Origin of the sequence: Pseudomonas sp. KT_2_4 (assembly GCF_041410225.1) — a bacterium.
Classification (GTDB): domain Bacteria; phylum Pseudomonadota; class Gammaproteobacteria; order Pseudomonadales; family Pseudomonadaceae; genus Aquipseudomonas; species Aquipseudomonas paracarnis.
The window spans coordinates 516006-630887 of the sequence record NZ_CP166962.1; the positions used below are offsets into that span (position 1 = coordinate 516006).

Consider the following 114882-nt stretch of genomic DNA (forward strand, 5'->3'; position numbering starts at 1 on the left):
CGCAACGAGCAAGACGCCGGGCGCGACACCGCGCACTTCGGTCCGCACCTGGCGGCGCTGGGCCTCAAGCTCGACGAACTGCTGGAAGGCCCGACCCGCGAAGGCTGGCAGAACCGCTACCAGGCCTATACCCAGGCCGGCGTACCAGAGTTGTTGGCGCGCATGGTTGCAGGCACTACCCACCTGTACACCTTGCTGCCGATCATCGAAGCTGCCGACGTGACCGGGCATGACGCCGCCGAAGTGGCCAAGGCCTACTTCGCCGTCGGCAGCGCCCTGGACCTGCCTTGGTACCTGCAGCAGATCAGCGATCTGCCAGTGGCCAACAACTGGCAAGCCCAGGCCCGCGAAGCCTTCCGCGACGACGTGGACTGGCAGCAACGGGCGATCACCATTTCGGTCCTGCAAATGGCCGATGCGCCACAAGACATGGAAGCCCGCGTGGCCCTGTGGCTTGAGCAGCATCAGGACATGGCGGATCGCTGGCGTGCCATGATGGTGGAAATTCGTGCCGCAGTGGGCACGGACTACGCCATGTACGCGGTGGCCAACCGTGAGTTGCTGGACCTGGCGTTGAGCGGTCAGTCGGTGGTGCAACCGGCTTGATGCCTCGCTAAACCAAAAGCCCCCGCATCGTGAGATGCGGGGGCTTTTTTATTTGATCTGGAATGCGATCAATGTGGGAGCAGGCAATCTAGCTCCCACAGTTTTAACTTCATTCACTTGGCGTCAGTGGTGTTTGAGTAGTCGGGTTTCCAGGTGATCCAGGTGCTGGGTCATCAGGGCGACAGCCGTGTGGGCGTCGCGCTGTTCCACGGCATCCACAATCGCCACATGCTCCTGCCATGCGCAATAGGTGCAGGCCTTTGTTTCAAATTGCGCAATGATCAACGACGTCAACGGCACCAGGCTGTTGAGAAACTGTGCCAACGGCGCATTGCCTGCCATGTGCGCCAGTTGCAGATGAAACTCTCCCGAAAACCGGATCGCCGGCCCCCGCTGGTCACACTCAATGGCGTTGCGCTCCTGTGCAATCAGCTCGCGCAGTTGGCGAATCTGCATCGCTGTGGCTTGGGCGCAGGCCAGTTGCACCACGGTCATTTCGGTGAGACGCCGTGCTTCCAGAATCTGCCGTGTGTGCTGGGCATCCGGCGCGGCGACCTGGGCGCGCTGGTTGGGGCGCAGGATGACCACTTGCTGATGGGACAGCTTGGCGAGCACTCGGCGAATCACGCTGCGGCTCACGCCAAAGAGTTCGCCCAGGCCTTCTTCGGTGAAGCGGCTGGCGGGCGCAATGCGTTGCTCAAGGATGGCGTCGAACAAGCGTGGGTAGATATCGTCCACCGAGGGCTTTTTTTCGGGCATCCAGCGTAGGGACGTGAGGGTGGAATCGCGTTGCAGGGCGTGAGCGTTCATGGCCGGTCTCCGAAAATCAACTGCCCAGATGGTCGTCCGGGATATTCAAGCGAATGCCCATGCGCAGGCCTTCCTGCAGGATGTGCCGACGCATTTCGGCACTGGCCAGGGCGCTGTTCTTGTTGCGGATGGCGCGTACCACGGCCTCGTTCTCTTGCAGGCGTTCGGCCAGGTGTTCAGGCGAGTTGCGCAGTACCTGGGCGCTTTGTTTGAGCGCGGTGCTGGTTTGCTGCACCACGTTCTGGAAGATCGGGTTGGAGGTCAGGGCGAACAATTCTTCATGGAAGTCGATATAGGCGTTCATGCCGGCTTCGGCATCGCCGGCATCGAGGGCCTCGCGCATGTCCATCAGGGTCAGGCGCAGTTGGCCGATTTCCTTGCTGCTGATGGACTGGGCCACCAGGCCGACGATGAAGGGTTCGAGGGTGTAGCGCAGTTGCAGGATGTCCTCGAGGCTGGCATCGGCCACGGCGTCGCTCGATTGCGGCTCGCTGACGCTGGTTTCCAGCACGACCACGCCTTTGCCGGGCATGGAGCGCACCAGGCCGAGGGTCTCCAGCACGATTACCGCTTCGCGCAGGCTCGGGCGGCTGATACCCAGCTGTTCGGCCAGTTCGCGTTGACCGGGCAGCATTTCACCGCGGCGCCACTGGCCTCGCGCCAAGGCGGCGCGCAGTTTTTCTACCACTGAATTGACGACGGTTGAAGTGCTGATCACGTCGAAGGCTCCTTGATGTTGCTCATACAGTATTCAGTCTGGCGAAGGTCCAGTGTGGGAGCTGGCTGGCCTGCGATGACTGAGTGTCAGGCACTACAGTTGACGCTGACCCACCGCTATCGCAGGCAAGCCAGCTCCCACATTGGATGGGTGTTGTCCTAGAACTCCTGATGCGCCGGCAGTACCGGCTTCTTGGCCTGGAAGGCATAGCCTTGCTGGCCGTCGAGCACCTTGTTGGCGCGCTGGATATCAATGTCTTTTTCCCAGCGTGCAATCGCCACGGTGGCCACGCAGTTGCCGATCAGGTTGGTCAGCGCACGGCCGATGCCCATGAACCAGTCCACGGCCAGCACCAACACCAGGCCGACCACCGGAATCGCCGGAATCGCTGTGAGCGTTGCCGCCAGAATCACCAATGCCGAGCCTGGAATGCCATGGGCGCCCTTGGAGGTGATCAACGATACCAGGAGGATGGTCAGCAAGTCGGTCATCGACAGCGGTGTGCCGGTGGCGTTGGCGATAAACACGATAGCCAGGGTCAGGTAGATGGAAAAACCGTCGAGGTTGAACGAATAGCCGGTGGGAATCACCAGGCCCACGGTGGAGCTGCCGATGCCCAGGTGTTCCAGTTTACGCATGATCTGCGGCAACACCGCGTCGGACGACGCGGTGCCCATCACGATCAGCAGTTCTTCGCGCAGGTACTTGAGCAGCGGCAACATGCGCAGGCCCGACAGGCGCATCACCAGCCCGAGGATCACCGCCACAAAGGCAAAACAGGTCAGGTAGAAAAGCCCCACCAGGCTGCCCAGGTGTTGCAGTGAATCGAGGCCATAGGTGCTGGTGGTGAACGCGATGGCACCGAATACGCCAATCGGCGCCAGGCGCACGATCATGCCCATGATGCGGAAGATCACATGGCTCAATTCGTTGATCAGTCGCGAAATCCCGCTGGCCGCTTCGCCCACCAGGTTCAGCGCGCTGCCGAACAACACCGAAAACAACAGCACTTGCAGCACGTTATTATCGGCAAAGGCGCCGACTACCGAGTTGGGGATCAACTCCATCAGAAACTGGCTGGTGCCGCGGATGTGCTGGCCCTTGTCCGCCAGTTCATTCAAACCGGCGGAAGAGAGTTGCTCCAGGTGAATATTGGCGCCGCTGCCGATGCCGGTGCTGAAGGCCATGATCAGGCCGAGCACCAGGGCGACGGTGGTCAGCATCTCAAAATAGATCACCGACTTGAGGCCGATGCGTCCGACCTTCTTCAAGTCGCCCGCGCCGGAAATACCGCTGACCACTACGCAGAACACGATCAGGCCGATCAGCATTTTGATCAGCTTGATAAAGCCGTCACCCAAAGGTTTGAGTTGCGAGGAGAATTCGGGAAGGGCCAGGCCGCAGACGATGCCGAGTATCAGGCCAATCACCACTTGCAGGAAAATCGAACGCGAGCACCATCTGAGCATGGGAGGGATCTCTATTCGGTGCCCTGGTGGTTCCAGGGCTTAATTGTTGTGGTCTTACCGGTAAGTCCAGTGCGAGGCCAGTCTACGCTCGGGTTTTTTCAAATCACAAGTAAATATTTGGCGGTTGGCAGGTCCCGGTCTGACCAGTTGGTCGGTAAGTACGATGCTTGAGCGGTTGGCGGGGATTAATTTTTTTTGCGTATCATCGCCTTGGGCATACGAGGTGATGGATGGATCAATCAGGGCTGACAACCGACGAAGCAGGGCGCATGTATTGCGCCTGGCGCACTGCAGCGCCTGCGTACCTGCATTACCACGACCACGAGTGGGGTGTGCCGGTGGCGGATGACATCGCGCTGTACGAGAAGATCTGCCTGGAGGGGTTTCAGGCGGGGATGGCGTGGATCACCATCCTGCGCAAGCGCGAAAACTTTCGGCAGGCGTTCGAGGGTTTTGATTTTCGCCGGGTGGCGCAGTACGGCGAGACGGACATCGAGCGGTTGATGAGCGAGCCGGGCATCGTGCGCAATCGGGCGAAAATCATCTCGGCCATCAACAACGCACGCCGGGCCTGTGAGCTGGTGGAGGAGACCGGTTCGCTGGCGCGCTGGCTGTGGGCGTTCGAACCCGGCGCGCAAGAGCGGCCGGCAGTGGTGGACATGGCTTACTGGACGGCCAATCCGACCTCAGCGGCTTCGGTGCGCTTGTCCAAGGCCCTGAAGAAACGCGGCTGGACCTTCGTCGGCCCGACCACGATGTATGCGTTGATGCAGGCGATGGGAATGGTCAATGATCATCTGGAGGGTTGTGAGTGCCGCCAGCGCATTGAACACCAGCGCAACCTGTTCAAACGTCCCTGACCAGATACGGTTAAAACTGTGGGAGCTGGCTTGCCTGCGATAACGGTGGGCCAGTAAAAGATGAGCTGGCGGGTCCACCGCTATCGCAGGCAAGCCAGCTCCCACATGGGTTTTGTGGTGTTGCTGATTACTTGGGAAGCGGGGTGAGTACCTCAGCTTTGTCATCCAGCACCATCACCACCAGCAGCTTGGCCGGTTGGGTCTGGCTGGCATTGCTTGACTCAAAATGCCGCGAGCCGGCCGGCTCGTAGAACGATTGCCCGGCTTTGTAGGTGATCGCCTTTTCATCATTGACCCGCGAGGTGATCTCGCCTTCGAGCACATAAGCCACGGCGGTGCCGGTGTGGCTGTGGGGCACGGTGGCCTGGCCGGGGGCGTAGTCCACGGTGAGCATGATGGTTTTCTTGCCCGGCACGTTGGTCAAGGCGTGCTCTTGCAGCACCTTGAGCGTTTCCTGGTTGTAGACCGGGTCGTGGGCAAATGCACTGAGGGAGGCGAGCATCAGGGTGGCAGCGAATAAGCGTTTCATGATGAGGGTTCCATCGGGTGAAAGACCGCTTCACCCTACGCCGCCGAGGGCTTGCCACCAATGACCAATGCGCCGGAAAACTGCCTAGCCAATCTGCAGGAGAATATCGCGGACCTTGTCCAGCGCCGGGTCGATGTCCAGGGTCTCGATGGCGCCGAACCCCAGAATCAGCCCCGAGCGCACCGGCTTGTCGTGAAAAAACACGTCCAAGGGATATAAACCCACCTCAACCTGGCGCGCCCGTTCCATCAGCAATGGAATATTCACCGGCACCTTGCACAGGGCCGCCAGGTGAAAGCCCGCCACCGTCGGTACTGCCTCGAACCACGGCGACAGATCGCCCGCCAGACGCTGCAGGATGCGTTCGCGACGCCCCGCATAGACCCCGTGACAGCGGCGAATATGCTTGAGCAGGTAGCCTTCGCTGATGAACTTGGCCAGTGCCCACTGCGGCAAGGTAGCGCTGTGCTGGTCGGTCAATTGCTTGGCCTTGAGCACCGCACCATAAATGGCCGGCGGCAGCACCGCGTAGCCCAGGCGCAACTCCGGCGACAGGGTTTTGGAAAAGGTGCCGACGTAGGTGACCACGCCTCGGGTATCCATGCTTTGCAGGGAGTCGGTGGGGCGGCCTTCGTAGCGGAATTCGCTGTCGTAATCGTCTTCGATGATGATCGCGCCGAGCGCAATGGCGCGGTCCAGCAGAGCCTCGCGCCGCGCCTGGCTCATGGGCATGCCGAGGGGGAACTGGTGGGACGGCGTCACATAGATCAGGCGCGTGCCATCCGGGATCTGGTCGACCTGCAGGCCCTGTTCGTCGACGGCAACACTGGCGACGCGGGCGCCCATCGCGACGAACAATTGGCGTGCGGGGCTATAGCCGGGGTCTTCCATCGCGACTAGGCTGCCGGGTTCAAGCACCACGCGGGCAAGCAGGTCCAGCGCCTGCTGTGCGCCGTTGGTGACTACGATATCGCGGGCGCTGCATTTGACCCCGCGGGAAAACGCGATATGCCCGGCGATGGCATCGCGCAGGGCGGGCACGCCTTCTGGCTGGCTGTAAAAACCACTGTTCTGGGCGATGCGACGCAACGCATCCTGGGTGCAACGCCGCCATTCATCCTGTGGGAATTGGTGGCGTGTCGTCGCGCCACCGATAAATTCGTAGCGCAGGATCTCCTCGCGGGCGGGGTGGCCCATGGGTGAGGGCAGTGCCGCCCATTTGCCCAGGTTGGCGGCACACGCCAGGTCGGTGGCGGTTTGCACGCGGTCGGGCTGTGGCGCCCAGGCATTGACGAAAGTACCGCGGCCGATCTTGCCAATCAGCAGGCCCTCGTAGGTCAAGGTGGCGTAGGTGTCCGACACGGTCTTGCGCGAGATGCCCAGTTGTTCGGCGAGCAGTCGGCTGGGGGGCAGCTGTGCGCCTGCCGACAGCCGCCCGGTGGCGATGGCTTCGCGCAACTGCTGGTAGAGCTGTTCGGCCAGGTCCTTGCGGCCATTGATTACCACGTGCAGTTCCATGTTTCATCCCAAGGCTTCACTCCGCGCCAAGATTACTCGCTTGCGCTATGGGCTCAAACTATCTGTGCGTCAATTGCCGGTACGCATAAGCATCTACCGTTGCCTGGGTCCTGTTGGCCGCCACTATCCCTGTTTACGTCGTGGCATAGGGAGGCGGACGCATGGCGACAATCGAAACACCTGCGAAAAAAAGGCAAGCAGCATTGCTTGCCCTGGATCAGAGCCTGGGGCCATTGGTTGTGGGCGAGCTGACTGTCCAGCGTAGAGACCTTGCCGCCATGGGGGCCTACATGGCGGGAAAACCGGTAAAGGCCCATCACCTGGCGGTACGCGAAGCAGACCAGACGCTGCTTGATGCGATCCGATTCTCGGCATCCAGACTGTATCGGTGTCTGCGCAGGAATGACTCGGTCAGTGACAACAGTGCCGCGCTGTTATTCGAGTTCGCGGCATTGCGTTCGCTACAGGCACCACCTCTGCTGTTGGCGAAGCCGGGAGACGAACATCCTGGTGCAGTCGGCAAGCTCGATAACCTGTTGCGTTCAGTACAGAAAACCAATCTCAACCAAGCGGCGCAGTTGGAGGGAATGCCTCGCTGGGTCGAGCCGAAGAAAAGCCGAAGCCTGGCGGTCATGGGCGCGGGGCTTGCAGCTTACGGGTATTACAGCGCAATCAGCGCCTTGGCCGAGGCGATCAAAACTGGCGACATCAATAGGTCGGTGGTCACCGGCGCTGAGTTATTGGCCAACCTCACAGGGGCTGCACTGGAGCTGGCGCTGGAAAAACTCGGCAGACGGCTGCTGGAAAACGGTCGCAAGGTATTTGCAGGTTTCAGCACCAGTTGCCTTGGCCAGGCCCTGCGACGGGGGGCCAGCCTGTTTGCGTTGGTGCTGACGTTGCCCTTTGATTATCTCAATGCCAAGGAGTCGTTCGCCAAGGCAACCAAGGGTACCGGCAAGGAAGCCATGGACCATTACGTCAATGCCGGCTTCAGTATTGTGAGCGCCAGCGTGGCTGTGGCCCTGAGTGCCGCTGCGTTGGCCGGGTTCAGCGTGGCCGGCCCGCTGGGCATTGCCGCCGCTGCCGTACTGATCTTTGGCACGCAACTCTATGCTGCGGTTCGTCAGGTGGATGACATTGATGATTACATCGAACTGAGTATCTTCGAGCGCCTGCACGCGGGCTGGTTGGCCTTTCAAGGCAAGGAGCAGGAGAGGGCCATACGCGATCGGTACGTCGTGGCCCGGATGGAACAACAGTATGCGCAGCAACTGGAGGAGCAGGCCGATGCCTGGCTTAAAGGCGCGCTCAAAGGCACCGTGCAGGCGGTGGTCAATGGCGGGTTTGAGGTGCGGTTGAGGCCAGTCCGCTATTGGAAGCGCCGCTGGAACGAGGCCGAGGGTGAAGATCCGTACATCGATACCACAGAGCCCACGGTGATTGACCAAGATGATGAAGTCGATGCGTCCAATACCCCGGTTGACCGTCTGCCGGGTGCGGTGTTTGACAGTACTGCCGTGGATGCGGCTGTGCTCTGGCAACTGGGGGGAGGTAATGACAAGGTCAAAGGTTCGACTGGCAACCCGAACATTTTCCGCTTCGGTGAAGGCCACAAGCAGCTCACCGGGGGCGCCAGGAACGACCTGTTCAGGTATGACATGCCGACGGCCATACTGGACGAAACCGATGCGAATAGCCCGGCCAGCGAGCTGCGTGGCGAGGAGGGCAGCGATACGCTTTACCTGGCCAACTCGACAATTTATGAGGACGGGACGGCAGGTTATGCCATCGACCTGCAGGCGGGCACTGTGGTGCGGCGCAAGGATATCGACAAGTCGCCGCCTTATCCTTCGATCAGCCTGGACTCGATAGAAAATATCTACACCCCAACCGGGCTTGCCAACCATCTCAAGGGTTCAGCACAGGCCAATACCCTGGTCGCCGCCGGTCACAACGATCGGATCGAAGCCGCAGAGGGCAACGATACAGTGATTGTGCTGGGCGCTGGCGCCTGGGTGGACGGTGGGGCGGGCAAGGATCGTTATGTGATTGCCAGCAACCCTGGCGCGGTGACATTGCATGAGCAGGACTGGGCCGAGGGCTCTGTGATTGAGATGCGCTGGCCGTTGGCGTCTATCAGCAGTTGGCGTATCCAGGGCTGTGCGCTGGTCATCGTGGCGTGGAGGGGCGTGGACGGCGAACTGCCGGAGCAAGTCATCAAGCTTGAGCGGCTCTATACGTCCAGTGATGAGCAGCGCCGCTTGAACACGCACAACCTGCTGTTTCTCACGGAGGACGGCTATACGCTTGAGCCGATCCTTGAACCGGTGTTGATGGGCAGCGAGGACACTAACGTCACCGTTGCCGTGAGAGCGGGCGGCCAGGACGTCAGCCTGGACAAGGTGTTGGGCGCTGGCACGTTCGTGGTGCCCCATGGGCGTTCTACGCGTGGGTTCGTCGAACGCGGGCCAGGTGCAAAGGTGCTCGATGTTCGCCTCAAGGGCGACACCACCGCGTGCGTGCTGTACGTGGACTATTCGTCGCGGGAGATTCTCCAGGCCTTGGCCCATTACCGCGTGACCCTGCGCAGGAGGGGACACTTCGATTCGCTGACCTACAGCGACGTGAGATTGACCATCAGGTTCATCGACGGCAGCCAATTGGTCCTCGCCCACTATGCCAGCGATCGTTCTTCGGCGCGCACCAACGTGACCTCAAACATCATCGCGGTGGCTTTGACGCTGGACTGCCGATTCGTGCTGGTCATGAATGACGGCGTCTCATACCGCGTGCAGGCGGCCCAGCAATCCTATATCCAAGACCGTGCCTCGCCCGGGTTCAAGACCTTCGACGGCAGCTCTGCCTTGATAGAAAAGCCCGGCGTGCACGGGTTTTTTCGACCGCACAGCGCCAAGGGCATCTGGTTGCAATCGGTGCAACAGAAAGTCGTTATTCCTGTACCGCCCCATTACCAGAGGCCTTATGCGCTGATGGGGCGCTCATCGACCTACGAGGTCGTGCCCAGCGCAGGCTCAACGATTGCCCTGTCCACGCCGGGGGCGTTGGCCAAAACGGCGGACGCGTCGTTCTGGCGGATCAATACCGCCGGTCTTGGCGAGTTGATTGAGCGGGCGCATATCGCCCTGATCAACGACACGCTGACCGTTGGCAGCGTGACAGTGTTGCTGCCTCCCGTGACAGACCCTTCGATACCGCTGGAACAGGTCAGCGTACACACCCTGCAGGGCGAGCAGTACGACATTCGCCAGGACCTGGGCGCGATCTGCCTCGTGCAACTGGATGCTTGCCGTTATTCGAGCATCGATGAGGTACTGGGTGCGCTGCGCCGTTCTCGCCAGTGGACGACCGTGATGGTGCGTCAGTTGCGTATCGTCGGCCTTGAGCTGGAGGACGGTACGGTGTCAGGCATTCATTACGATGCAGGTCGCGATTGCTGGGGAGCGGACGCTGATCCCCAGCGCACTGTGACGTCTGCGCAACTGCGGTTTATCGGTGCCGATTCAGTTTGATAGATCATTGAAAAGGGATTTTTTATGCAGCAAAAACCTCAATCACCCAGGACCGCGCATGTATCACCCTCACGTATCGGCTTGGGTGCCGACACCGTCATGGTCAGGGACTATGGCCGTCTGGTTCCTTCCCTTCAACCTGGGAATCAAGGCGTGCAGCGCACCGGGCACGGCGACGCGCTTGGGGTCGCGCACATAAGTGCGCTGGATCTGCCTGGGCCGCTGCCGCCGCAGGCAGTGTGGGTAACGGGCGATGCGCTTGGGCCCGCAAATGCCGAGGGTATTCGTCAGGCTGCCGGCCGCAGTTACATTGATCTGGATACCGGGCAGACAGTGCAAGTGGACTATCACCCGGCCAGCGGCACTTATCACCCGCGTTTGGCTCATCAACTGGCGGCCAGCCCATCTGCTGTCAGCAGAGTGGGGGGCACTTGGACCTGGACCGGCGTGACGACGGCGGCTCATGCCAGTGCATCGGTGTCGATGCCGATGGCCGCCGCCGTGCCGCGGGATCCACGGTTGGATCTGCAGCTTTACGATGCACGAGGTGGGGGCGCAACGACGGGGCCGGCTATCCAGGGGAAAAGACAGTACGTCATGGGCGGGCAGAGCTACTACGGCGATGCCCGGTTCTCGTTGGCATCCTTCAAAGCGGGCGATAACAAACTTTACGTACCTGACGCGCGTGGGGTGTGGCAGCAAAGCGGGGCCATCACCGAAGACGGCATCATTCAGATCTCTGGTGACTCAATCGCCAGCTATCTGGAGGTGGGGGGCGTAGTGGTTCGCGTCGATCTTGATAGCACGAGAAATAAATACCAGATGATTCCCAATGCACACAGCCATGCGCCGGGTGTTTACCTGGATACCGGTGGCAGCCGTGCTTCGTGGGTGCCCGAGATGCGCTTGGGCAGCATCGGCGCCATCATTCGCGCGGCCCGCAAGGTTCTGGGCTACACCACTGTTACCAGTGATATGAGCCAGGGGGTGATGTCGACGCAGGACAGGCAAACGTACTGCTACATGCGCCAGTATGCGCGGCAGATGATTGCATTCGATAACCCGGCTATCCGCAATGCACCCGCGCACCTGCAAGATCGCAAGATTGATACGCATATCTGGACCCACGGTTATCCCTATGGTCGGCTGTTACAGGGGATACAGGCCAAGGCCGACGGCCTCGCTCTACCCATGGGCATTGTGCAGTTTGATCCGTTTCAAGGCATGGCCACCGTTGCGGTACGCCGTGAGGGCTCGTTCAATGTCGACGCAGTGGCCGCCAACGACCAGTTTCATTATCCCCATCGGCAAAGGCGCGCGGATGAAATAGCGTTGTTTGATCATTGGAAGACGCTGAGTATTCAGGATGCAAAGGGCCGTGGGCTTGCCAATGAGAAGATGTACCGCGCACTACTGGTCAATGATGGCTATCAAATCATCCCTGGTGGAACCTACGGTGGCGGTCAAAACGGTTTCGATCTGGTGTTCAAAGGGCCCGCGGGCGATGTCTACGTGCTTGAGGTCAAGCATGCCAAACCGCGCAATGTCAGCATGCAGAGGGTCTATGAGCATTTCCAGATGGAGGATGGCTGGGTTAGACGCGTGTTGAAGAAGTTGGACCGCAGTGATCCAGGGGCCAGGCAACAGGTAGCGGATGCGCTGGACCGTCAGCGGCTGTTCAAGGTGATTGGCGCGACCCTGCCAGACGGCAAACTGGTGCTATTCAAGATCGATATGAGCGGCGTGCGAGTCTGAGTCTGATGGCAGACGGCTCAGCCCCGTCTGCCACCGATGGCGCTTGGGGCGTCAGGACAAGAAACCACCGTCCACATTCAGCGAAACCCCAGTGGTATAGCTCGACGCATCACTGGCCAGGTACAGCACCGCGCCAGCCATTTCGCTGGGGTCGGCCACGCGCTTGAGCGGGATCTGGGCCAGGGCCATTTTCAGGATGGAATCATTCTTGACCAGCGCCGAGGCAAACTTGGTATCGGTCAGGCCCGGCAGCAGCGCGTTGCAACGGATTCCAAAGGCCGCACATTCCTTGGCAAACACCTTGGTCATGTTGATCACGGCGGCCTTGGTTACCGAGTAGATGCCCTGGAACACGCCCGGCGAGATGCCGTTGATCGAGGCCACGTTGATGATGCTGCCGCCGCCGTTCTCGCGCATCAGCTTGCCGGCTTCCACCGACATGAAGAAGTAACCACGGATATTCACGTCAACGGTCTTCTGGAATGCGCCCAGGTCGGTGTCCAGTACATTACAGAACTGCGGGTTGGTGGCGGCGTTGTTGACCAGGATATCCAGGCGGCCGAACTGTTCACGAATGCCGGCGAACACCTGGGTGATCTGTTCCATTTCACCAATATGGCAGGCAATGGCCGTGGCTTTGCCGCCCTCGGCGATGATCGCATCGGCCACGTGCTGGCAACCCTCCAGCTTACGGCTGGAGACAATCACATGGGCGCCTTGCTGGGCCAGCAACTTGGCGATGGCTTCACCGATGCCACGGCTGGCGCCGGAAACAAACGCAATCTTGCCATCGAGGTCGAACAGGTTGGTCTTGGACATGAGGGTTCCTTGTAGTTGCACTCAGAGCGCTGATTTGCCGATGACATTCAGGCTCATCTGCTCCAGCAGTTTGTTCATGTGGATGAACTGCGCGAAGCGTTTGTCCTGGGTCTGGCCATGGAAGAAGCGGTAGTAGATCTGCTGCACAATCCCGGCCAGGCGGAACAGGCCGTAGGTGTAATAGAAATCGAAATTGTCGATCTGGATGCCGGAGCGCTCGGCGTAGTAGTCGACAAACTGGCGGCGGGTGAGCATACCGGGGGCGTTGCTCGGCTGGCGGCGCATCAGTTGCACCGGCGCCGGGTCCGCGGCCTCGATCCAGTAGGCGAGGGTGTTGCCCAGGTCCATCAACGGGTCGCCCAGGGTGGTCAGCTCCCAGTCCAGCACACCGATGATCTGCATCGGGTTGTGCGGGTCGAGGATCACGTTGTCGAAGCGGTAGTCGTTGTGCACGATGCTGGAGGTGGAGTGATCGGCAGGCATCTTGTCGTTGAGCCAGGCGCGTACCGCCTCCCATTTTGGCGCATCGGGCGTCAGGGCTTTTTCATAGCGCTCGCCCCAGCCGCGAATCTGCCGCGCCACGTAGCCTTCGGGCTTGCCCAGGTCGGCCAGGCCGCAGGCGTGGTAGTCGACCTGGTGCAGTTCGACGAATTTGTCGATAAAGCTCTTGCACAAGGCCTCGGTGCGGGTGGCGTCCAGGCCCAGCTCAGCCGGCAGGTCGGAGCGCAGGATGATGCCGTTGACGCGCTCCATCACATAGAACTCGGCGCCGATCACCGATTCATCGGTGCAGTGCACATAAGCCTTGGGGCAGTACGGAAAGCCATCTTTGAGCTGGTTGAGAATGCGGTATTCGCGGCCCATGTCGTGGGCAGACTTGGCCTTGTGACCAAACGGCGGGCGACGCAGCACAAATTCCTGGTCGGGGTATTCCAGCAGGTAAGTCAGGTTCGACGCGCCACCAGGGAACTGGCTGATTTTGACGGTACCGCTCAGGCCCGGAATATGAGCTTTGAGGTAGGGATCGATCAGGCTGGCATCAAGTTCTTCGCCTGGGCGAATCTGGGTCGATTGGTCGTTCAGCGCCATGCTTATCCCTTCTGCTTATTCTAAAGGCCTTGGACTATTTCCTAATCTAATGCGCACAGCCGCCCAGCGACAAGGCCGGGGCGGCTTAATAGGTTAGCGTGTTGAAGGGTGATCAGCGTGCCTGATCGGTCATTTTGCAGGCGCTGGCAAGGCCACCGGTGTAAGCACGGGGCGGCCGGCAAAGTATTCCACCAAGTTATCAGCGACGCGCTGCACCGTGTCATGGGCCGCCTCCGGGGACAGGCCGGCCACGTGGGACGTCAGCACGGTATTGCTCAGGCGCTTGAGGGCATCGGGCACTGCAGGCTCATCGTCAAACACGTCCAGCGCGGCGCCGCCGATGCGGCGCTGCTCCAGCGCGGCGACCAGGTCGGCGGTCACCACTACGCTGCCGCGGCCGATGTTCACCAGATAGCCATTGGGCCCCAACGCATCCAGCGCATGTTTATCGATCAGATGGCGAGTGCCGGCCCCACCGGGCGTGGCCAGGATCAGGAAGTCCGAAGTGCGCGCCAGTTCGACGGCCGTTGAGCAGTAGGTGTAATCCACGTCATCGCGAGGTTGGCGGTTGTGATAGCTCACTTCCATGCCAAACCCGAGGGCGGCGCGCTTGGCGATTTCCATGCCCACGGCCCCCAGCCCGAGAATGCCCAGTTGTTTGCCGGCCAGGGAAGGGCGCATGACCTTCGGCCACTCGCTGCGGCGAACAGCGGCGTCGGTCTGAGGAATCCCGCGCACCAGTGACAACAGCAACGCCATGGCGTGATCAGCCACCGAGGGTGCGTTCACGCCGGCACCGTTAGTCACCACTATCCCGCGGTTGCTTGCCGCTTGCAGGTCCACATGTTCGTAGCCGGCGCCAATCACGCAGATGATCTCCAGTAATGGCAACGCGGCGATCTCTTCGGCATACAGCCCAAGCGGCCCGCGGGTCAGCACGGCCTGAATCTGCCCCCCATGGGTCTTGATTGCTTGGGCGCGTTCAGTAGGCGTCGGCGCCAGGATCACATGAAAGTCGTTGCTCTCGATGATTTGCAGGTATTCGTTGATGGTTTCAACCAGGACCAGAACAGTGGTGGGCATCGCAAGGCTCTTCCTGAAGGGTTTGAGAGCATGAGTATGCGCCGAACCTACCCGTTATTGCGCTGACCTCCTGCAAGATTTCCGGATACGTCAAACCTGGCTGCGCAACCCAAACCCGCGCACCCAGGCTCCTTCTCTGTCGCGCCAGCTACTGAGTAGTCCCCGGTTGCCGTGCCTGGGCCCGCTCTCTTTGTGCAATCGGCATGAAATCGTAGGTCGGGAAGAATTCCGTCTTGTAGACACCCCACGCCGTGTTCTCGATGGCCAGGTTGACTTGAGCCAGGCGAGACGCCGGTAAACGCAGCACGATGACTTGCCCGATGCCCATGGTGATATTCCAACTGACGACTTCGACACCTTCCGGCGGGAAGGCCTTGTGAAATTCCTGCTTGGCCAGTTGGGCTTTCAATTCGCCCAGCGGGCGTGATTGATCGTGTTTAAGAAACACGGTCAACATGACGGTGTTATCGGACGTGGCGGCGATGCTTTTGGTGGGCAGTGTCGTGTTGGCCTGTACCGTGGTTGCGCTGGGCAACAGTACGGCTACCAGCAGTGCAGGCATGAATAGATATCCGAATGAAGCGTATGGATTCATCACAAGTGCCTCGTTTGTTATTGGTTTTTTATGGCTGGATATAAATTGGGTGTTTAACTAGTTTGACATCTGAGTCTTTATTGGTCCCGTGTAAGGCGCATGTACCACATAGATTCTAACGGGAGGGTTGGTCGCTACCATGTCGCGAGGGACTTCACGAGAATAGGTGAATTCGGTGTTGTCCAATTTTTCCAGCCTTCTGACGATGGTGCGATGCGGGCCAAGGTCGGGCACCAGGATGTGGGTCTGCTTGTCGTCAGTGACCAGGAAATAACCGCCCCCGCCATCAGGGTGTTTCGAGCGCCCTGTATCGGTGTAGAAAAATTCGTAACGATTGCGTTGCGGGTCCCACATTGAGATTCCGACCACGCCGGGGTATTTGGCCTTGACGTCGTTTTCTGGCTCGCCCTCTATATAAACCTTGGTGGTCAACCATTGAGGCGAAGAGGCCAGGGCACGAACATCAGCCTCAACCGGTTTCGCGTAACTTGACGGCGCGCCTAATAAACCCGCGAAAAACAGGCCGGTAAAAGCAAGGGTGAATCTTCGCATTATCAAACTCCTTACTGGTTGGTTAAGTGTTGTTATCGTCTTTGTCGGTCAGTGCGCGAAGATATTAGTGTGTGAATTTGCGCGTGCTCAATAGCTATGTATGGTCCTGTAACAGTTGAGGGGTTGTATGACTAAGAATATGATTTTGAAGCGGGCTGCTTCTGAACTTGTTGTCGGACTCTTCTCGCAATAGGTGGCCTATTAAACTAAGACGTAATGTTTGTACGACGTCTCAGCCATCCAAAACCTTCACGGGGGCGGCCACATGAACAGCTGCTCCGCCTAACCATTCCTCAGCTAAGTCTTTGCTTCTCCAAGAGAATCCCGGACAATCCGGCCCTTGTTTCGGCCAGGGCGCTGCCTGTCAGGTTTTTCTGACTCGTGCTGGCCGTGTGAATGCGGAGATCCCACCGGATGAATGATCAGGCCAATAGCGTCGACGAACGCTATGCAACGACACCTGCAACGCTCACAAGCTGGAGCCGCCAGGACACTACCTGGATGCTCGGGCTATTCGGTACCGCCATTGGCGCCGGTACTTTGTTCCTGCCTATCAACGCGGGCCTGGGGGGCTTCTGGCCGCTGGTGATCCTGGCGTTGCTGGCGTTCCCGATGACGTTCTTTGCCCACCGTGGGCTGACCCGTTTCGTGCTGTCCGGCCGTGAAGGTTCCGACATTACCGACGTGGTTGAAGAGCATTTCGGTATCAAGGCCGGTGCACTGATCACCTTGTTGTACTTCTTTGCGATCTTCCCGATCCTGCTGATCTACAGCGTGGCGCTGACCAATACCGTCAGCAGCTTCATGGAGCACCAGCTGCATATCCTGCCGCCGCCCCGGGCCATCCTGGCGTTTGTGTTGATCTTGGGTCTGCTGGCCGTGGTGCGTTGCGGTGAGCAAGTGATCGTCAAGGCCATGAGCTTGATGGTGTACCCGTTTATTGTGGCCTTGCTGTTCCTGGCGGTGTACCTGGTACCGCACTGGAATGGCGGCATTCTCAGCACCGCCAGCGAAGTGCCGGCACCCTCGGCGCTGCTCAACACGCTGTGGCTGGCGATTCCGGTGATGGTGTTCTCGTTCAACCATTCACCGATCATCTCGGCCTTCGCGGTGGACCAGAAGCGCCAGTACGGCGCACACGCCGACGAGCGCAGCTCGCAGATCCTGTCCCGCGCGCACTTGCTGATGGTGGCGATGGTGCTGTTCTTCGTGTTCAGTTGCGGGCTGACCCTGTCGCCCGCGCAGTTGGCCGAAGCGAAAGCGCAGAACCTGTCGATCCTGTCGTACCTGGCCAACCACTTCGATAACCCGACGATTGCCTTTGCCGCACCGTTGATTGCGTTCGTGGCGATTGCCAAGTCGTTCCTGGGCCACTACATCGGCGCCAGCGAGGGCCTCAAGGGCCTGGTGGTCAAGACTGGCCGCCGCCCGGCACCCAAGACCCTGGACCGCATGACCGCCGCCTTCATGTTGGTGGTGTGCTGGATCGTCGCCACGCTTAACCCGAGCATCCTTGGCATGATCGAGACCCTGGGCGGGCCGATCATCGCGTCGATACTGTTCCTGATGCCGATGTACGCGATCCGCAAGGTCCCGGCCATGGCCAAGTACCGGGGGCAGGCCTCGAATGTGTTCGTGACGCTGGTCGGTCTGGTGGCCATTTCCTCACTGATTTACTCGCTGATTCCCTGAGGCGTTCGCAGCCGATGCCCCGGCTTTAAGCACAGGTGGGGATCACTCATCGCTAGGCAACGGCCGACTCTGCGTGTAACGCGATTTGGCCGTTTTTCTGCCAGGCCGGAAAACTCAGCGCTACCACATGGTCTTTATTCACGCGTTGCGGAGAACCGAGGCGGCTCAACTGCACGCCATGCCTGAGAAAATAACGTTCCAGCGCGGGTGTGGTCACCGCCACTACCCGATTGGCGCCCTGGCTCCAGGCATGGTTCAGGCTGTTCCACCAGACGCGCATCGGTAAGGTGCCTTCCTCCAGGGCGCGCGCGGCAAAACGCGACACCTCCCAGGTGTCGCTGCTTCGCGGGGTTGGCTGGTCGCACAGAAAACCGAACACTTGCGCCAGCAGATAAGGTTGCGTGGTCGGCAAGAGTCGCGCGCAACCGCAGACTTGGTGCTCGGCATCCAGGGCGAGGATATGACGAGCATCCGCGTGGTCGAACTGGTCGAATTCGCGTTGGGGCCGGGCGTGCGTGGAATCCAGTTGCCAGCCCAATTGCTGGATGAAAACTTCGTGTCGGTAGCGGCCCAGGTCGTCCTCAAGCGTTGCAGACAGTTCATGGTGACGACGGGTGATGATGCTGATCATTGGATGTCCTTATCGCAATTGTCGGGCCCTAGATAAGGCCCTGTGCAGCGGCGTAGGCTGCCGCCAGTGTTTTGTTGCCAGCGCCGAATTTCTTCTGAATGGCTTTGAGGTGAAAGTTTACGGTGTTGACGGAAATAGTGAGGATCAGCGCGATTTCTCCTGAACTCTTGCCGTCGGCGGTCCACTGCAGGATCTCCCGCTCACGCCGGCTCAGGCAGACCAATTGGTGGGCGCGTTCGCTATAACCCAGGTCTGTCAGGCGCAGTGTCACCCGTTCAAGGATGCAGCGCAGGCGCACTTGAATTTCGTTGTTTTCAGCCTGCGAAATAATGTCTTGGCGCCGAGCCACGGACAGTACCCGCAGTGAACGGTCGTGGCTTCGAATCGGCAGTGTGGCGCCGATGCACAAGCCCCAGTCCCGAGCTTCCTGCCACAGCGTGCGGCTGTTATCAAACAGTGCGTCGTTCCATACCACCATCTCGGTAGAGCGCAAGCCACTAAGGATTGACGGATCGACAGCCGCGTAGTTTTGCTTCTCGTAATGTGCCAGCCAGCTTGCGGGGTAGGACCCGCATATCTCGGTTCTGGGGCGTGTAAAAGGGGTCAGGTGACGTACGCCATAGGCGTAGTACTCGAACCCCAGTTGCAACACTTCACGCTCCAGAAGCGCTAACACTTGAGTCTCATCCTGTTGCTTGCACATCTCGATGCGTAAGCAATCCCACCAACGAATGAGGTCGTTTTCCTTCTCCATGGACAGTCGCCTCGATTACTGCATTCTTGGCAATCTAGCCCACAAGCTATTTCTGTCAAACTTTGCCGAGGCTTCCCGACCGCTCTGGCACGGTGCTTACACTTGGACGTTCGTGGTTTATGAGGCCTGGCGCAGGCGAGGCATTGAATGCCGCGCGTGGCACTGCTCAATGGCGTTGACCGCTGTTTCACAAGAGGCAGCGTCGCAGGGCATCAGGCTGCTCGCTCGACGACAGGCCGTTTGCAGCCGGCTGTCGTGCAAGAGCGTTGTGATCGCATCGTCCAGGTCCTGTTTGTTTAACGGTAGGGCAAGGCGTATGCCGCATCCCATGCGCACCAGGCGTTCGGCGTTATCGAACTGGTCATGAGCGATAGGCAGCACAATCTGCGCAATGCCGGCCGCCAGCGCCTGGCTCATGGCGCCAATGCCGCCGGGGTGGACCAGACCGGCCGCGTGGGGCAACAGCGAACTCATCGGCAAAAACGGGCGCTGTATCACGGTGGGCGGCAGGTCCGTGAAGAGCGGTCGATCACCGGTCAGAAAAATGCCGCGGGCACCGACCCTGTGCAGCGCTGCCAGGGCGAAACGATAAAACTGCTGGTCAAAGTGCTCAGTGGAGCCTTGAGTGAAGACAATAGGGGGCGCTCCGGCAACCAGAAAGGCTCGTGTGGGCTCATCGAGCCCAGGGGCGCCACCGTCGAACAGAGGGAAACCGGCCATGTGCAAAGGCTGTGGCCAGTCTTTCTGTGCGGGGGCGAACCATTCGGGGAACAGGCATATCACCCCTTGGGGCGCATGCATCCATTGACTGAAGATGTTCTTCACCACGCCTGGTAGCCCATGTTTGTGGCGTAGTGCGTTGATTTGGGGAGCACAGGTACGGTCCAGGCTCAGGTATTCGATCCCGCGCCAGAGCAGCTTGCGCAGAGTCAATGGCAAGCGCCGCGACACATTGAAGGTGGGGTGCACGGGCGGCAAATGTGCAGAAAGCAACGTGGATGGCGACACTTGGACGGACAGATAAGGGATGCCGTATTTTTCATGGGCGATACGTGCACCCAAGGCCCATAGTGAGCCGACAACCACCGTATCGTCGGTATTGTGAGTGGTTACATAGTCGTAGACGGGTTCCAGCAGGCCGGCGATGGCTTGCCACAATACGGCGAATGAGGTCTTCGGGTCCCACAATAGGGGATCGCCCATGGCGGCGCTGTAGGTCGCCTCATCGCATAACGGCACGAAGTTCAGCCCCTGCGCCTCAATGGCGCGCTGAAACGTCGGCATGCTGCACAAGGTGACCTGATGACCGCGCACAGTCAGGGCAGCCCCCAGGCCGATAAAGGGAAAAACGTCACCGGCCGAGCCGATGGCAACCATGATTACTCGCATCATCTACGTCCTTGTTGAAGAGTATTTAGGCAAAGCTCAGCCGCGCTCGTTGAGCCGATTGCTCGCAAAACGCCCCTGGCTGGGCATCGCATGCCCTCAGCAAATGCCCGAGCAACGCGCGGTGCACGCCGTTGGCCGCAGCCTTGGACTCCAGGTCCAGAAAATGTCCGCTGCTCTGGGCAATGGAGAAGCTGCAATCGCGGATGTACTGCTTGAAGGACTGCACGTCCATGGCGCTGGTGTATTCGTCCCAGGCGCCATTCAGGAAGTGCACATGACTGTCAATGTTCAAGAGTTGCGGCAAGTAGGCCCCTTCATTGAGCTTGAGTGCCTGTTCGATATGGAAGCGCGCTTGATGCTGCTCGGCGTTGATCAACTGCGCCATATGCTGTTGATTGGCGGTCTTGAGTCGAGCCGGGAGATGCTTGCCCAGCGTCTGGTTGAGCAAATGGCCGATCCCTGCGTTGTCATCCCGGGCCATGAGTGCCTGCGCCCCGCTGACGTAATCGAGCATCGGCGCGTTGAGGCCAGGCGCAAACGACATCACCACTGAGCTTTCAACGCTGTCTGGATTTTTGGCAAGTGCCAGCAGGGTGGACAGGCCACCCCAGGACACGGAAACCAAGTGGTGAATGTTGAAGCGCTCGATCAATGCCAGCAGGATCTGGACTTCGTCGTCCTTGGTCACCAGGCACCGGTCAGGGTTGTGAGCGCGGGAGTTTCCAGCGAACGGCAAGTCAAACAGCACCACGTTGAAGTGTTCGGCCAGGCATTTACTGGTACGGGCAAAGGCCGACGTCGTGGCCATGGCGCCGTTGACCAACAGGACGTTCTTTCTATCAGGCGCATCGCCGATGTGTTCCACCGACACCGAATAATGCTTGAAGATTTTCTTGATCACATATTGGCTACGCGACATAACACACCTCCAGTCAGCACAAAAAACAGGCGAGAGCGCCCCTGGCACCGGGCTTGGGTGTCGAGGGCAGGGTTTGTTTTTTTTATTAAGGGGTACGGCTTACAGCGCGAAGTACATCCAGAGCTGGTGGGTTCCGTGATACAGGCGTCAGGGTGTAGAGAGTTTTAGCCTTCAAGGCGTAGAGGGACAACTACCTGATCTGGTAGGTCGTCGTGCAAAGGTTGTCGGCGGCCAGTACTTTTCAGTCTGATACAACTCTTTAAGGGGGAGCGGGAGCCTGGATTGACATCCGTTACCCTTTTGGCGCACGCAAAAAAACGCCGCGTACCTTGCGATACGCGGCGCCTTTCACATCAACACACCGTTAGGCTTGAATCACCGGGATGTTGGCGCTTGCTGCGATCTTGCGGAACTCAGCGATCTGGTCGAAGTTCAGGTAGCGGTAGACGTCACTGGCCATGGTGTCCAGTTTCGCTGCGTAGCCCATGTACTCTTCGACGGTCGGCAGGCGACCCAGAGTGGAGGCGACTGCCGCCAGCTCAGCCGATGCCAGGTAGACGTTTGCACCATCACCCAGGCGGTTCGGGAAGTTACGGGTCGAGGTCGACACGACGGTGGAGTTCGGCTCAACGCGTGCCTGGTTGCCCATGCACAGCGAGCAGCCTGGCATTTCCATACGTGCGCCAGCCTTGCCGTAGATGCCGTAGTAGCCTTCTTCGGTCAGTTGGTGAGCGTCCATCTTGGTCGGCGGCGACAGCCACAGACGAGTCGGCAACTGGCCCTTGACCTGCTCCAGCAGCTTACCGGCAGCGCGGAAGTGGCCGATGTTGGTCATGCACGAACCGATGAACACTTCGTCGATCTTCTCGCCAGCGACGCTGGACAGCAGACGGGCGTCGTCCGGGTCGTTTGGCGCGCAGAGGATCGGCTCGTTGATTTCCGACAGATCGATTTCGATGATTTCGGCATATTCGGCGTCGGCATCGGCTTCCATCAACTCCGGGTTGGCAACCCAGGCTTCCATCGCTTGGGCGCGACGTTCCAGGGTGCGTGCATCGCCGTAGCCTTCGCCGATCATCCAGCGCAGCAGGGTGATGTTGGAGTTCAGGTACTCGGTGACGGACTCTTTGGACAGCTTGATGGTGCAACCGGCAGCCGAACGTTCAGCCGAGGCGTCGGACAGCTCGAAAGCCTGTTCCAGCGTCAGGTCGTTCAGGCCTTCGATTTCCAGGATGCGGCCAGAGAAGGCGTTCTTCTTGCCTTTCTTCTCTACGGTCAGCAGGCCAGCCTGGATCGCGTAGTAAGGAATGGCATGCACCAGGTCACGCAGGGTGATGCCAGGTTTCATCTTGCCTTTGAAGCGCACCAGAATCGATTCCGGCATGTCCAGTGGCATTACGCCAGTGGCTGCGGCGAACGCGACCAGGCCAGAACCGGCCGGGAACGAGATGCCCATCGGGAAACGGGTGTGGGAGTCGCCACCGGTACCGACGGTGTCCGGCAGCAGCATGCGGTTCAGCCAACTGTGGATGATGCCGTCGCCTGGACGCAGCGATACACCGCCACGGGTCATGATGAAGTCAGGCAGGGTGTGGTGGGTGGTCACGTCGATCGGCTTGGGGTAAGCCGCGGTGTGGCAGAAGGACTGCATCACCAGGTCGGTCGAGAAGCCCAGGCACGCCAGGTCTTTGAGTTCATCACGGGTCATTGGGCCGGTGGTGTCCTGGGACCCCACGGTGGTCATCTTCGGCTCGCAGTAGGTGCCTGGACGAACGCCTTTGCCTTCTGGCAGGCCACAGGCCTTGCCGACCATTTTCTGCGCCAGGGTGAAGCCCTTGCCGGTGTCGACAGGCGCTTCAGGCAGCTTGAACAGGTCGGTAGGGCCCAGGCCCAGCTCAGCGCGTGCCTTGTCGGTCAGGCCGCGGCCGATGATCAGCGGGATACGGCCGCCGGCGCGAACTTCGTCCAACAGCACCGGGGTCTTCATTTCGAAGGTGGTCAGGACTTCGTCGGTGCCGTGTTTGCAGACTTTGCCAGCATGCGGGTACAGGTCGATCACGTCGCCCATGTTCATGTTGGTAACGTCGAATTCGATTGGCAGTGCGCCAGCATCTTCCATGGTGTTGTAGAAGATCGGAGCGATCTTGCTGCCGAAGCAGAAACCGCCAGCACGCTTGTTCGGCACGTAAGGCACGTCGTCACCGAAGAACCACAATACCGAGTTGGTTGCCGACTTACGCGACGAACCGGTACCGACCACGTCACCGACGTAGGCGATCGGGAAGCCTTGGCCGCGCATCTCTTCGATCTGCTTCATCGGGCCGGTCTTGCCTTGCTCGTCCGGCACGATGCCTTCACGCGCCATTTTCAGCATGGCCAGGGCGTGCAGCGGGATGTCAGGACGGGACCAGGCATCAGGCGCAGGCGACAGGTCGTCGGTGTTGGTTTCGCCGGTGACCTTGAAGACGCGCAGGCTGATCTTGTCGGCCAGGGTAGGGCGGTTGCGGAACCACTCGCCGTCAGCCCAGGACTGGATCACGCCTTTGGCGTGCTCGTTGCCGTTGCGGGCTTTTTCGGCGACGTCGTGGAACGCATCGAACATCAGCAGGGTGTGCTTGAGTTGGGCGGCCGCGACGGGTGCCAGTTCGGCGTCGTCCAGCAGCTCGACCAACGTCACGATGTTGTAGCCGCCTTGCATGGTGCCGAGCAGTTCAACAGCGCGTTTCTTGTCGATCAGGGGGGAAGTGGCTTCGCCCTTGGCCAGGGCAGACAGGAAACCGGCCTTGACGTAAGCGGCTTCGTCAACGCCTGGTGGAATGCGGTTGGTGATCAGGTCAACGAGGAATTCTTCTTCGCCAGCCGGAGGATTTTTCAGCAGCTCGACCAGGCCTGCGGTTTGTTCGGCGTTAAGCGGCTGGGGAACGATACCCAGTGCGGCACGCTCTTCGATATGTTTGCGGTAGGCTTCAAGCACAGTTATTACCCTCATCAGTGGTCCCACGGGACGCTCATCCAGAAATGAACGGCACGCATGCGCTCGGGGGCTTTTTGGGCCGCAAAGCCAGCGCTGCCGCCATTTCTTACAGAAGCTGCTTTCAAAGTTTTACGCCTGCAGAACGGAGCTGATGAGGGTTGGCGCGGGCTCTGACCTACCGGGTCGAACCTGCGCCAACACCGTTCTGAAGGAACGACTGTGCTCGTGACGCTTTGAAAACAGCTTCCAGCGGATTATTGGCGCCTTACAAGGCCGGGTGATTCTACGGCAAAAAAAATCTAAAGGTAAGTTGCCTACTCAAGTTTGCTGGGTGATCAACCTTAGACAAAGGGCTAACATGGCGCACTGTTTCGCTGATTTGCGTGTTGCTGCCCATGCCCAACCAAACCATCAAGACCCCCTGCGTCGGCCTGTGCTCTACGGTCTACGGCGATCTCGTGTGCCGTGGATGCAAGCGCTTTCACCATGAAGTGATCCAGTGGAACGGCTATAACGAAGAAGAAAAGCGTGCGGTCTGGCTCAGGCTTGAGCAGCTGTTGGTGCAGGTCATGGCCGGCAAAGTGGAGGTTTTCGACCCCAAGACACTGCGCGGGCAGTTGGAGCAACGCAAGATTCGCTTTGTGCCACACCAGTCCGAGTATTGTTGGGCCTACCAGTTGATCGCCCGTGGGGCCCGGGTGATCAATAACCTGGAGGCGTACGGCATGGTGCTGTTGCCGGAGTTTCGCGACTGGGCGCTGCCTGAACTGCGCGATGCCATTGATCGCGAGTTCTTTATCTTGTCCGAGGCGCATTACCAGCGCTATATCGCGCCTGGGTTCTTGAAAGATGCGCTGGGTTAATTGACTGGCGAGGTCAATGTGGGAGCTGGCTTGCCTGCGATAGCGGTGTATCAGGAGCAAATGCGCCAGCTGACCCACCGCAATCGCAGGCAAGCCAGCTCCCACATTTGATCCACATTGCCTGAAGGTCGGTGTCAGGGCTTGGTCGCCAGCTCTTGCAGATGGTCCATGAGCGTCTGCGGCTTGAGCACCAGCACATCGCTTTGCACCGCATCCAGCACCACTTCTGCGGTATTGCCGATCAACGCGCCGGAAATCCCCGTGCGCGCCACCGTGCCGATAATGGTCACCGCCGCCTGCAAGCGATGGGCAATATGGGGGATCAGCACATCGGCCGGGCCTTCCTCGATATGCAGGTGCCTGTCGTCCACGTCGAACTCGGCCTGGAAGGCCTTGCATTGCTCGCGATAGCGCGCCTCGATGGTTTCCTTGAGCTGAAAGGTCGGGTCTGCCGCCGACAGCATGGGCGAGGGGTGAGCACTGATCACATGCAACTGCGCTTTGGCGAGGCTGGCGATATCAAAGCCATGGTCGATGATCGAATTATGCAGCGAGCGGTGTTCGCCGTCGGCGTTGCCCACATCGATGGCCGCCAGGATCACGCCGCCTGCCCAAGGGGTGGCGGTCTTGACCAGCAACACCGGCGTCGGGCAATAGCGCAGCAACTTCCAGTCCGCCGGGGTCAGCAGGGCTTTTTTCAGAGGGTTGTCGGGGAAGTGCTGTTTGATCACCAGGCCACAGCCTTCGGCTTGCTGCACATCGATGATGGTTTCATGCAGGCTGTCGTTCCAGGCCTGCTCGGTGGTGACGCTGTAGCCGTCTTCTTTCAAGCCTTCCTTGAGCAGGCTCAGCAGCGCCGAATGCTCGTGCTTCTTGTCACAGACCAGCAAGTGCAGGTGCGCGTCGGTCACTTTGGCAATCAGCTTGGCACGCTTGAGGGCCAGGCTTTCCGAATGCTCGGGTTCGATGACCACCAGGATGCTGCGGATGGCTTGCATGGTCGGGATCTCCAAAAGGGCGGGCGTTGGATAACTATAGTTGCTGGCCGGCAGCCGTCATGTTGATACACATCAAGGCCGGTGGCTGGTGGTCTGCGACGGGGTCGGTATAATCGGCGCCCTTTTGTGATCCTTTGCCCGTGAGCCCGATGAACCTGCCCGAAATCCATGAATTCCTCGGCTGCCGCACCCCCGATGCCTGGGTCCAGGCCGCGTTGGCCGATCAGGAAACCCTGCTGATCGACCACAAGAACTGCGAATTCAAAGCCGCCAGCACCGCCTTGAGCCTGATGGCCAAGTACTACGGCCACGTTGACCTGATCAACATGATGTCGCGCCTGGCCCGCGAAGAGTTGGTGCACCACGAGCAGGTCATGCGCCTGATGAAAAAGCGCAAGGTCGAACTGCGTCAACTGCACGCCGGCCGTTATGCCTCGGGTTTGCGCAAGGTGGTGCGCAGCCATGAGCCGGTCAAGCTGGTAGACACCCTGGTGGTGGGCGCCTTTATCGAAGCGCGCAGTTGCGAGCGTTTCGAAGCGCTGGTGCCGCATTTGGACGAAGAACTCGGCAAGTTCTACTTCGGCTTGCTCAAAAGCGAGGCGCGGCACTTCCAGGGTTACTTGAAGCTGGCTTACCAGTACGGCGACGCCAAGGACATCGCCCAGGTGATCGACCGGGTGCGAGCCACCGAGCAGGACCTGATCGAATCACCCGACGTCGAGTTCCGCTTTCACAGTGGCGTGCCAGCCTGAGGCCACGGCCACACCGATCAACGCGGTGATCCCCGCCAGCAGCAGGATCACCGTTGGCGTGCCCAAGGGTGCTGCCAGCACGGCAATCATCAAGCCCGCCAAGGGCTGGGCCAGGTTGTTGAGCAAGGTCATCACGCCGACTGTCTTGCCGAAGTCCTGCACCGGAATCACCCGTTGTCGGGTGCTGCGCAGGTACACGTTGAACATCTTGTCAAAGCCGGTCAGCAGCAGGAACCCCACCGCGTAGGCCCACACGCCGGGGCTGAGCGCTGTGATCAGCGCGCCGACGGTGATCATCGAGTACGACAACCCGCCCAGTACCTTCAGCTTCAGTGATGAATGCGCCAGGTAGAACAGAATCGCGATGGTCACCAGCGCCCCGGCGGCTTGCAGCAGGGCATAGGTGTCTTTGCCCGCTGCGTAGTGGCCGGTGACCATGGCAGCCGAGGTGGCCAGCGTCACGCCGACCATCAGGTTCACACCGACCGCCAGGACGATGATGCGTTTCAACTCCACCCGGTTGAGGATGTGGCCAAAAGCGGTGCGCAGGGGTTGCAGCCAGTTACCCGGCTGTTGTTCATGGATGTGCAGGTCCACCGTGGTGTGGCGCTGCCAGATCAGCATCGCCAGGTCCGCCAGCACAAACAGCACGGCGACCCCCAGCACCACCCAAGGCCACGCCCAGACTTCCAGCATCAGCGCCGCCACCAATGGCCCGAGCACCAGCCCGCTCTGGTCGGCGATCTGCGAATAGGACAAGGTCTTGGCGTAGGTGTAATGCTCGAAGATATGCGGCATCACCACTTCCCGCGCCATTATGCCCTGGGTGGTCAACACGCCGCATACCGCGGACAGCATGACCAGCCAATGGATACCGTCGAACAGCCCATACAGCGCCATCGCCACCACGCAGGCCACGGCCCGATACACCTGGCTGATATGCAGGATACGCACCGGTGAAAACCTGTCGCACAATGCCCCGCACACCGGAAAAGCCAGGTAGCGCGGCAGTGACTCGACAAAAAACGCCAGCCCCGCCCACGACACGCTTTGAGTGGTCTGGAATACGATCAGGGGCACGATAAACAGCAAAACCTGGTCGGCCAGCCGTGAAAGGAACAGCGAAATGAAGAACGCCAGGTAATCCTTGCGCATAGAACTCCCTGTCAATGGCGTTAAAAAGTGCAGGCTATTTGTTAAAAACTCTTAAAAGCATGAAGCTTCTTCGCTGTGGACTGGTCAGCCACATCTGTCGGCCAGCTTGCCACCTATAATGGCCCCATTTCAATCCGCGCATCCACACTGAGAACTTATGGAAAACCTGGGTCTGGGCAAGGTCTTGCTCGTTGAGGACGATGAAAAGCTGGCAGGGCTGGTCTCGCATTTTCTGTCGCAGCATGGTTTCGAGGTACGGGTGGTGTACCGGGGTGATGAAGCCTTGGCGGCGTTCCTGGATTTCAAGCCGAAGATCGTCGTGCTCGATCTGATGCTGCCGGGTCAGAGCGGGCTGCATGTCTGCCGCGAGATTCGCAACGTGTCGGACACGCCCATCGTGATCCTCACCGCCAAGGAAGATGACCTGGACCATATCCTTGGCCTTGAGTCCGGTGCTGACGACTACGTAATCAAGCCGATCAAACCGCCGGTGTTGTTGGCGCGCCTGCGTGCGCTGCAGCGCCGTCAAGTGCCCGAGCCCACCGTGCGCGGTGCCCTGGAATTTGGCCGCTTGTCGATTGATCGCAGTTGCCGGGTGGTCCGCCTGGGCGGCGAGACCATTGACCTCACCACCATGGAATTCGAGTTGCTGTGGTTGCTGGCCAGCAGCGCGGGCAAGATTCTCTCTCGCGACGACATCCTCAACCGCATGCGCGGCATCGCTTTTGACGGCCTGAACCGCAGCGTAGACGTGTACATCAGCAAACTGCGCGGCAAGCTCAATGACAACCCCCGCGAGCCGGTGTGCATCAAGACCATCTGGGGCAAGGGCTACCTGTTCAATCCGTTCGCGTGGGAGGTGTAGATGCTGCGCTTGTATCTGCGCCTCTATCTGATTCTCGCGCTCGGTCTGGCCGGGTCGATCTGGTTGGTCAACTACGGCCTGGACGCCTACATGCCCGAGTCCAACGAAACCTATAACCGTGAAGCCCTGCGCGGCCCGGCCTGGGCCCTGGTGGAGCAACTGCGCCCCGTGCAGGCAGAGGCACGCCAGGCACGCCTGGACGAGCTGCAACCGCATTACGGCTTGCGGCTCAAATTGGTGCAGCGCGACACCCAGGATTTGAGCGAACGGGAACAGAAACTCCTGGCGGCTGACCAGGTGGTGGTGCGCGAAGACTTCATGAAATTTCTCGCGCCTATCGACGACGGCCCGCAACTGCTCGAAATCAGATTGCCGGAAGAACCCAAGTGGTTATACCTGTGGGCCTATGGCTTCCTGGGCGTGAGCCTGGCCATCGTCCTGTATTTCTGGGTGCGTCCACACTGGCGCGACCTGGAGCACATCCGCCTGGCAGCGCAACGTTTCGGTGACAATGACCTGGGCTCGCGCATCTTGCTGCCGAGTCGCTCCACCGTGCGCTCACTGGCCGGGCACTTCAACCAGATGGCCGAGCGCATCGAAGGTTTGATCGCCAACCAGCGCGAACTCACCAACGCGGTCTCCCACGAATTGCGCACGCCGATTGCGCGGCTGTCATTCGAGCTGGACCAGCTCAGGCAGCAGAGTGACCCACGGCAAAGCCGAGCGTTGATCAACGACATGTACGCCGACCTCGGTGAACTGGAAGAAATGGTCTCCGAGCTGTTGACCTATGCCAGCCTTGAGCCAGGCGCTACCCAGGTCACCCGCGAGCAAATCGAGGCCCACAGTTGGCTCGACAGTGTGATCGGCAGCGTGGCCCTGGAGGCCGAAGCAGAAGGGGTGCAGTTGTCGTTGCGCACCTGCGAGGTGGACGTTATCCAGATCGAGCCACGCTTTATGGCGCGGGCCGTGATCAACCTGCTGCGCAACGCGATTCGTTATGCCGATCGTCGCGTGGAAGTGTCGCTGGTCAAGTTTGGCAGCGGTTACGAAGTGCGGGTCAACGACGATGGGCCGGGGGTACCGCTGGAGGGTCGCACCAAGATATTCGAACCCTTCCTGCGCCTTGACGCCAGCCGCGACCGCCGCACAGGCGGATTTGGCCTGGGCCTGGCGCTGGTCAAGCGTGTCAGCCAGTGGCATGGCGGGCAGGTGGAAGTGCAGGATTCGGAGTGGGGCGGGGCGTCGTTTCGAATGACGTGGGCCTATGCAGAGTAAGGCGGCTTGCCCCCATGCCATCCTGTAGGAGCGAGCTTGCTCGCGAAGAACCTCAACGATAACGCGTGTTTTCTGGATAAACGCGGCGCCTGCGAGTTTTTCGCGAGCAAGCTCGCTCCTACAGAGGGCAAGTCAGATCAGAAGGTGTACTGCAGCTCCCCCAACACCGACGCCTGCAGCCGCTGCTCCACAATCGGGCTCTTGCCTGCTTCATTCGCCAGGTATTGCACATCGAGCAAGGTCGAGAACTGCGTGTGTTCGTTGATCGGCACGCTCCATGAGAGGTTCATGCCATTGCTGATATTGCCGGCACTTGCCTTGTATTCCTTGAAGCGGCTGCGGGTGGCCTGGTCGGCAGTCACGCCGTACCAGGTTTGCAGGTAGTTGCGGTCACCGAAGTGGCTGTTGATGGCGGCATCGACGGAGCCGTAGCGGCCTTCATAGAGATGGGTACCCAGGCTCAACTCCAGGTGGGTAAAAGCCTTGCCGGTTTCCTTGTGTTTATCTTCTTCAAGCGCATGTTCCAGGGTGGCGCCGATGATCACACCGCCGAGGTTGTAGGCGGTACTTACCCCCAATTGCGGACGTGACTTGATCTCGCCCATGCCTTTGAGGCGTTTGGAGCCGGCATGCATGCTTTCATTTTTATCCTTGCGCGAATCGCTTGCGCCAACGTATGCGCTGAAGCTCAGGGCATCACCTTCGTAACCCCAGCCCAAGCCCGTATCAGTGTCGAGGAAGACGCCCCAAGGGCTGATGATTTTGCCGCCGAGCACAGGCGCCGTCATACGTTCGTCGCTGCCACTGTAGCGGGGTGCGTTGGCCATGCCGGCCTTGAGGCTGTATTGCCAGTCTTCGGCAAGCGCCGTATCGGCGGCGGCGAGCAGGCACAGTGAGGTCAATGACAGGCACAGGTTTTTTGAGTGCATCAGGGTGTTTTCCTGGTTAGAGGTTCAAGGGTGTGTGGGGTGAATGGGTGCGTTTGAACGAGTAGCCCGAAGCACTCAGGCCGTTGACCTGGCGGCTGACCGTATCGCCCAGGCCGTAGCCGTTGCCGGCCAGCACCGCATGGGCGTTGTCGATGGGCAGCAGGATGTAGTCGGTCAGCGGCTCGCCGTGCAATTGGCCGCGAATCACCAGGAAACCGTCCTCCTGGCGCACGCTGATGCCACTCAATGGCGCGTCGGGTTCATGGCTGCTGAGCACCTGGTAGGTGCCGACCGTGTTGGCCCAGGCTGCGGACAAGGGCGGCGGCTCGATGCGCTCGCCGATGGCAATGCGTTGGCCGTGGCTGCGGGCGGTGAGCATTTGGCGGCCTTGTACCGTGAGGACATCCAGCTGCACGCGGCCCAAATCGCCGAGGTCCTTGCGCCAGAACCCCAGTATCTTTTTCTGCGCCCGCAGCCAGCCTTGCTCATCAAGCAATAGCTGGAAATCGTAGCCGGCCAGTTCACCGCTCAAACGGGCATGCTCATCTCTGATGCGGAACACGCCCCAGGCGGTCGCGTAGAAGCCGGCCAGGCGCTTGCGATCCACCGCCGCCGGTACGTGGCGCAGCTTGAGGCCGTGGCTGGGGGCCTGGCAGTCGTCGGCGCATACGGGCTTGCCGGTCTGAGCCTGGAGCATCAGGCGCAGACTGTCGGTGGTCAGCGACACCACCATGTCTTCGGCGTTGCTGTCGTTGGCCATGATGACCACGGCCAGTTGCTGATCCGGTAGCAGGGTCAACTGGGCCACGAAGTCGTCGCCGCCACCGCTGTGCTGGTAGGTGCGCACACCGGGGCCGATGGGCTCGTCACCACAGGGCGCCAAGAACCAGCCCAAGCCCATCTGGCAGTCGAAATCCAAGGCGTTGCCGGTGTTTTGCTGGGTAAACATGGCATCGATAGAAGCGCTGCCGAGGATCTGACGGCCCTTGTAGGTGCCCTTGGCAAACAGCATGCGCACGTAGCGGCTGAGGTCTTTGGGGCTGGTCCACAGGCCACCGGCGGCGAGGTCACGCACCTGGGGGTCGGTGCTGGCCTTGCCATCCTCGTAGCCGTGGGCGCGATAGCTCATTTGCGCACCGGTACCCAGGAAACTGGACTGGTTCATTCGCAAGGGTGTGAGCAGGCTGCTTTGTAACTGGGCTTCGAAGCTTTTGCCGCTGCTACGCTCAATGGCGGCGCCCACCAAGGCATAGCCAAGGTTGGAATACGCCACCTGGGAACCCGGCAGGCTGCTCAGCCACACACCCGACACACGCATCGGCATCTGCCCCATGGCATAGGTGCTGCGCAGGTCGCGCAGGTGCTCGCTGGGCAAGCCGGATTGATGGCTGAGCAAGCGCCGCAAGGTGATCGCTCGATCCGCCTCGGCCTGGTCGCTGTGAAAGCGGGAGCGTACGTAGAACTCTCGCAGGGTCTGCTGGATCGGCGCATCCAGCGCCAGGTGTTGCTGCTCCACCAGTTGCAGCGCCGCCGTGGCGGTCAGCAGCTTGGAGATGCCACCGGCGCGAAACGCGGTATTGGGCGTGACCGGCACCCCCAGGTCTTTGTCAGCCAGGCCAAAGCCGCGGGCCCAGATCAGCTCCTGGCCATTGACCAGGGCAATCGACAATCCCGCCACATTGTCCCGCGCCATCTCCTGGGGAATGCGGGTCTGCAGGTAGCGGATGATTGCGCCGTAATCACCTTTTTGAATCGGCGGCGGGGCAGGCGGTTGCGAGTGGCAACCGATACTGCCCAACAGGCAACCCAATAGCGGAATACCGCGCAGTCTGCGAAACATCAAGAGCACCCGAATGATGATTTGGATGCTGGAATGCTAGGGCGGCGGGTGCTGAGAATCTTTGAGTGCTTTGTCGGGAAACTGTCAAAGACTGTTAACGGCCGCTTATAAAAACATCAGGATTTGCCCAGGGGGGCAGGCATCAACGTGGCGATCAGGGCGCGTATGGTCCCCGGCAGCGCTTCCAGCTCGCGTACCAGGATGCTGCGCTCGCGAATCGCCCAGGGCTCGTCCAGTTTCACCGTCACCAGCTGCATGGTGCGGCTGTGACGCAGGGCGGCGGACTCTGGAATGATGCCAATGCCAACGCCGGCCTCGACCATCCGGCAGATCGCCTCGAAGCTCGAGACCTGGATACGCAGCGACAATTGCTTGCCCAGACGCTCGACGTGTTCACGCAGGAAACTCAACAGCGTGCTGCCTTCATGCAGGCCGATATGCTGATACGCCAGGGTCTGCTCGAGGGTGACCGAAGGCAGTTCGGCCAAGGCATGCCCGACGGGCACCATCAGCACCAGTTCATCGGTGCTGAAATGCAACACTTGCAGGCCGGAGGCTTCCACGGGGCCGGCGATGATACCCATGTCACTGGTGCCATCGAGCACCCCGCGCACGATGTCTCGTGACAGGCGTTCCTGCAGGTCGACGGTGACGCCCGGGCGCTGTGACAGAAAGCCTGCCAGGACTTCCGGCAAAAACTCGGTGACCGCCGTGGTGTTGGCGAAGATACGGATATGCCCGGCCGAATCCACGCCGTATTGGGTGAACTCGCTTTTGAGGTAATCCACCTGGCGCATGATCAACCGCGCATGGTGTAACAGGCGCTCGCCTGCCGGAGTGATTTCCACGCCCCGGCTGTCGCGGTACAACAGGCGCGTGTCGAGCTGTCCTTCCAGGGCCTTGATCCGCGCACTGGCGGCAGCCGGCGACAGGAAGGCGCGCTTGGCACCCTGAGTGAGGCTGGGGGATTCGGCGATATGGATAAACAGGCGCAGGTCGGCGAGATCGAAGTGCATGCAAGGCTCCCGGTATAAACACCAAACCTCATCACAATGAAGACCCAAATGTGGGAGCGGGCTTGCTCGCGAAAGCGGTGTATCAGGCAATGTATTCAGTGACTGACACTGCGCTTTCGCGAGCAAGCCCGCTCCCACAGGGATGTGCGGTGTTTTCCAATTAAATTGGCGTTCAGCATAACCGAACGCTGGTTTATTGAAATGCAAATTCTCAGAACGGGCTGGCCCTTGCATGATCCTCGGCAGACACCCACTGCCTGAGGACCTGCACCCGATGAGCGCCACTGATTGGATCGGCCGAAGTGAGACCGCCTACGACCACCTGAGCCATAACCTGCTCAAGCGCATCGCCGCCACATTAGGTGAAGAGGTGCCTGCCGACGGCGACGCTGTGCCTGCGTTGTGGCAATGGTGCTTTTTCCAGGACCCGCTGCCGGAGGTGGCGTTGGGCAGCGACGGCCATCCGGCACGCGGCGGGTTCCTGCCGCCGGCCGATAACCGCAATCGCATGTGGGCCGGTGGGCGTCTTGAATTTCTGCACCCACTGCGGGCTGGCGAGGCGGCTACGCGCGTGTCGACCATCACCCAGGTTGAAGAAAAGACCGGGCGCACCGGCTCACTGCTATTTGTCACCGTGCGTCATGACTACTCCCAGGAAGGGCGCCTGGCCATCCGCGAGGAGCAGGACATCGTCTACCGCGAACCCACGCCACCCAAGCCTGGCAGCGGCGACGCGCTGGCCCGGGGCGAATGGACAGAGGCCGTCGAGCCGACGCCGACCCTGTTGTTCCGCTACAGCGCCGTCACGTTCAACGGCCACCGCATCCACTACGACTACCCCTATGTCACCGGCACCGAAGGCTATGCCGGCCTGGTGGTGCATGGCCCGCTGATCGCCACCTTGAACCTGCGTGCGTTCTGCCGAGCGCACCCTGAGGCGACCTTGCGCCGCTTTGCCTATCGCGGCGTGCGCCCACTGATTGCGCCACAGCCTTTTCAGGTCGGCGGGCGCATCACCGCCACCGGCGTCGCAGAACTGTGGGCTGGCAACACTGAAGGCCTGGCACAGACCGCCCAGGTGCATTTCGAATAACCCGATAACAACAGGCGGAGAGCCGTAGATGAATGCCCATGACAACGAAGAACTCAATGCGATCCGCGACGGCGTGCGCGCCTTGTGCGCCGAGTTCGATGCCGCTTACTGGCGCAAGATCGATGAAGAAAAAGGCTTCCCCGAAGCCTTCGTCAAGGCCCTGACCGATGCTGGCTGGCTGTCGGCAATGATCCCCGAGGAATACGGCGGTTCCGGCCTGGGCCTGGCCGAAGCCTCGGTGATCCTTGAGGAAGTCAACCGCTGCGGCGGCAACTCGGGCACCGTGCACGGCCAGATGTACAACATGTTCACCCTGCTGCGTCATGGCAGCGAGGCGCAAAAACGCTACTACCTGCCCAAGCTGGCCAGCGGTGAATTGCGCTTGCAGTCGATGGCCGTCACCGAACCCACTACCGGCACCGACACCACCAAGATCAAGACCACGGCGATCAAGCGCGGCGACAAGTACGTGATCAACGGCCAGAAAGTCTGGATCTCACGGGTACAGCATTCCGACCTGATGATTCTGCTGGCACGCACCACGCCCTTGGCCGACGTAAAGAAAAAATCCGAAGGCATGTCGATCTTCCTGGTGGACCTGCGCCAGGCCATCGGCAACGGCCTGACCGTGCAGCCCATCGCCAATATGGTCAACCATGAGACCAACGAGCTGTTCTTCGACAACCTGGAGCTGCCCCTGGACAGCCTGATTGGCGAGGAGGGCAAGGGCTTCAAATACATCCTTGATGGCCTGAATGCCGAGCGCACGCTGATTGCCGCCGAGTGCATCGGTGACGGCCGCTGGTTCATCGAAAAGGCCAGCGCCTATGCCCGCGACCGTGTGGTGTTTGGCCGGCCCATCGGGCAAAACCAGGGCGTGCAGTTCCCGATTGCCGAGGCGCATATCGAGATCGAAGCGGCCGACCTGATGCGCTGGCGTGCCTGCGAGGAATACGACAGCGGCAAGAACGCCGGGGCCAGTGCCAACATGGCCAAGTACCTGGCGGCCAAGGCGTCCTGGGAAGCGGCCAATGCCTGCCTGCAAACCCACGGCGGCTTCGGCTTTGCCTGCGAGTACGACGTGGAGCGCAAATTCCGCGAGACCCGCCTGTACCAGGTGGCGCCGATCTCCACCAACCTGATCCTGTCCTACGTGGCCGAGCATTTGCTCGAACTGCCACGCAGCTTCTGAGGGCCTGAGCATGAGCCCTACCCAAGCCCTGTGCCGATTCCTGGCCGAGCTGACGTACTCACAATTGCCCGAGCCCGTGCTGGCGCGCACCGAAGAACTGTACCTGGATTGGCTCGCGTCCGCCTTGGCCAGCCAAGGCGCGCACCCGATCCCGCTGTTTGAACGCTACGCGCAGAAGATGGGCCCGAGCAGCGGCCCGGCCCAGGTGATCGTCAACGGCACCGGCACCAGCGCGTATTTTGCCGCACTGGTCAACGCCGCTTCCTCACATCTGGTGGAGCAGGATGACCTGCACAACAGCTCCGTGCTGCACCCGGCCACCGTGGTGTTTCCCGCTGCATTGGCGGCTGCCCAGGACCTCGGCAAGTCTGGCCGTGAGCTGTTGCTGGCTTCTGTAGCCGGCTATGAGGCCGGGATTCGCATCGGTGAGTTCATGGGCCGCTCCCACTACCGCATCTTCCACACCACGGCCACGGTCGGCACCCTGGCGGCGGCGGTCGCGGTGGGCAAGTTGCTCGACTTCAACGAAGAACAATTCATCAACCTGCTCGGCAGCGCCGGCACCCAGGCTGCCGGGCTGTGGGAGTTTCTGCGCGATGCCGCGGACTCCAAGCAACTGCACACGGCCAAGGCGGCGGCGGACGGCTTGCTGGCGGCTTACCTTACGGCCGATGGGCTGACCGGCGCGCGCAATATCCTTGAAGGTGAGCAAGGTTTGGCGGCCGGTATGTCCAGTGATGCCCAACCGGGCAAATTGTCTTCCGAGCTGGGCAGCCGTTGGGCGCTGGTGGAAACCTCGTTCAAATTCCACGCCTCCTGTCGCCACACCCATCCTGCTGCCGATGCGCTGCTGGACGTGATGCAGCGTGAAGGCCTGAGCGCTGCGCAGATCTCCCAGGTGCAAACCCACGTGCACCAAGGCGCCATTGACGTACTCGGCCGAGTGACGGTGCCGGCCACCGTGCACCAGGCCAAATTTTCCATGGGCACGGTGCTTGGGCTGATCGCTGTGCATGGCAAAGCCGGTTTGCCTGAATTCCATGAGCTGGCGTTGACCGATCCTGCGGTCGCGGCGTTTCGCGACAAGGTCTGCATGAGCCTGGACCCCGAAGTCGACAACGCCTACCCGCAACGCTGGCTGGGCCGCGTCACCGTCACCACCACCGATGGCCGCACGCTGCACGGTGCCATTGATGAACCCAAGGGCGACCCGGGCAACACCCTGAGCCGTGCCGAGCTGGCGGACAAGTTCCAGCGCCTGGCCGACTTCAGCGGCGCCCGCACCCCGGCCCAGGCCAACCGCCTGATCGAGCAGGTGTGGAACCTGCGAACTACCGCGTCCATGGCCCATTGGCTTTGAGGGATTTGTCATGACTGAACAACGACCGCTGGACGGCATCACCGTCGTCAGCCTGGAACACGCGATTGCCGCGCCGTTCTGTACGCGCCAACTGGCCGACCTCGGTGCCCGGGTCATCAAGGTAGAGCGCCCCGGCACCGGCGATTTCGCCCGTGGCTATGACGAGCGGGTGCGTGGCCTGGCGTCACATTTCGTCTGGACCAACCGCTCCAAGGAAAGCCTGACCCTGGACCTCAAGCAGGACGAGGCGGGCGCCATTCTGGATGCGCTTTTGGCCGATGCCGATGTGCTGGTGCAGAACCTTGCCCCCGGCGCGGCGGCGCGCATGGGCTTATCGTTCGAGGCGCTGCACGTGCGTTTTCCACGCCTGATCGTCTGCGATATTTCCGGCTATGGCGAAGGCGGGCCCTACGAGAAAAAGAAAGCCTACGACCTGCTGATCCAGAGCGAGGGCGGCTTCCTCTCGGTGACCGGAGGCCCAGAAGAAGAACAGATGGCCAAGGCCGGTTGCTCCATCGCGGATATCTCCGCCGGCATGTACGCCTACAGCGGCATTCTGTCGGCGCTGCTGCTACGCGGCAAAACCGGCCAGGGCAGCCGCATCGATGTAAGCATGCTCGAAAGCCTGGTGGAGTGGATGGGCTACCCGATGTATTACGCCTTCGACGGCGCGGCGCCGCCACCGCGTGCGGGTGCCGCGCATTCGACGATTTACCCCTACGGGCCGTTTCCCACCGGGGGCGGCGGCACCGTGATGCTTGGCTTGCAGAACGAGCGCGAATGGGCGGCGTTCTGCGACAAAGTGCTGCTCACCCCGGCGCTGGCCATGGACGAACGCTTCAGCGCCAATTTCAAGCGCTCGGCCAACCGCGAGGTGCTGCGCCAGATCATCGTGGAGCGCTTTGCCCAACTGGGCGTCGAGGCGGTGATCCAGCGCCTGGAAGACGCGCAAATTGCCAGCGCCCGGGTCAACGATATGCAAGGCGTGTGGGACCACCCGCAACTCAAGGCCCGCGACAGCTGGCGCGACGTCGACAGCCCGGCGGGGCCGTTGCCGTCGCTGCTGCCACCGGCCCGTAACGCCGCGTTTACCCCGCGCATGGACGGCGTGCCAGCGCTGGGGCAACACAGCCAAGGCATCCTCGATCAGCTGGGTTACTCCGTTGAGGCCATTAACAGCCTGCGCGAGCGCGGCGTTATCTAATCAGGAATCAAGTGATGCCAAAGCCTTTAGTACGTTCTGCGCTGTTTGTGCCGGGCAGCCGCCCGGAGCGGTTTGCCAAGGCCCTGGCCAGCGGCGCCGACGCAGTTATTGTGGATTTTGAAGACGCGGTGGAAGAACCGCTCAAGCGTCAGGCCCGGGATAATCTGGGGGCATTCCTGTGCGCCCATCCCGAGGCCCAGGTGTGGGTGCGCATCAACGCGCCGCAACATGCCGAACATTTTGAGGACGTGGCCTTCTGCAAGGCCCATGCAAATGTCGCCGGGGTATTGCTGCCCAAGGTCGAAAGCGCGGCCCAGGTGGCTGTGGTGGCCGCTACCGGCAAGGCTATCTGGCCGATTATCGAAAGCGCACGCGGTTTGCTGGCACTGGCGCAGATTGCCCAGGCGCCCCAGGTAGAGCGCCTGTCGTTCGGTGGCTTGGACCTGGCGCTGGACCTGAACCTGAGCAGTCACTCCCGTGCCGCCGAATTGGCCCTCGACCAGGCGCGCCTGGCGTTGATCGTGCATTCGCGCGCCGCGGGCCTGGCGGCGCCGCTGGACGGCGTGCACCCGGCCATCGACGACCCCGAAGGCCTGCACCGCTCGATCCGGCACGCTTATGAAATGGGCTTTGCCGGGGCATTGTGCATTCACCCCAAGCAAGTCGCGGTGATCCATGCCGCGCTGGCGCCGAGCGCTGAAGAGCTGGCCTGGGCCAGGCGGGTGGTGGAGGCGGGTGCTGATGGGGCAGGGGCTTATCAGATTGATGGGCAGATGGTGGATGCGCCGGTACTGCTGCGCGCGCAACGGCTGCTGGCCGCGCAACTGTAACTGACAAAACCGGGAACAAAGTGTGGGAGCTGGCTTGCCTGCGATAGCGGTAGAACAGTCAATGTCTGTGTTGCCTGACACACCGCTATCGCAGGCAAGCCAGCTCCCACACTGGGCGCGTTCGGCCAGGCCGAACGCAGGTATCTAAAATTCGAAATTCACGACACGCGTTACATCAGGCACCTTGCCTTAAACACAACAATAAGAAGGTGATTCCCATGCTCAAGCTTTCCCGGGCGCTGCTGTGCGCCGCCACCTTGTTTACCGCTGGCCTGGCCCAGGCGGCAGACCCGATTGTGATCAAGTTCGCCCATGTGGTGGCCGAAAACACCCCCAAAGGCCAGGGCGCGCTGCTGTTCAAAAAACTTGCTGAAGAGCGCCTGCCCGGCAAGGTCAAGGTCGAGGTGTACCCGAACTCGTCGCTGTTTGGCGATGGCAAGGAAATGGAAGCATTGCTGTTGGGTGACGTGCAAATGCTGGCGCCGTCCCTGGCCAAATTCGAGCACTACACCAAGCAAGTGCAGATCTACGACCTGCCGTTCCTGTTCAACGACCTGGCCGCCGTCGACCGTTTCCAGGCCGCTCAGGGCAAGCAACTGCTGACCTCGATGCAGGATAAGAACATCCTCGGCCTGGCCTATTGGCACAACGGCCTCAAGCAACTCTCCGCCAACAAGGCCCTGCATGAACCCAAGGACGCCCGTGGCCTGAAGTTCCGCGTGCAGGCTTCCAGTGTGCTCGAAGAACAGTTCAAGGCGATCCGCGCCAACCCGCGCAAGATGAGCTTTGCCGAGGTTTACCAGGGCCTGCAGACCGGTACCGTGAATGGCACCGAGAACACCTGGTCGAACTATGAAAGCCAGAAGGTCAATGAAGTGCAGAAGTACTTCACCGAGTCCAACCATGGCCTGATCGACTACATGGTGATCACCAACGCGAAGTTCTGGAATGGCCTGGCGCCGGATGTGCGCAGCACCCTGGAGCAGATCATGGCCGAGGTCACCGTGGAGGTGAACAAGCAGGCCGAAGCGCTGAACCAGTCGGCCAAGCAGAAGATCGTCGACGCCAAGACCAGCGAAATCATCGAACTGACCCCCGAGCAACGTGCGCTGTGGCGCGAAGCCATGCGCCCGGTGTGGCAGAAGTTCGAGGGCGAGATTGGGGCTGACCTGATCAAGGCGGCGGACGCTTCAAACCAGTAAACCTCTGTGGGAGCGGGCTTGCCCGCGACTGATCGTTCCCACGCTCCGCGTGGTAATGCATCCCGTGACGCTCCGCGTCGCCTTACGCACGGCGTGATACAGGACGTGGAACGTCCGGGGCGGCATTACCACGCGGAGCGTGGGAACGATCTACAGGTTGACCTGGTTTTTACCTATCTCTGCCTCGTGAGGTTTTGCCATGCAAACGCTAAGGCGCGTCTGGGAGCACCTGGAGGAAGGCTTCATTGCTTTCCTGCTGGCCGCCATGACCCTGGTGACATTCGTCTACGTCATGCTCAACAACGTCTACACCCTGTTTTTTGCCCTGGCCGACAAATGGGCCTGGAGCAGCGCCTTCTTCAATGCCCTGGGCGACGGCACCATGGCCTGGGCCCAAGAGATGACCTGGAGTGTGGCGCTGACCAAGGCCATGTTCGGCTGGTTGATTTTCTTCGGCATTTCCTACGGCGTGCGCACCGCTGGCCACCTGGGCGTGGACGCGCTGGTGCGGCTGACCCGGCGCCCGGTGCAACGCCTGCTCGGCATGCTCGCCTGCCTGTGCTGCCTGGCCTATGCCGGGCTGTTCATGGTGGCCAGCTACAAGTGGGTGAGTGCGGTGATGACCGCGCATATCGGCGCCGAAGACCTCGACCAGTTCGGCATCGATGTCGGCGACATCGTGGTGATCGTGCCCATTGGCTTTGCCTTGGTCTTGATCCGCTACCTGGAAATTTTCTACCGCATCTTTACCCACCGCCAGGTCGGGTTGGGCCTGGCCGACGAGGCCGGCGAGGCCAGCAAGTTGGCCGGCAGCCATGAGGAGCGTCACTGATGGCCGTGCTCTGTCTGTTTCTCCTGTTGTTCGTGTTCATGTTTCTGGGCGTGCCAATTGCGATTGCCCTGGGGTTGTCCGGTGCGGTGTCGATCCTGATGTTCAGCCAGGACTCTGTGAGTTCCCTGGCGATCAAACTGTTTGAAACCAGCGATGCCTACACCTTCCTGGCGATTCCGTTTTTCCTGTTGTCCGGTGCCTTCATGACCACCGGCGGCGTGGCCCAGCGGCTGATCGACTTTGCCAACGCCTGTGTCGGGCATATCCGCGGTGGCCTGGCGATTGCGGCGGTGCTGGCGTGCATGCTATTTGCAGCGCTGTCCGGGTCGTCACCGGCCACGGTGGCAGCGGTGGGTTCGATTGCCGTGGCGGGCATGGTGCGTTCCGGTTACCCCAAGGAGTTTGGGGCGGGCATCATCTGCAACGCCGGGACCTTGGGCATTCTGATTCCGCCGTCGATCGTGATGGTGGTGTATTCGGCGGCGACCGAAACCTCAGTAGGCAAATTGTTCATGGCCGGGGTGATTCCGGGCTTGCTGCTGGGCCTGATGTTGATGGTCGCGATCTACATCGTCGCCCGTATCAAGAAGCTGCCGGCGCAACCCCGGGCGACATTCCGTGAGTGGCTGAGTTGTGCACGCCGAGCGTTCTGGGGGCTGTTGCTGCTGGTGATCATCCTCGGCGGCATTTACAGCGGCATGTTCACCCCGACCGAAGCGGCGGCAGTGGCAGCCGTGTATTCAGCATTCGTCGCGCTGTTCGTCTACAAGGACATGAAGCTGCGCGACTGCCCCAAGGTGCTGCTGGAGTCGGGGCGCTTGTCGATCATGCTGATGTTCATCATCGCCAACGCCATGCTGTTTGCCCACGTGCTGACCACCGAACAGATCCCCCAGCAAATTACCGCGTGGGTAATCTCGGAAGGGCTGACGCCGATTGGCTTTTTGATCATGGTCAACGTGGTGCTGCTGATTGCCGGCAGCTTTATGGAGCCTTCGGCCATTGTGCTGATCCTGGCGCCGATCTTTTTCCCGATTGCGATGAAGCTCGGGATTGACCCGATTCATCTGGGGATTGTGATGGTGGTGAACATGGAAATCGGCCTGGTGCACCCGCCGGTGGGGCTGAACCTGTTCGTGACCTCGGCGGTGACGGGGCTGACTCTAGGGCAGACCATTCGCGCCGCGATGCCGTGGCTGATGATTCTGTTGGTGTTCCTGATCATGGTCACCTACCTGCCGTTCATTTCCCTCGCGCTGCCGCAGTGGCTGGGGATGTGAGGCCGCTAGACGGTGGGAGAGGGCAGCCCTCCCACCGCTGAGGGATGTCAAACCTTGAACTGACGCAAAAGCCCATCAAGCTGTTCACTCAAGCCACGCAACTGTGCACTCGCCACGCTCGATTGCTCCGCTGCCAGCGCGGTGCTGTGGGACAGCCCGGCCGCTTGGGTGACGTTCTGGTTGATGTCTTCCACCACATGGGCCTGCTGCAGGGTGGCGCTGGCAATCGAGGCGTTCAGGCCGTTGAGGTTGTGCAGCGCCTGGCCGATGGCGGTGAGGCTTGCGCCCGCCTGGCCGGCTTGTTCAATGGTCAGTTGCGAGGCGCTGTGGCTGTCGCTGATGACCTTGACCGCCGCTTCGGAGTGGCCTTGCAGGCGCTCGATCATCACCTGGATCTCGGCGGTGGATTTCTGCGTGCGCTGGGCCAGCAGGCGCACCTCATCGGCGACCACCGCAAACCCGCGGCCTTGCTCGCCCGCACGGGCGGCTTCGATGGCGGCGTTGAGGGCGAGCAGGTTGGTCTGGTCGGCGATGGAGCGGATCACCTCCAGTACCCCGCCGATCTGCGTGCTCTCGCTGGAGAGCGTGCGGATCACCTCCACGGCCTGGCTGATAGTGGTGGAGAGCTGGTCGATCTGCTGCAAGCTGCCGTCGATATTGACCTGGCCCTGCTGTGCCTGGGCCTGTGCATCGCGCATTTCGCTGGCGGCGTGCTCGGCATTCTTCGCTACGTCCTGCACGCCGTAGGTGACTTCGTTGATGGCGGTGGCCACCAGTTCCATCTGCTGGGACTGCTGCTGGCTGCGGTCGTGGGCCTGGCTGGCGTTGTGGCCCAGCTCGCTGGACGACTGGCCCAGCGCGTTCGCGCACACCTGCAACTGGCCGACCACCTGGCGCAGCTTGGCGGTGAAGCTATTGAAGTGCTGGGCCAGTTGCGTCAATTCGTCACGGCCGTGGGTATCGAGGCTGTGGGTCAGGTCACTTTCGCCACTGGCAATATTGCCCATGGCATTCACCGCGGCCTGCAACGGCTGCACGATGCTGCGGGCAATCAGCACCACCAGCACGGCCATCATCAGCGCAATGCCCAGGCCAATGGCCGAGGCTTTCCACACCTGGCCCCTGAATTCGGCCTGCACATCGTCCACGTAGACCCCGGAGCCGATAATCCAGCCCCAGGGTTCGAACAGTTGGATGTACGAGGTTTTCTCTACCGGCGCTTCGGCGCCGGGCTTCGGCCAGCGGTAGTTGACGATGCCGGCGCCCTTGGCCTTGGCCAGGTTCACGAATTCGTTGAACACGGCGAAACCGTCCGGGTCGCGAATCGCCGAAAGGTTCTGGCCGTCGAGCTTGGGGTTGGCCGCGTGCATGATCATCACGGGGGTGAGGTCGTTGATCCAGAAGTAGTCATCGTGGTCATAACGCAGCCCGCGCACCGCGCTCAGGGCCTGTTGTTGCGCGGCGTCGCGGGTCAGTACGCCGGTTTTTTCCAGGCTCTGGTAATAGCTGAGTACGCCACTGGCGGTCTGCACCACGTGCTGGGTTTGCTGGCGCTTGGCCTGGTAGAGGTCGCCGTGGATCTGGTTGAGCATTAACAGCCCCAAGGCCAGCAGCATCAACACGGCGACTATCAGGATCAGCCAAAGGCGGCGGCTGATCGACATGCTGCGCAAACTGTTCATCGTCCTGTCACTCCCTGCTCTTTATAATTGTGGTGCTGCTTCGAGATTTCCGGCGTGTCTGATAGGCTTTCGGCCCGGAATCGAAAAACCTGAGTACTGCCTGATTTTTCACGGAATTTTTGCAGACCGGCGTTGAGAATCAACTGCGGGCGCTTGTGTGCGCTCGTCGTCAGTGAACTTAAAAAAGACTAAGAGGCATGCCACGCGCATGACCTTTGGAGACAGCATGGATTTTTGGACCGCCATACAGGCATTGATTCTCGGCATCGTCGAGGGGCTTACGGAGTTCTTGCCGATCTCCAGTACTGGCCACCAGATCATCGTCGCCGACCTGATCAATTTTGGCGGCGAGCGTTTCGAAGCCTTCAACATCATCATCCAGCTGGGCGCGATCCTGGCGGTAGTCTGGGAGTTTCGGCGCAAGATCTTTGACGTGGTCATCGGCCTGCCGACCCAGCCCAAGGCCCGGCGCTTTACCGTCAACCTGATCATCGCCGTGTTGCCGGCGGTGGTATTGGGGGTGATTTTTGCCGACCTGATCAAGCACTACCTGTTTAACCCGATCACTGTAGCGACTGCCCTGGTAGTGGGTGGCGTGATCATGTTGTGGGCCGAGCGCCGCCAACATGCAGTGCGGGCTGAAACCGTCGACGACATCACCTGGAAAGACGCCCTCAAGGTCGGCCTGGCCCAGTGCCTGGCGATGATCCCGGGCACTTCGCGCTCCGGTGCAACGATCATCGGCGGCCTGTTGTTCGGCCTGTCGCGCAAGACGGCCACCGAATTTTCATTCTTCCTGGCCATGCCGACCATGGTTGGGGCGGCGGTGTACTCGGGTTACAAGTACCGCGATCTGTTCCAGCCGGCGGATTTTCCAGTGTTCGCCATTGGTTTTGTCACCTCGTTCATCTTCGCGATGATTGCGGTCAAGGGGTTGCTCAAATTCATCGCCAGCCACAGCTACGCGGTGTTTGCCTGGTACCGGATTGCCTTTGGCCTGGTCATCCTGGCGACCTGGCAGTTCGGCTGGATCGACTGGACTGCGGTCAAGCCATGACTATCCAGCACCCACGCCTGAAGGCGCTGATCTTTGTACTGCTGTGTGCCGCGCCGCTGCTGGGCTCGGCCTTGCTGTGGTATCGCGGCGAAACGGCGATTCCGTTGATGGCCTACGGCGTGGTCAGCGTGGTGGCGTTCTTTCTTTATTGGAGCGACAAGCGCAAGGCGCAGACCGAAGGCTGGCGCACCCCGGAAAACATCCTGCATGCGGTGGAGCTGGCGGGCGGTTGGCCGGGGGCGTTGATCGCCCAGCAGGTGTTCCGGCACAAGACGCGCAAAGTGTCTTACCAGGTGCTGTTCTGGGTGATTGTGCTGTTGCACCAGGTGTTCTGGCTGGACCAGCTGTTTCTTGGCGGCACCTTGCTGTCAATCCTCTAGCCGCAAGCCAATCTGTGTGCGCTTGGGCAGCTTGCTCACCACCAACTGGTGGGAGCGCTGCAACAAGCCACGCAGTTCCTCTGCGCCCAAAGGGTAGGGCGTGTTCATGATGACCCACTGCGCCCTCGCCAGGTAAGGCGCCGGGTGAATGCCCGGGCGGTCGACGTGACCCAGGAACAGTTCTTTGTCGACCTTGAAGGCCAGCGACTCACCGCGCAGGTTCTGCAAGGCGAACATCTTGTTGCCAGCAATCGAGAACACCCGCACGCCGCCCCATTTATAGTCTTCCCGTGCGCCTGGCAGGCTCAGGCAAAAACGTGCGACTTGTTCTTCCGTCATGCTCATAACAGCCGATCTCCACAGCCTTTGAAGCCTTCTTCCAGGTAGTCGATCCAGGCCCGGATGGCCGGCAGCACGCCGCGCCGGTGCGGGTAGACCGCTTGCAGCCAGCCGCCTGGTAATGACCATTGCGGCAGCAGTTGCACCAGGCGGCCGCTGGCCAGTTCTTCTTCGCAGTACATCATTGGCAGCACCGTAAAGCCCACGCCCATCATTGCGCTGGCCTTGCGCACGATAAAGTCTTCGATGCCCAGGCGCGCCTCCATCACTAGCTCGTGCATGTTGCCCTGAGGGTCGATGATGCGTTGGTGCACCATTCGGTCCGCCTCGAGTGCGCCAAGGATTGGCAACTGCTTGAGGTCTTCCAGGGTTTCGACCCGCCGCTCACGCATGAAAACGGGGCTGGCCACCAGCACGGTATGCGCCTGGCGCAGGCGTTTGGTGACCAGTAACGGGTCTTCGTCGCCCAGTTCGCGTACGCGCAGCGCTACATCAATGCCTTCGGCTACCAGGTCGACGCGGCGATTCACCAGGGTCATGTCCAACTGCACCAACGGGTGCGCGGCCAGAAAACCGGCTACCAGCTCTGGCAGAATTTGCTGGGCCAGCCCCACCGGGCAACTGACTCGCAGCCGCCCACGCGGCTCGCTGGACATGCTGGCTACGGCCTCGTCGGCCATTTCCGCCTCCAACAGCATGGCTTGGCAGTGGCGCAAGTAGCGCTCGCCCACGGCGGTGAGCGTCAGTTGCCGGGTGGTGCGTTGCAGCAGGCGTGCACCCAGGCGGTCTTCCAGCTCGGCAATGCGCCGCGACAGCCTGGATTTGGGAATCCCGAGTAGCCGGCCAGCCGCAGCAAAACCGCCGGCTTCGACGACTTTGGCGAAATAGTAGAGGTCGTTGAGGTCTTGCATGGTGGGCCTATTGTCCTGTCAGTGGGACAAACTATCGCATTTCAGGTGGCTTATCGACCATTGGTTTCATGCGTAGCATCACTACCATCTGATCGCCACTGTCGATCCCACCTCGGAGATCCATCATGAAACTCTTGCACATCGATTCCAGCATCCTCGGCGACAACTCGGCCTCCCGTCAGCTCAGCGCCGGTGTGGTCAAGGCATGGCAAGCCGCCCAACCGGGCGTGGAAGTGACTTACCGTGACCTCGCCAGCGAAGGCATCAACCATTTCTCCGGCGCTACCCTGGGCGCATTGGGCACTGCCGCTGAACTGCGTGATGCGGCGCAAAAGCACGAGGCTGAACTGAGTGCATCGTCGCTGGCTGAGTTCCTCGCCGCCGATGCCGTGGTCGTCGGTGCGCCGATGTACAATTTCACCATCCCCACCCAGTTGAAAGCCTGGATCGACCGCATCGCGGTAGCCGGCCAGACCTTCCGCTACACCGAAGCCGGCCCTGAAGGCCTGTGCGGCAACAAGAAAGTCATTATTGTTTCCACCGCCGGTGGCCTGCATGCCGACCAGGCCTCGGGCGCTGCCCACGAAGGCTACTTGAAGCTGCTGTTCGGTTTCCTGGGCATCACCGACATCGAGATCGTGCGCGCTGAAGGCCTGGCCTACGGTGACGAAGTTCGCAGCAAAGCCATGAGCGACGCCAACGTGCGCATCAACGAGCAACTGTTCGCCGCTGCGTAAGGCTTATGTAAATGTGCCCTGTCCTCGGTTTCATTCTGAAACCGAGCGCCTAAACTCTGTATTCTGATCGCCTGAACGCGAGCGGAGTACGGAGTTTTTTCGTTGTGGCCCAGGATATGCACACATCCCTTCGATACCCTGGACTTTTTATTCGACAGGCCGGTTCTTGTGCAGCAAAGGTGGACATCCCCATGATGCGTCTTTGTGCTGTTTTGGTTCTTTCGCTGTTGGGCGGCGTGGTTTCAGTGCACGCCGCACCGGCACCGCACCCCCATTGGAGTGTGGGGTTTCATCGCATGAGTTTTCTCGACCCGCTGGATGCGCAGCCGATGAAAGCCATCGCCTTCTATCCCTCTACCGATGCCGAGCGCACTACCGCGCTGGGCGCCTACCATGTGGCGGCCAGCGAAGATGCCAAGGTGGCGATCGGGCGTTTTCCGATGTTGATGTTGTCCCACGGCAATACCGGCACGCCGCTGGCCCTGCATGACCTGGCCACCGCCTTGGCGCGCAAGGGGTTTGTGGTGGTGGCGGTGCTGCATCCCGGTGACAACTACAAGGACCACAGCCGCCTGGGCACCGTGAGCAATTTGTATGGGCGGCCGATCCAGATCTCCCAGGCGATCACCGCCGCCTTGGCCGAGCCGATGCTGTCGCCCTTTGTGGATATCGATCAGATCGGCGTCATCGGTTATTCAGCCGGTGGCGAAACGGCATTGATCCTGGCGGGCGCCAAGCCGGATTTCGAACGCCTGCGCCGCTACTGCCAAGAGCGCCCCGAAGACCGCGACGCGTGCACCACCAAGGGCGAGTTGGTGGTCGATCGCGACGACTTGCAACCCCAGGCTGACCCGCGTATCCATGCTTTGATGCTGATGGCGCCGCTGAGCTTGATGTTCGGCCGCCACACTCTGGCGGATGTGCATGTGCCGGTGCTGCTCTACAGTGGCGATGGCGACCAGTTGGTGGCAGTGGACAAAAACGCCGCCGCCCTGGCGCGCAAACTGCCAGAGCCGCCGGACTTCAAGCTGTTGGCCGGGGCAGGGCACTTTGTATTCATGGCCCCGTGCGACAGTGATCAGCTGGCGACAATGCCAGGCATCTGCACCGATGCCGATGGTGTCGACCGTGAAGGGATTCACCGCGATATGGTCTCCGAGGCCGGGCGCTTTTTCAGTCGCACCCTCGGTGAGGCAACGCGTGCCGGCCTGCAGACGGCTGATCAGTAGGCGCGGCGCCTGAGCAGTACGGTCAGGCCGAGCGCGCTGACCGACAGCAACGCGGCGCAGAAGAATATCCAGCCGTAGCCAAGATTCAACGCCACGGCGCCCATCAACGGCCCGGCAATCGCCAGGGCCAGGTCGAAAAACACCGCATATGCGCTCAGCCCCGCGCCGCGGCTGCTGTCCGGCACTTGCTTGATGGCTTCCACGCCAAGCGCCGGGTAAACCAGCGATAAACCAAAACCGGTCAACCCGGCGCCGATCAAGGCCACGCCGGTAGACGGTGCCAGCCACAACAGCGTCAGGCCCAGGGTTTCAATGAGCATGCAGGCGATGGCGGCGGTGAACCCGCCAAACCGGCTGATGGCTGAGATAAACACCAGGCGCGAGAGAATAAAGCACACACCAAATACCGTCAGGCAATACGCCGCACCGGCCCAGCCACGATTCAGGTAATACAGGGTGATAAAGGTCGTCAGCGTGCCGTAGCCAATCGAGGCCAGGCACAGGCTGGCGCCGAACGGCGCGATACGTCCAAACACAGCCCAGAACGGCAGCCGTTCGCCGCGTACCACCGGCACCGAGGGTTTATTACGGATCAGCACCAGGCCCAACGCCGCCAGCACCGCCAGTGCAAGGCCGAGGCTGGCGTAGCCATAATCAGCCACCATCACCACGCCAAGTGGCGCACCAATGGCAATGGCGCCATAGGAGGCGATGCCATTCCAGGAAATCGAGCGTGCGGTGTGTTCGGCGCCCACTGCGCCCATGCACCAACTGATGGTCCCCACGCCAATCAGGCCCTGGGCCACCCCGAGCAACAGGCGACCGGCGATCAGAATACCCAGGCTCAAGCTCGGCAGGCTGTCCAGCAGCGTGGCGATAAAGGTCAGCACACCGCTGATCAGAATACCGGCCAGGCCCAGCACGATCGCGCGTTTGGTGCCGACGTTATCCGACATTCGCCCGGCCATCGGGCGGCTGAGCAGCGTGGCGAGGTACTGCGAACCGATGGTCACCCCGGCCACCACGGCGCTGAAGCCCAGTTGCTCGTGCACATAGCCTGGAATCACCGCTATCGGCAGGCCGATGCAGATAAAGGCTATGAAGGTGTAGAACACGATGGAAACGATCTGCAGGGTGATCGACAGGGAGGAGGGGGCGGCAGGCATGAATACTCAATCGCTGGCGGGCGGTGAAGCATCATGGCATATCCCGCACGACTGTAGGAGCGAGGGGACGCCTACAAAGGCCCCTGGGGGAGCGCGCTTGCCCGCGAAGGTGGTGTGTCAGTCACTGAATCTGTAGCTGAACTACCGCTATCGCAGGCAAGCCAGCTCCCACACGGGTTATGTATTGCCTATAAAATCAGCGCCTGGCACCGATTCCCTGTGGGAGCGGGCTTGCCCGCGAAGGCTGCCTGTCAGTCACTGCATCTTTAACTGAACCACCGCTATCGCGGGCAAGCCAGCTCCCACACTGGTTATGCATGGCCCATAAAATCAGCGCCCGGCACAGTGCGGATGCAAAAAGCCCTGTCACAGGGACAGGGCTTTTTTTGCAGCTTGTAGCTTGCAGCTCAGTGCTGCTCTTAGAACACCACACCCTGGCTACGCAGGTAGTCGTCATAGGTGCCGCTGAAGTCGATCACGCCGCTAGGGCTCAACTCGATAATGCGGGTGGCCAGGGACGATACGAACTCACGGTCGTGGCTGACGAAGATCAGCGTGCCCGGGTAGTTCTCCAGCGCCAGGTTCAGCGCTTCGATGGATTCCATGTCCAGGTGGTTGGTCGGTTCGTCCATGATCAACACGTTCGGCTTTTGCAGGATCAGCTTGCCGAACAGCATACGACCTTGTTCACCACCGGAGATCACTTTGACCGACTTCTGGATCTCGTCGTTGGAGAACAACATGCGGCCCAGGGTGCCGCGAATCATTTGCTCGCCTTGGGTCCATTGGCCCATCCAGTCGAACAGGCTCACGTCGTCTTCGAAGTCGTGGGCGTGGTCCTGGGCGTAGTAGCCCAGCTCGGCGGCGTCGGTCCACTTGATGCTGCCGGCGTCCGGGGTCAGTTCGTTGACCAGGGTGCGCAGCAGGGTGGTCTTGCCGATACCGTTGGGGCCGATGATCGCCACGCGCTCGCCGGCTTCAACCTGGAAGCTGAAGTCCTTGAACAACGGCTTGCCGTCGAAACCTTTGGCCATTTTTTCGACCATGACCGCCTGGCGGTGCAGCTTTTTGTTCTGCTCGAAACGGATGAACGGGCTCACACGGCTCGACGGCTTGACTTCGGCCAGCTGGATCTTGTCGATCGCCTTGGCACGGGAGGTCGCCTGCTTGGCTTTCGAGGCGTTGGCCGAGAAGCGGCTGACGAAGGATTGCAGTTCGGAAATCTGCGCTTTCTTCTTGGCGTTGTCCGACAGCAATTGCTCGCGGGACTGGGTCGCCACGGTCATGTACTCGTCGTAGTTGCCCGGGAACAGGCGCAGCTCGCCGTAGTCCAGGTCAGCCATGTGGGTGCACACGCTGTTCAGGAAGTGACGGTCGTGAGAGATGATGATCATCAGGCTGGAGCGCTGGGTCAGGATGTTTTCCAGCCAGCGGATAGTGTTGATGTCCAAGTGGTTGGTCGGTTCGTCGAGCAACAGCACTTCCGGGTCGGAGAACAGCGCCTGGGCCAGCAGTACGCGCAGCTTCCAGCCGGGGGACACTTCGCTCATCGGGCCGAAATGCTGTTCCAGGGGAATACCCAGGCCCAGCAGCAGCTCGCCGGCGCGGGATTCGGCGGTGTAGCCGTCCATCTCGGCGAACTCGGTTTCCAGCTCGGCCACGGCCATGCCATCTTCTTCGCTCATTTCCGGCAGCGAGTAGATGCGGTAGCGCTCGGCCTTGACCTTCCACAGCTCCTCGTGGCCCATGATCACGGTGTCGAGCACGGTGAATTCTTCGTAGGCGAACTGGTCCTGGCGCAGTTTACCCAGGCGCACATTCGGCTCGAGCATGACCTGCCCGCCGGACGGGTCGAGGTCGCCACCGAGGATTTTCATGAAGGTCGACTTGCCGCAACCGTTGGCACCGATCAAACCATAGCGGTTGCCGGCGCCGAACTTGACCGAGACGTTCTCGAAGAGCGGCTTGGCGCCGAACTGCATGGTGATGTTAGCTGTGGAGATCAATTACTTTACCTATCAATGGGTTGCGAGCGTGACGGCAGGTGCCTTCAGGCATGCGTCAACAGCGACATCAAGGCGCGAAACCCGGTCGCTGAACACAAAATTTGGAATGTGTGTTGGAATTTGGCGCGCATTGTCGCATATGTCAGGCGACAGTTGTATGGCGAGCGAAGGATGGTTTTGCCAAGGTCTCCGGCATCGCCAGCCACAACAGCATCAAGGCAGCGGCTGCAACTGCCGCCAACGTCAGGAACGCCGCGTTGTAGCCAGCCTGCTGCACCACGAAACCGGCCAGGCTGCTACTGAGCGCCGCGCCGAGGCCAAATACGGTGGAGAGGGCGCCCAGGCTGACGTTGAAGCGCCCGGTGCCTTGGGTCAGGTCTTTGACGATCACCGGGAACAGGGCGCCGAAAATGCCGGCACCGATACCGTCGAGCATCTGCACCGCCACCAGCCAGTAGGGGTCGCTGGATAAGGTATAGAGCACGCCACGCAACGGCAGTATCAGGAAACCTACAAGCAACAGCGGCTTGCGTCCCCAGACATCGGCCTTGAGCCCGACCAGCCAGGCCATCGGCACCATCACCAATTGGGCGGCGACGATGCAGGCTGAAGTCAGCGGGGTGGCCATCTGCAAATTGATCTGCGCCAGTTTCTGGCTGACCAGCGGCAGCATTGCGGCGTTGGCCAAGTGAAACAGTGCGCAGCAGATGGCGAACAGGAGTAGCGGTTGGTTGGTCAGCAACGCTTTCAGGCCCGAGGGTTGTTCGTGGTCGGCGTGATGGGCCGGATCAAAACCACGGGCGACCTCATGGTCAATCGCCTTGGCCGGCACGCAACTGACCGCAATGACACTGGCGACGGCCATGAACGCCATCAGGTAGAACACCACCACCGGCCCGAACAGGTAGGCCAGCCCGCCGGCCAGCAATGCGGCCACGGCATTGCCGGCATGGTTGAAAGTCTCGTTGCGCCCGGTACGCCGGGTGAAGGCACGCGGCCCGGTGATTCCCAGCGAAATGGCGGAAATTGCCGGGGCAAAGACAGAGGCAGCTACGGCGCTGGCAGCTTGGGTCAGCGCCACCCAGCCAAATGAACTGACGAAGGGCAGCATCAGGCAACTGCCCGTCACCAACAGCGCGGCCAGGGCGACCACCGCACGTTTGCTGCGAGTGCGGTCGATCAACGCACCCGCGGGGCCTTGGGTCAGCAAGGCAGCGATGCCTGCGAGGGTCATGACCACGCCAATGCTGGCCGGCTCCCATTGATGCACGGCCAGCAGGTAGATCGCCAGGTACGGTCCGAGACCGTCGCGTACATCGGCGAGAAAGAAGTTCAGGCTGTCCAGGGATAAAGCGATGCGCAGGTCTGAATGACGGGCCACGATGCGACCTTCAAGAGCGGCGTTCAGGGGCTGAACACGCGTTGGGTTAATGACCGGTGGGCTGGGTGATAAGTTTCGCGGTGGGCCAGGGTTTCCTCCTGCGCGCATTTAATTTACTTTCCGAAGCCCACTGGAATGAATTTCTGGAGAAGCAATGGACATGCCCTCAGCGCAAGAGGCGATCGCCAGCAATAGAAATGCCTGGGACGAATCCGCCGGGTTGCATAAAGACACCGCGACCTGGGCGGCACTGCTGGACTCGGTAGCCGAGCCTGATTTTTCCTGCCTGGACCCGACCATCACCACCTTGCTGCAAGAGGTAGGCGTGGTGGGCAAGGACGTGGTGCAATTGTGCTGCAACAACGGGCGCGAAAGCCTTTCGTTGTATGGCTTGGGCGCCCGTTCGGTGGTGGGGGTTGATCAATCCCGGGCGTTTCTTGAACAGGCGCGGGAGTTGGCTGAGGCCTCGCCACACAGCCCTGAGTTCATTGAGACCGATATCCACCATTTGCCCGAGCGTTTGCAGGCACGGTTCGATATTGCCCTGGTGACCATCGGCGTGCTGGGCTGGATGCCGGATGTGGCGTTGTTCATGCGCCAGGTTGCCAGTGTGCTGAAGCCCGGCGGTACGTTGGTCATGTACGAAACCCATCCCTTTCTTGAGATGTTTGACCCCTGTGGGGCCAACCCTATGCTGCCTGCCAGTTCTTACTTCCAGCGTGAACCCTTTGTGCTGCAGGAGGCAATTGTCTATGAAGGGAAGGATGAGCGGCCCGGGCCGACCTCCTATTGGTATGTACATACCCTGGGCAATGTAGTCAGCGGGGCTATCGCAGCGCGGTTGCAGATCGCTCATTTGCAGGAATACCCGCATTCAAACCGGGAAGAACTCTACGATCAATATGAGCATCAGGCCGCGCAACTGCCCCTGTGCTTTACCATGACAGCGATCAGGCGTGATGGCTGATCAAGGTTTGCGCACGCAAAAAAAAGGCCCGCGAGGAGAGGGCGGGCCAAGTGATTCACTGGAGTAGGTAGGCCTGACCTTATAGGTCGAAAAGTGAAGTCCTTGTGAAAATGCCGTGATCAAATCGGATAATCACGGCTTATGTGTCCACCTGTGGCGAGGGAGCTTGCTCCCCTAACGGCCTGCCAGCCACCGCCTGTCTGCCTGACGCCCCGCGTTCAAACCTGTGGGAGCTGGCTTGCCTGCGATAGCGGTGTATCAGTGACAGATTAGTTGACTGACCCACCGCTATCGCAGGCAAGCCAGCTCCCACATTTGATCAAGAGCGCCGTACGAAGGTGCGCATGGTTTGCCCTGGGCCAGTGCTGAATACAGTGGGCCTGGGCATGCCCTCATCCGCTGCGATAAATACGAAATCATCGCCGTCGAGCCGGTAACTGGCGGGGAGTTGCTTGCCTGCATCTTCGCCGATGGCGTCCGTCCAGGTGATGCTTTTGGGCGTAGTGCTGGCGTCCAGTACGAACCGCCCCGCCAATAATATTTTGCCATTGACCGTGGTCACTTCGAAGCGATCCCCCGCAATTGTCGTCGTTGCTCCCGGCGCGCTGTGGGCATCCACGGGGTTAAGCACGCCACTGTCTTCAAGGGCTGTTTGTTCCCAAGTGCCTTGCAGTGCGCGAAAGTCCGAAGCGGAAAGGGGTGACATGCAAACTCCTTATTGCTGTTCAAAAAAATGTTCAATTGTATTGAGGCTGACACTGTTCCGCCTGTAGGCGAAATTTTTTTCTTTATAAGACAGCTATTTGACAGCTTTTTCATGTTGTATTGACTACGCTTGCAACCAGATCAGTCTGACATGGCTGTGTCATTTGGCTTACTCACCGAAATGAAACCGAAATAATCCCTAAGTTTGCGGGATATTTCAGGGGACTGAGTGGTCACATCGCCATTGGTCTGCCGTATCCAGGGCGTTGTCCCTGATTTTTGAAGTCTTTTAGACTTCTGAGAATGATGGCCTTTTAGTATTATTTTAAGGTGTTCTTATTTTGAATCGTACTTCCCCGCTTCCGCCTTCCGCAGCGTCTGATGAAATTGATTTATTTGAATTGTTTCACGCCATCTGGCGACAAAAAAAGCTGGTGATCGGGTGTACGCTTCTGGCCGGGGTATTAGGCGCAGGTTATGCCTTCCTGGCACCCAAGACCTATGAAGTCAGCAGTGTGTTGCGGCCTGCTGCAATCAACGAGCTAGACGCCTTGAACCGTTCGGAAGTGTATAAGTTGCCGCCTGCCGATGCGCTGCTCAAAGTGGGCGCGCAGTTGGACTCTTATGATGCACGCCTGGGGTTCTTCAAGGATCATGAGGAGTTGTTCAAGGCGTTCAAGAAACCGGGGCAAACCCTTGAGCAGAGCTTTGAGGCGTTCAACCGCAATTCGGTCAATCTGATTTTGCCTGACCCCAAGAAATCCGATTCGTTGAGCAGCTATATCCGTCTGGAACTGCAATACCCGACCGACGTCGATGGTGTTGCGATCCTCAACGGTTTTGTGGACTACGCCATTGCCGCCGAGCGCCAGCAAGTGGGGGCCGACCTCAAGGTGATCGTCAATAACCGCTTGAGCGAGCTCAAGGGCAAGATCGACGCCGCCCGCGCCAACTACGATACCGATAAAGAATCGAAAATCGCCAAGCTGCTGGAAGCGGACCGGCTCAAGCGTGCCCAACTGCAGGATGAACTCAGCGCCCTGCGCCTGCAGATGAAGATGGAACGCACCAACCGCCTCGCCGAGTTGGCCGAAGCCATCAGCATTGCCAAGTCCATGGGCATTCGTACACCGACAACGCCGTCCTCAATGGCCGACTCCACCCGCACGGGTTCGAGCCAGGTCATGCGGACCGAGGTGAACAACCAGAAGATCCCGCTGTATTTCATGGGGACCGAGGCGTTGGAAGCCGAACGCGCTGCATTGCAGCAGCGTACCAGCGACGATTTCACCAACCCGCGCATTGCCGAGATCGGCAAAGAGCTGCAACTGCTGGAAAGCAACCGCGAGGTTGAGGTGCTGCGCAAGCGTGGCAATGAAGACATCTTCTTGCAAGACGTCGAGCCGCTTCGCGCTGAAGTCGCCAGGTTGCGTGGTTTGAATATCGATATGAGCAACCTCAAGCTGGTGACCATTGACCGTCGAGCCCAGGAGCCTCTGTCGCCGATCAAGCCGAAAAAGCCGCTGGTTATCGCGTTGAGCCTTGTTGGCGGCCTGTTGCTGGGCCTGATGATTGCGCTGATCCGCTACTTCGTTCGCAGCCGCACTCAGGCCGTGCCCTATACGGCATTAGGGGATCGCCGCGAGGGTAACGACTCGCCGCTGTAACCCTTCCATCGCCCTCAAACAGGCAGGCTCAAGGGCCTGCCTGCTCCTACCCCCAGCACACTCAGTAGACAGCTTTTCACAATTCTTAGTTAACCTTTGGTTACAAAGTGTGGCTAAATAACTGCCAATGGTCGCACGCAGGCGGTTATCCGCCGGCCGTGTCGCCTGTATGTGAATTGTGATTTCAGGTGCTGCTTATCCATCCTCGGCCGTTGTGGGCCCGCAGGAGCAGCCTGTTCTCTCCCTGACGTGTGACGAATCCCTTGAAACTCATCATTGTTGCTCTCTACGTTGCTTCCATTGCGTATGTACACCTGCGCGGTCGGGTGCGACACAAGCTGGGCCGCCAGCTTAGCGATCACTCGACGTTCCTGGCGCCGATCAACTGTTTCCTGTACCTGTTCTCCAAGCAGCCCAGCCGTCCCTACCTCTCGCCCAGCGACTTTCCAGACCTGAGCCCATTGCAGGAGCACTGGGAAGAGATCCGCGAAGAAGGCCAGAATCTGATGCGGGCGGGTGAGATCAAACGCTCGGAGCAATACAACGACGTAGGGTTCAACTCGTTTTTCAAGACCGGCTGGAAGCGGTTCTACCTCAAGTGGTACGGCGACAGTCACCCCTCGGCGATGAAGCTGTGCCCACGCACCACCGAGCTGGTGCAAAGCATCGGCTCGATCAAGGCGGCCATGTTCGCCGAGCTGCCACCGGGCTCCAAGCTGGTACGTCACCGTGACCCGTATGCGGGCTCGTACCGCTATCACCTGGGGCTGGATACCCCTAACGATCCAGGTTGCTACATCAATGTGGATGGCGAAAGCTATTACTGGCGCGATGGCGAGCCGGTGATGTTCGACGAGACCTACATTCACTACGCGGAAAACACCACCCAACAGAACCGCATCATTCTGTTCTGCGATATCGAACGGCCGATGAAGTACCGCTGGGCAGCTGCGTTCAACCGCTGGTTCAGCCGCAATGTGATGGCGGCCGCAGGTTCGCCCAACGATGAGGGTGACAAGACCGGCGGCCTCAACCGTGCCTTTACCCGTCTGTACAAGATTCGCCTGCGTGGCAAAGAGCTCAAGAAGCGCAATCGCACGCGCTACTACCTGGAAAAGTGGGCGATCTTTGCCGGTCTGGCGCTGATCTTCATTCTTATCTGACCTGGCTCAAGGCGCGGATCACCCAGGGGGTTGCGCGCCCAGCTTGTCCCACATCTTTTTGCTGATCTTCTGTCGATTGGCATACCCCGCCCAGGGGTCATCCTTCAACGTTTGCAGCCGCTGATGCAGGTTCGCCACTGTCCACTGTTGGGCGCCGCGTAATCCTTTCAACTCCTCTCGACTCACCGGCACCGACACTGGCAGGCCCGGGCGGGCCCGCACGGAATACGCCGCTACGGTACTGGCGCCACGGGCGTTGCGCAGGTAATCGATAAATATCTTGCCGACGCGGTTCTTGGGGCCACTGGTGGCGGTAAAGCGTTCGGGCAGTTGCCGGGTCATGAATTGGGCAATGGCTTTGGCGAACGCCTTCACGGTGTCCCAGCCGTCGCGCCGGGCCAACGGCACGATCAAGTGCAGGCCCTTGCCGCCGCTGGTTTTGACGAAAGCTTGCAAGCCCAGCTCATCGAGTACCGACAGGGTCAGTTGGGCCGCTTCCAGCATGGCTTTCCAGGGCAGGGCCGGGTCCGGGTCGAGATCGAGAACAAACAGGTCAGGCGTTTCAATCTTGTCTGCAGTGGCGCCCCAGGTGTGAAATTCGACGGTACCCATTTGCACCGCGCCGACCAGGGCCTCCACGCTGTCTATTTCCATCAGGCGCGCATGGCCTGGGTCCAGCGCCTGGTCCAATTGCTTGATGTGGGGGATGGCCATACGCTCTGAGTGCTTCTGGAAGAACTGCTCACCTTCGATCCCTTCAGGCGCCCGCAGCAATGACACGGCACGTGCGCGCAGGAAGGGCAGGATCCATTCGCTGATATCGGTGTAGAACTGCGCGAGCTGCTGTTTTTGCGTGCTGCTGTGCTTGTCGATAATGCGCTCGGGGTGAGTGATTTTCACGCTCTTCACCGTTGCCTGCGCTTTACCGGCTTTCGACGTTTCGGGTGCCTTGACCGACTTGGCCGCGCGCGGCTGTTCATGAATGATCTGCGAGGCTGGCTTGTCGGTGCGCAGGCCCACAAACGCGGCTTGGCGCACCACGCCTTCGCGGGTCCATTCGGCAAATTGCACCTCGCCGACCAGGCTCGGCTCAACCCAATGCACGCCACGGGCCTGGGCACTGGTCAATGGTTTTTGCAGGGGCGAGTCCTTGCGCTCAAGCGGGGTGAGCTTGGCATAGATACTTTTCAGCGCCGCTTGATCAAAGCCCGTGCCCACCCGCCCGGCATATACCAGGCCGGTGTCATCGTTGACCGCCAACAGCAGCGCCCCAAAGCCGCTGCGCGAACCTTGGGGGCGGGTGTAGCCGACAATCACGAACTCTTGGCGCAGGCGGCATTTGAGCTTGATCCAGTCGGCACTGCGCCGCGACACGTAGGGGCTGCCGGCGCGCTTGCCGATCACGCCTTCTAGCGCCAGGTCACAGGCGCTCTCGAAAATATCGCGCTGGCTGGCGGCAAAGGCTTCGGAGAATCGCAGCAGTTTGCTTCGGCTGGCGGACAGCGCAGATTTAAGCGCAGCCCGACGCTCTTCGACCGGGTCTTCACGCTGGTCGCGACCGTTCAAAAACGGTGCGTCGAACAGGTAATAGACAATGTCCAGGCTGCGGCCGATATCGAACGCGTTTTGCAGCGCCTGGAAATCCGGCAGCCCGTCGCCATTGAGGCTGACCACTTCGCCATCCAGCCAACTGTCCTTGAGCTTGAGGGCTTGCAAGGCTTTGCACTGACGTGGCAGGCGTTCGGTCCAGTCGTGGCCGTTACGGGTGAACAGGCGCACTTCGCCGTCGCGAATGCGCGCCATGATGCGGTAGCCGTCGAACTTGATCTCGTAGCGCCAATCACCTTCGGGCGCCCGGTCCACCAAGGTTGCCAATTGGGGGGCAAACTCATCCGGCAGGGCAGCGATGCGCTTGGGCGTTTTGGCTTTTGGCGCGGCCTTGGGTTTGGCCTTGGCCTTGGCCTTTGGCTTACCCACCACCGCATCGCTGAGCACGCTGGCGGGCTCGGCCTGGACGATATCGAACTCAGAGGCCGGGCGCGCCTGCTGATCGTTTTCCTTGATCAACAGCCATTGCTCCTTGTCGCCGCTGCCCTTGAGCCGGGTGCGTACCAGCGCCCAGTCACCGGAGAGTTTTTCACCGACCAGGGTGAATTTGAGCTTGCCCGCCGCGTAGGCTTTGCGCGGGTCATCGTGGGGCTGCCAAATGCCTCGGTCCCATACGATCACATCCCCCGCACCGTATTGGCCGGCGGGAATGCTGCCCTCGAAACTGCCATAGCTCAGTGGGTGGTCTTCAACATGCACCGCCAGGCGTTTCTGGCTCGGGTCCAGGCTTGGGCCCTTGGGCACCGCCCAGCTCAGCAGCACGCCATCGAGTTCCAGGCGAAAGTCGTAGTGCAGGTTGCGCGCATCGTGCTTTTGAATCACGAAGCTGAGGGCCGAGACGTTGCGTTTGCTGGCGGGTGAGCTGCCGGCGGGTTCGGCGGTGATCTTGAAATCGCGCTTGCGATTGTACTCACTCAGGGGCTTTGCCATGTCATTCTCCCGTCAATGGCAGGCTCAAGAGGCCTTGTTATTGGACTTTTTCGCGGTGCTTTTTTTCGCCGCAGGTTTACCCGCCAGGCTGCGTTTGAGCAGTTCGGTCAGGTCGATGACATCCGCGGATTTTCGCTCTTCGCCGCCTTCGACCGTTTCCACATCTTCGATCTTGCCGGCCTTGGCCTTCTTCGCCACCAGCGCCCTGATCTTGTCCTGGAAGCTGTCACGGTATTCATCGGGCTGCCAATCGGCGCTCATGTCTTCCACCAGGCGCTTGGCCATGTCCAACTCACCTTTGGCCAGGGTCGGCTTTGTCACATCGCTGCCCAGTTCCAACTCATCCAGGCTGCGCACTTCAGCGGGCCAGCGCAGCATGACCAGCACCAGAGCCGATTCCAGCGGCATCAACGCGGCCAGGTGTTGCTTGGTGTGCAGTACCACATTGGCCAGGGCCACCTTGCCGGTTTTTTTCAGCGCTTCGCGCAGCAGTGCATAGACCTTGCCGCCGCGTTTATCCGGAGCGAGGAAGTAGGGCGTGTCGATGTTTTGCAGGGGGATCTGGTCGCTGGCGACGAAGGCGATGATTTCGATGGTCTGGGTGGACTTGGGGTGGGCCGAGCGAATTTCGTCTTCGCTGAGCACCACGTAGCGTCCTTTTTCAAAGGCCACGCCCTTGACGATATTTTCCTTGGTGACTTCCTTGCCGGTGGTTTTGTTGATGCGCTTATAGCCCACCGGGTCCATGCTGCGCTTGTCCAGCCAGTCAAAGTCGACGCCTTGTGAAGAGGTCGCCGAGACCAGCGATACCGGGATGTGAACCAAGCCGAAACTGATGGCGCCTTTCCAGATTGCCCGTGGCATAGATGTGATTCCTCAACGAAGAGCCTGTGTGCTGGTGACTCACAGGGCAGGGCAAAAGTTTCGGCGGATAGATGCTCGGACAGATCGTGTTACACCTGATGAGAAACTATTTAGTGTCACAACGCGAACCCGCGGCGTAGCGTGTTATCGAAAGCACGTAGTACTTGGCATAGAGAGGTTTGGCCATGAACCGTTGTGTACGTCATCTCGCAGCACTGGCGCTGGGCCTGGCCCTTGCGCCATTGGCCCAGGCGCAAAACCTGCCGGGGCGTAGCGACCACGGCCCTATTCACCGGGCCAACCCCAATAGCATGCAGGGCACCCAGCCCAATGCACCGGCTGTTCGCAGTATCCAGCCCGTCCCGGCCAACCCGCGGCCAACGCTGGAAAACGGTGGCATCGGCAACCGCTACCCCAAGCAGGAGGCGGCCCCCAGCCGCCCGGCCACCGCACCCAAAGCGCCCACCTATGATGCCAACGGCAATCGCCGCTGAGGATTTCGCCTTATGTTTGTACGTAAAACCCTGCTAGCCGCCCTGTGCGCCACCGCGTTGCTGCCGTTGAGCGCGGCGTATGCCGTCGATAGCCAACAGTTCCCCACTGAGCAAGGCAGCATCACCGCCACGCCGGTCGCCAAGGGCCTGGACCATCCATGGGCGCTGGCGTTTTTGCCGGACCAGCAAGGTTTCCTGGTGACCGAGTTACCTGGGCACCTGCGGTTTGTCAGCCCGGACGGCAAGCTGTCTGCGCCCTTGAAGGGCGTGCCGCAGGTATGGGCCAAAGGGCAGGGCGGGTTGCTGGATGTGGTGCTGTCGCCAGACTTCAAGCAGGACCGCCTGGTGTACCTGTCGTACGCCGAAGGCGGTGGCGAGGGTGGCAAGGCCGGCACAGCCGTAGGGCGTGGTCGCTTGGCCGCTGACTTGAGCGGCTTGGAGGACTTCAAGGTGATCCTGCGCCAGGAGCCCAAGCTGTCTACCGGCAACCACTTCGGCTCGCGCCTGGCCTTCGACCGTGATGGCTACCTGTTCGTGACTCTTGGGGAGAACAACGACCGCCCCACGGCCCAGGATTTGGACAAGTTGCAAGGCAAAGTGGTGCGCATCTACCCGGATGGGCGCGTGCCGGATGACAACCCTTTCGTCGGTCAACCCGGCGTGCGTCCCGAGATCTGGTCCTATGGGCAGCGTAACCCGCAAGGGCTGGCCTTGAATCCCTGGAGCGGCACGATCTGGGAAAATGAACACGGGCCCCGTGGCGGTGATGAAGTCAATATCATCGAGCGCGGCAAGAACTACGGCTGGCCGTTGGCAACCCATGGCATCAACTATTCCCTGCTGCCGATTCCCGAAGCCAAGGGCAAAACGGCAGAGGGCACAGTGGCGCCCCACCATGTGTGGGAGAAGTCGCCGGGTGTCAGTGGCATGGCGTTCTATGACGGCGACCGGTTCAAGGCATGGCAGCACAACCTGTTTGTCGGTGCGCTGGTGAGTCAGGAGCTGATTCGGTTGCAGTTCGAGGGTGACAAAGTGGTCCACGAGGAACGCTTGTTGGGCGAATTGAAAGCGCGGATCCGCGATGTGCGACAGGGGCCGGATGGCTTTCTGTATGTGCTGACCGATGAGGATGATGGTGTGTTGTATCGCGTTGGGCTGAATCAGGACTAAACGTGTGGGAGGGGGCTGGCAGCAGACGCAAATCCAATTGATGCCCCGCGATCCAAGTGTGGGAGCTGGCTTGCCTGCGAAGGCGGTGTGTCAGGCGCTGAATCTGTTACTGCACGACCGCTTTCGCAGGCAAGCCAGCTCCCACATTGGATCTCATTCGGTCTGCAGAGTCGGGGTTATAGCCCCAGCTCTGACAGGCCGGGATGCGCATCTGGGCGCCGCCCCAGCGGCCAATGGAACTTGCGCTCGCTCTCCTTGATTGGCATATCGTTGATGCAGGCAAAGCGGTTGGCCATCAAGCCGTTCTCGTCGAACTCCCAGTTTTCGTTGCCGTACGAGCGAAACCAGTTACCCGAATCATCGTGCCATTCATAGGCATAGCGCACGGCGATGCGGTTATCAGTAAAGGCCCACAATTCCTTGATCAGACGATAATCCAGCTCCTTGACCCATTTGCGGGTCAGGAACTGCTTGGCTTCTTCGCGGTTATGGGCAAATTCGGCGCGGTTACGCCAGTTCGTGTCCAGGGTGTAGGCCAGGGATACACGTTGCGGGTCGCGGGAGTTCCAGCCATCTTCGGCCAGGCGGACTTTTTCGATGGCAGAGGTGCGGGTAAACGGCGGCAGGGGCGGGCGGACTTCTTCTTGGGCTGACATGGGCGACTCCTCAATGCAATAAAGGTTGGGTCGAAAGTTGCCTGGGCTGTGGGTTCAAAGTTGCAGTAAGGTCCGCGCCATGCATTGCGCATTATCGGCAGCTGTTGAATCACCCATGACCAGGGCAACGGTAATGGCGCCATCGATCAGGATCAGCAGTTGCGCGGCCTGCTGCTCCGGGTCGGGGGTGCCATGTGCTTGGCACAGTTCAAGTGCGTACTCGAACAGTTTGCGTTTATGGGCCTTGGCCAGCAGGCGCACCGGGTTTTGGGCATCGCCGGTTTCACCGCTGGTGTTGATAAAGGCGCAACCGCGAAAGTCTGCCGAGCCGAACCAGCGCTTGAGCGCGCTGAACAGCCCCAGCAGGCGTTCGCCGCTGTCGTCGCTGCGTTCCACTTCGCTGCGCAGCCATTGCATCCAGCGCTCGTCGCGGCGTTGCAAGGCGGCCACCACCAACTCATCTTTGTTGGCGAAGTAGCGATAGATACTTTTTCTCGACACGCCAGCGGTTTTTACCAGTAAGTCCATACCGGTGGCAGCGATGCCGTGGCGATAGATCAACTTCTCGGTGACGTCGAGAATAATGTCGCGGGTTTCATTCTGGGTTATATCGTTCATGTCGAGTACAGTAGAACGATCGTTCTTCATGGTCAACAGTCTTTTTCGATTGCCCGTTGCGAGACCTGAGCAGCCTCATGGTGTAAGCTTTGGGCCTCTTCGGATTCGACCCATTGCGAGCCCTATGCCGTCGTTCTTCAAACGCTCCCTGTTGCCCAAGCTGCGCGGTTTTCCGTTGTCCAACGAGGCCCTTGAGGTGCTGCCCAGCGCCGATGCCTATCGTCGCTGCCTGCTGGAGAAAATCGCCCAGGCCACGCGGCGTATCTACATCGTTGCCTTGTACTTGCAGCAGGACGAGGCGGGGCAGGAAATCTACGACGCGCTACACGCCGCCAAGGCCGCACGGCCCGAACTGGACATCGTGGTGATGGTGGATTGGCTGCGCGCCCAGCGCGGGCTGATCGGCGCAGGCAAGCAACCGGGCAACAGCGCCTGGTACCAGGCCATGACCCAGCGCCACGCCAGCGAAGTACCGGTGTACGGCGTGCCGGTGCAAACCCGCGAGCTGTTCGGCGTGTTGCACCTCAAGGGTTTCGTGATCGATGACAGCGTGCTGTACAGCGGCGCCAGCCTGAACAATGTGTACCTGCACAAGTTCGACAAATACCGCTTCGACCGTTATCACCTGATCCATAGCCAACCCTTGGCCGATTCGATGCAGCACCTGGTGGAACACGGCCTGGTGGCGTCCAAGGCAGTGCATCGCCTGGACCTGCCAAACCCGCCCACCACTCGCAGCCTGCGCAACGACATCGGCGACCTGCGCAGCCGTCTCAAGCATGCGACCTACGACACCACAGCCGGGCAGTTGCCCAATGGCCATCTGTCGGTCAGCCCCTTGCTGGGCGTCGGCAAGAACAACCCGTTGAGCCGGGTGATCCTCGAACTCATCGCCAGCGCCCAGCAGCAACTGACCATCTGCACGCCGTATTTCAACCTGCCATTGCCGGTGACCCGCGAGATCAACCGTGCCCTGGCACGCGGTGTGAAGATCGACATCGTGGTGGGCGACAAGACCGCCAACGACTTCTATATTCCGCCCACTGAACCCTTCAAGGTGATTGCGGCGTTGCCGTACCTGTACGAGATCAGCCTGCGGCGCTTTGCCAAACGGCACCAGCCGATGATCAACAGCGGCCAGTTGAACCTGCACCTATGGCGCGACGGCGATAACACCTATCACCTCAAGGGCATGTGGGTGGATGAGCGCTACACCTTGCTCACCGGCAACAACCTCAACCCGCGGGCGTTTCGCCTCGACCTGGAAAACGGCTTGCTGATCGACGACCCTCAAGGCCAATGGCTGGGGCCGCGAAGCGCCGAGCTTGCGAATATTTTCCAACACACCACGCGTATCCAGGGTTACCAGCAATTGCAGACGCTGGTGGATTACCCGCCCGCTGTCGGCAAGTTCCTGCGGCGTGTCAGCCGGGTGCGGATCGAGCGCTTGCTGTACCGCATTCTCTAACTGAGCAACGTGCCGGCAAAAAAACACCCAGGCCCCTCGACAGGGACTGGGTGTTTTTTTGTGCGCGGCAGTTAGTTCAAACCCAGCTTGCCGCGCAGGGTCGAGAGGTCTTCGGCCAAGGTGTTGACCGGGCCGACCAGGGCCTTGCGGTCGTTGTCCTTGACCTTGTCATAGGTCTCGAAGCCGCCGTCCTTGGTTTTGTACTTGGCCAGGATCTTGTCGACGCTGGCAAAGTTCTTGTCGACTTTTGCCAGGAAGGCCTGGTCCTGCTGCCCGATCTGGCCACGGAACAGGTCAACGATTTTCTTCGCGCCGTCGATGTTGCCCTGGAAGTCGTACAGGTCGGTGTGGCTGTAGCGGTCTTCTTCACCGGAGATCTTGGTGGCCGCGACTTCTTCAAGCAACGCAGCGGCACCACCGACGACTTTTTCCGGCGGGAAGGTCAGGCCGTCGACGCGGGTCTTGAGGTCATTCACGTCCGCGTTGAGCTTGGCCGTCAGTGCTTGCAGGCCCTGGGTCGAGTTCTGCGAGAACAGCGCGTATTCGATCCGGTGAAAGCCCGTGAAGTCTTCGGCCGTCACGCCTTTTTCATGGTCGTCGACACGCGAATCGATGGACGCGTCGAGGTCGCTGAACAGCTCGGCGATCGGCTCAATGGACTCATAGTGCACGCGGGTTGGCGCATAGAGTTTCTTGGCCGTGGCCAGGTCGCCTTTATTGATAGCGTCGGTGAACGCCTGGGTCTGGGTGACCAGTTCGCCGATTTCTTCGGTGACGTAGATTTTGTAATCCGACACCGGGCCCACCAGGTCCAACGGCGCAGTAGCGGCGAAGCTTGCCAGTGGCGAAAGGCTGAGTAACAACAACGCAATAGACGACTTCTTCATGGGAGACATTCCGCTCTGGTGTGTTTTAGGTCTTGGCAGGAGTTTGAGAGTGCGTTGCCGCGAGCAGCGTGCGCCCGATGAAATCCTTGGGGCCGGTGACCCCTGGCAAGGTGAAGAAATACCCGCCACCCACGGGCTTGAGGTACTCCTCCAGCGGCTCGCCGTTGAGCCGGGTTTGCACGCTGATAAAGCCTTTCTCCAGGTCAGCCTGGTAGCAGATGAACAACAAGCCCATGTCCAGTTGACCATTTTTGTTGACGCCGTTGGAGTAGTTGAACGGCCGCCGCAGGATCAGGTTGGCCTGGGCCTGCGGGGTGCGCGGGTTGGCCAGGCGGATGTGGGCATCGAGCTTGGTCAACTTGCCTTCAGGGTCCTTGCTGTAGTCCGGGACCTGGGTTTCATGCTGGCCGTCCATGGGCGCGCCGGTGGGTTTGACGCGGCCGATGATGCTTTCCTGTTCTTGCAACGGGGTGCGATCCCAGCGCTCGACAAAGTTACGGATGATGCGCACGGCCTGGTAACTGCCATGGGCGGCCCAGGCCGGTTCGTCGCTGGTGGGCTGTACCCAGACGATCTGGTCCATGGCCTTGTCATCGTTGGAGTCGGGGTTGGCCGAGCCATCGCGAAAGCCCAGGAAATTGCGCGCACTCTGCGCCGGCTCACCGGGTTTGGTCGGTGCCTGGGGCGGCACGCTGCCTTCTTGCTTCCAGCGCACCAGCAGCAGGTCGGGCAGGTTTTTGACGATGTCGCGCAGCGCGTGGATATTGGTGTCTGGCGTGTTGGAGCTGAACTGCAGGCTCAGGTCGCCGTGGCACTGCGCCGGTTCCAGCGCATCGTTGGGAAAACCGACCATGCGGCTCAGGCGCTTGGGTTTGGCCGCCGCGAGGCCGAAGCGTTCGTCGAACAACGACTCGCCGACCGATACGGTAATGGTCAGGTTATCCGGCGTGACCACCGGGCCAAGGATGCCGGAATCGGTAGGCGGCAATTTCGGGTCGACCTGGGGCACGGTGCCGCCGGTCATCAGGAACGCGATGCGCTCGTTGAGGGTGCGGAACAGGCGTTCCAGGTCTTCGCGGTCGCTGGCCAGTACATCGAACGCCACGACCATGCCGCAGGCCGGGCGCGGGGTGACGATGCCGCTTTGGTGCTTGCCGAAAAACGCTTGGTGGTCCTGGGTCTTGTCGCTACGCGGGGCCGTGGTGACTTGCTCGGCCGCTGCCGCCATCGCCGGGCAGCTCAGGCTGCTGCCGGCAATCGCAGCGCCGGTGGCCGCCATGCCCAACAGGACGCGGCGACGTTGGAGGTCAAACTGTTCTGTATCACTCATGTGTGCGGTCGTCTTCACTGCAGGCCGGAAAGGCCAAGGGCGGGGTCGATTCCATCGAGTGCAACGGCCAGTGCCTTGGCCTTATCGGCGATCTGCTTGCGCTGATCGGCTGTAACCTTGTCGTAGGTTGGGTAGCGGTCGTTCACCTTGAGCCCGTCGAGTTCGGTGTCGAAGGCGTTGAGCGCGCTGTCGATAGCGGGCAACAGGTCGGCGGCGGACTTGCCCAGTAACGGGCGCATCAGGTCGACCACTTTGCGGGCCACCTCAAGATTGGCGGCAAAGCCGTTCAAGTCGATGTGGCTGTAGCGTTCCTCTTCACCGCTCGCCGCGCGAACGTCTGCCAGGCTGTCGAGGTTGCGTACCACAATGCTCACCAGTTGCTCTGGTGGCAGGGACTGGGCCAGTAACTGTTGCTTGAGCGTGGTGACGTCGGTAACCAGGCGTTGGGCGACCGGCGCCAGGCCATCAAGGCTGTGTTGCTGGAACAGGCTGTATTCCAGGCGATGGAAGCCGCTGAAGGCGGGGTCTTGCTCGCGCTTTTCAAAGTAATCGGCGCGGGCGTTGATCGCGTTATCCAATTCGGCCAGGCGCTGGGACGCCGGCGCCAGGCGCTGATACGCCTCACGGGCCGGCACATACATGGCCTGCGCCTGGGCCAGATCACCGGCGGCGATGGCCTGTTGCAGCGCCGTCACGGCCTTGACCAGTGCACCGCCTTGGCCGCTCAGGTACACGCGAAACTCCGACAACGGGCCAATAAAGGCCACCATCGACGGCTTGGCCTTGGCCTGGGCGTCAGACTCTGCCGTGGGCGTGACATGCAAGGTGCCGCGCGGGTTGCTCAACAGGCCACAGGTAATGGCGTAGTCACCGGGCAACAGGTTGGCATTGATCACCTGGCTCAGGCCCGGGGCAATATTCTCCCGTTCTTCGACCACCAGCACGCCGTCGAGGATTTCCCACTCCACCGCACGGTCGGAGCGGTTGATGATACGAAAGCTTGCGCGCCCGGCCGGCACGGTGAGAGCGTTGGGCTCGCAGGCGTGACTGTGAATCGTGACCGCGATTTCATTGTGGTTGGTCTGGCGCTTGGTCGCGGCCAATTGCGAGGCGTAGTAGAACAGGCCACCGGCGGCGATCATCACCACCACCGAGCCGGCCACGCCCCAGCGCAAGGCGCGGGATGGCGGGGCCGATTGAGGGGTTGGGTTGGACAAGAGACGGTCCTTACTGGCTGGAAACGGAAGAGGTATTGGCAACGGGCTGGGTAGGGGCCGAGGGCAGGAAGAACATCACCAGGGCCACCACCAGGTAAATCAGATAGGCGCCCAGGGTGCTGACGGTCGGCGCCTCCTGGTAACCGAACATGCCGGCCAGTACCGAGCCGAGCGGGCTGTCCATGGGTAATGCAGCGCTGAAATCGAACAGCACGGTCTGCCAGTGGTTCCACACGCCGGCCTCGTGCAGGGCCTGCACCGAGTTGGCGAGAATGCCGGCCGCAACCACCAGGATGAACAGGCCAGTCCAGCGGAAAAATGCACCGAGGTTCAGGCGCATGCTGCCGGAATAAATCAGCAAGCCGACGACAATGGCCAGGACCAGGCCGAGCAGGGCGCCTATCGGAGCGCCTGGGCCTTCACTCTGCTGAAACACCGCCAACAGGAAGAACACCGTCTCCAGTCCTTCGCGGGCCACGGCAAAAAACACCATGGCGATCAGGGCAAACACCTGGTGCCTGGAGCCGGCCAACGCATGGTCGAGAGATTCATGCAGCGAGTGTTTAATCGAGCGCGCCACTTTGCGCATCCAGAACACCATGGAACTGAGAATACCCACGGCGACCAGGCCGACGACACCTTCAAACAATTCCTGCTGCTTTTGCGGGAACTCCGCACTGACCAATTCCAGGCCGCCGCCCACCAGCAGCGCCAGCGCGGCCGCCAGGAACACGCCGATCCACACTGCAGGCATCCACTGGCCACGCCCGGTCTGTTGCAGGTAACTGGCGATAATGCCAACGATCAATGCCGCTTCAATGCCTTCGCGCAGCATGATTAAAAAAGGAACGAGCATCGGGCACCCGGGCGCAACTAGTTAGGGAGCTAAGTTGTAACATAATGATACTCATTGCTAAACAAGAAATATTGACCTTTGCTGAACGTGGGCTGAACAGTGGTGGCGAAGCGCAACCGCCTTTATGATGCGGGGCAATCAGACCGCAGCCGGATAGCTCAACGCCCCATGTCGGAAAAAGACACCATCTCCATCCACCTCGTGCGCGAAGCGCTGTTGCAGAGTTGCGCGCCGGGAGCGGCCACCGTTGAGGCATTGAGCAAAGTCGGGATTGATCCGGCGTTGCTTGAGCAGCCCGACGCTCGCGTGGCGGCCACGGCCTATGCACGCCTGTGGCGCTTGCTGGCGCGGCGCAGGGACGATGAGTTTTTTGGCATGGACCCGCGCAAGCTCAAGTCCGGCAGCTTGGCGTTCCTGTGTCGCGCCGCCGTGGCGCAACCCAGCCTGGCAGCGGGCCTGGAAACCGGCCTGGGGTTTCTGTCGTTGATGCTGGAGCACATGCCAGCCCAGCTGGTGCGTCAACAGAGTCTGGCGGAGATCGTCCTGCTCGAACCTGAGCATGAACCCAAGCGTGCGTTTACCTACTTCACCTATTGGATGATCGTCCACGGCGTCGCCTGCTGGCTGGCAGGGCGGCGCATTCCGATCCTCGCCATCGAGTTGCGTTGCGCGCAGCCGGACTTCTGTGACGATTATCAGGTGATGTTTTCTGACAACCTGCGCTTTGATCGGCCACGCACCCGCATGATTTTTTCTGCCGACTGCCTGGACCTGCCGATCAAGCGCAGCCCGCAGGAGCTCCAACGTTTCCTGGCTCATGCACCGGCTAACATCCTGGTGAAATACCGCGACCCGGAAAGCCTCGCCACGCGCATCAAGCACGACTTGCGGCAGATGCCCCCCGACACCTGGCCGGAAACCGAGGGGCTTGCCGCCAGGTTGTGTATTTCTGCGTCCACACTACGCCGTCGCTTGGCGGAAGAGGGGCAGACCTATCAGGGCCTCAAGGACAGCGTGCGCAAGGAACTGGCGATTGTGTGGTTGGCCGAGCCGCAGATCAGTTTTGCCGAGATCGCCACGCGGCTGGGGTTTGCCGATGCGAGTTCGTTCTACAAGGCCTTTCGTAAGTGGGTGGGATCGAATCCGGGGCATTACCGTAGCCTGATTCTGGGTGAGGCCAGCTAAATCCCACACGAAAAAAAGCCCCGCGACCGAATGGACCGCAGGGCTAAAAATTGGCTGGATGCGACCAACCAAAGGAGCTCTTTACCTCACCGGTTGCTGGCGACCACCGTATCCGGCTGCCAGCCACCACCCAAGGCCTTGTAGATCGCCACGATGCCGCGATACAGATCCACTTCGGCCTGGGCCTGGGCGTCTTCGGCGGCCAGGCGTTCGCGCTGGGCGTCGAGCAGTACCAGGAAGTCCACGGTGCCTTCGCGATAGCGGATCGCCGCGAGGTCGGCGGCGGCGCGGCTGGATTCGCTTTGGCGGATCAGCGAGACCAGGCGTTGCTGGCGCTTGCCGTAATCGCTGAAGGCGTTCTCGGACTCTTCCAATGCCAGCAACACTTGCTGTTCATAGGTCGCCAACGCGCCATCGGCTTCGGCATTCGCGCCACGCAGACGCGCACGCACGCTGCCCAGGTCAAACGCGGCCCACGTGATGCTCGGGCCCAGGGACCAAGCATTCGCCGCGGCGGAGCCGATCTGCGAACCGCGCCCGGCGGTGAACCCGAGGAAACCGCTGAGGCTCACCCGTGGGAACAGGTCGGCCTTGGCCACGCCGATACGTGCGGTGGCGGCGGCCAGTTTGCGTTCGGCGCTGAGGATGTCCGGGCGTCGTTGCAGCAGTTGCCCCGGGTCGCCAATCGGCAACGCCTTGGCAATCGCTGGCAGGTCTTTCGGGCTCAGGTCCACGCTCAGTTTGTCGGGGCGCTGGCCGAGGAGGGTGGCGATGCGGTTGCGCTCGCGCACTTGTTCGGCCTGCAGTTGCGGCACGCTGGCTTCAACTGCTGCCAGGCGCGCGTCGGCACGTTCCACGTCGAGCTGATCACCGACGCCGGCATCACGCAGGCTGACGGTGATGGTGCGCGATTCCTGCTGGTTCTTCAGGTTGTCCAGGGCAATGCGTTCACGCAGTTGCGCTCCACGCAGTTGACCGTAGGCATCCACCAGTTCGGCAATCATGGTGACTTGCAGTTGGTACAGGTCGGCTTCGGCCACCTGTTGGTCGGCGTCGCTGGCTTCCAGGTTGCGGCGGATGCGCCCGAATAAATCCACTTCCCAGGCCATGTCCAGGCCCAGGTCGTAGCGCTCGCTGTTGACACGCTTGGTGGTCTGCCCGGGAATCTGGCCCTTGCCCACATCGCTGCTGGCGCGAGAGGTGACCACCGGCATGATGTCGTTGGCCGCGTCATCACGGATAGCCCGTGCCGCCCGCAGGCGGGCAAAGGCTACGCGCAAATCACGGTTGCCGCTCAGCGACTGGGTTACCAGCTGGTTGAGCGTGGGGTCTTCGAACTGCTGCCACCAGATGCCTTCGTACTTGGCATGGTCGTAGCTTTTGCTGTCGGCGGCGGCCGTGATATTGGCCGCCTCCAGTGGCTGGGTCTTGTAGTCCGGGCCTACGGCACAGGCGGCGAGCGCCAGCACCAACAGGCTCGGCAGGAATACTTTCACACTCATTGCTGTGTCTCCAGCTTCAAGGCCTTGGCCGCTTTGCGCGCTTCACTGCGCTCGACATAGCGACGGATCAGTACGTAGAACACTGGTGTCAGCAACAGACCGAAGAAGGTCACACCGATCATCCCGGAGAACACCGCCACGCCCATGGCATGGCGCATCTCGGCGCCGGCACCGCTGGAGAGCACCAACGGCACCACACCCATGATGAACGCGAACGAGGTCATCAGGATCGGCCGCAGACGCAGGCGGCAGGCTTCCAGTACTGCGGCGAGCGGGTCGAGGCCTTCCTGCTGTTTATCCTTGGCGAACTCGACGATCAGAATCGCGTTCTTGCACGCCAGGCCCACCAGTACGATCAGGCCGATCTGGGTGAAGATGTTGTTGTCGCCGCCCGAGATGATCACCCCGGTAATGGCCGACAGCAGTGTCATCGGTACGATCAGGATCACCGCCAGCGGCAGGCTCCAGCTTTCGTATTGGGCGGCGAGCACCAGGAACGCCAGCAGTACGCAGAGCGGGAATACGAACAGCGCGGTATTGCCCGAGAGGATTTGCTGATAGGTCAGGTCGGTCCACTCGTAGGTCATGCCGTTGGGCAGTTCATCTTTGAGCAGCTTTTCAATCGCGGCCTGGGCCTGGCCAGAGCTGTAGCCCGGCGCGGCGTTGCCGTTGATTTCGGCGGTGATGAAGCCGTTGTAGTGCATCACACGGTCCGGGCCCGAGGTGTCGCTGACCTTGATAAAGGTCGCCAGCGGGATCATCTCGCCTCTGTTATTGCGCACTTTCAATTGGCCGATCTGGTCGGAGTCCTGGCGGAACTGCTGCTCGGCCTGCACGTTGACCTGATAGGTACGCCCGAAACGGTTGAAGTCGTTGGCATACAACGAACCCAGGTAGACCTGCAGGGTGTCGAAGATGTCGCTGATCGCCACGCCGTGAGTCTTGGCCTTTTCGCGGTCGATGGCCGCGTCCACTTGCGGCACGTTCACCGTGTAGCTGGTGAACAGGCCGAACAGTTCAGGCACGCCGTGGCTCTTGGCGATCACGTTCTGCACTTCTTTATACAGCTCGTCATAGCCGAGGTTGCCACGGTCTTCGATCTGCAGGCGGAAGCCCCCGATGGTGCCCAGGCCTTGTACCGGCGGCGGCGGGAAGATCGCCATGTAGGCCTCTTCGATATTGGCGTATTGGCCGTTCAGTGCACCAGCAATCGCACCGGCGGACATGCTCGGGTCTTTACGCTCATCGAACGGCTTCAAGGTCACGAACACGATGCCGCTGTTCGGGCTGTTGGTGAACCCGTTGATCGACAGGCCCGGGAAGGCAATCGCAGCTTCCACGCCGGGTTGTTTCAGGGCGATCTCCGACATGCGCTTCATCACGTTTTCGGTGCGGTCCAGGCTTGCGGCGTCGGGCAGTTGGGCGAAGGCCACCAGGTATTGCTTGTCCTGGGCCGGTACGAAACCGGTCGGCGTGTGGGCAAACCCGAAGAACGTCAGCACCATCAAACCTGCGTAGACGAACAAGGCGATACCGCTGCCGCGAATCACTCGGCGCACGGTGCCTACATAGCCATGGCTGGCCTTTTCGAAAAAGCGGTTGAAGGGACGGAACAGCCAGCCCCCGAAGACCTTGTCGAGGAACTTGGAGAAACGGTCCTTTGGCGCGTCGTGGCCGCGCAGCAGCACAGCGGCCAGGGCAGGGGACAGGGTCAGGGAGTTGAACGCCGAGATCACGGTTGAGATCGCGATGGTCAAGGCGAACTGCTTGTAGAACTGCCCGGTCAAGCCACTGATAAAGGCGGCCGGAATGAACACCGCACACAGCACCAGCGCCGTGGCGATGATGGGGCCGGTCACTTCACTCATGGCTTTTTCGGTCGCCGGGAACGGCTCAAGCCCCAACTCGATATTACGCTCGACGTTTTCCACCACCACGATGGCGTCGTCCACCACAATACCGATCGCCAGCACCAGGCCAAACAATGACAGGGCATTGAGTGAGAACCCGAACAGGTGCATCACCGCAAAGGTACCGATCAATGAAACCGGCACCGCCACCAACGGGATGATCGAGGCGCGCCAGGTCTGCAGGAACAGGATCACCACCAGCACCACAAGGATCAGTGCTTCAAACAGGGTATGCACCACCGCTTCGATGGAGCCGCGTACAAAGATGGTCGGGTCATAGGCGATGCGATAATCCATGCCCGCCGGAAAGCTCTTTTTCAGCTCGGCCATCTTGCTGCGCACATCGTTGGAGATGTCGATGGCATTGGAGCCGGGACGCTGGAAAATCGGAATCGCAACGGCCGGCTGGTTATCGATCAGCGAGCGCAGCGCGTATTGGCTGGAGCCCAGTTCGACCCTGGCGATGTCCTTGAGGCGCGTGATTTCACCGTCGGCGCCGGCGCGAATCACGATGTTCTCGAACTCTTCTTCAGTGACCAGGCGGCCCTGGGTATTGACCGACAACTGGAAGCTGGTGTCACTCGGCGCAGGCTGTGCGCCCAGGGCACCGGCTGCCACCTGGCGGTTCTGCTCGCGGATCGCCGTGACCACATCGGTGGCGGTCAGGTTGCGCGAAGCGGTTTTGTTCGGGTCCAGCCAGACGCGCAGGGAGTAGTCGCCCATGCCGAACAACTGCACGTCACCGACGCCGCCCAGGCGGGCCAGTTCATCCTTGATATTGAGGATCGCGTAGTTGGACAGGTACAGCATGTCATAACGCTGATCCGGGGAGGTCAAGTGCACCACCATGGTCAGGTCGGGGGAGGCCTTGTCCACGGTAATACCGATGCGTGTCACTTCCTCCGGCAGCTTGGGCTGGGTACGCGTCACACGGTTTTGCACCTGCACCTGCGCGTTGTCCAGGTCGGTGCCCAGGGCGAAGGTGATGGTCAGGGTCAGCTTGCCGTCGGCGGTGGATTGCGAGGACATGTACAGCATGTTCTCAACGCCAGTGATGGCTTGCTCCAACGGCGCGGCCACGGTTTCACCGATGACTTTGGGGTTGGCGCCCGGGAAGTTGGCGCGCACCACCACGGTCGGCGGTACCACTTCCGGGTATTCGCTGATCGGCAGTTGGAACAGCGAGATTGCACCGGCAATCAGGATCAACAGCGACAGCACCGCTGCGAAGATCGGCCGTGAAATGAAGAACTTGGAAAAATTCATCTTAGGTATCCCTTAACCGCGTGGAGTCGCAGCGCTGGCGAGCTTGGGCGCTGCGGTTTGCGGCGCTACTTGCTCCAGGTTGCTGGCTTCAAGCGCTTGTCGTTGTTGGGCCAAGGCGGCGAGGGTTTCCTTGCTGGCCATCGGGATGGTTTCTGGCGCCACTGGCGAGCCTGGGCGAACACGCTGCAGGCCCTTGACGATCACGGTGTCATCCTTGGTCAGGCCGCTGCGCACGATGCGCAAGCCTTCGATTTTCGGCCCCAGTTCCACCGCGCGATAAGCCGGCTTGTCGCCGTCCATCACCAGCACGAATTTTTTGCCCAGGTCAGTACCGACGGCTTCGTCGTTGATCAACACCGCCGAATAGGTGCCGCTGCCGACCAGCTTCAAACGCGCATACAGGCCAGGGGTGTATTCGCCCTTGCTGTTGTCGAACACCGCGCGGCCACGGATGGTGCCGGTGGCCGGGTTGACCTGGTTGTCGACGAAGTTCATCTGGCCCAGGTGCGGGTTGCCGGTTTCGTTGGACAGGCCCAGATACACCGGGGTGGTGGCGCCACGCCGGCCTTCACGGGCCAGTTCGGTGTACTTGAGGAATACACGCTCATCGGCGTCGAAGTAGGCGTAAACCTTGTCGGTGGAGACCACGCTGGTCAGCGCGGTGGTATCGGCGGTCACCAGGTTGCCGGCGGTGATTTCGGCACGGCTGACGCGGCCACTGATGGGCGAGGTCACGCGCGTAAAACTCAGGTTCAGCTTGGCCAGGTCCAACTGCGCCTGGATCCCGGCCATCGCGGCGCGGGCTTCCTGGGCGGCGGTGGTGCGCGAGTCGGCCAGTTCGGCAGAGATCGCATTGCTCTGGCGCAGGCGCTCGCCACGTTGCGCTTCGTTTTCACTGCGAGTGGCGGCGGCTTTAGTCTGCGCAAGCTGGGCTTCGAGGCGGCGCACTTCGGCCTGGAATGGGCGAGGGTCGATCTGGAACAGCAGGTCGCCTTTCTTCACCAGCGCGCCTTCGGTGAACGCCACCTGGTCAATCTGGCCGGACACCCGCGGACGAATCTGCACGGTTTCCGGCGCTTCAAGGCGCCCGGTGAACTCGTCCCACTCGTTGACCGGTTGTTCCAGCACCTTGGCCACGCTGACCTTGGCTGGGGGCATGGCGGCCGCTTGTTCGGGAGACTTGCCGCACGCGCTGATCACCACCACGGCCAAGATCGCCAAGGGGAAGCGCAAAAGTTTGAGTGACTGTTCCATGAGGTGCATCCGCCAATGTATTTGAGATGGGCGGATCATGCGCGGGGAGGTGCTAGGTCACGAATCGAATGAAGCAAAGGTAACTATCATTCGGAATGATATAAGCGCGGAGTCAGCCCTCTAGCATGGGGCTTTTGTTAGGGAGCTATCAATGTGATTGATGACAAAAGACTGTTGCAGCGAATGCATGGATGCAGCCCGAGTAGGTATCGATGGGCAGTGGTGTCGCTGATTCGGCCAGAAGCTAATGCGCATCACATGGCACAGATGTCAACTGAGAAGTCTGACAGTAGTTTGATTAATGGCGTTTGCGTAGGCTGATATTCATGCCCGGAGGGCTCTCGAAATGCCGAGCGTAGATTAATCAATCAGTTCAAGGAATTGAGCCATGAATAACACTAAACCCAGCGAGTCTTCTGGCGCAGCGAAGAATTCAAAGGTCGGCGCTGATTATTTTAACTTCATGTTTGCTCCTCCCTTTCCTATGGTAGAGGAATTTTGGAGGGCATTAGAGTTCCGCTATTATGAGTCGGACGATGGCGTTCTTATTCTTCGTGGGAGCCTTAATGAAGAGGAGACGGGGCGATTTGAGCTGCTCACCTTCAAGATGCCGCCACCTATAAAAGATGGCGAGCATGACGTAAGCAGGGATGAGGCAGGTGTTAATGCTACTTTTGCTTTACCGTCGCTCATCAAGGCGGACAGTGGGAAATTGAATATAAAAAGATTCAAGGACGGTGACAAAGATACCATCCAGGCTCAATTTTACCTGGCATTTGAATATGACAGTGTGGTCTATGATGTAGCCGGCCTAGCTTTGGTTCATGCAACGGCGGCTAGTTAAGATCACGGCGCCTCGAACGCATCGCCCAGAAAGTCGATCAAGGACCGCACCGACGGCATCAGCCCGCGCCTGGAGGGGAACACGGCGGTGATCACGCCTTCAGCGGGTTGCCATTCAGGCAATACGGCAATCAGGCGGCCATCGGCCAACTCGTCTTTCACGACGACTTGGGGCAGGTTGGCGATGCCCACGCCCGCCAGTGCTGCATTTTTCAGGGTCGACATGTCATCACTGACCAGGCGCGGCGTGTGCGCGACCTGGGCCGTCGCGCCGTCCGGCCCGGTCAGGTCCCACAGGTATTGAAGCAACGGGTTGCCCCAATGGATAGTCGCCAGCCCGGCAAGGTCAGCCGGTAGCGAGGGCAGGGGAGCGTCCTGCAAAAAAGTCGCGCTCGCCACCAGTACCTGAGGACTTTTAGCCAGTACCTTCATGACCAGCTCACTGCTTTCCAGCGGTGGGAAACACAGGTTCAAGGCCATGTCATAGCCTTCGCTGATGATGTCGACCTTGCGGTTGAAGCTCTTCACGTTCAGTTCGACGCTGGCGCATTGCGCCATGAATTGGGCGAGCATCGGCGCCACCCAGTAGTTGAGCAATGCGGTGGTGCAGCTCAGGCGGATCACGCCCCGCGGCTCTGATTTGTTGAAGGCAATCACATCTTCCGCTGACTCGGCTTCGGCAATCATCGCCACGCAATGGCGGTAATAGGCATGGCCGATATCGGTCACCTGGAATTGGCGCGTCGAACGCTGTATCAGCCGTGCCCCCAGCCTGGCTTCAAGCTGGCTGATCCTGCGGCTCAAGGTCGATTTGGGCAGGTTCAACGCTCGACCCGCCGCCGCAAACCCGCCGTGTTCGACCACCTTGGCGTAGAGGAAGAGTTCGTTGAGGTCGAACATGGGCAGTGTTCCATTTTTGAGATGCCCAAGCTTAATCCAAATCAGCCCTCACGTTGAGCGAATGTCAGCGCACTACTGATCAGTGCGTCAGTTCAGCGTATGACTGATATCCCGCAGGCGCGCGTCGCTCAGGTTGCCGGTGGATGCCAACAGGTGCAACTGGGCCATCAGGATCGCATAACGTTGTTGGGCCAGGCGTTGCTGGGTATCGGTGACTTTTTGTTGGGCATCCAGCACGTCGGTGTTGATGCGGGAACCGGCTTCGAAGCCGTGGGTCACGGCGGCAAGGTTGATCTGGCTAGAGTTCAAGGCCTGCTTGAGTGCCTGGTATTGGCTCATGCCGTTGGTGACTTGCAGGTAAGCCTGGCGCGCCTTCAGCCCGGCGTTGCGACGTGCATCTTCGACTTCGTCCGCCGCCTTGCTTTGCAGTGCATGGGCTTCGCGCACGCGACTGCTGGTGCGGCCACCGCTGTAGAGAGGAACGCTCAGTTTGACCCCGACCACGGTCTGGTTATAGCGGTTTTCCGGCAACGTCACATCGTAGACATCACCGCCGACAGAGGCGAAGCGGCCATGGGCGGCGATCAGATCCAGGGTCGGCAAATGGCCGGCCCGTTCCTTGTCGATGTCCATTTCGGCCAGGCGCTGGGCAATCTGCGCCGCCTGTACGGCAAGGTTGCCTTGTTGCGCGGTCGTGGCCCAATCATCGATGGCAGCGGGCACCGGGGCACTGAACTGCGGCTCTTTGCCTGACCACGGGCCTGCCTGTGCGGCAGTTAATTGGGTGAGCGTTTCGTTGGCAATGTCCAGTGCGCCACGGGCCGCCACCTGTTCGGCGAATGCCTGGTCGTACTTGGCCTGCACCTGGGCGAGCGCATTAGCGGTGGTGGCGCCGTCGGCCAGCAGTCGCTGGCTGCGCGTCTGGCTCTCGCGCAAGGTTTGTAGCTGTTGTGTGCGGGTGTTCAACAGTTCCTGATTGAGCAGTACGTCGAAATAAGCGCGGGCGACGCGCAGCATCAGCGCTTGGCGCGCCTGTTCGGTGTGCAGTTCACTGGCGCTGATCAACAGTTTGCTTTGGTCGTGTGCGATCACATTCTGCCAACGCAGCAGCGGCTGTGTGAGGACCACGGCGTAGGCGTTGGTGTTATTGCGATTGCGATGATAGTCGGAGGAATCCTCGGCATCGACCCAGGCCGCGCCGCCGGTGACAGACAGGTCCGGCAGCAGGTTGGCACGGCTTTGCGGTTCCTTTTCTGCCGTGGCCAATTGCTGGGCCTGGGCGGCGGCGAACTGCATGTCGTGGGTCAACGCCTTCTGGTACAGCTGGTACAAGTCATCTGCCAACACCTGAGTGGGCGCGCAGGCGAGTGCCAGCCAATACAGCGGCATGAGCAGCGGGGTGGTGTTCAGATGCAGGCCTGGAATACGCAAGGGGTGTGCTCCACTGAAAGATTTATCGACTGATGTGGCTTCTGCGCATCATCAGCACCATGGGAATCCCGATGGCCATCACCGCTCCCAAGGTGCCGAACAGCATGCTGAACGCCAGCATTTGCCCTTGTTCGCGCGCTTGCAGGTAAGGCATCAGGGCCAGGGCTTGTTGATGGCTCGCCAAGCCCAGGGAAAGAAACAACGGGTCGGTTTCCACACCTCCCCAACCACTGGCCACCAGGCTCGATTCGGTGACATGCTCGGAGAGCAGGCGATAGCGTTCCCACGAGAACCGTGTGAGCAAGGTGGCTGCGATGGCGATGCCCACGCTGCCCCCCAACTGGCGCATCAGGTTGAGTACGCCTGAGGCGCCGGAGATCAATGTCAGCGGCAGGCGACGCATCGCCAGGTTGGTCAGCGGCACGAAGATCATGCCCAGGCCCAGGCCGCGGATCACCAAGGGCCAGTACAGCGAGTCGGGGTTACTGTCGAGAGTGAACTGGGTGTGCAGGAACATCGCATAGCAGTACATGACAATGCCCAGGGTGACGAACACACGCTCGTCGATCTTGTTTTCCTGGGACAGCTTGCCGATCACCAAGGTGCTGATGGCGCTGGCCACCGCCCCAGGGAAGATCACCAACCCGCTCTGGTAAGCGCTCTGCGCCAGCAGGGTCTGCAAGAACAGCGGCACCATGAACAACGTGCTGTACAGCCCGAAGCCCACGCAGAAGGCGCAGATGCACCCCATCAGGAACTCGCGGTTCTGGAACAGCGCGACGTTGACGATCGGGTTGGCCACACGCCGCTCCCACCAGAAGAAACCCACCAGGCTGAAGCTGCTGAGCAACAGGCAGGCCACGGTCCAGTTGGACGCCATCCAGTCCCAGTGCTCGCCGCGCTCCAGCAGGATCTGCAGGCTGCCCACGCCCAGCGCCAGCAAACAAAAGCCGCTGTAGTCGACACTGGAAGGCTTTTGTTCGTTGGGCGAGTCGTTGATGCACAGCCAGCACAACAACAAGGCCACGGCACCGATCGGCAAGTTGATCAGGAAGATCCAATGCCACGACAACGTGTCGATCAGGTAGCCGCCGACGGTCGGACCCAAGGTGGGCCCCATCATCACGCCCACGCCGTAAAGCGCCATGCCGCTGCTGACCTTTTCCTTGGGGAACACGTCGTAGATGATTGCCTGGGAAATCCCCAGCAACCCGCCGCCCGCCAGGCCTTGCAGCACCCGGAACGCGACCAGTTGCCAAAGTTCGGCAGACATCGCGCAACCCAACGATGCCAGCACGAACAGCGCGGTAGAGACCAGGTAATAAGTCCGCCGGCCGAACCACGCCGACAGCCAGCCACTGACCGGCAGAATCACCACGTTGGCCACCACATAACCGGTGGAGACCCAGGAGATTTCATCCACCGACGCCCCGTAGGTGCCCATCAGGCTGGGAATCGCTACGTTGACGATGGTGACATCGAGCAGCTCCATCATCGACACCAGCGTGACGGTCAGCGCAATCAGATAGGGCGACTTCATAGCGTGTGGCCGGCGTCGTCAGGTGCGGCCACTTCGACAAACGCGCTCATGCCCGGGCTCAACAGCGGCTTGTAGTCATCCGGCACATCGTGGAGCGCGATGCGCACCTGCACGCGCTGCACCACCTTGGTGAAGTTGCCCGTGGCATTCTCCTGGGGCAGCAATGAGAACTTGGCTCCGGTAGCCGGTGCCAGGCTTTCGACGACGCCGTCGAAGGCGTGCCCGGGGAAGGCGTCCACGGTGACGCGGGCAGTCTGGCCCACGCGCACGCGGCCCACCTGGGTCTCCTTGAAGTTGGCGGTAATCCACAGTGCGTCGGTGGCGATCAGGCTCATGAGCTTTTGGCCAGCGACCACAAACTGGCCGGGTTCCACCTCTTTTTTCGAGACAATGCTGCGCATCGGCGCGGTCTGGCGGGTGTCGTTGAGCTGGATCCTGGATTGTTCCAGCTCCGCTTGCGCGGCCGCGATCCGATAGTCCTGCACCTTGAGTTCGGCTTTGTTGGCCAAGGTACTTTGAGCGGCGGCCTGGGCGTTGCTGCGCGCCACTCCCTGGGCGTGGCTGAGGGCGTCGAAACGCGCCTTGGCCACTTCCAGGTCCTGGGTGCTCAGCACGCCTTGGGCGCCGAGGCGACGGGCACGCTGGTAGTCGTTGCGCGCTTGCTCAAGGTTGGCGCTTGCTTGAGCCAGGGCCGCCTGCGCGGCCTCGCGCATGGCCACCGCGCCGAGCACCTGACTGTCCAGCGCGCCCGGCACGCCTGCGCGCCCGGCGGCGGCGAGCAATGCTTGCCACTGTGCTTCGCGCTGCTGCAACTGATAGCGGTACTCGCTGTCGCGGATCTGAAACAGCAGGTCGCCGCTTTGTACCCTGACGTTGTCCACCACCGGCACACTGATCACCACGCCCGAAAGCTTGGCCCGTACCGGGATGATCACCCCGTCGAGTTCGGCGTTGTCGGTACTCACGTAAGTGCTGGAATACTGCCAGCGCTGCCAGCCCAGAATCAGCAACCCGCCGACCACGACGCCACACAGCGTCAGTTTTATCAACTTGCCTTTGGTCATGTGGTACTCCCTGTCGATGCGCGTTGAGGTCAAGCAGGCTCAGAAACGGTGTGGACCTCCCGCGCAGGACGGCTCACCGTCGGCTGAGCCTTGTCCAGCAGGAACTGATGCACGCCATTCCACAGGTCAATCCGTGAGTTGATTGCGGTTTTCGCACTCTCGACCATGTGCAGGTGTTGCGCGGGGCTGGTGACGATTTCGGCGATGATGCGTTTGGCCGCCGGGCCGTGATCGTCACCATCCATCTCGATGTGGCGCTTCAAGTAATACGTGAGCATCGGTACATCGCGTTCACTGACCGACCATTGCGACAGCAGGCGACCAAACATGTCGGGGATAATGTCTTCACGCCCGAAGAAGAAGTACGCCAGGACCGCTTCGGTGCTGCCGTGTTGTGCAACATCGAGGGTCTGGCACATGAACACTTTGGCGGCCGTCGGAATCTGCGCGTCGTTGAGCGCCTTAGCCAGAGGCACCTTGGCCTGGATGGCGGCCAGGAAGCGGCGGAATACGCTGCTGTCGGCGCCGATTTCATCCATGGCGGCGAGGTACAGGTCCAGGTGGCTGATAAAACCGCCCTCGGGGTGCTCGTCGGTCTCTTCACCCACCACGATTTCGTTGATCAGGCGCGCGGCGGTGATGTGGACCGGCGGTACCCAGGGCAACTCCACGCACGTGAGGTCGCGCTGGATACGCTTGAGCAAGGTCATGAAGTCCCAGACGGCGAACACGTGAAACTCCATCAGGGTGCGTACATCTTCTACGCTGCGGATACTGCCGAACAGTGGGTGACTGAACAGCTGTTCGCGCTCGGTTTCAATGTGGCTGTCGATATCAAAAGGCATGCGTGCTCCTGCGGCCTGAAGGGTCAGGCCCAAAATCCATCGGAAATTAAGGGTGTGTGTCGTTTACCGTGTTTGTACGATAAGGATGGCGACCGGTGGCGTACCGGAAGGAGCGCACAAAGTGCTTTTCCAGCAGGTATTGCCGGCTTTCGTACCATCCCGCTTCCAGCAGTTGACGGTGTACCTTGGGCAGTCGCCAGCAAGGCACCGCGGGGTAAAAATGATGTTCCAGGTGAAAGTTCGAGCCCGCGTGCAGCCAGGTGTTGAGACGCGAAGTGCGTGAACGCGCTGGCGGCAACAGATGGCCTGTGTCGAAAGCATGTTCCTGATAAGCGTTGACCGCCGACAGCAGGAACGCCACCGCCAGGCTCAAGGAAAACCCCAACAACAGGCCGTCGACTAGCCAGATAGCCAGCCCATACAGGCTGAGCCATACAACCTGGCAGGCGATATTGCAGCGGGCCAGCCATTGCACTTGCGCCGAACTCAACGGCAGCGCCGAAGGATTGACCAATGGCCCGAACGCCAGGCGCCAGGTGGTCTGCAGATAACGCAGGGTGGCAATCAAGCGCGACAGGGTGATGCGGCTCGCCAGTGTGTGATAACGCGAAAAGAGCTGGTAGTCCGGGTCTTTCGCGCTGTTGCTGTACCGGTGGTGTTGCCAATGGTCGACGAAGTAACCGGTCACACAGAACCCCGGCAGCAGCGAACTGGTAGCAATGCCCAGGTAGCAACTGCGCATGGGGTTCCCGCTCAGGTTGAAGTGGAAGCCTTCATGCCCAAGGATCGCTTGCAGAAATAACCCATATCCCGCCAATACCACCAATGGCAAACACACCAGCGTCCACAGGGTGGAGGCTGTGTTGGCCACCCACACAAACAGCGCGAGTGGCAGCAGGTACAGGCTCAAGGTGTAGGCGATGATCAGCAAGGATTCCCCCGACCGAGCCTTGAACAAGGCACGGTCGAGGCGGACCTGGGGCTTGGGGTGTAGATGGCTGGCCATTGGCGAGGGCTTACTCGATCAGTTCAGGGTTGAGCACCAGATGACCGCCACGCGTGAGCGTACGCAGGCGCATGGCGATAAAGGCATCGACCACGCTCGGCACGCTGCGCGCGGTGTACATGGCCAGCGTGCCCATGAACGTCAGCCCCCGGTTGCGCAGGCCATTTTTCTGGCAGGCGCGCACCAGGCCGTTCGCGGCGGCATCCAGTTTTTCTTCCAGGGACAGCAGGGTCTTGTCACCCCACTTGAAGGTCACCAGGCGTTTGACCGACAGGCCCACACGCTGCGCGGGCAAGTGGATCGCCGTGTCGATGAACCCCGGGTACACCGTGACCACGTCAAGCTCCCCGCGATACTGCATGCGCAGCACATCCGAATAAGCGCTCAGCGCCCGTTTGCTCGCTGCATAGGCGGCCACGTAGGGCGCATTCACCAGCGCGAACAATGAGGACACGTTGACCACTTTGCCGCGCTTTCGCAGTAGCCCCGGCAGGAACCCCGAAGTCAGTTGCCAAGGCGCGAACAGGTTGACGTCCACTGCGCGGGTCACCTCATCGGTGACCCCGGTTTCGCCGCGTTCCAGTGTCAGGGTGCCGGCGTTATTGACCAGAATGTCGATGTCGCCGAAATCGGTGCTGATAGCGCTGATCACGTTGGCCACGGCGTGGCGGTCACACAGGTCGACTTGATAAAACGCGTCCAGCAGGCCGCTGTCTTGCGGTGCGAGGATATCGAGGCCAATCACGGTGGCGCCCAGTCGCTTGAGCTTGCTGGCCGCGGCGAAACCCAGGCCGCGCGCGGTACCGGTGATAACAATGGTTTTTCCGAGCAGGTTCATGAGTGCGCTCCGGTCATGCTGAAGGTTGATGCGGACAGGTAGGTGTCAAGGTTGGTCGCCATCGAGATCCTGGCCGGTGGATGAAATTGCAAGCCGCGGCAGGCCATCAGTCCGTTGGAACTCAGGTTGCTGGTGATGAACGCCATCCCGCCCAACATGGCGTGGGCCTGGTCGGAGAGCTGGGCAAGCCGTTGCTCGATGCCATAACGCACCAGCAGCAGACGGGCCAACACGTCAGGCAAGTCCTGTGGGTTACGCTCGATATCCAGGGCCGCGCCTTCCAGGGCACTGATCGCCAATTGCAGGTCGGCTGCCAGGTCCACGCGGTGATGCGCGGTCCAGCGAGCGGCGTCTGTGACCGACTCGATCAGGCTGGCGCAGGCACCCACATAAGATGCGCAGATCAACAGTTCGAACCAGATGAAACCCACGGTTTGCACGTCGGCCAGTTGGTGCGTGTAACCGGCGGAAAACACCATGCGCTCGGGCACCAGCACTTCGTTGAGGCGTACTTCGATGCTTTCTGCGCCGGCCAGGGCGCTGTTCTGCCAGAAAGGATTACGGCTGATGCCCGTTGCAGTGGCCGGAATCAATGCGACCATCAGCTCTTCGCCACCAGGGGTTTGGCGGATATAGCTGGCGGTGAGCAAGTCCATCGACTGCCCAAGGCAGCAGGGCTTCTTGCTGCCGCTGAGTAACACCCCGTCTGGGGTGTGCACTGCCTGCATGGCCGAGTCGAGAATCCCCGCTCCGGAGGTGCCCTCGGCAAACCCCGAAGACAGCAGCAAGCGGTTTTGCGCGACGGCGGCCAGCAACAGGCCTTCGGCGCCGCCGCCGTTTTGCGTGAGTGCCAATAGGCTCGCCACGGAAAACTGGTGCATGGTGCTGGCCACCGCCAGTGAGGGCGAGCGGGCGCCCAGGGCGATCTGCACATGCACCGCGTCAAGGATGTTCGCGCCCAGCCCGCCGGCTTCACGGTTGACCAGCAGACCTACCGGGCCATGTTGCTTGAACAGGGCGATGACCTCGCTCTGTGGCGCTTCGCGCTGGGCACTCGGAATGGCCGCCAAACGCTCGTCAAAACCCGGGGCGTAGCGTTCAAGCAAATCGCGTGAGCGATTGAGTAACGACAGTGACATGGTTCAGGCCTTCAAGTAGCTCGCCGGAAACAGGCCGGTGATGATCGAGTGGATGTTGTCCCGGATAGCTTGTTTAGCCACAGGGTCGAGCATGTCCGCGAGCATCGGCAGGCCCAGGTCGAAGCGTGATTTAAAGGTGATGATCGCGTCTTTGCCATCCGGCAAGACGTGCCAGGTGCCGGAGAAGTGATCGACGTCGCCGGCCATCTGCTCGAAATGAATCTCTCGGGTGTCGGCATTGAAGGTGTCACGCTCCTGCCACTTGAGAATGCCGCTGTGGAAGTTGACCTCCCAGGACGTGAACGACACCTGGTCGCTGACCTTGTTGATGCTGATATTGCGCACCGATTCGCAGAGCTCGACGTAGTTGCTGAAATCGCTGATCACCGCAAATACTTCATCAGCGCAGGCATGGGGGATATGGGCCTGCACGTTGACTTCTTGCATGGGGGAAAACTCCATTTAAAGGGATGGCATCGAAGTGGTCAGCGCCTGGGCGAAGCCTTCGATCAGCCAGTTGCAATCCTGGGCCGTCAGCAGTGGCGACGGCGTGAGCCTTAGCACCCGGTGGTCATTGAGCGAGTGGCACACAATGATGCGTTGCTCGATCAGCGCCATGACCATGTTGGCGGCGATTGAGGCCTCGGCGAATTCAAAGCCCAGCAGCAAGCCCGCGCTGCGCAGTTGCACGCGTTCGGCCAAGCCCTGTTGCTGCAACAGCGCGCTGAAGCGGGCGTGCAGGTCCTGGCCGAGCAGGCGGGCACGCGTGACCAGGTCTTCTTGCACCATCACTTGCAGCGTGGCCTGCACAGCCGCCATGGCCAGCGGGTTGGCGCCGAAGGTCGAGGTATGGACCGTAGGGTTGCGATTGAACGGCGCGTAGATCTCGGCGCGGGCCACCATGGCGCTCACCGGTACGCAGCCGCCGGACAGGCTTTTACCCACCAGCATGATGTCGGGCACCACCTGTTCCTGATCGCAGCCCCACCAATAGCCGGTGCGACCCAGGCCAGACTGGATTTCGTCGATAATCAGCACGGCGCCATATTGATCGCACAGTTGGCGCACGCGCCTGAGGTAGCCGGATGGCGGCAGGATCACCCCCGCTTCGGCCTGGATCGGTTCGAGGATCACACAGGCCTTATCCGGCGATGCGCGCAGTTGCTGCTCCAGCGCGACGCTGTCGCCAAACGGCACGAACTCGCTGTTGCTGAGCAACCCGCTGAAAGGCTCTCGGTAGCTCTCGCGGCCAGTGACCGCAAGGGCGCCGAGGGTCTTGCCGTGGAAGCCGCCGAGCGTCGACAGCGTGCGGCGGCAACCGTTGAGGCGGGCGAGTTTCAAGCCGGCTTCGGTGGCCTCGGCGCCCGAGTTGCAAAAGAACACATAGTCAAGGTCACCCGGGCACAGTGCCGCCAGAGCGTGGGCAGCAAAGGCCTGTTGTGGGTTGAGCAACAACTTGCTGGCCAAAGCGTTTTGCTGCAGTTGCCGAGTAACCGCTTCCACGACGACCGGGTGGCCGTGCCCGAGGAAAAACACGCCATAGCCGCCTGCATCCAGGTATTGGCGGCCTTGCTCGTCGTAGATGTAGACGCCACGGCTGGACTGCTCGATTGGCAGGTTCATCAGCGACGCGAGGCGTGCGTAGCCTGAGTTGACGTGCTGGCGCAGGTATTGGTCGACCTGTGCGGCGTCGAGAGTAGGTTCGATAACAGTGTGGTTCATGCCACGCTCGCTTCTGTGGGCGTTGTCACCGGCTGCTTGAGCATGCGCGTCAGAGCCCCCAGCTTGGGCGCCAGGTGGTTGAGCGAGAGCAGCAACTCACGGCTGACATCGCGTTGGCTGAATGCCGGCTCGCCGAGTAACTGCGGCAATGAAGTGGGCAGTGGCGTGCGCAGGCAGGCATAGCGGCACAACTGGGTGGCACGGGTCAGGGCGGCCTGGATATTGCCGCTCAGCGCCGGTAGAAATACCGGGCGGATCAACCGTTCATAAATGTCCGGCGCCATGCAGCGTGGCCGTGTGAAGGGTCGTTTCTGGGTGTCCATGGACTGGCACATCAGGTCCAGCAGACCCGTCAGATCCAGGGCCTGCGGGCCGCTGGTAAGAAAATAATCGTCGCCGATCAAACGCTGGTGCAGCGCGTTGGCGATCGCTCGCGCCGCGACGTCACGGGCGATCAGGTCGACATAGCCAGCAGGCGGGCAGGGCACGATGGGCAGCACGCCAGACATCATCAGCCCCATGGTCATATGGAAACCCTGGAAGTTGGGCATATGCCCGGTGCTGGCGTCGCCAATAATGATGGACGGACGAAAGATCGACACGTCGATGCCGGCCGAGCGCACCAGGGTTTCGGCCTGGCGCTTGGCGACTTCGTAAGGCGTTTCTGCTTGTACGCCTTCGTAATAGTCGCAGGGGTGAGTAAAGGCGGTGCTGATGTGATACAGCGGCACCTTGGCTTGCTGCACAAAGGCCACGACGTTTTCGGTGCCGAGGTAGTTAACCGAAAAAATCTGGTCGATATCACCGTCCAGGCGCGTCACCGCCGCGGCGTGGATCACCCAGTCGACACGCTCAACCAGCGCCGCATAAACGTCGCTGGCCAGGCCCAGGTCAGCGCTGCAAATATCACCCTTGAGGACTTCCACTCGGGGATCGCGGATACGGCTTTTGCGCGCCAGGCAGACCAAGTGAAAGTCCTCTGCCAGGCAGTCGATCAGTGACTCACCGAGCACCCCTGAGCCTCCAGTGAGAAGGACGGTTAATTTTTGCTGTGCTGACATGTAGGGCGCATCCTGCGGATTCATCGAAAGAATTCATGGTGCGTTTCGCCGAATCGCAGGCACAGGTGCCCCGGGCGAACACTCTTCTATTCACTTTCGGTGGCGCTGAGGTGCTCTGGGAGCCGGTGCTCAGCGCTTAACGTGGTCGCGAATAAGATGCGATTGATATTGGCGTTTTGATATCAGCGCGTCTTGAACGAAACGCTTGTCTTACGCAAAACCTCGGCGGCGGTGCGCGGCGTCATGCCAATCATGCGGCGCATCATGCGAGCCAGATGCGCCTGGTCGGAGAAGCCGCCGTCGGCAGCGGCGTCCGACAACGTCGACCCACCGGCGAGGGATTTGGAGGCGCGCTCCAATTTGTTCCAGATGATCCATTGGGAGAGGGAAACACCCATCTGGTGGGTGGCGACGCAGCGCAAGCGCGGGCTGGACAACCCCACCGCTTGGGCTGCGCGACTGACGCAACCAGGGCCGTCGCGGTCAAGGCGCAAAATATTCAGCGCTTTGTAGAGCCTGTGGTCGATCGGCGGGGTAATTGCCAGCAGCCGCGAGAGGGCGTCGACAAAGTGCGACAGGGACGTGCTCCGGCGAAAACACTCCAGCAGTTCGTCACTGGCCAGGGCGATGCCATCGTCTTGCAGCAACGCATTGAGCGCACGGCCCAACGCCGTGTCCGGGCTGACATACAAAAATGCCACCGGATGACTTTCGGCCACGGCACGGTGTTCGACGTTGGGACCGATGATCACGCCTGCCGCACGGATCACCTTTCCCGGCAGCTCCAGGGTGGCGGGTTGGCCTACGCCGATGCACAGTTGGATGGCGACATGGGAGTGAGCAGTGTTTTGATCCGCACGGCCAATGTAACCGGCCCATGAGTCGCCAAAAGTAACGCTGCCATCCCACATTTGAAGTCTTCCTTGACGTGTTGGGTGATTGTTCGACGCGTGCAGGGTAGGCCTGCGCGGGTCTGGATTCAAGCGTGGGTTACCGACATAACGCCGCACGCATGCCGGACTTTCGACGCTTAGAGGCTATCGGGTCGCCAAAGGAGCCCGCTTTGCTCTGCAAAAACGCTTTGACCTGGGGGAGCTGTGAATTGGGCATGGGATCAATCGCTGGCATAATGCCTGCTTTTACCGCAAGGACGCACGGACGCCATGTTAAAACCAGCCTACCTTCTTTTGTTTTTCTTCACCCTCGCGGGCTGTCAAAGCCTGCTTCGACCTGCTGATTACGATTCCCTCCACGTTGGCTTTCGCTGCATGGGGCTTGCCGGTATAGAGCCCTTCAACCGAGACAACTTGCCCGTGGTGATTGTGCCAATTGAACCGCTCCCTGAGGGCCCTCCTGAATGCGTACCTGCGGGTGCACAAGTGCGTAAGCGCACCCTGTTCTGGTGGCTGCTGGGAGTAGGCGCGGTCATTGCCCTGACGTGTGGGGGCTGGTGGTGGGTATAGCCGGTATCCACCGTTCTTCTTTTCGTGTTTGAACCCCGTAATAAACAAGTACACCGTCAAGAGCAATTGAGCCCGTGCGTACACTGCTCCGAGCGCAGCCGGCATTCGGTGGGATAAAGACAGTTCAAGCACGATAGGATCTATACCCAAATGCTCGTGTGCAAAGGTCCTGTAGGGCACGAAAGCCATGGGCCGTCATGTTGTACTCCGGCCAGATGCGCTGAAAAGACTTGAGCATAGAGGTCGGGTTTATGGGACGTCCCGGATAGACCGGAGAGACGAACACCCAGCCTTTGCCTACTGACTGCGCAATCGTTGGATTTAGACAGACGACGATGGACTGAAATAACCAATAAATTATTGTTATAAAACGGGTTTATGGAATTTAGTGGAATTCTATTACAGGCTATCGGGGTCCCCGAAAAACATTTTGACTGGGCTCTAGGGCGGTAGTTACAGCCTGAAAAAATAGAATTGTGCCCCCAGTTTTGCCCCCGTTCGCACCGGGTGTACAAGCGATCGCGAACGGCGATTTCCAACGGCCTCAAGTCTGGCAGTGCCTGGATCAGTGTATTTCGTTTGGGCTTCGGTGTGGGCTTGAGGTTTCTTCGCGTAAATAAGTCTAGGGTTGTTTGAGATGAAGGTTTGATCGGCCACTTCCATAGCGGCCAGCGGTGCGGTGGCGCCCAATGCCTGTGCTCGAGCATAACCTCGGGCATCACGCCAATCCGCAAGATGCGCAACCACTGTGTGCCGATGGGGCTTGGGGGACAGCTGGGCTTTCAACAATGACGCCGGCATGAGCGGTGAGGTGCACCAAGCCTAATCGGAGCAGGTCGGTTTCGGCCCCTATGCGATAACTGCGTGCGAAGCACAGGAATTTGGCAACCTGGGCCGCGCCAAGGATCTCAACTCTTAGAGTATTTCCGCCTTGGCCCCGTGCATATCTGCCTACCCCAGGTATGGGGTGCTAGGGGTCGAGTGTTCGAATCACTCCGTCCCGACCATATTATTCAATGACTTAGCCCAATCTGAAAAGGTTGGGCTTTTTCATGCCTGAAAAATACTCCCACATTTACTCCCACGGATATCTTGGATCTTAATAGCTTTACCATTTGAGAGGCTTGGTTGTGTTCGAGTCTCGTCCGCTGCGCCATATTTGCTTCCACTAAGGCCCACTTAACGCCTGGAAGCTACGGAAATAGCGGCCTTGAGCCGCTTTTAAGTGGGAGTTTTTGGCGAAGTAGCTTGATCAGGCTGCTTTTGAGCTCAACGACAGGACAGTAGTTGACCGAATCCAACAGTTTCTCAGCGATTGCGAGGTTAGCTGGCTTGTTGTCAAACTGAGTGAGCCAAAGTTTAGCCTTTTCCTGCTCCTTGAACTGTGGCATCGCGGTAATATCTATTGACTGTAAAGCGCCTAGTTTCGCCCCGTCTTCACCAATGGGTGCTGCCTAGGGCACAGAATAGTGAAATCAGGCGGGCGTTGCTTGCCCGAAAATTTCAATGCAAGCAGCCAGTGGTGTATGAGCGCCAAGGCCGCCGATCAGGGTAATGGGTCATCAGGCACGACCTGCGAGAAGCATTGGGCTCGTCCCTGGTGAACCTTGGTGATTTGGTATGCGTCCGGGCCTCCGTCTTGCGTAACTAAGCCGGTTACCATCTGTGCGGTAGCAACTCGGAAATATCACTCGCCCGCTACGTCGGTAGGCGCGTGAGTGCATCCTTCAGATGGCATACGGGTCATGCCCGTTGAACCGTGCCGGTTGGATCAGACTCATGAGCGCTACCGCTCGTTTGTCGCTGGGCAGTGAGCCGTCAAGTGGCCAATTCTTGCGACTCCGCGCCCACGGCCGGATCTGATTGTCGGGTTGTCAGGCACGGTTACCCTCATCCAACCCCCTAAGAACCGTGCATGCGAGTTTCCCAGCACACGGCTGAAGCCTCCACAAAAGCAATATTAACTAAGCGGGGTGCGGGGGGTCTTCCTAAAGGAGCATGTGTTCTGCTAAAACGAATAGCGATGGTAAAAGGCCATGACTTGGCCGTGTTCCCATATTGGGAATATAAATTGACGATGGCCGCTTTCCGACGTATTCTAATCCCAAATTGGGAACACATTTATGTATCTTTTTGGTAGGGACAAGCTCGAAAGCCTTAGGGGGCGAGAGAGGGCTACAGATCTTTGGGTGTCAGCCTGGCTTTCAGAGGTGTGCCATGCGGCGTGGGCCGGACCTGGGGATGTCTTGACGCAATTCCCAAAGGCACTAGAAATAGGCTCTGGTAAATACCGTTTTTCAGTGTCTTCAGGGCTGCATGTTATAGAGGTGTTTGTGAGCTTTCCGCAAAAAGTCGTTTTGATCACCGGTTTGGTAAATATAGAAGATGCAAATGGATACTAGGGTAATTCGCACAGAAGAGCAGCATAGAGCTTACTTGGATGAACTCCATAAGCTCATGACTCTTATGCCGACCCCTGGATCTGAAAACAGTGAGCGTCTTGAGTTACTTATCGTGCTGATAGAGGCATATGAGAGCAAACGCTATCCCGTGGAGCTACCTGATCCCGTTGATGCCATTATTTTTCGTATGCAAGAGAAAGGGTATAAACAGGCCGATCTTATACCCTATTTTGGAACGCGAAGTAGAGTTTCAGAGATATTGTCGAGGAAAAGACCATTAACTGTCCCGATGATCAGAGCCATCTCAATCGGGTTAGGTATTTCAGCAGAAACACTTATAGGTGTGGGTGATTCTGAAAGCCAAAAAACAAAAAATGACATTGATTGGTCCAGATTTCCCGTTAAGGAGATGATTGCAAGGGGGTGGATCCAAAAGTTTGCTGGAAAAGTATCGCGCTCAACTGAGGATATTGTTCAAGAGTTTATATCTCAAATTGGATGGCAGTTCGGGGATACGGCTTTCAAACGCTCACTTGCTGGGGATGCTTATTCACCCACAACTAAATATGCTCTTTATGCATGGCTTGTAAGGGTGATTCAGAAGTCTCGTGAAAAAAAATCTTCAATCGGTGTTTTTAGTGAAAGTGTCATGTCAGCTTCTTTTTTACAAGAAGTTGCTCGCTTAAGCTGGTTTGATAATGGGCCTTTGCTGGCGGTAGAGTTTTTGCAAAAAAGTGGTATCGCCCTGATAGTGGAGCCTCATTTGAAGGGCACATTGTTGGATGGGGCAGCTTTAAAGGATGTAGATGGACAACCTATAATTGGTATGACATTACGTCATGATAGGCTGGATAATTTTTGGTTTACGCTGTTGCATGAGCTTGCTCATTTGTGGAAGCACGTAGGAAAAAATGAAACCTTTCTCGATGATTTGGATGCTACATCTGAAGATAAGAGAGAAGCCGAAGCGAACCGCCTTGCTAGAGAGGCGTTTATTCCCCGTATTTTATGGCGGCGTAGCGAGGCATGCCTTGCTCCAAGTCGTGAAAATATAGATAAGCTATCAAGGGAGCTTAAAATTCATCCTTCTATTATCGCGGGTAGGATAAGAAGGGAGACGGAAAATTATCAGTTGTACAATGACCTGATCGGGCATGGGGATGTAAGACGTTTGTTTTTTAATACTTCAGAAGGTGAATGAAAATGCAATCAACTTATATTCCAATACTCAAGGCTAAAGAAGGAGAGTTAGACGCGTTAGGCTGCCTTTTTGAGAGCACAAGGAACAATCTTAAGCCTTGGTTTGACGTACCTCAGATTACAGACAAAGACAAGGAAAAGTTTAAAGGAAAGAATGTCTCAGTTGTAGAAGCGTTTCTTACAAATATTGCTCATGCCATCTCTAAAGTATGGAAGCACAGGGATGCTTATGTAGATTTGCCTCTATGGGCGCCTAACGCCCAGACTGAAGGTGGTGAACATGTAATCCAGTTTTTTTGTAAGCAAGCAGAACATTTTGGAGTGAGAGTTACTCCCGTTGTGGATTGTATGCGTTGGGATGATCCGATATATGTATACGCATTCAAAGGATTAACTCACAAGGCAGATAAGGAGGTCATTCTTAGGCTTGTGATGAATGTTGACTCTGCGGAAGAGATGGCCGAGGAAGATGAGTTTTTAGCCAGGCTGGAAGATATTGCAGCTACTCTTAACTATGATCCTCGTGCGACAGCAGTTATGATCGATTTTGGTGATGTCACATCCGCAAAGTATGAGATCCCAAAAATAACCACGCAGGCCGAGCGTGTAATTGAAATTTTTAGGCGTGCTGGGCATCAAAAATTTGTCGTCTCGGGTTGTTCAATAGGTGCTTATATTTCCTCGGTTGTTCCATTACCGAGCACAGAGAAAACAGTTCCTCGCAAAGAAATGCTTGCATGGAAAAGTATTGTTTCTCTGCAAGGCTTTAAAGATGTAGGTTTTTCCGATTATGGTGTGAGGGGTCCTGGCTCTCTAGTATCGGGTGGGGCAGGCAATCAGAACGGTAAAATTAGATATACCATTCAGGATGGCTACTTTATCGCCCGAGGCTATCAATTAAAAACTGGTGAGAAGGGTGGTCAATACTATGGCCTTGCCCAGAAAATTATCGATTCTGGATATTATGAAGGGCCGGAATTTAGCTGGGGTGACAAAGAACTCCTAGATTGTAGCCACTGGGCGTTTAGAGGGTTGGCATCAAAGTGGATTGCTATTGATACTACTCACCATGTTGAGTATGTTTTGAAGGAAGTTGAAGAGTTTAAAAGGCAGCGTGTTATTGTTGAGGCTAGATCAGTTGCTGGTGTTTGATTTGAGTTTTTTAAGGCGTTCTAATATTAATAATAAATTTAGAGGTGCTGAGTTTCTTGCTCAAACGGAGCATCTTTAGGGGGGCTTCTGCGATTATATCTGGATTTGCGTGTGATGGCTAAAGTACAAGACGGCTTCATAGCTTCCAACGGCAACACCAGTATGCCTGAACGAAGCCAATGTCTATTGGCTCAACAAGGCCTGGAATGATTTTCAGCGGTCTGAGTTGAGTATTTACCGATTAATCGATCGATCTATCGGTACCGCACTTGACCATCAAGCGACTACACCAAACAATCGAGACTCCAAGTCTGGAGGTCGTATAGATATGTTCATTGAGCGGCTCAATCTGATCAATTTCCGATGCTTCGGTCCTGAGGCGTTGACGATTGATCTCACGCCCGGTCTCACGGCATTCATAGGCGTCAATGGTGCAGGCAAGACCGCGGTGATGCAGGCGCTTCAGCGGCTCTTCGGCATCACCGGGGAGCATCGGCGTCTGAGGCTCCATGACTTTCATATTCCCGCCGATGAGACTGCTGCGCCGGTCCAGCGTACCTTTGTGCTTGAGGCAATCATCGCTTTTCCCGAACTGGAAAATGGAGGTGATGGGGTAGCTATTCCGGAGTTCTTCAACCAGATGGCCGCCGACGAAGCAGGCCGGCTGAAATGTCGACTTAGGCTTGAAGCAACCTGGACAGATGACGGATCACTTGACGGGTTCATTGAGCAGAAATATCGCGCAGTTCGTAACCTCGGAGAATTCAACGAGGCTGATTGCATTGAGCTGAAGGCTATCGACCGCAATCGCATCCAGATGATCTATGTGCCCGCATCGCGCGATGGCGCATCCCAAGTAACGGCCTTTCTGCGTGGACGTTTATGGCGTGCAATCAACTGGTCTCAGGGTGTTCGGGACACATTCTCCGAAGCCGGTGCCACACTGAATGGCGCCTTCGCCGGTGAGCCTGCTGTCGACCTCGTTGCAGCCGCTGTGCAGCGACGTTGGCAAGAGGTCCATAACGCAGGTACTGAAACGACTCCACTGTTTCGGCCAGTCGACCTGCGTTTTCAGGAGTTCATCCGAAAGGTCGAAGTAGTTTTCCATCCCGATATAGCAGGCCGTGAGCGCGCGCTCGACGAGCTGAGCGATGGACAGCGTTCGCTGTTTCATTTAGCGATGACGGCAGCAACGCTGGATGTCGAGGGCGGTATCGCCGATGACCCGGAGGCGGCTGGATTCCAGCCTGGCGGAGTGCCTCTGCCTGCATTGACGCTCATCGCGGTCGAGGAACCGGAGAACAATCTCGCTCCTTTCTACCTTTCACGCATCGTTCGGCAAATCGAAGATTTAACGAGCGGGAATCGAGCTCAGGCGGTTATTTCTAGTCATTCAGCGAGCATTCTTGCGCGAGTTGATCCGTCGCAAGTCAGGCATTTCCGTCTCGACCCAGCCAGCCGAACTGCCCGGGTTAGGGCTATTAAGTTACCGATCGGTCAGGAGGAAGCATCGAAATTTGTGCGAGAGGCCGTCCGCACCTACCCTGAGCTTTACTTCGCCCGCTTTGCGGTGCTTGGGGAGGGCGCCACCGAAGAAGTGGTGCTGCCACGCCTCGCCGAGGCGATGGGCTTCGACATAGATCGTTCCTTCGTTGCCGTCGTTCCCCTCGGTGGGCGGCACGTCAATCATCTGTGGCGTCTCCTGGCTGATCTCGACATCCCCTACGCGACGCTCCTCGATCTTGATTGGGGGCGTGACGGCGGCGGATGGGGCCGCATCAAGACAGCATGCGCCCAACTTTTAGAAAATGGTGTTTCGCCGCAGGCAATCTTCGCACAGCCAGACCCTGCGGGGCCTGCATCAAATCTGGCTGTCTTTGATACGCACCTAATAACAGACTTCGTCGGTTTGACTAACTGGGCCACTTCATTGCGACGATTCAACGTGTTTTTCTGCTCTCCTCTGGATCTTGATTATTCGATGATGCGTGCCTTTCCTGCTGCGTACCAGGTTCTTGAGCCCGGTCGACTGGGGCCGTCGCAACGGGGTGACCCACGTACGGCGGTGCTGGGCGACGAAGGTCAAGGCTACCTCTATGGTGCAGACCAAGATCAACTCTTGCGATGGTATCGCTATCTTTTCCTTGGGCGTGGTAAGCCCAGCACGCACGTCCGTGTTCTTAGTGCGCAGACATCCCAGGATTTAACAGCAGGCGCTCCAGAGGAGTTGCGGGCGATTCTGACATCCATTGCTGCCCGTCTAGCGCCACCTGTACCACCCGCACCGCCAGTGCTTTGATCATGCCAATCATCCGATCACAAGATTGGCGACCACGAGGTATAGATGACCTTGAGCCTGACGCGTGGCGCGCATTGCGCCAAGCCGGCTCGACCTGCGTTATAGCCGGTCCGGGCGCAGGAAAGACCGAGTTTCTCGCACAACGCGCCGTTTACCTACTCGAAACGGGGTTATGCCCAGCGCCTTATCGCGTCCTGGCAATCTCCTTCAAGAGCGATGCGGCAGAAAATCTCGCCACACGGGTTCGCAAGCGGTGTCCGGCTGAACTGGCTAACCGCTTTACTTCGCTCACCTTCGACGCCTTCGCCAAAGGCTTGGTTGATCGGTTCTTGTCAGCTATTCCCGCTCACTGGTGTCCGACCCGTCCATACGACCTCGTATTCCCCACTCGTCGGCAGAAAGAGGGGTTCTTGAACCTTTCCAGCAACACTGCTCCCCCGCAATGGCGGACTGAGATCGCGGGCTTTCACGCTGAAAGTTTTGAAGCTCGCCATGTCGGTGCCTACCGTCTCCCTATCACGCAACAAGCGCCGCAATCGGGTGCGGAGTTCATCATCCAGCGCTGGTTGGCAGGACAGCTAGCAACGCAGCCCCGGTCCACCCTCACATTTGTAATCATCAATCGATTAGCTGAATTGCTCTTGCGTTCCTGCCCGCACATACGGCGCGCACTCCAGTTGACCTATCCGTTCGTCTTTGTGGATGAATTTCAGGACACAACCTTCGCGCAGTACGACTTCCTGCTCTCGGCATTTAGCGGCGGCGAAATTGCTGTGACGGCGGTCGGAGATGACAAACAACGCATAATGACTTGGGCTGGTGCACGAACCGATGCCTTTGAGCGGTTTGCGATAGATTTTGCTGCTACTCGCATTCAGCTACTTTTCAATTTCCGATCCTCGCCAGATCTCGTCCGAATCCAGCATGTCGTCGCAAGAGCGCTAGATCCCCATAGCGCGCTCACTGTGGCCCAGGCTGTGCGGCAGGTCGACGGCGATGTCGCCCAGGTTTGGAATATTCCGACGATTTCGCGCGAAGCCGAATACCTTGCGCGGTGGCTCGCGACCGATATGGCAACGCGCGGCCGTGCACCTCGAGATTACGCAATCTTGGTCAAGCAAAAGTCCGACGATGTCGAGGCCGATCTTGCTGCGACGTTTGCCCAAGCGGGCCTACGACTGCGAAATGAAAGCCACTCACTCGGACGTACGACTCTGCAGGATCTACTCTCAGATGAGTTCGCTAGAATTGCGATCGGCTTATTTCGACTCGGTTCAACGCAGCGCGCTCCGGACGCATGGCAAATATGCTCTGCTGCACTCTCGGCAGTGCGAGCGTTAGCGGACGGTGACGACATCACCGAAGCACGCACTGACGCCGAGCTCACAGCCTTCTTGGCGACGATGCGAGCGGAGATGAGAAACACTCCCCCGACGGAGGTGAGTGTCACGACCCTCGTAAACCGAGTACTGGCATTCCTGGATCTCTCAGCAGTAGCGCGAACCTACCTTGAATATTCATCAGGCGATCTGCTCGCAATCATGGTCGAAGCCTTCCAGTTGCATCTCGCCGCTTCGGCGAGGGGGGCTGCGAACTGGACGATCTGTCTGGATGCCTTTGAGGGCCTCGAGCAAATTCCACTGATGACCGTCCACAAGAGCAAGGGACTCGAATACGACACCATTGTCTTCGTCGGCCTTGATGATCATGCTTGGTGGGCACACACACCGGGTAACGCCGAAGGCCTTGCAACTTTTTTCGTGGCACTCACACGCGCCAAGCAGCGCGCGATCTTTGCTTTCTGTCGAGAGCGCGGCCAGCGGCGTCGTGTGGCCGAGCTGTATCAGCTTCTGAGCGACGCTGCCGTTCCCGAGATCACTACAGACTAGTGCCGCGCCTCAAATGGTAGGCGTCATGGTCCAATCCAATCAGTTGGGGGCCAAGGTGCGTAAGTTTGCGTGCGCAACTGGGTGGCATTGTTGATTGCCTGATGCCGTCGTTGTTCTAGAAGTGCCAATAACTCCGGGCTGGTGATACCTAAGGTGGTGAACCGCCTCTGCAGGATGGAGTAAGTATCGGCGAACTGTCCGTTCCATTTGTCGATACAGATCTCAAGGATGGAGGCGAGATGCGGACCATGAAGGTCGATGCCGGGCATACCTTCTTTTAATGCTGCTGTGAATCTCAACAAGGCCCCATCTTCCTTGAACACCTCCCAGAATCCTCGTTGATCCTGTTTCTCTACTAGCCAATCGTCCAACTCGCTAAGATCCCGCAGGATCACCGGCCCCAACACCAGTACTTTTTTCAGCCAACGTTCTCGCGTCTGTGGATCGGGCGCCCGACCCAATAGCAGCTTCCAGCTCTGTGGCAGAGGGTTCCCTGAGCGCGAAGTGACCCGAATCAGAATGTCGAGAATTCGTTCGCTGTCAGAGGTGGCATTTGCCCGGATCAGACGTGTCACGACTTGGTCTGTCTCATGCCAACCTTCGCTGGCCAAATGCTCCCACATGTCATTGAATAAGGCATGCTCTGGTAGGCTCGCAATCAGTTCGAAAACAGGCATCCAAATGTGCGAATTGGCTCTACCGATACCGAGCTGACCCAAAGGACCTCTGACGCCGTAAAATATGTCCATCACCGCCTCAAGTAGTGGCAGTGGCAGCTGTTCTACAAGCTGTTTTGGTGAGGAATCGACCGTCAATCCCGAAGGAAGAATCTGGTGCAGTACAGAAGACGGGGTTTGACTTAGCATCAGCAACGCCGCAGATATCCATCGGCTGTCCGGGCGTGGTTCGAGACAAACTTTCATAAGCTTCTGATGCTCAACATCTGTCAGCTGCTCAACGTGGTGTATCAAGTCTGCAGTGAACGCCAGTACCGCTCCCGAGTCCTTGAAGGCGAGCAGGTGTTCAATGCGCGACTTTCTCAGCTCTGGATGCATCCTTGTGGCATGCATCAAAATCTCGACAACACCTAGGGCAAAGTCTGCAGGAATACGCTGATCGTGAAGCATGCGCTCGAGCCAACCGGTCCAGGCATCGCAGATGTCGATCATCTCGGCAGGTTGCAGATATTTTGTTGACTGAAGACAAACATCGTGGAGCCGAGCGTCAACGATTGGTGCGTTGTGTGGGAGCGAGCTCAATGCAATCGGCATCAGCGTGGCAAAGATCCGCCAGGGAGTCTGCTTTCCCGTGTGCTCCACACGACCGAATAGCAGCAACTTCGCGATGACGACTGTTGCTGCGCTGGGGACGCCAACTTGTCTTGCCAAGCCTTCCAGAATTAGCGTTCGCCGCGGTTCTGTCCATTGGTTCCAGCCTTTAACCGTTCCTTTAAGAGCTGCAAGCGCTACCAGTGGATGGTCCTCGCGGAAAATGCGCAGTATGACCTCGTCGTCGTCCGCTCGCGGAAACTGCAGCCACAGTTCGACTGCTTCCGCGCGAATTACGGCCTCATTGAAACTAAGCAAACGGCCCATGCTGCCTAAGGTCATGGTTTCCAGGTTGTCTTTGTAATAACTGAGCACTCGAGCTGCCTGCTCAGGCGTTGGTAACGGGCTGTCCTTAGCTCCCCATAGGTCTAGCTCTCCCTCGTCCAGTGACGGCTTCGCTCCCCAGTTCCCAAGGTTACGAAACCCCTGTCCGGCCTCGTCTGACAGGCGCGCCTCACCGTTACGCCATTCCATGTCATCGAGGGTCAAGTAACTGACTGCTGACACCCACTGAGGTAGCCGATGGCGTACATCAGCCTGAAGTACGCTCAGGTGGCGAAGTAGAAAGTTGAAACAAAGGTCACGAGTCGAAGGAAAGACCGATTTCAATCCACGCTCGGCGTAGTCGACTATTTGCTGGCGAGCCTCAGGCAGTTGAACGAGGCTCTGGAAAACCCAATCGAGGTTACGTGCAGTGGCGCGAGATGTGCTTGGTATCCAACAGAATAAGCCTTGGGCAATCACTTTGGTGACCCGGTCGACGTTGAACGAATTGACGTCGTCGAGACTAGCCTCTGCAGCCGAGCGATAAAACGGGTGACTGAACGCAATATTTTTTTGTGCAACTACCTCAATGATCCTCTTACTGGCCAGCGAGGCGAGTTGTGCCTCTTTGTCCCTGTCTTGAGGAATGGATGGCATTGCAAGTTGCTCTAACGGAATACCGAAAAGATCATCGAACAGTGAACCTGCGGCTAAGATCGCGGCTTCTGAGTCCTCGTTTTGTTTGTCCACCAAAACGGCCAGCATCTGTGACGAAATCGGCTCGCTGACACTGGAGGCGACAGACATTCCCAATAGGATGCTGCTAAACCCTTGCTCCGTGAGAGCGTGTCCGAGGCTAGCTGCATCGACCCTCGCGAAACGGTATAGGTTGTCCAGGTCACAGCCTCCCTCATACTCGTAATGGTGGCTGGCCAAGTGGAGCAAGCAACCGGGCTCTAAATCCAAGGCCCCTTGGTCAACAGCATTTTGCACGTATGAGCGAATGGGATCGGGGACTTGCTCCGTAGATGCAAACTGACTCCACAGCTGTCCCTTGAAAAGGCTGCCGGACTGGCCCAGATCCCACCATTGGTGACCTGCCGTTTTCAGAAGATTCAAGTTCGCTTTGCGACTGGCGGTCAGCAGATGGTTTTCCACTTGGGCGACGATCAGTTTTCGCCGAGTTCCTCGGCTTAACTCGATTGTCAGTTGCTCGAGTCGACGAAGGACCCTTACCGGCTCGACCACCGAATGCGTTCCACCGAGAGGGTCGTCCAATACCACCAACCGACTCGCTGTACCTGGTTGCGATAGAAATCGTTCTGCGTCGTCGATATCAGAGTACCGTCGTACTTCATACCCGAGCTGCTCGAACTCTGCAGCGACCCAGCGCGCAGAAGAGGTTTTACCGACTCGTGGCAAGCCCGAAAGCAGCAGTACGCCATGACGAGACAAGTGAGTGAACCATGCCTGCTCCTGGCCACGTGCGACATAGTCCGTGGGGCGGATGCTCAGGGGAGCAATGGTGTTGAGCAATGCGCGTACTTTTGGGAATGAGTCGATCAGGTGGGTAAGGCTTTTCGATGCGCTAACGATCTCCCGTAGCTCAAGAATAACCTGGTCAATTCGATCATCAGGGACACGCCAAGACCGCCTCAAATGTTCGGAGCAGCTCGCTAGCAAAGAGTTGTTGCTCACCCGTTCAAGGATGATCAGCCGTTGAAAGGCATCGCGTATTTCCGATGTTGAAAGCTTCCCGGCCAGCGTCAGGCAGTGATTCTTGCGCTTGATTGCCAAGTCCTTATCGTCCTCATGGGGCGAAGAACAGCTGGACCATACATCAATGAATGCCTGGGCATCCGTCACCTTGATCGGCTTTCCGTGACTGGCGCCCAACCAATCAGGTGCCACGGAATAAAGCGCCGTCTGATCATCGCAACGACCGGAGACTATGAACAGCACGGTAAGCTCTGGGTCGTCCAATAAACGCTCGAGCAAGGTGCCGTTACTTTTCCGTGGTGGGCAATGAGCCAGATATTTGGCAATGTCCAACAGCTTGACCGGTAGCTCCGACCCTTTGATTTGGATTTCTACCCGGCGGCCTGTTGCTGTGCCATCAAATCGGATCTCCCCGTCCTCTCCACCCAGAGGTTCGACGTAAAAGTTCGCTTGAGTTTTGTTTTCGAAGCGCAACATCATTTCCAGGCAGGCCAAATCCTGAAAGTTGAACTTCTCGGGTGCAGTGATGGCGATGGTCATGGAGATGGTTTACCGACGAAAAGTCTGAACAGTGACAACGTCACGGTTGTCGCGGGAGCGATTTTGATCGCTACAGAGCATACAAGTCGGTGGGCGGACTTGAAACCCGAGATGGGGTCTCTTCCTGCAAAACATTTAGGTCGTCTGTCAAGATCATCATATCTCTTCTAACGATTGCTCTTGCCGTGCCGGTGATCTGCATCCTGACGTGGTACCTCACCAAGAGTACTTCCGGATTTATCACCCAGCGTCTTGGATAACGAAGGCGTCGATGAGGCAGTCTCGCGCTTCGACCCGAAATGAGATCCTTGGGGGATTTAAGCTTTCTCAATTTTAAGAAAGGGATTATCGGGTGGTATCCATTCAAAAAATAGCTTCGGTTCCTCAATCAGATATCCCTTCAAAGTGGCTGTTTTCCTGGGGCCGTGCACTTGGCACGTCCAGATATTCAGACCGTCCTCACGCTTCCTGTGGATCTTCAGTTTTTCAAACTGCTTCTGTACCCAGCGCCATTTTTCAGTTTCTTGATCGGCCCCCTGTGAGATACCAGGAAACTCCTGCGCGTAGCGTTGGAAGAGGCCAGGTGTGACCAGTAATACGCTGCCACTCACCGTGTGGATTTTGGCCTTGCTGTCATTGATGATCAGCTTATGGCTGAGGATGCCTTCCTTGAGCCAATTCAGGAATGCCTGACCAGGGTTGTCCGATGGGGGATTTGAGATTTCGAGGGTGCCTGCTGACGATGCGTTGCTGGCCTCAGGCTCTTCCAGCTCGAACATATCCAACAACGTTCCGAGATAGTCAGCGTCTTCTATCGCCCTGGGATCTGCCAGCGAAGAGCTTTGACGCGATCCTGTACTGACAGTCTCGGGCGCTGCTGGTGATGCCGGAGTGTCAGTCGGGTGGTCATCGAGTGCCACGCTCACCGTTCCGCTGAAAGTTTCGGGGCGGTCTTCGCTTCCCCAGATTAATGCCGGCTGAAGCCTTAGAAAGGTGAAGCTCTGCTGCCAGTTTCCCTGTGCCACGAGCGCGGTCCAGATGGCTTTGCCTTCGGGGGTAGACTCGACCAGCCCATGCGATTGTAGTTCGTCGAACACCGCGATGTTGGATGAGGGAATGCCCTCTATCGCTTGCGACAGCAGATAGGCTCGCAGCTTGTCCGTGACCGTCTTGCTGACCAGCCAGAGTGCGTCCTGGGTCAGCCATCCCGCGGCACCCGGCTGGTTGAGTTTCAGCTCGTGCTGAACCAGATGACGCAGTCCGCTGATCAAGTGATGTTGCAGCGAATGAATCGGCGCTTGCAGCGCCTTGCTCGGGTTACCACCGATGTTCTGTGCGGTGGAAACTCGGTCGGCCTGCATCACCAACTCACCGAGCACGCCGGCACGTTCGTACTGGCCCGCCAGGACATACAGCAGACTGGCCCACAGTGGCGGAAATCCACTGAGCCAATCGAGGATTGGGCGGTCGAGAATTTGGGTGTAGAGCAAGCCTGCGGCGGCGCCGTGCAGGTGGTAGTCACGACCCTTGATGTAACGAAAACGGTAGGGCTGATCCAGGGAGCCCTGCCAAGGATGCCAAACACGGCCATCCTGGCGTTCGACCAGCAGGTCCACGGCGATCTTGCCGATGTCATGCAGCAGGGCGCCATAGGCGATGCCAGCCGACCAGGCATCGGTCTGGGCGGCTTGGTCTTCGGGCGCGGCGCCGGTGGGAAGCAGATACGACTGACGCAGTTTCAAACTGCAAGCGACCAGCTCCAGGCCATGGTCGAGCATGCCACCGAGATACGCATGGTGGTGCGTCTCGCTGGCCGGGAGTTGCTGGACCTGTTCGGCGTAGCGATGGATCGGATTTAAGTAGAGCTGGGTGAATTGGACGTGGGAGAGGGCGGTGTATTGCCAGATGCGATCGAGTAACTGACGGCGGTGCTCCACTGCTAAGAGGGTATGGGCTGACTCGATGGACAGGTAACCTTCGGCGACGTTGACGGTCGGTGGCGGAGGGGGCTTCTGCCTTTTGTGGCGAAACAGACTGAGCATCGTGACCTCCGGAAGTGGCTGGGTCATCGGCCTTTTAGCCTTTTCGGATAGCGCTCTTACCCTTGAGTGCCCATTCCCTTCCAACCCTTACCCGTCCTTTTGGCTCGTGTCCCTTTCTGCGGCAATCGGAATATTGATACTGCTGGATATCGTTTTGTTGGGGGCTAGTACGGCAAAGAAAAGAGTCGGTACACTGCGGTGCATATTTTTTGGGCCTTACCATGAACCTCACTGACGCTACGCTCGTGCTGCTGCTCGCGGCACGTATCCATGGGACCGACGAAGCCGTCAGGGCCTCGGCGAAGAGCGTGGTCAAGAAGTTGCCGCGCAGTAAGCGCGATCTGATCTACAAGGTGATCGACAGCCAGAGTCCCCTCGAGCTGGTGGATTTTCTGGCGCAGAACCTGGATGCGGATTGACATGCTGCGGGTGTGCGCCCCTCTCTTGTTCATTGCGTGAGGGGCCCAAGGCGTGATGCCTTCTGTTTTCTGGAAACAGAAAAAAGGGCTCAACTCGCGTTGGGCCCTGTGAAGCGATTGCAGCGGTGAGGTAACGATTAAGCTCCATCGTTCATGCATAGCGAATCAACTAGGACCGCTTGCTTCAGTTGCTGCTCCAGGTTGAGCACATACTCCGATGCGCTTCGGGCGTGACCACTGGCGCGAAAGATCGCGCGTTTGTCAGCCTTGAGCAGGCCGAGCCAGGAGTCGATGTAGCCCTCGTGCCGCAGCTCCCCCCGTATACCGGCGTAGGCACATAAAAAAGCAGCGCCCATCTCGGCGATCAACTCCTCAAACACGTAGCCTGGCGAGCCGAAAGGACAGGATGACGTCACACCCTCGCGTTGCAACCGAGAGTGATGCCCAGTCCAGTGCGTCAGCTCGTGAAGTGCAGTGGCGTAGTATCCACCCTCGTCTTGAAACTGCGCTTTTGTCGGCAGATGGATGAGATCCCTGATCGGGTGGTAAAAGGCTTCGTTGGCAGATCGATGAACGATGTGTGCACCCGAACTTAACAGCAGATTTTCCGCAGCGCTGTTGGGCTGGAAGGGATCACTCTGTTCCGTCTCGAGCAGGGTTTCATTGAGCATTTCGAGCCCCTCCGTTTGCTCGATGTTGAACAGGAAATGCGTCCGGAGAATGCCAAAGTGAGTGACCTTGAGCTGACCGTTTTCATCGAGTACGGGTTGGCCTGACTCGCTTTGCTCCTCACGCTCCATCGGCTTGTAGAGCACCGCCAGGGTACTGTGCTCACCCTTACGGATGTGCCCACCGGTTTTTTTGGCTTGGTTGAAGGTCAGCCAACGATCTTGAGTGAATCCCTGCAACCTGGCCTCGGCCCAAAGCAACGGTAAATTGATGCCCGAGTAGGGACGACGCGTGATGGCATTGATGGGGTAGGGTTGATGACCGATGTAAGCTGAGCCACTTGAGGACCAGGGTTTGATCCAGGGGGCAACGCCTTGGTCCAAAGCGGCAACGATCTTGTCAGTCACGTCTTGGTAGATATCGCGCATGGCATTTTCCTCGAGAGAAAACGAAGGAACGCCTTACCCGTCGGGGAGGGTTCCCCGATTGGGTGTGGGTGGATTGATGCAGGTCTTGCATGCCGTCTGAGTGTGGATCTGAGCGTCGAGTACAGTCGTGTGCACTCAGCGCTGGTGCTCTCCTACAAGAGCGATCAGCAATGCGCCAGGCTGGTCCGGCTCTTGGAGTAGGCTGAGACTCAATTGCAGCAACGGATCATGGTCTAAGTGATCTGTTGGTTGAATGTGTACTACCTCGAACAGTACATAGGGCTCGTGTGGAGAGGCGAGGTGAGCCTCGAAGGCTGCGCGCAATACGTGGCTCAGCCGATCGACCTTCAGCTTCTCAGCGTGATCTGAACACTCGAGCAGTACTGCGCGTTGCCACGCGCCAGGAGTGAACACGATGGGCAACCGAAGGGTGTTCAGTGTTTCCGGTGTAAGTAAGTCGGGCATGGTATGTCTCCGTTGAATACGCGAAGAAACCTGTCCCGTGCGGGGAAAGATTTCCCCGCAGTGGGTTGAAGAAAATCAAGAGGGCTTACCTCACGAGCAGCGCTCGAAAGGCGCTCAGAAGAGCAGTAGGCGTTCATCACCGTAGAAACGGTCACCGTGCGAGCCACCGAACGCTAATCGCACTTGGGGAGAACCATCACCGAAGTGAACGTAGCCTTGAAGGCTCTGGCTACCTGGGAAGGTGCTGTCGATAACAGCGATCCATACCTTGTATTTAGCCGGACGATTTGTATGGGTCAATGACTGTAGAGACGCTGTTTCACGGAGCTTGTCTTCTGTCTTCCAGTGAAGATTTTTCGGCTGGGGCAAACTGATAAACGGTCAGGCACGGGCCGATTTCAGTAGTACGCTATTACTCCTGTCTCAATCATGAAAACGCTCAGAAGAGGGCGAGAACATGCAGACGCAGAATCCCGTTCAAGTTTCCCGTGCCCACCGCTGGGTCTACACATGTGGCATGTCGGTAAAGCGTGGTTACCGTAAGTTGAAAACGTTTGAGTACCGCGTGGTTGAGCGTGCGGTGACGGCAGGTATGCCCGCAGGTAAATTACTTGTTCGCGGGAGTTTTTTGATTGCCAAACTGGCATTGATCGGAGGATTGCTTTTTGTCAGTGCTTGGATGGTTACTTTCATTGTGATGATGCTGGCTGTCACTACTTTGCTATGGCTCAGAGTTTTTATTGGTGCCGATCAACAAGAGAAAAATCCAGGGCCAGACTACCTAGGTGCTGACCTCTACATCGGTGACTTCGACGACAATGGGCATTATATAGGCGACAGCAAGTCATCTAATTGAGCGCTTAGCAGCACCCAATATTTGATCCGCACCTTTGCTCGCTGAGTCACTTGCAGCTTTGCTACCGTTCGCCAACATACCTTGAATCCCGTTGCCGACTGAATATCCTGCCCAGCTCATGGCTCCTAGAAATAGCATCGGCAGCACGATGAACATCGCCCCCATCACATACTCAATTACCTGCGCCGTGACAGTCCCATCCATAAACCCGGATGTGGGCAGCGATAACAGCACTTGATTGGAAGCCGAAACTTGGTTGTACAAGGTATCGAGCATGCTGGAGTCGACCCAGCGCGCCAGCTCCCACCAGAAGGTCAGCATGTGTAAGGTGAACAGTGCGAACGTCACTGTCATGACGGTCTTCAACTGATAGGTACTGACCAGCAGGATCAACGGCAAGCTGATGATGACGCCCATGATGAGGAAGGCCTGCACCATTGGCAGAGCGGCGCGTAGTGCATTCATTGCCGGGAAGTTGCTGAAGGAGCCGAGGGCCAATCCGGTATTGGTGGCCAGGTTATTAAGCCCCTGATTGATCGAGCCGCCACGAGCGCTGGAACCATAGTCCTGGTACACCTGTCCGGGCGACATGGACATCGATTGCTGGCGCGGGCTGACCAACTCACGGAGGGTGGCATCCTCTATCTCGTTGCCCGAACGGCCAGTCAACCAACCGTTCAACTGAGTCAGCAGCGAAGGATCGACCTGCTCGATCAAGCGCCCGCGCAAGCCGACACCGCTGTCGCTCCACCACTGCTTGCAGGTGGGGTAGCCCGCGCCATTCTCTAACCGAGGCAAGGAAACATCGCGGTTTTCATCATAGGGCCAGTTGACGCGCGGCCTGCGTGAACGATCCGTATCGTAGTAGCCGGGCGTATCGAGAAAAAAGTTTGAGCCGATCCAGGACGCGTCGTGACTTTGTGCCTTGTCCAACTGCGGACGGTTGGTGAACAGCCGAGAGCGGGAATAGCCATAGCAGTCGCGGGTGAAGTCGGCGACTTCCTGCAGCAGTACCTGGTTGTCGATGCGCGAACTGTCGATCTCCATGCGCATCTGCCGGATATCCGGTGCGCAAGGGATAGAGGCAGTGGCTGACGCAGTCACGCCTTTGCTCAAGGCATGCACCAGAAACCACCAGATCGGCACATTGGCGGAGCGTTCGCCGATAGTATTGAAGGTCGTCCCCCAGGCGGTTTCCGTCGGTTTGGCCACACTCACGCCGCAGCGCTGACTCGCCGCATCATCGAACGCCATCGATGCGAGGCTCAACGGAAAGACCGGCGCGCAACCGAACAACACGACTATGTAGGCCAACCACAATCGGTTCTCGATCCGCGGCACCGAGAGCAGTCCCTTGTTGCCTTCATCCGCGCCTTGCTGACGGGCAGACAACCACTCCTGCAAGATGATTGCACCAAAGGGCGCAGCGAATAGCCCGGTGTCGGACAGGACGCTCCAGAGGCCGTTGTTGATGATCCAGGCCAGCAGGGAGAGGTAAAACTCCAGGTAGCTGTTGGTGCTCATAAGCATGGGGGTGACCTCACAGTCGGGTGAGTTCGACGCAGGTAAAGAGCACGAACCCTAATGCCCCTATGCGTTGCACGCGTAGTCGATCCTGTGGTCGATGTCGGTAGCGTCGAAGCAGGTTCCACCAGAGGGCAAAGAGGGCGCCGTAAAGTAGGGTGCGCCACCCCCGCAGATAAGGTCGTGCGGATTCGAATGCCTGCTGCCAGGCCTCGAAACTACCCAGCGCAGTGCAGCCGATCCAGGCGACCAGTGCGGCGGTCAGGATCATCACCGCGGCAATCCCCAGACTCGAAAGCAAAGTGAATAGCGGTGAGCGTTTCACAGCTCACTTGCGCCTGGCGTCAGCATTATTCAGTCGACCGGGCTCGGGGTCGCCTTGCTCGACGGTGCGCGAAGCATCAGCACCGCCGGCATGCCGATCGAGCACCAGGCTGGCGGTGTTGGTGGCCAACATCTGCCGGACCTGCAGTTCGGTTTGCAGCAGGCGTATTTCGCGCTCCAGAGCGTCCATGTTTTTCGTCAAGGCGGTTTGGGCCGGCTTGGCGGAAGCAATGTTCGGTTCGTGACTGCCCGCCAGTAACGTGCGCAGTAGCAGCAGTGCCTTATCGAGTACGCTGGATAGGGCCGTCTCGCTGGCCAGGCGTCTCGCCAGCAGATCCTGGTCGGGATCGTCGCGCAAGGCTTCGATCACGCCACGGGTCACCGGCAGCATTGGGCTCGAGGCTTTAGCCAGGTTGTCAGGGGTAGGCGACAGTGAACCGGACAGCAGCCCTTGCAGGCCCTTGAGACCTTCGCTGTAGGCCTCCTGGATTAGCGGCGTCAATCCGCTGCCCGCGGTTGCACGCAGGGTTTCGCAGCTGTCGCAGGTCGAGACTTCGCTCTCGCCCAGCACGCGAACGGCCCATTCGGATTCCTCCTGGGGCGAGGTCCATGTCTGGCAAATAGCCCCACCCAGGCAATCGCCGCTACTGATTGAGGCACTGTCATCCACCGACCGGTTATGCAGCAGGTTATAGCCTGCGCGCACTACGTCGGCGGTCACTCGGATGGGTGTCTGCCCGCTACCTCCAGCCTTCTGGCCGCCGACCCAGGACACCCCATTGTTGCCGTTATGGGTCTCGGTGTTTTTTACCGCCGCCACCGCATCACCGCCGGTTTGCTCCAGATTGCCCTGCATTTCCTCGTTCTTGGCCAGCGCACCCCAGCCGGCTTGACCGACCTTGTCCGCCATCTTCTCGGCCATGGCTTGGCAGGTCAGTTTGGAGCGATCGAAGTCGATACGCCCTTGCATCACCCCGTTACTCAACAACTCGTAGAGGCCGGGGTTGGCGCGCTGGATGATCAACGCCGGCAGCGACATCACCGCTTGGGTCGCGTTCTGCACGATGCTGCCCATGATCTGCTGGAAACCTTCGGTGGCGCCGTTCAGCTGGTTTTGCAGGGTGTTGGTGAGGCTCATGTTTCCGCACATCATGTTTGCTCGCCAAGAGCCACCGACGCCGAGACCGCTGGGTCGGTAGAGCGAGCTTGGTGAGCCGACTGCCGAACCGCCACCGATGGTGTACATCACCCGGTCATCGAGCACTTCGCCTTGAGTGCCCAGGCGGTAATCGCCCTCGGCGGCGTGGACATGGAGGACAACGGTCAGCAGTCCGTAGAGCAACAGACTCACCACGCCCAACCATGGTCGTGCGAGAAACCGACTCATGACGCACCGCCTTCGAAGTCGATGCTGAACAGAAAGGTGTGCCCCTCGCGCTTGCAGCAGGTGTAGGGACGCCACAACGACCAGGCGTAGCCGCCATCCGCACTCTGTACCGGATCACTGGGGAAGATGGCGCATGTCGGTTGAACCTGAGGGTAGAGCAATTGCCATTTGTGGGTCGAAGCGTCGTTTTCAACGATCGGGCCGGGTGGCCAGTAGCCGTCGCGTTTGGCGGGCGTGAGTGGTAAGTACACATGCGGCTGCCAGTTGCGGGTAATCACATCGCCCGCCCGTTGCGCCATGACTGCGGCCGCCTTGAAATCGTCGGGCTGTACCAGAAAGCCTTGGCGGGGATAGACGTTGCCCCACATGTTTCCCGAAGCCTGACGACCGATTTCTCGTATCCCCGGCATGAGAGCTTCGGGGTAAAAGCTTTCCGGGATGCCATGGCGCCACGCCAGCGAGTCCAAGGTGCTCAGGTAGTAGGGTATGAAAGCAGTTGCACCACTGGCGCAGGCATAGCCAGATTGCGAAGCCAGTTGCGTTGCGATCCAGCCACCGGGGTGGCCGATGCCATCGACGTTCTTGAAGCGGGGCAGGTTGTCGCGGTGAGTGTTCGGGGTGATTAGGTTGCCGCCACCTTCCGCACCGCTGATGGGATAGGAGAGGGTGGCCATTTCGGTCCAGGAGTTATTGCCGGTGGTGGCGTAGCTCGAGACCACCAGCTCAGGAATGAAATGACGAACCTTGGTCGAGGTTTTGACTGTGCAGCCGAAGGGCGTGCAGAGGAGCCAGAAACAAATGCCGACGACCCTATATTCGAGACAATTTGGCGAAAGCACGGAAGACGTGATGCTGCCGGTGTCCAGAGCCATGCTTGGACCGCACGCTAGCAGGACGCTCAGCGCAAAGGGCCGTAGCTTTGTGGGCGGGATTGAGGAGCAGGCAACAAGCATGATCCAAGCTCTCGGTGGTTGGCCTGGGCAGCGTCGGTTACGGATTGAATACTGTCAGCGGTAATTATGAAGGCGGATCTATCGGATTTGTGAGACGTAAGACTATTATTTGACGTGAAGGGAACTGCGCAGGATATCGGCATCCACAAGTAACTGATCTGCGGTAATTTCAAAAATATTGGCGAGCTTGCACAGAACCAACAGCGACGGATTGCCCGTGCATCGTTCGAATTGACTGACGTAGGTGCGATCCACCTCGGCCATGAGCGCGAGCTGCTCTTGGGTAAGGTTTTTCACGCGTAGCATCAAGCGGATGTTTTCCGCCAGCTGCAGACGAAGCTGTTCGTAGTCTTGAGTCATGCGCGCAAATTGCGCCTTGAGGGACTCTCAATCCACGGGATATAGCCAATACATTGGTATTGATCTAGGCCATTTGATGCTCATTCCTGTTATCAAGCGTTCATTTGGTGTCGTTAAGCTTTTCGAAGCTGGGCCCAGCGTCTAACAAAAAATCAGAAATCTAGGGTGTGTATGGACGAAAACTACATTTCAATTCCGGCGGCGGATGGTAGCCCAAATCTTCTGACACCTTGGGGCAGCGAGTTTGCGCCGATGATCGAACGTGGGGTGCAATGCGCTCAGGCTTGGCTTGATACGTCCGGCGAGATTCCACTGTGGTGGGAGCTGGCGCAAACCCGCAAGACCTTTCCTGTCGGTGACTGCCAAGATGCATTCGAAGCCGGGTTCTTGTTGAGCATCCAGCAGCGGCTTGGAGGCGCACAGAGGTGATTCACTACTCGCAGGCTGAGTCGATGTGCATTGGCACTGTCACAAGGACAGCAATTTGAATCTCTGGAGGCTTTGAAGCTTTGTGCTTTTGCCCCGTCGTTGTAAGACCTCGATCGAACCTCGGCGAGATAGACCAATGGCGGCAATACATAACTATCCAGGCACACAGCTCCCCTAACACTTTCACTTAAACTCTCAATTTTGACCTTAGGCACCGATCATCAATGGGAGCTACTTTCACACTTCGGAACAGGGTTCTGTTGTGCATTGGAGTTTACGGCCTTTCAACACAAACTCGAGGGTTCGAAACTGCGTTGGGCAACACAAGCCGTCATTATCAGCATGCATCATCAGTTGCACGACGACACTCTCACCCTGAATAGATACGCTACGAATCTCTACCCTATCCCCCAAGACGTAAGCTTTCCCGTAAGCCCTTGCATTTCCTCTGTCATTGAAAACGGTGGCAAGGTAGTAGTAAATCCCACTGCCTCCTTCCGATGCCTGCAACACAGCGATGGCATCACCGTTACCGTCGCCATTAATATCGCCAAACGCATGGTCTACTAAATAAACGGCTATATCTTTATCGGGCAAATCACGTCCGGTGTCAGGAGCAAACTCACGCTTTCCGCCTTGCAACGTAATGAAATCGTCGTCAATTCTATACGTAAGATTTTTCAATACCTCCATCGAAATCGGAGGGTAGGTGATTGCGCCTGGTGGCTGGGCGCCAAAGCTTGCAATTGATACATATACCCAAGCCGCGATGCTTGAGAGCCCTAGGGTCAAAAA

The 114882-nt window shown here is 59.3% G+C and carries 96 protein-coding genes and 2 pseudogenes (2 of these 98 running past the window's edge); 36 read left to right on the forward strand and 62 right to left on the reverse strand.

All coding sequences use genetic code 11. The annotated features are described in order from the left end of the window. Positions 1-606: the end of an NAD-glutamate dehydrogenase gene (locus AB9N64_RS02295; RefSeq protein ID WP_102666842.1), read on the forward strand. Its footprint begins 4263 nt before the window's first position; the window shows 606 of its 4869 coding nt (coding positions 4264-4869); its start codon lies off the left edge, out of view; the stop codon is at positions 604-606. A 123-nt stretch (positions 607-729) separates the two neighbouring features. Here the strand turns inward: AB9N64_RS02295 and AB9N64_RS02300 are convergent, their stop codons facing one another. The 3 genes from AB9N64_RS02300 to AB9N64_RS02310 form a co-directional block, all read right to left on the reverse strand. Then, entirely contained in the window at positions 730-1416 is a 687-nt protein-coding gene (locus tag AB9N64_RS02300; RefSeq protein WP_371359934.1) for a GntR family transcriptional regulator, read from the reverse strand. Between the two features lie 16 nt (positions 1417-1432). Next, complete coding sequence (locus AB9N64_RS02305) at positions 1433-2134, reverse strand: FadR/GntR family transcriptional regulator (protein WP_014718317.1); 702 nt, start codon at positions 2132-2134, stop codon at positions 1433-1435. Positions 2135-2292: 158 nt separating this feature from the next. Then, positions 2293-3618: a C4-dicarboxylate transporter DctA gene (locus AB9N64_RS02310; protein ID WP_172832684.1), complete on the reverse strand. Its 1326-nt coding sequence runs from the start codon at positions 3616-3618 to the stop codon at positions 2293-2295. Between the two features lie 215 nt (positions 3619-3833). Here AB9N64_RS02310 and AB9N64_RS02315 point away from each other — a divergent pair, with 215 nt between their 5' ends. Continuing rightward, positions 3834-4463, forward strand: coding sequence for a DNA-3-methyladenine glycosylase I (locus AB9N64_RS02315; RefSeq protein ID WP_014718319.1), 630 nt, complete (start codon positions 3834-3836; stop codon positions 4461-4463). Positions 4464-4590: 127 nt separating this feature from the next. Here AB9N64_RS02315 and AB9N64_RS02320 read toward each other — a convergent pair whose 3' ends face one another. Continuing rightward, on the reverse strand, positions 4591-4992 hold the full coding sequence (locus AB9N64_RS02320; protein WP_014718320.1) for a cupin domain-containing protein: 402 nt from the start codon (positions 4990-4992) through the stop codon (positions 4591-4593). An 84-nt stretch (positions 4993-5076) separates the two neighbouring features. Further along, positions 5077-6510: a PLP-dependent aminotransferase family protein gene (locus AB9N64_RS02325; RefSeq protein ID WP_019820194.1), complete on the reverse strand. Its 1434-nt coding sequence runs from the start codon at positions 6508-6510 to the stop codon at positions 5077-5079. Positions 6511-6671: 161 nt separating this feature from the next. Between AB9N64_RS02325 and AB9N64_RS02330 the strand changes: the two genes are divergently transcribed. Further along, a complete protein-coding gene (locus AB9N64_RS02330; RefSeq protein WP_371359935.1) occupies positions 6672-10040 on the forward strand; it encodes a calcium-binding protein in 3369 nt (1122 codons plus the stop codon). A 24-nt stretch (positions 10041-10064) separates the two neighbouring features. Next, complete coding sequence (locus AB9N64_RS02335) at positions 10065-11795, forward strand: hypothetical protein (RefSeq protein WP_196492708.1); 1731 nt, start codon at positions 10065-10067, stop codon at positions 11793-11795. A 51-nt stretch (positions 11796-11846) separates the two neighbouring features. Here the strand turns inward: AB9N64_RS02335 and AB9N64_RS02340 are convergent, their stop codons facing one another. From AB9N64_RS02340 to AB9N64_RS02360, 5 genes are all read right to left on the reverse strand, one after another. After that, positions 11847-12614 (reverse strand): SDR family oxidoreductase, encoded by a 768-nt coding sequence (locus AB9N64_RS02340; RefSeq protein ID WP_014718324.1) that lies wholly within the window; start codon positions 12612-12614, stop codon positions 11847-11849. Positions 12615-12635: 21 nt separating this feature from the next. Beyond that, the gene (locus AB9N64_RS02345) at positions 12636-13703 is read right to left on the reverse strand and encodes a phosphotransferase family protein (protein WP_020301516.1); all 1068 of its coding nucleotides are present in this window, start codon (positions 13701-13703) and stop codon (positions 12636-12638) included. Positions 13704-13832: 129 nt separating this feature from the next. Then, the gene (locus AB9N64_RS02350) at positions 13833-14786 is read right to left on the reverse strand and encodes a 2-hydroxyacid dehydrogenase (RefSeq protein ID WP_014718326.1); all 954 of its coding nucleotides are present in this window, start codon (positions 14784-14786) and stop codon (positions 13833-13835) included. 148 nt (positions 14787-14934) lie between these two features. Next, positions 14935-15348 carry a hypothetical protein gene (locus tag AB9N64_RS02355; protein ID WP_019820183.1) on the reverse strand — a complete coding sequence of 138 codons (414 nt, stop codon included), beginning with the start codon at positions 15346-15348 and terminating at the stop codon, positions 14935-14937. A 90-nt stretch (positions 15349-15438) separates the two neighbouring features. Continuing rightward, positions 15439-15933 (reverse strand): DUF4822 domain-containing protein, encoded by a 495-nt coding sequence (locus AB9N64_RS02360; RefSeq protein WP_038450016.1) that lies wholly within the window; start codon positions 15931-15933, stop codon positions 15439-15441. 414 nt (positions 15934-16347) lie between these two features. Here AB9N64_RS02360 and AB9N64_RS02365 point away from each other — a divergent pair, with 414 nt between their 5' ends. Beyond that, entirely contained in the window at positions 16348-17625 is a 1278-nt protein-coding gene (locus AB9N64_RS02365; protein ID WP_371359936.1) for a serine/threonine transporter, read from the forward strand. Positions 17626-17677: 52 nt separating this feature from the next. Here the strand turns inward: AB9N64_RS02365 and AB9N64_RS02370 are convergent, their stop codons facing one another. The 5 genes from AB9N64_RS02370 to acnB form a co-directional block, all read right to left on the reverse strand. After that, on the reverse strand, positions 17678-18256 hold the full coding sequence (locus AB9N64_RS02370; protein WP_014718330.1) for an acyl-homoserine-lactone synthase: 579 nt from the start codon (positions 18254-18256) through the stop codon (positions 17678-17680). 28 nt (positions 18257-18284) lie between these two features. Beyond that, positions 18285-19010 (reverse strand): autoinducer binding domain-containing protein, encoded by a 726-nt coding sequence (locus tag AB9N64_RS02375; RefSeq protein ID WP_014718331.1) that lies wholly within the window; start codon positions 19008-19010, stop codon positions 18285-18287. Between the two features lie 117 nt (positions 19011-19127). Continuing rightward, positions 19128-20399: a glycosyltransferase gene (locus tag AB9N64_RS02380; protein WP_014718332.1), complete on the reverse strand. Its 1272-nt coding sequence runs from the start codon at positions 20397-20399 to the stop codon at positions 19128-19130. A 25-nt stretch (positions 20400-20424) separates the two neighbouring features. Next, complete coding sequence (locus tag AB9N64_RS02385; RefSeq protein WP_014718333.1) at positions 20425-21318, reverse strand: alpha/beta fold hydrolase; 894 nt, start codon at positions 21316-21318, stop codon at positions 20425-20427. Positions 21319-21682: 364 nt separating this feature from the next. Further along, a complete protein-coding gene (acnB, locus tag AB9N64_RS02390) occupies positions 21683-24292 on the reverse strand; it encodes a bifunctional aconitate hydratase 2/2-methylisocitrate dehydratase (protein ID WP_003190828.1) in 2610 nt (869 codons plus the stop codon). Between the two features lie 395 nt (positions 24293-24687). On the opposite strand from acnB, the gene AB9N64_RS02395 reads away from it, so the two are divergent. Beyond that, positions 24688-25155 carry a DUF1289 domain-containing protein gene (locus AB9N64_RS02395; RefSeq protein ID WP_003190830.1) on the forward strand — a complete coding sequence of 156 codons (468 nt, stop codon included), beginning with the start codon at positions 24688-24690 and terminating at the stop codon, positions 25153-25155. A gap of 134 nt (positions 25156-25289) precedes the next feature. Here the strand turns inward: AB9N64_RS02395 and AB9N64_RS02400 are convergent, their stop codons facing one another. After that, the gene (locus AB9N64_RS02400; RefSeq protein WP_014718336.1) at positions 25290-26153 is read right to left on the reverse strand and encodes a universal stress protein; all 864 of its coding nucleotides are present in this window, start codon (positions 26151-26153) and stop codon (positions 25290-25292) included. Between the two features lie 149 nt (positions 26154-26302). Between AB9N64_RS02400 and AB9N64_RS02405 the strand changes: the two genes are divergently transcribed. Next, a complete protein-coding gene (locus AB9N64_RS02405; protein WP_014718337.1) occupies positions 26303-26905 on the forward strand; it encodes a tRNA-(ms[2]io[6]A)-hydroxylase in 603 nt (200 codons plus the stop codon). On the opposite strand, the gene AB9N64_RS02410 is transcribed toward AB9N64_RS02405, so the two are convergent. Next, positions 26861-28060: an MFS transporter gene (locus tag AB9N64_RS02410; RefSeq protein WP_019820166.1), complete on the reverse strand. Its 1200-nt coding sequence runs from the start codon at positions 28058-28060 to the stop codon at positions 26861-26863. The two genes, AB9N64_RS02405 and AB9N64_RS02410, sit on opposite strands and share 45 nt — an antisense overlap. Positions 28061-28217: 157 nt before the next feature. On the opposite strand from AB9N64_RS02410, the gene AB9N64_RS02415 reads away from it, so the two are divergent. Both AB9N64_RS02415 and AB9N64_RS02420 read left to right on the forward strand, forming a co-directional pair. After that, positions 28218-28925, forward strand: coding sequence for a response regulator (locus AB9N64_RS02415; protein ID WP_014718339.1), 708 nt, complete (start codon positions 28218-28220; stop codon positions 28923-28925). Then, positions 28926-30203: an ATP-binding protein gene (locus tag AB9N64_RS02420; RefSeq protein ID WP_014718340.1), complete on the forward strand. Its 1278-nt coding sequence runs from the start codon at positions 28926-28928 to the stop codon at positions 30201-30203. A 137-nt stretch (positions 30204-30340) separates the two neighbouring features. On the opposite strand, the gene AB9N64_RS02425 is transcribed toward AB9N64_RS02420, so the two are convergent. From AB9N64_RS02425 to AB9N64_RS02435, 3 genes are all read right to left on the reverse strand, one after another. Continuing rightward, entirely contained in the window at positions 30341-31132 is a 792-nt protein-coding gene (locus AB9N64_RS02425) for a MipA/OmpV family protein (protein ID WP_032902151.1), read from the reverse strand. Between the two features lie 16 nt (positions 31133-31148). After that, positions 31149-32972, reverse strand: a complete 1824-nt coding sequence (locus AB9N64_RS02430) for a serine hydrolase domain-containing protein (RefSeq protein WP_371359937.1) — start codon at positions 32970-32972, stop codon at positions 31149-31151. Between the two features lie 116 nt (positions 32973-33088). Beyond that, positions 33089-33988: a LysR family transcriptional regulator gene (locus AB9N64_RS02435; RefSeq protein WP_014718343.1), complete on the reverse strand. Its 900-nt coding sequence runs from the start codon at positions 33986-33988 to the stop codon at positions 33089-33091. 274 nt (positions 33989-34262) lie between these two features. Here AB9N64_RS02435 and AB9N64_RS02440 point away from each other — a divergent pair, with 274 nt between their 5' ends. From AB9N64_RS02440 to dctM, 8 genes are all read left to right on the forward strand, one after another. Then, on the forward strand, positions 34263-35081 hold the full coding sequence (locus tag AB9N64_RS02440; RefSeq protein WP_019820163.1) for a MaoC family dehydratase N-terminal domain-containing protein: 819 nt from the start codon (positions 34263-34265) through the stop codon (positions 35079-35081). Positions 35082-35109: 28 nt separating this feature from the next. Next, positions 35110-36273: an acyl-CoA dehydrogenase family protein gene (locus AB9N64_RS02445; protein ID WP_038450022.1), complete on the forward strand. Its 1164-nt coding sequence runs from the start codon at positions 35110-35112 to the stop codon at positions 36271-36273. A gap of 10 nt (positions 36274-36283) precedes the next feature. Beyond that, entirely contained in the window at positions 36284-37633 is a 1350-nt protein-coding gene (locus AB9N64_RS02450; protein WP_371359938.1) for an MmgE/PrpD family protein, read from the forward strand. Between the two features lie 10 nt (positions 37634-37643). Beyond that, positions 37644-38837 carry a CaiB/BaiF CoA-transferase family protein gene (locus AB9N64_RS02455; RefSeq protein ID WP_073453285.1) on the forward strand — a complete coding sequence of 398 codons (1194 nt, stop codon included), beginning with the start codon at positions 37644-37646 and terminating at the stop codon, positions 38835-38837. A 14-nt stretch (positions 38838-38851) separates the two neighbouring features. After that, entirely contained in the window at positions 38852-39667 is an 816-nt protein-coding gene (locus tag AB9N64_RS02460) for a CoA ester lyase (RefSeq protein ID WP_014718348.1), read from the forward strand. A gap of 218 nt (positions 39668-39885) precedes the next feature. After that, positions 39886-40869, forward strand: a complete 984-nt coding sequence (gene dctP / locus AB9N64_RS02465) for a C4-dicarboxylate TRAP substrate-binding protein DctP (RefSeq protein WP_014718349.1) — start codon at positions 39886-39888, stop codon at positions 40867-40869. A 199-nt stretch (positions 40870-41068) separates the two neighbouring features. After that, complete coding sequence (locus AB9N64_RS02470) at positions 41069-41701, forward strand: TRAP transporter small permease (protein WP_019820154.1); 633 nt, start codon at positions 41069-41071, stop codon at positions 41699-41701. Next, positions 41701-42981: a C4-dicarboxylate TRAP transporter large permease protein DctM gene (dctM, locus tag AB9N64_RS02475; protein ID WP_014718351.1), complete on the forward strand. Its 1281-nt coding sequence runs from the start codon at positions 41701-41703 to the stop codon at positions 42979-42981. The genes AB9N64_RS02470 and dctM overlap by 1 nt, the downstream gene beginning before the upstream one ends. A gap of 47 nt (positions 42982-43028) precedes the next feature. On the opposite strand, the gene AB9N64_RS02480 is transcribed toward dctM, so the two are convergent. Then, positions 43029-44663, reverse strand: coding sequence for a methyl-accepting chemotaxis protein (locus tag AB9N64_RS02480; protein ID WP_058410366.1), 1635 nt, complete (start codon positions 44661-44663; stop codon positions 43029-43031). A 226-nt stretch (positions 44664-44889) separates the two neighbouring features. Between AB9N64_RS02480 and AB9N64_RS02485 the strand changes: the two genes are divergently transcribed. Next, a complete protein-coding gene (locus tag AB9N64_RS02485; RefSeq protein WP_014718352.1) occupies positions 44890-45720 on the forward strand; it encodes an undecaprenyl-diphosphate phosphatase in 831 nt (276 codons plus the stop codon). Then, a complete protein-coding gene (locus AB9N64_RS02490) occupies positions 45717-46100 on the forward strand; it encodes a DUF1294 domain-containing protein (RefSeq protein WP_014718353.1) in 384 nt (127 codons plus the stop codon). Before AB9N64_RS02485 ends, AB9N64_RS02490 begins: the two co-directional genes overlap by 4 nt. On the opposite strand, the gene AB9N64_RS02495 is transcribed toward AB9N64_RS02490, so the two are convergent. Together AB9N64_RS02495 and AB9N64_RS02500 are read right to left on the reverse strand one after the other, a co-directional pair. After that, a complete protein-coding gene (locus tag AB9N64_RS02495) occupies positions 46089-46445 on the reverse strand; it encodes an MmcQ/YjbR family DNA-binding protein (RefSeq protein ID WP_034127343.1) in 357 nt (118 codons plus the stop codon). The genes AB9N64_RS02490 and AB9N64_RS02495 overlap by 12 nt on opposite strands. Continuing rightward, positions 46442-47350, reverse strand: coding sequence for a LysR substrate-binding domain-containing protein (locus tag AB9N64_RS02500; protein WP_014718355.1), 909 nt, complete (start codon positions 47348-47350; stop codon positions 46442-46444). Before AB9N64_RS02500 ends, AB9N64_RS02495 begins: the two co-directional genes overlap by 4 nt. A gap of 125 nt (positions 47351-47475) precedes the next feature. Here AB9N64_RS02500 and AB9N64_RS02505 point away from each other — a divergent pair, with 125 nt between their 5' ends. Both AB9N64_RS02505 and AB9N64_RS02510 read left to right on the forward strand, forming a co-directional pair. Further along, positions 47476-48087, forward strand: a complete 612-nt coding sequence (locus AB9N64_RS02505; protein ID WP_003191051.1) for an FMN-dependent NADH-azoreductase — start codon at positions 47476-47478, stop codon at positions 48085-48087. Between the two features lie 191 nt (positions 48088-48278). Then, complete coding sequence (locus AB9N64_RS02510) at positions 48279-49316, forward strand: dienelactone hydrolase (protein WP_032874017.1); 1038 nt, start codon at positions 48279-48281, stop codon at positions 49314-49316. Here the strand turns inward: AB9N64_RS02510 and AB9N64_RS02515 are convergent. The 3 genes from AB9N64_RS02515 to AB9N64_RS02525 all read right to left on the reverse strand — a co-directional run bounded on the left by AB9N64_RS02515 (position 49310) and on the right by AB9N64_RS02525 (position 53869). Next, positions 49310-50482 carry an MFS transporter gene (locus AB9N64_RS02515; protein WP_019820141.1) on the reverse strand — a complete coding sequence of 391 codons (1173 nt, stop codon included), beginning with the start codon at positions 50480-50482 and terminating at the stop codon, positions 49310-49312. The genes AB9N64_RS02510 and AB9N64_RS02515 overlap by 7 nt on opposite strands. 419 nt (positions 50483-50901) lie before the next feature. Next, positions 50902-52488 (reverse strand): ABC-F family ATPase, encoded by a 1587-nt coding sequence (locus tag AB9N64_RS02520; RefSeq protein ID WP_371359939.1) that lies wholly within the window; start codon positions 52486-52488, stop codon positions 50902-50904. A gap of 142 nt (positions 52489-52630) precedes the next feature. After that, positions 52631-53869, reverse strand: coding sequence for an MFS transporter (locus AB9N64_RS02525; protein WP_371359940.1), 1239 nt, complete (start codon positions 53867-53869; stop codon positions 52631-52633). 154 nt (positions 53870-54023) lie between these two features. Between AB9N64_RS02525 and AB9N64_RS02530 the strand changes: the two genes are divergently transcribed. Further along, positions 54024-54836, forward strand: coding sequence for a bifunctional 2-polyprenyl-6-hydroxyphenol methylase/3-demethylubiquinol 3-O-methyltransferase UbiG (locus AB9N64_RS02530; RefSeq protein ID WP_014718359.1), 813 nt, complete (start codon positions 54024-54026; stop codon positions 54834-54836). A gap of 319 nt (positions 54837-55155) precedes the next feature. Here the strand turns inward: AB9N64_RS02530 and AB9N64_RS02535 are convergent, their stop codons facing one another. Then, positions 55156-55542: a TIGR03067 domain-containing protein gene (locus AB9N64_RS02535; RefSeq protein WP_130174954.1), complete on the reverse strand. Its 387-nt coding sequence runs from the start codon at positions 55540-55542 to the stop codon at positions 55156-55158. Between the two features lie 340 nt (positions 55543-55882). On the opposite strand from AB9N64_RS02535, the gene AB9N64_RS02540 reads away from it, so the two are divergent. Beyond that, positions 55883-57208: a Wzz/FepE/Etk N-terminal domain-containing protein gene (locus AB9N64_RS02540; protein ID WP_014718361.1), complete on the forward strand. Its 1326-nt coding sequence runs from the start codon at positions 55883-55885 to the stop codon at positions 57206-57208. 263 nt (positions 57209-57471) lie between these two features. Then, entirely contained in the window at positions 57472-58371 is a 900-nt protein-coding gene (lpxO, locus tag AB9N64_RS02545) for a lipid A hydroxylase LpxO (RefSeq protein WP_014718362.1), read from the forward strand. Between the two features lie 18 nt (positions 58372-58389). On the opposite strand, the gene ligD is transcribed toward lpxO, so the two are convergent. Continuing rightward, on the reverse strand, positions 58390-60909 hold the full coding sequence (ligD, locus tag AB9N64_RS02550) for a DNA ligase D (protein ID WP_371359941.1): 2520 nt from the start codon (positions 60907-60909) through the stop codon (positions 58390-58392). Positions 60910-60933: 24 nt separating this feature from the next. Further along, positions 60934-61773, reverse strand: a complete 840-nt coding sequence (locus AB9N64_RS02555; protein WP_014718364.1) for a Ku protein — start codon at positions 61771-61773, stop codon at positions 60934-60936. 185 nt (positions 61774-61958) lie between these two features. On the opposite strand from AB9N64_RS02555, the gene AB9N64_RS02560 reads away from it, so the two are divergent. Continuing rightward, a complete protein-coding gene (locus AB9N64_RS02560) occupies positions 61959-62267 on the forward strand; it encodes a hypothetical protein (RefSeq protein WP_014718365.1) in 309 nt (102 codons plus the stop codon). A 12-nt stretch (positions 62268-62279) separates the two neighbouring features. Continuing rightward, positions 62280-63437, forward strand: a complete 1158-nt coding sequence (locus tag AB9N64_RS02565) for a PQQ-dependent sugar dehydrogenase (RefSeq protein ID WP_014718366.1) — start codon at positions 62280-62282, stop codon at positions 63435-63437. 176 nt (positions 63438-63613) lie between these two features. Here the strand turns inward: AB9N64_RS02565 and AB9N64_RS02570 are convergent, their stop codons facing one another. Next, the gene (locus AB9N64_RS02570; RefSeq protein WP_058410505.1) at positions 63614-64093 is read right to left on the reverse strand and encodes a nuclear transport factor 2 family protein; all 480 of its coding nucleotides are present in this window, start codon (positions 64091-64093) and stop codon (positions 63614-63616) included. 54 nt (positions 64094-64147) lie between these two features. Next, positions 64148-64711, reverse strand: coding sequence for a TetR/AcrR family transcriptional regulator (locus AB9N64_RS02575; protein WP_014718368.1), 564 nt, complete (start codon positions 64709-64711; stop codon positions 64148-64150). Between the two features lie 124 nt (positions 64712-64835). Between AB9N64_RS02575 and pssA the strand changes: the two genes are divergently transcribed. Then, the gene (gene pssA / locus AB9N64_RS02580; RefSeq protein WP_060766465.1) at positions 64836-66179 is read left to right on the forward strand and encodes a CDP-diacylglycerol--serine O-phosphatidyltransferase; all 1344 of its coding nucleotides are present in this window, start codon (positions 64836-64838) and stop codon (positions 66177-66179) included. Positions 66180-66250: 71 nt separating this feature from the next. On the opposite strand, the gene efeO (AB9N64_RS02585) is transcribed toward pssA, so the two are convergent. Genes efeO (AB9N64_RS02585) through efeU form a run of 4 tightly spaced genes read right to left on the reverse strand, consistent with a single transcriptional unit; the run spans position 66251 to position 70469 of the window. Next, positions 66251-67066, reverse strand: coding sequence for an iron uptake system protein EfeO (efeO, locus tag AB9N64_RS02585; protein ID WP_014718370.1), 816 nt, complete (start codon positions 67064-67066; stop codon positions 66251-66253). A gap of 25 nt (positions 67067-67091) precedes the next feature. Then, positions 67092-68396: an iron uptake transporter deferrochelatase/peroxidase subunit gene (gene efeB, locus AB9N64_RS02590; protein WP_371359942.1), complete on the reverse strand. Its 1305-nt coding sequence runs from the start codon at positions 68394-68396 to the stop codon at positions 67092-67094. 14 nt (positions 68397-68410) lie between these two features. Next, a complete protein-coding gene (gene efeO / locus AB9N64_RS02595; protein WP_014718372.1) occupies positions 68411-69613 on the reverse strand; it encodes an iron uptake system protein EfeO in 1203 nt (400 codons plus the stop codon). 10 nt (positions 69614-69623) lie between these two features. Next, positions 69624-70469 (reverse strand): iron uptake transporter permease EfeU, encoded by an 846-nt coding sequence (gene efeU, locus AB9N64_RS02600; protein WP_014718373.1) that lies wholly within the window; start codon positions 70467-70469, stop codon positions 69624-69626. Between the two features lie 168 nt (positions 70470-70637). On the opposite strand from efeU, the gene AB9N64_RS02605 reads away from it, so the two are divergent. Further along, complete coding sequence (locus tag AB9N64_RS02605; RefSeq protein WP_014718374.1) at positions 70638-71654, forward strand: AraC family transcriptional regulator; 1017 nt, start codon at positions 70638-70640, stop codon at positions 71652-71654. 86 nt (positions 71655-71740) lie between these two features. On the opposite strand, the gene AB9N64_RS02610 is transcribed toward AB9N64_RS02605, so the two are convergent. Genes AB9N64_RS02610 through mexE form a run of 3 tightly spaced genes read right to left on the reverse strand, consistent with a single transcriptional unit; the run spans position 71741 to position 77586 of the window. After that, positions 71741-73156: an efflux transporter outer membrane subunit gene (locus AB9N64_RS02610; RefSeq protein WP_014718375.1), complete on the reverse strand. Its 1416-nt coding sequence runs from the start codon at positions 73154-73156 to the stop codon at positions 71741-71743. Beyond that, positions 73153-76332 carry an efflux RND transporter permease subunit gene (locus AB9N64_RS02615; RefSeq protein ID WP_371359943.1) on the reverse strand — a complete coding sequence of 1060 codons (3180 nt, stop codon included), beginning with the start codon at positions 76330-76332 and terminating at the stop codon, positions 73153-73155. Before AB9N64_RS02615 ends, AB9N64_RS02610 begins: the two co-directional genes overlap by 4 nt. A gap of 12 nt (positions 76333-76344) precedes the next feature. Then, positions 76345-77586 (reverse strand): multidrug efflux RND transporter periplasmic adaptor subunit MexE, encoded by a 1242-nt coding sequence (gene mexE / locus AB9N64_RS02620; protein WP_371359944.1) that lies wholly within the window; start codon positions 77584-77586, stop codon positions 76345-76347. A gap of 388 nt (positions 77587-77974) precedes the next feature. On the opposite strand from mexE, the gene AB9N64_RS02625 reads away from it, so the two are divergent. Further along, positions 77975-78430 (forward strand): hypothetical protein, encoded by a 456-nt coding sequence (locus AB9N64_RS02625; RefSeq protein ID WP_019820112.1) that lies wholly within the window; start codon positions 77975-77977, stop codon positions 78428-78430. A 2-nt stretch (positions 78431-78432) separates the two neighbouring features. Here the strand turns inward: AB9N64_RS02625 and AB9N64_RS02630 are convergent, their stop codons facing one another. From AB9N64_RS02630 to AB9N64_RS02695, 14 genes and pseudogenes are all read right to left on the reverse strand, one after another. Continuing rightward, positions 78433-79329 (reverse strand): LysR substrate-binding domain-containing protein, encoded by an 897-nt coding sequence (locus tag AB9N64_RS02630; RefSeq protein WP_371359945.1) that lies wholly within the window; start codon positions 79327-79329, stop codon positions 78433-78435. An 87-nt stretch (positions 79330-79416) separates the two neighbouring features. Next, a complete protein-coding gene (locus AB9N64_RS02635; RefSeq protein ID WP_014718378.1) occupies positions 79417-80760 on the reverse strand; it encodes a TolC family outer membrane protein in 1344 nt (447 codons plus the stop codon). Between the two features lie 22 nt (positions 80761-80782). Next, a complete protein-coding gene (locus AB9N64_RS02640) occupies positions 80783-82300 on the reverse strand; it encodes a DHA2 family efflux MFS transporter permease subunit (protein ID WP_014718379.1) in 1518 nt (505 codons plus the stop codon). After that, positions 82297-83364, reverse strand: a complete 1068-nt coding sequence (locus tag AB9N64_RS02645; protein WP_014718380.1) for an HlyD family secretion protein — start codon at positions 83362-83364, stop codon at positions 82297-82299. The genes AB9N64_RS02640 and AB9N64_RS02645 overlap by 4 nt, the downstream gene beginning before the upstream one ends. A 29-nt stretch (positions 83365-83393) precedes the next feature. Beyond that, the gene (locus AB9N64_RS02650; RefSeq protein WP_019820110.1) at positions 83394-84209 is read right to left on the reverse strand and encodes a DUF3050 domain-containing protein; all 816 of its coding nucleotides are present in this window, start codon (positions 84207-84209) and stop codon (positions 83394-83396) included. Positions 84210-84255: 46 nt separating this feature from the next. Continuing rightward, entirely contained in the window at positions 84256-85215 is a 960-nt protein-coding gene (locus tag AB9N64_RS02655) for a fatty acid desaturase (protein ID WP_371359946.1), read from the reverse strand. A gap of 10 nt (positions 85216-85225) precedes the next feature. Continuing rightward, complete coding sequence (locus AB9N64_RS02660; RefSeq protein ID WP_014718383.1) at positions 85226-86053, reverse strand: SDR family oxidoreductase; 828 nt, start codon at positions 86051-86053, stop codon at positions 85226-85228. Next, entirely contained in the window at positions 86050-87192 is a 1143-nt protein-coding gene (locus AB9N64_RS02665) for an acyl-CoA dehydrogenase (RefSeq protein ID WP_371359947.1), read from the reverse strand. Before AB9N64_RS02665 ends, AB9N64_RS02660 begins: the two co-directional genes overlap by 4 nt. Before the next feature lie 3 nt (positions 87193-87195). Further along, positions 87196-87639: a type II toxin-antitoxin system RatA family toxin gene (locus tag AB9N64_RS02670; protein WP_019820107.1), complete on the reverse strand. Its 444-nt coding sequence runs from the start codon at positions 87637-87639 to the stop codon at positions 87196-87198. 15 nt (positions 87640-87654) lie between these two features. Then, positions 87655-88914, reverse strand: coding sequence for an aspartate aminotransferase family protein (locus AB9N64_RS02675; RefSeq protein WP_014718386.1), 1260 nt, complete (start codon positions 88912-88914; stop codon positions 87655-87657). After that, the gene (locus tag AB9N64_RS02680) at positions 88911-89927 is read right to left on the reverse strand and encodes an SDR family oxidoreductase (RefSeq protein WP_371359948.1); all 1017 of its coding nucleotides are present in this window, start codon (positions 89925-89927) and stop codon (positions 88911-88913) included. The genes AB9N64_RS02675 and AB9N64_RS02680 overlap by 4 nt, the downstream gene beginning before the upstream one ends. Before the next feature lie 230 nt (positions 89928-90157). Beyond that, a complete protein-coding gene (locus AB9N64_RS02685; RefSeq protein ID WP_019820103.1) occupies positions 90158-90886 on the reverse strand; it encodes an AraC family transcriptional regulator in 729 nt (242 codons plus the stop codon). 612 nt (positions 90887-91498) lie between these two features. Beyond that, a pseudogene (locus AB9N64_RS02690) lies at positions 91499-91736 on the reverse strand (integrase); the annotation flags it as partial. Between the two features lie 1400 nt (positions 91737-93136). Further along, positions 93137-93306: pseudogene (locus AB9N64_RS02695) on the reverse strand (IS66 family transposase); the annotation flags it as partial. Positions 93307-93829: 523 nt separating this feature from the next. Here AB9N64_RS02695 and AB9N64_RS02700 point away from each other — a divergent pair. The 4 genes from AB9N64_RS02700 to AB9N64_RS02715 all read left to right on the forward strand — a co-directional run bounded on the left by AB9N64_RS02700 (position 93830) and on the right by AB9N64_RS02715 (position 100380). Further along, positions 93830-95041, forward strand: coding sequence for an ImmA/IrrE family metallo-endopeptidase (locus AB9N64_RS02700; protein WP_102879539.1), 1212 nt, complete (start codon positions 93830-93832; stop codon positions 95039-95041). A 2-nt stretch (positions 95042-95043) separates the two neighbouring features. Further along, complete coding sequence (locus tag AB9N64_RS02705) at positions 95044-96192, forward strand: beta family protein (protein ID WP_157815126.1); 1149 nt, start codon at positions 95044-95046, stop codon at positions 96190-96192. Between the two features lie 328 nt (positions 96193-96520). Next, positions 96521-98491 carry an ATP-dependent endonuclease gene (locus AB9N64_RS02710; protein WP_102879538.1) on the forward strand — a complete coding sequence of 657 codons (1971 nt, stop codon included), beginning with the start codon at positions 96521-96523 and terminating at the stop codon, positions 98489-98491. A 2-nt stretch (positions 98492-98493) separates the two neighbouring features. Next, on the forward strand, positions 98494-100380 hold the full coding sequence (locus AB9N64_RS02715; protein ID WP_102879537.1) for a UvrD-helicase domain-containing protein: 1887 nt from the start codon (positions 98494-98496) through the stop codon (positions 100378-100380). A gap of 23 nt (positions 100381-100403) precedes the next feature. Here the strand turns inward: AB9N64_RS02715 and AB9N64_RS02720 are convergent, their stop codons facing one another. Together AB9N64_RS02720 and mobH are read right to left on the reverse strand one after the other, a co-directional pair. Then, positions 100404-104231 carry a hypothetical protein gene (locus AB9N64_RS02720; RefSeq protein ID WP_102879536.1) on the reverse strand — a complete coding sequence of 1276 codons (3828 nt, stop codon included), beginning with the start codon at positions 104229-104231 and terminating at the stop codon, positions 100404-100406. Between the two features lie 317 nt (positions 104232-104548). After that, positions 104549-106273 carry a MobH family relaxase gene (gene mobH, locus AB9N64_RS02725; protein ID WP_102880071.1) on the reverse strand — a complete coding sequence of 575 codons (1725 nt, stop codon included), beginning with the start codon at positions 106271-106273 and terminating at the stop codon, positions 104549-104551. Positions 106274-106494: 221 nt separating this feature from the next. On the opposite strand from mobH, the gene AB9N64_RS02730 reads away from it, so the two are divergent. Next, positions 106495-106692, forward strand: a complete 198-nt coding sequence (locus AB9N64_RS02730; protein ID WP_102880070.1) for a hypothetical protein — start codon at positions 106495-106497, stop codon at positions 106690-106692. A 137-nt stretch (positions 106693-106829) separates the two neighbouring features. On the opposite strand, the gene AB9N64_RS02735 is transcribed toward AB9N64_RS02730, so the two are convergent. Both AB9N64_RS02735 and AB9N64_RS02740 read right to left on the reverse strand, forming a co-directional pair. Beyond that, positions 106830-107789, reverse strand: coding sequence for an ArdC family protein (locus AB9N64_RS02735; RefSeq protein WP_102879535.1), 960 nt, complete (start codon positions 107787-107789; stop codon positions 106830-106832). 135 nt (positions 107790-107924) lie between these two features. Further along, entirely contained in the window at positions 107925-108254 is a 330-nt protein-coding gene (locus AB9N64_RS02740; protein ID WP_102879534.1) for a hypothetical protein, read from the reverse strand. 457 nt (positions 108255-108711) lie between these two features. On the opposite strand from AB9N64_RS02740, the gene AB9N64_RS02745 reads away from it, so the two are divergent. Next, positions 108712-109110, forward strand: coding sequence for a DUF3742 family protein (locus AB9N64_RS02745; protein WP_102879533.1), 399 nt, complete (start codon positions 108712-108714; stop codon positions 109108-109110). Here AB9N64_RS02745 and AB9N64_RS02750 read toward each other — a convergent pair. From AB9N64_RS02750 to AB9N64_RS02770, 5 genes are all read right to left on the reverse strand, one after another. Further along, positions 109099-110640, reverse strand: coding sequence for a conjugal transfer protein TraG N-terminal domain-containing protein (locus AB9N64_RS02750; protein ID WP_102879532.1), 1542 nt, complete (start codon positions 110638-110640; stop codon positions 109099-109101). The two genes, AB9N64_RS02745 and AB9N64_RS02750, sit on opposite strands and share 12 nt — an antisense overlap. 10 nt (positions 110641-110650) lie before the next feature. After that, on the reverse strand, positions 110651-110959 hold the full coding sequence (locus AB9N64_RS02755) for a hypothetical protein (protein WP_102879531.1): 309 nt from the start codon (positions 110957-110959) through the stop codon (positions 110651-110653). 3 nt (positions 110960-110962) lie between these two features. Then, on the reverse strand, positions 110963-112345 hold the full coding sequence (locus AB9N64_RS02760) for an integrating conjugative element protein (RefSeq protein ID WP_102879530.1): 1383 nt from the start codon (positions 112343-112345) through the stop codon (positions 110963-110965). Next, on the reverse strand, positions 112342-113298 hold the full coding sequence (locus AB9N64_RS02765; RefSeq protein WP_102879529.1) for a TIGR03756 family integrating conjugative element protein: 957 nt from the start codon (positions 113296-113298) through the stop codon (positions 112342-112344). The genes AB9N64_RS02760 and AB9N64_RS02765 overlap by 4 nt, the downstream gene beginning before the upstream one ends. Positions 113299-113403: 105 nt before the next feature. After that, positions 113404-113658 (reverse strand): helix-turn-helix domain-containing protein, encoded by a 255-nt coding sequence (locus AB9N64_RS02770; RefSeq protein ID WP_102879528.1) that lies wholly within the window; start codon positions 113656-113658, stop codon positions 113404-113406. A 171-nt stretch (positions 113659-113829) separates the two neighbouring features. Between AB9N64_RS02770 and AB9N64_RS02775 the strand changes: the two genes are divergently transcribed. Next, positions 113830-114087, forward strand: coding sequence for a LasR-specific antiactivator QslA (locus tag AB9N64_RS02775; protein ID WP_102879527.1), 258 nt, complete (start codon positions 113830-113832; stop codon positions 114085-114087). 237 nt (positions 114088-114324) lie between these two features. Here AB9N64_RS02775 and AB9N64_RS02780 read toward each other — a convergent pair whose 3' ends face one another. Then, positions 114325-114882: the 3' portion of a hypothetical protein gene (locus AB9N64_RS02780; protein WP_146036630.1), read on the reverse strand. It continues 174 nt past the right edge of the window; 558 of the gene's 732 nt are visible here — the last part of the coding sequence; its start codon lies off the right edge, out of view; its stop codon occupies positions 114325-114327.

Bases quoted from the DNA above. Each gene is read 5' to 3' on its own strand.
- AB9N64_RS02300 (WP_371359934.1), bottom strand. From the start codon at position 1,416: ATGAACGCTCACGCCCTGCAACGCGATTCCACCCTCACGTCCCTACGC.
- AB9N64_RS02315 (WP_014718319.1), top strand. From the start codon at position 3,834: ATGGATCAATCAGGGCTGACAACCGACGAAGCAGGGCGCATGTATTGC.
- AB9N64_RS02320 (WP_014718320.1), bottom strand. From the start codon at position 4,992: ATGAAACGCTTATTCGCTGCCACCCTGATGCTCGCCTCCCTCAGTGCA.
- AB9N64_RS02325 (WP_019820194.1), bottom strand. From the start codon at position 6,510: ATGGAACTGCACGTGGTAATCAATGGCCGCAAGGACCTGGCCGAACAG.
- AB9N64_RS02330 (WP_371359935.1), top strand. From the start codon at position 6,672: ATGGCGACAATCGAAACACCTGCGAAAAAAAGGCAAGCAGCATTGCTT.
- AB9N64_RS02335 (WP_196492708.1), top strand. From the start codon at position 10,065: ATGCAGCAAAAACCTCAATCACCCAGGACCGCGCATGTATCACCCTCA.
- AB9N64_RS02340 (WP_014718324.1), bottom strand. From the start codon at position 12,614: ATGTCCAAGACCAACCTGTTCGACCTCGATGGCAAGATTGCGTTTGTT.
- AB9N64_RS02345 (WP_020301516.1), bottom strand. From the start codon at position 13,703: ATGGCGCTGAACGACCAATCGACCCAGATTCGCCCAGGCGAAGAACTT.
- AB9N64_RS02350 (WP_014718326.1), bottom strand. From the start codon at position 14,786: ATGCCCACCACTGTTCTGGTCCTGGTTGAAACCATCAACGAATACCTG.
- AB9N64_RS02355 (WP_019820183.1), bottom strand. From the start codon at position 15,348: ATGCCTGCACTGCTGGTAGCCGTACTGTTGCCCAGCGCAACCACGGTA.
- AB9N64_RS02360 (WP_038450016.1), bottom strand. From the start codon at position 15,933: ATGCGAAGATTCACCCTTGCTTTTACCGGCCTGTTTTTCGCGGGTTTA.
- AB9N64_RS02365 (WP_371359936.1), top strand. From the start codon at position 16,348: ATGAATGATCAGGCCAATAGCGTCGACGAACGCTATGCAACGACACCT.
- AB9N64_RS02370 (WP_014718330.1), bottom strand. From the start codon at position 18,256: ATGATCAGCATCATCACCCGTCGTCACCATGAACTGTCTGCAACGCTT.
- AB9N64_RS02375 (WP_014718331.1), bottom strand. From the start codon at position 19,010: ATGGAGAAGGAAAACGACCTCATTCGTTGGTGGGATTGCTTACGCATC.
- AB9N64_RS02380 (WP_014718332.1), bottom strand. From the start codon at position 20,399: ATGCGAGTAATCATGGTTGCCATCGGCTCGGCCGGTGACGTTTTTCCC.
- AB9N64_RS02385 (WP_014718333.1), bottom strand. From the start codon at position 21,318: ATGTCGCGTAGCCAATATGTGATCAAGAAAATCTTCAAGCATTATTCG.
- AB9N64_RS02395 (WP_003190830.1), top strand. From the start codon at position 24,688: ATGCCCAACCAAACCATCAAGACCCCCTGCGTCGGCCTGTGCTCTACG.
- AB9N64_RS02400 (WP_014718336.1), bottom strand. From the start codon at position 26,153: ATGCAAGCCATCCGCAGCATCCTGGTGGTCATCGAACCCGAGCATTCG.
- AB9N64_RS02405 (WP_014718337.1), top strand. From the start codon at position 26,303: ATGAACCTGCCCGAAATCCATGAATTCCTCGGCTGCCGCACCCCCGAT.
- AB9N64_RS02410 (WP_019820166.1), bottom strand. From the start codon at position 28,060: ATGCGCAAGGATTACCTGGCGTTCTTCATTTCGCTGTTCCTTTCACGG.
- AB9N64_RS02415 (WP_014718339.1), top strand. From the start codon at position 28,218: ATGGAAAACCTGGGTCTGGGCAAGGTCTTGCTCGTTGAGGACGATGAA.
- AB9N64_RS02420 (WP_014718340.1), top strand. From the start codon at position 28,926: ATGCTGCGCTTGTATCTGCGCCTCTATCTGATTCTCGCGCTCGGTCTG.
- AB9N64_RS02425 (WP_032902151.1), bottom strand. From the start codon at position 31,132: ATGCACTCAAAAAACCTGTGCCTGTCATTGACCTCACTGTGCCTGCTC.
- AB9N64_RS02430 (WP_371359937.1), bottom strand. From the start codon at position 32,972: ATGTTTCGCAGACTGCGCGGTATTCCGCTATTGGGTTGCCTGTTGGGC.
- AB9N64_RS02435 (WP_014718343.1), bottom strand. From the start codon at position 33,988: ATGCACTTCGATCTCGCCGACCTGCGCCTGTTTATCCATATCGCCGAA.
- AB9N64_RS02440 (WP_019820163.1), top strand. From the start codon at position 34,263: ATGAGCGCCACTGATTGGATCGGCCGAAGTGAGACCGCCTACGACCAC.
- AB9N64_RS02445 (WP_038450022.1), top strand. From the start codon at position 35,110: ATGAATGCCCATGACAACGAAGAACTCAATGCGATCCGCGACGGCGTG.
- AB9N64_RS02450 (WP_371359938.1), top strand. From the start codon at position 36,284: ATGAGCCCTACCCAAGCCCTGTGCCGATTCCTGGCCGAGCTGACGTAC.
- AB9N64_RS02455 (WP_073453285.1), top strand. From the start codon at position 37,644: ATGACTGAACAACGACCGCTGGACGGCATCACCGTCGTCAGCCTGGAA.
- AB9N64_RS02460 (WP_014718348.1), top strand. From the start codon at position 38,852: ATGCCAAAGCCTTTAGTACGTTCTGCGCTGTTTGTGCCGGGCAGCCGC.
- dctP (WP_014718349.1), top strand. From the start codon at position 39,886: ATGCTCAAGCTTTCCCGGGCGCTGCTGTGCGCCGCCACCTTGTTTACC.
- AB9N64_RS02470 (WP_019820154.1), top strand. From the start codon at position 41,069: ATGCAAACGCTAAGGCGCGTCTGGGAGCACCTGGAGGAAGGCTTCATT.
- dctM (WP_014718351.1), top strand. From the start codon at position 41,701: ATGGCCGTGCTCTGTCTGTTTCTCCTGTTGTTCGTGTTCATGTTTCTG.
- AB9N64_RS02480 (WP_058410366.1), bottom strand. From the start codon at position 44,663: ATGAACAGTTTGCGCAGCATGTCGATCAGCCGCCGCCTTTGGCTGATC.
- AB9N64_RS02485 (WP_014718352.1), top strand. From the start codon at position 44,890: ATGGATTTTTGGACCGCCATACAGGCATTGATTCTCGGCATCGTCGAG.
- AB9N64_RS02490 (WP_014718353.1), top strand. From the start codon at position 45,717: ATGACTATCCAGCACCCACGCCTGAAGGCGCTGATCTTTGTACTGCTG.
- AB9N64_RS02495 (WP_034127343.1), bottom strand. From the start codon at position 46,445: ATGAGCATGACGGAAGAACAAGTCGCACGTTTTTGCCTGAGCCTGCCA.
- AB9N64_RS02500 (WP_014718355.1), bottom strand. From the start codon at position 47,350: ATGCAAGACCTCAACGACCTCTACTATTTCGCCAAAGTCGTCGAAGCC.
- AB9N64_RS02505 (WP_003191051.1), top strand. From the start codon at position 47,476: ATGAAACTCTTGCACATCGATTCCAGCATCCTCGGCGACAACTCGGCC.
- AB9N64_RS02510 (WP_032874017.1), top strand. From the start codon at position 48,279: ATGATGCGTCTTTGTGCTGTTTTGGTTCTTTCGCTGTTGGGCGGCGTG.
- AB9N64_RS02515 (WP_019820141.1), bottom strand. From the start codon at position 50,482: ATGCCTGCCGCCCCCTCCTCCCTGTCGATCACCCTGCAGATCGTTTCC.
- AB9N64_RS02530 (WP_014718359.1), top strand. From the start codon at position 54,024: ATGGACATGCCCTCAGCGCAAGAGGCGATCGCCAGCAATAGAAATGCC.
- AB9N64_RS02535 (WP_130174954.1), bottom strand. From the start codon at position 55,542: ATGTCACCCCTTTCCGCTTCGGACTTTCGCGCACTGCAAGGCACTTGG.
- ligD (WP_371359941.1), bottom strand. From the start codon at position 60,909: ATGGCAAAGCCCCTGAGTGAGTACAATCGCAAGCGCGATTTCAAGATC.
- AB9N64_RS02555 (WP_014718364.1), bottom strand. From the start codon at position 61,773: ATGCCACGGGCAATCTGGAAAGGCGCCATCAGTTTCGGCTTGGTTCAC.
- AB9N64_RS02560 (WP_014718365.1), top strand. From the start codon at position 61,959: ATGAACCGTTGTGTACGTCATCTCGCAGCACTGGCGCTGGGCCTGGCC.
- AB9N64_RS02565 (WP_014718366.1), top strand. From the start codon at position 62,280: ATGTTTGTACGTAAAACCCTGCTAGCCGCCCTGTGCGCCACCGCGTTG.
- AB9N64_RS02570 (WP_058410505.1), bottom strand. From the start codon at position 64,093: ATGTCAGCCCAAGAAGAAGTCCGCCCGCCCCTGCCGCCGTTTACCCGC.
- AB9N64_RS02575 (WP_014718368.1), bottom strand. From the start codon at position 64,711: ATGAACGATATAACCCAGAATGAAACCCGCGACATTATTCTCGACGTC.
- pssA (WP_060766465.1), top strand. From the start codon at position 64,836: ATGCCGTCGTTCTTCAAACGCTCCCTGTTGCCCAAGCTGCGCGGTTTT.
- efeO (WP_014718370.1), bottom strand. From the start codon at position 67,066: ATGAAGAAGTCGTCTATTGCGTTGTTGTTACTCAGCCTTTCGCCACTG.
- efeB (WP_371359942.1), bottom strand. From the start codon at position 68,396: ATGAGTGATACAGAACAGTTTGACCTCCAACGTCGCCGCGTCCTGTTG.
- efeU (WP_014718373.1), bottom strand. From the start codon at position 70,469: ATGCTCGTTCCTTTTTTAATCATGCTGCGCGAAGGCATTGAAGCGGCA.
- AB9N64_RS02605 (WP_014718374.1), top strand. From the start codon at position 70,638: ATGTCGGAAAAAGACACCATCTCCATCCACCTCGTGCGCGAAGCGCTG.
- AB9N64_RS02610 (WP_014718375.1), bottom strand. From the start codon at position 73,156: ATGAGTGTGAAAGTATTCCTGCCGAGCCTGTTGGTGCTGGCGCTCGCC.
- AB9N64_RS02615 (WP_371359943.1), bottom strand. From the start codon at position 76,332: ATGAATTTTTCCAAGTTCTTCATTTCACGGCCGATCTTCGCAGCGGTG.
- mexE (WP_371359944.1), bottom strand. From the start codon at position 77,586: ATGGAACAGTCACTCAAACTTTTGCGCTTCCCCTTGGCGATCTTGGCC.
- AB9N64_RS02625 (WP_019820112.1), top strand. From the start codon at position 77,975: ATGAATAACACTAAACCCAGCGAGTCTTCTGGCGCAGCGAAGAATTCA.
- AB9N64_RS02630 (WP_371359945.1), bottom strand. From the start codon at position 79,329: ATGTTCGACCTCAACGAACTCTTCCTCTACGCCAAGGTGGTCGAACAC.
- AB9N64_RS02640 (WP_014718379.1), bottom strand. From the start codon at position 82,300: ATGAAGTCGCCCTATCTGATTGCGCTGACCGTCACGCTGGTGTCGATG.
- AB9N64_RS02645 (WP_014718380.1), bottom strand. From the start codon at position 83,364: ATGACCAAAGGCAAGTTGATAAAACTGACGCTGTGTGGCGTCGTGGTC.
- AB9N64_RS02650 (WP_019820110.1), bottom strand. From the start codon at position 84,209: ATGCCTTTTGATATCGACAGCCACATTGAAACCGAGCGCGAACAGCTG.
- AB9N64_RS02655 (WP_371359946.1), bottom strand. From the start codon at position 85,215: ATGGCCAGCCATCTACACCCCAAGCCCCAGGTCCGCCTCGACCGTGCC.
- AB9N64_RS02660 (WP_014718383.1), bottom strand. From the start codon at position 86,053: ATGAACCTGCTCGGAAAAACCATTGTTATCACCGGTACCGCGCGCGGC.
- AB9N64_RS02665 (WP_371359947.1), bottom strand. From the start codon at position 87,192: ATGTCACTGTCGTTACTCAATCGCTCACGCGATTTGCTTGAACGCTAC.
- AB9N64_RS02670 (WP_019820107.1), bottom strand. From the start codon at position 87,639: ATGCAAGAAGTCAACGTGCAGGCCCATATCCCCCATGCCTGCGCTGAT.
- AB9N64_RS02675 (WP_014718386.1), bottom strand. From the start codon at position 88,914: ATGAACCACACTGTTATCGAACCTACTCTCGACGCCGCACAGGTCGAC.
- AB9N64_RS02685 (WP_019820103.1), bottom strand. From the start codon at position 90,886: ATGTGGGATGGCAGCGTTACTTTTGGCGACTCATGGGCCGGTTACATT.
- AB9N64_RS02700 (WP_102879539.1), top strand. From the start codon at position 93,830: ATGGATACTAGGGTAATTCGCACAGAAGAGCAGCATAGAGCTTACTTG.
- AB9N64_RS02705 (WP_157815126.1), top strand. From the start codon at position 95,044: ATGCAATCAACTTATATTCCAATACTCAAGGCTAAAGAAGGAGAGTTA.
- AB9N64_RS02710 (WP_102879538.1), top strand. From the start codon at position 96,521: ATGTTCATTGAGCGGCTCAATCTGATCAATTTCCGATGCTTCGGTCCT.
- AB9N64_RS02715 (WP_102879537.1), top strand. From the start codon at position 98,494: ATGCCAATCATCCGATCACAAGATTGGCGACCACGAGGTATAGATGAC.
- AB9N64_RS02720 (WP_102879536.1), bottom strand. From the start codon at position 104,231: ATGACCATCGCCATCACTGCACCCGAGAAGTTCAACTTTCAGGATTTG.
- mobH (WP_102880071.1), bottom strand. From the start codon at position 106,273: ATGCTCAGTCTGTTTCGCCACAAAAGGCAGAAGCCCCCTCCGCCACCG.
- AB9N64_RS02730 (WP_102880070.1), top strand. From the start codon at position 106,495: ATGAACCTCACTGACGCTACGCTCGTGCTGCTGCTCGCGGCACGTATC.
- AB9N64_RS02735 (WP_102879535.1), bottom strand. From the start codon at position 107,789: ATGCGCGATATCTACCAAGACGTGACTGACAAGATCGTTGCCGCTTTG.
- AB9N64_RS02740 (WP_102879534.1), bottom strand. From the start codon at position 108,254: ATGCCCGACTTACTTACACCGGAAACACTGAACACCCTTCGGTTGCCC.
- AB9N64_RS02745 (WP_102879533.1), top strand. From the start codon at position 108,712: ATGCAGACGCAGAATCCCGTTCAAGTTTCCCGTGCCCACCGCTGGGTC.
- AB9N64_RS02750 (WP_102879532.1), bottom strand. From the start codon at position 110,640: ATGCTTATGAGCACCAACAGCTACCTGGAGTTTTACCTCTCCCTGCTG.
- AB9N64_RS02760 (WP_102879530.1), bottom strand. From the start codon at position 112,345: ATGAGTCGGTTTCTCGCACGACCATGGTTGGGCGTGGTGAGTCTGTTG.
- AB9N64_RS02765 (WP_102879529.1), bottom strand. From the start codon at position 113,298: ATGCTTGTTGCCTGCTCCTCAATCCCGCCCACAAAGCTACGGCCCTTT.
- AB9N64_RS02770 (WP_102879528.1), bottom strand. From the start codon at position 113,658: ATGACTCAAGACTACGAACAGCTTCGTCTGCAGCTGGCGGAAAACATC.
- AB9N64_RS02775 (WP_102879527.1), top strand. From the start codon at position 113,830: ATGGACGAAAACTACATTTCAATTCCGGCGGCGGATGGTAGCCCAAAT.